We start from the raw sequence: 109,788 nt of genomic DNA on the forward strand, positions 1-109,788 counted from the left end.
CAAGCCGGCGGTGAAGCCGAACATGGGCGCGGAGAGCAGCCCCGAGGCCAAGGATGATGCCGGGGACAGTGAACGCGCCATTGGGCCGGTCGACCGCCACACCCTGTCCATCGGCCGCGGCGATACGTTGATGGATCTGCTGGCCAGCGCCAAGGTGCCGGCCAACGACGCCCATGATGCGGTGGCCGCGTTGCGCGAGGTCTATAACCCGCGCCGTATCCAGGCCGGTCAGCATGTGACGGTCCTGTTCGAACCGCGTCGCGGCGGGGCCCGCAAGTTCGTCGGGTTCGAATTCGCCCCGGATCCTCTGCGGTCGGTGTCGATCGCGCGCAAAGGCGATGCAGGCTTCACCTCCAGCCAGATCGAGAAGCCGGTCACGCGCAAGCCGGTGGCGGCCCAGGGCGTCATCCGTTCCAGCCTGTTCGAGGCGGGTGCCCAGTCCGGGGTGCCGATCTCGGTCATGATGGCGTTCATCCAGAACTTCTCCTACGACGTCGATTTCCAGCGCGACCTGCAGCCGGGCGACCGTTTCGAGGTTCTGTATGAGAAGCTGGTCACCGCCGACGGCAAGGAGGCCGGCGAAGGCGAGCTGCTGTATGCCTCGCTGACGCTGAGCGGCGACGACATGCCGATCTACCGCTTCAAGACCCGCGACGGGCGGATCGACTATTACAATGGCGACGGCGAAAGCATCCGCCGCGCCCTGCTGCGCACGCCCATCGACGGTGCCCGCATCACTTCCGGCTTCGGCATGCGCCACCACCCGATCCTTGGCTTCAGCAAGATGCACAAGGGCGTGGACTTCGCCGCGCCGACCGGGACGCCGATCTATGCCGCCGGCCGCGGCACGATCGAGATCGCGGAACGCAGCAGTTCCTACGGCAACTATGTGCGCATCCGCCACAACACCGAGATCTCCACCGCCTATGCCCATATGAGCCGCTTCGCCAAGTCGATCCGCCGCGGCGGCCGGGTCGATCAGGGCGATATCATCGGCTATGTCGGCACCACCGGACGGTCGACCGGGCCGCACCTGCATTACGAAGTGCTGAAGGCGGGACATCAGGTGAACCCGCGCTCCGTCGACCTGCCGACCGGCGAGAAGCTGGACGGGCGGGAGCTTCAGGCCTTCCAGCAGGCCCGACGGTCGATCGAGAAGATGTTCGACGACAGCCGCGGCGGTCTGCAGCTGGCGCGCACGCCGGCACCAGCGCCGGTGGAAGAAAAGGGCTGCAACAAGGCGAGCAGTTGCTGACCGGCTGGTAAGCAACCCGGCGGCGGAGGCCGCCGGTGCCCCTATTCCTTGTTCATCATGTTGCGGATGGCGCCGACGAACTGGCGGGCGGTGTTCTCGTCCTCCAGCATCTTCTGCAGCTTGTCGCGGATGATCATCGCCTTCGGCCGCTGCTGCATGGCGCGTTCGATGGCGACATCGGCTTCGCCGGGCTTCAGGGGTTCGAGGTCTGACATGGCGGACATCCCGTGCGGTAAGGGCGTTTCAAGTCGGCACGCAGGTAAGGATAGCCGGAACCTTCCCGGCCATCATCAGGCAAAGCGCATCAGCGGTATTGGCCGACCGTCTCCACCGCCTCCCCGCCGGTGCCGAGTTTGAACTCGGTGACGCCGGGAGCGGTGTCGGGATTGATGCCGCCGAGATCGAGCGCGCGGACGCCGTGCTGCTTCAGTTCCTGCATCGCCTTCCACAGCACCAGCCGCATGGCACCGCTCTTGCGGCCCGACTCGTTGGCCCAACTGATCTGGCTGGTGGCGCAGACGCCGTGGCGGAAGAAAAGGCCGCAAGCGACCGGATTGCGGCCGTCGAGCGCCGTCACCATCACCACACCGTCGTTGCGGCTGCCGCCCTTGACCATGGCATTGCGCAGGCGGACGGCCAGCGGCCCGGTCATAGCACGGAAGCCCTTCTCCAGCGCCTGGTCGTGTTCCTGCTTCATCAGCCAGGGCAGGTTGTCGGCCTTCCAGTCGGTGTCGAGAACGAGGCCGGCCTTCTCCGCCCCGCGCAGGCGCTGCCGCCAGTCGCGGGCGAAGCCGGCGCGCATCGCCTCCTCATTACGGGTCAGATCGAACCACACCGTCTGGTAGCCCGGCCCGATCTTTCGGAAGCCGCAGCGGGCGAGCAGCGCCTCCGTCTCCGGCCCGGCGGGCAGTTCCGGCAACAGGCTGGCGCGGCTGAGCGGCGACCGCGGACAGGCGCGGCGCAGCAGGCGGAACACCGCTTCCAACGTGTCGGCATCGGGGATCGTGCCGTCCAACCAGAGCGGGCCGCGGTAGCATTGCCGGTCGTGGAAGAGCTTCAACATGCGGCGGTCGAGCGTTTGGACGAGGCCAACCGGTTCGCCGTCGCGGCGGATCACGCCAAGGCGGGGGACATGGCCATAGGTGCGGCCCATGGCGCGGCCATAGGCGAAGCTCTGCAGCAGGGTGGAACGCGGAACGCGGGCGAACAGGGCGTCCCACTCTCCGACCGTACCCTCGTTCCAGGCGATGTCGATGTCCGGCATCGGGACCTCGGTCGATCAGGACAACGGATCAGGCCGGCGGCAGGGCGGATGTCGCCTCTTCCACCTGGGCGAAGGTCGGGCGGTATTCCGGCTCCAGCACGTTGCGGGCGTATTCCACCGAAATTGCGGGGGCATAGCCGGAGAGATGAGCGATCAGCCCGGTCTTCATCGCCTGATAATACTTGCCTTCCGCGTGATAGATGTTCTTCAGGCCGCTGGCGATCGGGGCGAGGAAGCCATAGGCGACCAGAATGCCGGTGAAGGTGCCGACCAGCGCGCCGCCGATCAGCTTGCCCAGCACTTCCGGCGGTTCGGTGATCGAGCCCATGGTGTGAATCACGCCCAGCACCGCCGCCACGATGCCCAGCGCCGGCACGGCGTCGGCCACCGCCTGAATGGCGTCGGCGATGCGCTGGTGTTCGTGGTGCATCGTCTCGATGTCCTCGTCCATCAGGTCGACCAGTTCGTGCGGGTTGTCCGCGCCCAGCGACATCAGACGGAGATAGGTACAGAGGAAGGCGATGGCATGGTGGTCGCCGTAGAATTTTGGAAATTGCTGGAAGAGCGGTGAGTCTTCCGGCTTCTCGATATGTTGTTCGAGCGCCAGCAGACCCTTTGTCTTCGCGATCTTGAAGACCTGATACATCATGGTGAGGACCTCCAGGAAGTCCTCCTTTTTGTATTTTGGTCCTTTGAACAGGTGACCCAACTCCTTGCCGGTGTGGGTCACCACAGATTTTGGATTGGCGATGAAAAAGGCACCGGCTGCCGAACCGAGAATGATCATGAATTCGAACGGCATCCACAGCACGCCCATATGGCCGCCACCGAGGACGTAGCCACCGAACACGCTGAAGATCACGATGCCCAAACCGATAATCACGAACATTCGGTATTTTCCCTTCCCATACCGACCACGGGCCGCAAGACACACCCAGCCGACAGAAGGCCGGACATCGGTTGAGTTTCCGTGAATCACCCGAACGGCCTACCGCCTTCGCGACAGGCCGCGCGATCCTACCGGTGCGGGCGGGTCCTGTCACGAAAGGACTGCCCATTCAGGGTTTTCAACGGGTGCGTCGTGGACGGCAGGCAAGAGAAAGACCGGTGGCATGCCATGGCGCGGGGCGGAACGCGCGAGAAGGGCACAGGATGGTCACAGGCCGGAACAGCGCTGCCGAAACGCAAAGCGCTCCGGCCGCCGGGTAGGACCCGACCGCCGGAGCGCCTGGAGAGACTGGATCGTTAACGGAGCGGAATGTTCATCTGGACGCTGACGCCCGGCTGCGGCGCAGGCGGGGCGTAGATGACGGCCGGCGGCGGCGCATAGGACGGAGCATAAACGACGCGCGGCGGGGGCGGCGGAGCCGGAACCACGACCACGGGCGGCGGCGCGCCGTAGATGACGACCGGCCCCTCGTCATGATGGTGCTTCTTCTTGTGGTGGCCCCAGGCATGGCCGCGGCCATGCTCCCCCGGGTCGGCGAGCGAGGGCGTCGCCAGGGCGGTGCCGAAAAACAGCACCGCGGTGACGGCGACCATGGCTTTGGCGGCGGCACGGGCCACCCGGCGCATCGCCGTTCGCGGCGACCGGTTGTGCTGCATGATGGCTCCGGCTTTCATCGGCCTGTTCTCCTGGAATGGGCTTGCATCGGCAACGGGAGCGGCGGCGGCCGGGCCGGCGTCCACATACCCATTTCGATGGGATATATTTTTATGCTCAGGCTGAGGCTCGGCCGGGTGGGACATTTTTTGGGCGCTGTTCGGTGGACAAGGACGGTTGCAAGGATGGCGACGAACGATCGCCGTGTATCCTTACTTATCAATTGTAGAGCCTGGGGCATTGTGACCACCCGTTCGAAGGGGGTAGACCCGAAGCGGCGGGTGACCGGCCTGTCCCGTCATGATCCGATAGGCGCCGGACCTCGTATCGGGCATCGTATGTGTAAGGATGCAAAGCCCTCCAACCGCCGAGCCGCACCGATGACTGTCCGAGCCCGCCTTCGCACCGTCGCCATGGCGGCGGTCCTTTCCGTGATGGGAGCCTCCAGCACCATGGCCGCAAGCAGTGCCGCCGCAAGCAACGCCCACGACTTCACCTTCCAGGGCATCGACGGCCAGCCGTTGCCGCTGTCGCAGTTCAAGGGCAAGGCGGTCCTGGTGGTCAACACCGCCTCGCAATGCGGCTTCACCCCGCAATACAAGGGGCTGGAGGCGCTGTGGCAGCGATACCGTGACCGCGGGCTGGTGGTGCTCGGCGTGCCGTCGGACGACTTCGGCGGCCAGGAGCCGGGGAACGCCACCCAGATCAAGGATTTCTGCGAGGTCAACTACCGCATCGACTTCCCGCTGACCGATAAGACGGTTGTGTCGGGCGACGGCGCCCATCCCTTCTACCGCTGGGCCGCCGACGAGCTGGGCTTCCTCGCCAAGCCGCGCTGGAACTTCCACAAATATCTGGTCGGGCCGGACGGCAAGCTGGTGTCCTGGTTTTCCACCATGACCGACCCCGAGTCGGACAAGGTGCGCGAGGCGATCGAGAAGCTGCTGCCGGAGAAATCGTCGAAGTCGTAAGGGTGCGGTCGCCCCCTACTCCACCGCCTGCCGCAGCGCCGCGGCCCCGGCCCAGGGGGCCAGCGGCAGGGCGGCGGCGAGGATGCCGGCGAGAAGCAGCAGGTGCGGGCGCGGGGTCAGCCCGTTGATGGCGGCGTCGATGGCGCCGGCGCCGAAGATCAGCACGGGAATGTAGAGCGGGAGGATCAGCAGCGACAGCAGCACGCCGCCGCGCCGCGCCCCCAGGGTCAACGCCGCCCCGATGGCGCCGATCAGGCTGAGGATCGGCGTGCCCAGGGTCAGCGTCAGCACCAGCACGCCGAACCCTTGCGCATCCATGTTCAGCAGAACGGCCAGCAGCGGCGCGGCGACGATCAGCGGCACGCCGGTGACCAGCCAATGGGCCAGCGTCTTCGCCAGCACCGCGGCCTCCAGCGGCAGGGGGGAGAGCGAGAGCAGTTCCAGCGATCCATCCTCGTAATCGGTCTGGAACAGCCGCTCCAGCGACAACAGCGAGGCGAGCAGAGCCGCCACCCAGATCACGCCGGCGGCGATGCGTGCAAGGATGTTCGGCTCCGGCCCGACGCCGAAGGGAAACAACACCACGCACAGCACGAAGAACATGACGGCGATGGTGGCGTCGGACCCCTGGCGCAACGCCAGCCGCAGGTCGCGCGCGACAAGGCGCAGGAAACGGCTCATGGCACGGTCCCCTCTTCCTCATGGTCTTCGTCGCCGGCCTCTTCACCGTCGGCGTAGGGGGCGAACTCGTCCAGATGCAGTTCCTCGCCGCCGGGGGTGGCAATGTCGGTGTGGGTGGACAACACCACCATGCCGCCCTGGGCGCGGTGTTCGGCGATCAGCCCCTCGAACAGGGCGATGGCGGCGCGATCGAGCGCCACGGTCGGCTCGTCCAGCAGCCACAGCGTCGCCGGCGCCGCCAGCAGCCGGGCAAGGTTCAGCCGGCGCTTCTGACCGGCCGACAGGTAGCGGCCCGGCACCCCGGCAATGTGCGGCACCCCCAGCCGGTCGAGCGCGGACCGAGCGTTGGCGTCCGGATCGGCGGCCCCGGCCAGCGCCGCCCAGAAGGCGAGATTCTCCGCCGCCGTCAGCACCGGCTTCACCGCGTCGAGATGGCCGACATACTGCACCCGCGACCGGTGGCCGTCGGGATCCTCGGAAACCGCCACCCCGTCCCAGCCCAGCGTCCCACGCAGCGGCTTCAGCAGCCCGGCCATCACCCGCAGCAGGCTGGACTTGCCGCTGCCGTTGGGGCCGAGCAGCACCAAGGCGCCGCCGGGGGCGATGCGGAACTCCAGCCCGGTGAAGACCAGACGGTCGCCACGCAGGCAGGTCAGCTCTGATCCGGCAAAGACGGGCATGGGAACGGGTCGCGCTTCCGGTTGAGGGAGGCGCTGCTATAGCACAGGGGAACGGGAAAGCCGGAGCAAGAATGCTGTCGCAGCCTCCCGCCACCCCCCGCCCGAAAGAACCCGACCAAAAGAAAAGGCCACCGCGAGGGGGTTCTCGCGATGGCCTTGCGTCCGGCCGGGTCCGGCCGGTCGATACCTTGTGGAACGGCTTCGTTCGTCGCTGCGGTGGCGCTAGGGGGGACGCCGGTGCGCGACCTGCGTGGCCGGTTGCTTGAGACAAGGTCTATGGGAAGAAAATGGCAAAATTTGGATGGAGTTCGAGGAATCGGACGGCGCCCCATGACCGGCAACATCCCCCGCAGCGCTGCACTTCCATGCGTTCGCCGCAGCGCCGGGTGCCGGGATTGTCACGGCTAAAGGCCGGGCACTTGTTCTGAATCAACGCTCTGCCCGCCGTCCTGACGCATCGTCGCGCCATCCTCCCCCGATCGAAGGGGGACCGCCGAACCCCTCCGGGCTCCCACCGGACGCGGCGGCGGATTGCCCAAATGTGTTCAGGAAGCGAGTTGCGCCATGTCGGCTTTCGCAGACATTCTCCAGGCCATGCCGCCGATCGCGCGGGTGGTGCTCATGCTCGGTCTCGTGTCGGCGGCGGGCGTGGCGCTCGGCCATATCAAAATCCGCGGGGTCGGGCTCGGCATCGGCGGCGTGCTGTTCTCCGGCATTGCCGGCGGCCACATCGCCAAGCAGGCCGGCGTCGCCTTCAACCCGGAGATGATGGACTTCATCCGCGACTTCGGCCTGATCCTGTTCGTCTACACCATCGGCATCCAGGTCGGCCCCGGCTTCTTCGCCGCGCTCCGCCGCAGCGGGCTGGCGTTGAACGGGCTGGCCCTGCTGATGGTGGGGTCCAGCATCCTGCTGACCGCGGCGCTGGTGTCGTCGGGTGCGCTGTCGCTGGGCTCCTCGCTCGGCGTGTTCGCCGGCGCGGTGACCAACGCCCCGGCGCTGGCCGCCACCCAGCAGGTGCTGACGGAGGTCGGGGCCGATGCGGCGGTGATGGCCCTGCCCGGCCTTGCCTTCGCCGTCACCTACCCCTTCGGCATCGCCGGCAACCTGCTGGTGATGGCCGCCGTCCGCATCCTGTTCCGCATCGACCCGGAGGCAGAGGCCGCCCGCTTCGAGGAGTGCCGCCGCGCCGAAGTGTCGACGCTGGAGACCATGGACCTGACCGTGCGCAACCCGGAGCTTGCGGGCCGGCCGCTCGGGTCCATCGACGCGCTGTGCGACCATGGCGTGGTCGCCTCCCGCCTGCTGCGCGACGGCACGCTGTGCGTCCCGCACAACAACACCTGCCTGACGCTGGGCGACGTGCTGCATGTGGTCGGGCCGCGGCCGAAGCTGGAGCAGGTGCGGACCCTGCTGGGGCAGGAGTTCGACCGGCCGCTGACCACCAAGGGCACCGACCTGAAATGGGAGCGCATCGTCGTCACCAATAACACGGTGCTGGGCAAGTCGATCGCCGCCCTGAACCTGCAGGACGCCCATGACGTGGTGGTCAGCCGCGTCAACCGGTCGGGCGTTGAACTGGTGCCCACCCCGGCGCTGAAGCTGCAGTTCGGCGACATCCTGACGGTGATCGGCCGGCCTGACAGCCTCGCCGCCGTCGGCCGGGTCTTCGGCAACTCCGCCCGCAAGCTGCAGCAGGTGGAGATGATCCCGATGTTCCTGGGCATCGCGCTGGGCGCGGCGCTGGGGGCGATCCCGATCTTCCTGCCGGGTATGCCGGCGCCGCTGCGCCTTGGCCTTGCCGGCGGGCCGCTGATCGTCGCGCTGATCCTGGGCCGCGTCGGCCATGTCGGGCCGCTGGTGTGGTTCATGCCGCCGGCCGCCAATTTGGCGCTGCGCGAGATCGGCATCATCCTGTTCCTGGCCGTGCTGGGCATCGCGTCGGGCGACCGTTTCGTCGCCACGCTGGCCAGCGGCGCCGGCTGGCCCTGGATGATGTGGGGCGTGCTGGTGACGATTGTGCCGCTGCTGCTGACCGGGCTGGTCGCGCGCGGGCTGATGAAGCTGAACTTCCTGACCATCTGCGGCGTGCTGGCCGGGTCGCAGACCAACCCGCCGGGGCTGGCCTATGCCAACGCGCTGGTCGCGTCGGAGGCACCGGCGCTGGCCTACGCCACCGTCTATCCGCTGGCGATGTGCCTGCGTATCCTGGGGCCGCAGATTTTGGTACTTTTGTTGTGGTGACGCACTGTTTTCGGACACAAGCGGCTTAACGTGCATTTGATGTGAAATCTGCATTGCGAAACGCGCATGCCCCGGTCTAGCCTGTGCCGCAATGGTCATACCGACGCCCTGGCCGGCCGCATCGGCCCGCCGCGTCGGCGCGACCGTCACCCGCCACCCGAACCAGCCGGTTTTTCGCGCATGCACCGTCACCCGCCAGTCAGCGAATCCGCTCCCGCCGCCGTCGTCGTGGAGGATCTGCACAAGCGGTTCGGCGAGCTGGAGGTGCTGAAGGGCGTCTCGCTGACCGCCCGCGAGGGCGACGTCATCACGCTGATCGGCTCGTCCGGCTCGGGCAAGAGCACGCTGCTGCGCTGCATCAACATGCTGGAGATCCCGGACGACGGACGGGTCGTCATCGGCGGCGAGGCCATCGCGCTGAAGAAGGCGCGCGGTGGCGCCACCGTCCCGGCCGACGCCCGGCAGGTGGAGCGTATCCGCACCAGCCTCGGCATGGTGTTCCAGAGCTTCAACCTCTGGACCCACATGACCATCCTGCAGAACGTGATCGAGGCGCCGGTGCATGTGCTGGGCGTGCCGAAGGCGGAAGCCGTCGACCGCGCCCGCATGCTGCTGGACAAGGTCGGCATCCTGGCGAAGGCCGACGCCTATCCGGTCCAGCTGTCGGGCGGCCAGCAGCAGCGCGCCGCCATCGCCCGCGCGCTCGCCATGCAGCCGAAGGTCATGCTGTTCGACGAACCGACCTCGGCGCTCGACCCCGAGCTGGTCGGCGAGGTCCTGCGCGTCATCCGCCAGCTGGCGGACGAGGGCAACACGATGATCCTGGTGACGCACGAGATGGGCTTCGCCCGCGAAGTGGCGTCCAAGGTGGTTTTCCTGCACCAGGGGCGGATCGAGGAGGAGGGGTCACCCGACAAGGTGCTGACCGACCCCGACTCGGACCGGGTGCGGCAGTTCCTCTCGCGCCATCTGTCCGGCGCGGCGTGAGGGGACGAGGCAGAGGGCAGGACCGGACCGTCAGAAACAGCCCGGCCCCGGAAGGGGCCAGACAACGGGCGAACCGAACAGAGGAGTGTGTTCGTTGAAGAAGATCGTTTCGGCCCTGGCGCTCGGCGCCATGATGGCTGTGGCCGCGGCAGGCGCCGCCGGCGCCAAGGAATGGAAGACGGTCCGCATCGCCAGCGAGGGCGCCTATCCTCCGTGGAACGCCACCGACAGCTCGGGCAAGCTGATCGGCTTCGAGGTCGATCTCGCCAACGACCTGTGCAAGCGCATGAAGGTGTCTTGCGAGTTCGTCGCCCAGGATTGGGACGGCATCATCCCGGCCCTTCAGCAGGGCAAGTACGACGCCATCATGTCGGCGATGACCATCACCGACGAGCGCAAGAAGGTCATCGACTTCTCGGTCCCCTACGGAACCGAACCGTCGGTCTTCGCGGTGATGACCAACTCGCCGCTGGCCAAGGCGCTGAATCTCGGCACCGACCGCGTCGACCTGAACGACCAGGCCAAGGCCAAGCCGGTGCTGGAGAAGCTGGCCGAGGTGCTGAAGGGCAAGGCCGTCGGCGTCCAGGTCTCGACCATCCAGGCCGATTTCATGGACAAGCACCTGCCCAAGGTGACGATGCGCACCTATGAGAAGGTGGACAACGCCGGCAGCGATCTGGACGCCGGCCGCGTCGACGCCATGCTGGGCGACCGTTCGGTCGTCGAGGCGATCGTGAAGGCTACGCCGGACAAGATGGTCGTCGTCGGCCCGAACCTCATCGGCGGCGTGATCGGCGAGGGCATGGGCATCGGCATGCGCAAGGACAGCGCCGACCTCAAGGCGATGTTCGACAAGGCCATCGGCGAGGCGCTGCAGGACGGCACGGTCAAGAAGCTCAGCACCCAGCATTTCGGGTACGACATCTCCCCGAAGTGAGTTGAGCGGCACCCGTCCAATCCCCGCAGGGGGAGCGGACGGGCGCCGGTCCGATGCCATCCGGCCGGACGGCCCCTGCCCTGCCCCTTCGCCGGGGATCAGGCGGGCGGCCGTGACCGGCCGGACCTTTTCCGGGCGTACCAATGCTGGAACTCCTTTCCTTCGGTCCCAACGGCTGGGGCGGACAGCTGCTGCTGGGCACCGCGATGACTGTCGCGGTCGCGGTATCGGCCTTCGCCTTCGGCATCCTAATCGGGTCTCTCGGCGCTTCCGCCAAGCTGAGCCACAGCCTCGCCCTGAATACCGTCGCCGACATCTACACCACCGTGGTGCGCGGCGTACCCGAACTGCTGGTCATCTATCTGCTGTTCTTCGGCGGCAACAGCATGGCCACCGCCATCGCCGCCGTCTTCGGCTATGGCGGGCGGGTGGAACTGGACGCCTTCGTCATCGGCATGCTGTCGGTCGGGCTGATCTCCGGCGCCTATTCGACCGAGGTGATCCGCGGCGCCGTGCGCTCGGTGCCCTTCGGCCAGATCGAGGCGGCGCGCGCCTGCGGCATGAGCCGCTGGCTGATCCTGCGCCGGGTGCTGGTGCCGCAGACCATGCGCTTCGCCCTGCCCGGCCTGGGAAATGTCTGGCAGCTGACGCTGAAGGACACGGCGCTGGTGTCGGTGACCTCGCTGGCCGAGCTGATGCGGGTCAGCCGTCTGGCCGGCAGCGCCACCCGCGACTACTTCCTGTTCTACGGTGCCGCGGCTGTGCTGTATCTGCTGCTGACCACCATTTCCACGGCGCTGTTCAGCCGCGCCGAACAGGTCGCCAACCGCGGCGTCCGGAGGGCCTGAGGCGATGAACTGGGAATTGATGTGGGACAGCGTGCCCCGACTGCTCGGCGGGCTGCCGCTGACGATCCAGCTGATCGTGACCTCGCTGGCGCTGGGTGCGGTGCTGGCCTTCGTCGTGGCGCTGCTGCGGCTGTCGGGCAACCGGGTGGTGGAAGGCTTCGCCGCCGCCTATGTCTTCTTCTTCCGCGGCACGCCGCTGCTGGTGCAGATCTTCCTGATCTATTTCGGGTTGGGCGAGTTCGATGTGGTCAAGAACAGCTTTGCCTGGACCCTGCTGCGCGAACCCTACTGGTGCGCCATCCTGGCGTTGACGCTGAACACCGCCGCCTACACCAGTGAGGTTCTGCGCGGCGCCATTCTGTCGGTGCCGCAGGGTCAGGTCGAGGCGGCGCGGGCCTGCGGCATGTCGCGGGCGCTCGCCTTCCGCCGCATCGTGCTGCCGGTGGCGATCCGCCAGATGCTGCCGGCCTACGGCAACGAGGTGATCCTGATGGTCAAGGCGACCTCGCTCGCCAGCACCATCACGCTGATGGAGGTCACCGGCATCGCCCGCCGCATGATCGCCCAGACCTTCGCGGTCTTCGAGCTGTTCATCGTCGCCGGGGCGATCTATCTGGTGCTGAACTTCATCGCGTCGCGCCTGATCAAGTTCGCCGAATGGCGCCTGACCCCCTATTTGCGGGCGCGGGCGTAAGTAAGGATAGCCGTGAAAAAGCCCTCTCCCGGCTCGGGAGAGGGCTTTTTTGCTTACTGCCTTTCGCTCACTGCCCCAGCATCTCGAAGCTGGGCGGGGCCGGGTCGACCACGCGGGCGCCGGTCGGGGTGATCTCCATCACCGCCAGCCCGCGTTCGACCATGCCGTCGGCCCGCAGGCGGAACAGACCGTCCAGCCCCTCGAAGCCGTTGGGGTTGGTCATCGCCATGCGGTCGAACGGAACCGGGCCGCCGCTGCGGGTCAGCACCGCGGCGATGGAGGTCGCATCATAGGCCAGCGTGGCGATGCGCGGCGGCTTGCGGCCATAGACCTGCTCGAACTGCGACTCGAAGCGGGCGCGGGTCTGCGGCGCCGGGGCGGCGTAGAGCGCGCCGACCAGCGCCGGCTCCTGCCCCAGCGCCGCTTGCGAGCTGTCGTCCCACAGGCCGGTGCCCAGCAGCTTGACCTGCTGCGGCTGCACGCCGTTGGCGGCCAGCGCCTGGGCGATGCCCTGGGCGCGCTGCCCGCCCTCGGCCAGCATGACCGCCTGCGGCTGCGGGGCTTCCTGCGCCACCTGCTTGGCCGGGACCGACAGGTCGGTGATGGCCGGGTCGTAGCGCTCGACCTGCGTGGTCATGGCGCCCAGCCGCGGCGCGATGGCCTGCATGGCGTTCACCACCGCGTCGCCGTAAGGGGAGCGCGGCGCCAGCACTGTGAAGCGCGTCGCCCCGCGCGACCGGGCATAGCCGGCGACGCGGCTGACCTGATCGGCCGGGACGAAGCCCAGAACATAGGTGCCGTTGCCGGCCTGGGTGGCGTCGTTGGTGAAGGCCAGCACGTCGACGCCGGCATTCTGCGCGATGGGCCGCACCGCGGCGACGTCGGCGGCGAACAGCGGACCGATGATCAGGCGCGCACCCTCGGCCAGCGCCTGGCGTGCCGCGTCGGCGGCGCCGTTCGGCGTGCCCTTGGTGTCGCGCGGCAACAACTGCAGCCGGTCGCCGGCCATGTCGAACAGCGCCATCTGGGCGGCGTCCAGCATGGACTGGCCGATGGCCGCGCTCTGGCCGCTGAGCGGCACCAGGACCGCCACCTTGACCGGGCTTTGCGTCTCCGGCAGGGGAGCCACCGGGGCGGGAGCCGGTTGCGGCGCTTGTGCCACCCGCGGCGGCGCGCTTAAAGTCGAACAGGCCGACAACAGGCCGGCGACCAGCAAGGCTGCCACGCCGTGACGTTTCAGACCCTGTGAGAAAGCTGTTGCCAAGCGTGCCACCAATCGTCTCCACATCTGCTGAAACGGCCGCCGGAACCGAAGGCGAGACCCAAGGCATGGTCCCGGCTGTGATTCCGGGTGACTCGGCCGAAAGTGGCGCTCAAGGTAGCCCCCTCGCCGCGCCAAGTAAACTCGCGGGCGGGCTCCATGTCGTGGCTACCCCCATCGGAAACGCCGCGGACATCACGCTGCGCGCGCTCGACACGCTGAAGCGGGCCGACGCCATCGCCTGCGAGGACACGCGCGTCACCGCAAAGCTGATGGGCATCCACGGCATTCACACCCCCTTCGTCTCCTACCACGAACACAACGCCGCAAAGATGCGTCCGGTCCTGATCGAACGCATGAAAAAGGGCGAGGCCATCGCGCTGGTCACCGACGCCGGCACGCCGCTGGTCTCCGACCCCGGCTACAAGCTGGTGCGGGACTGCGTGGCGGAGGGCGTGGCGGTGACCACCCTGCCCGGCGCCTCGGCCCCGCTGGTGGCGCTGGTTCTGTCCGGCCTGCCGACCGACCGCTTCCTGTTCGCCGGCTTCCTGCCGAACAAGAGCAGCGCGCGGCGCGCCACCGCAGGCGAGTTGAAGGGCGTGCCCGCCACGCTGGTCTTCTTCGAATCGCCGCAACGCCTGCCGGAGTCGCTGGCCGACCTCGCCGACATCCTGGGCCCGCGCGAGGCCGCCGTCGCCCGCGAACTGACCAAGCTGTACGAGGAGGTGAGGCGCGGCACCCTGCCCGATCTCGCCGCCCATTATGCCGAGGCCGGCCCACCGCGCGGCGAGGTCGTGCTGGTCATCGGCCCGCCCGGGGAGGAGGCGACGCCGGGCGAGGCCGATGTCGACGCCCTGCTGCGCGAGGCGCTGACCCGCCTGTCGGTGCGCGACGCCGCCGCCGACGTCGCCGCCCGCACCGGCCAGCACAAGCGCACCGTCTACGCCCGCGCGCTCGAGCTGCAGCGGGAGGAGAAGACGAAATGACCGACCTGGATGCGCGGCGCCTGCGTGCCGAAAGCCTGGGCCGCCGGGCGGAGGCGCTGTGCCGCCTGTCGCTGCGGCTGCGCGGCTACCGCATCCTGGCCAGCCGCCTGCGCACGCCGATGGGCGAGATCGACATCGTCGCCAGGCGTGGCCGGACCATCGCCATCGTCGAGGTGAAGGCGCGTGGCGACTGGGACACCGCCAACGAGGCGCTGAACGCCCGCCAGCGCGGCCGGCTGGCCCGCGCCGCCCATGCCTTCCTCGGCGCCAACCCGCGCTATGCCGGCTATGTCTTGCGCTTCGACGTGATGCTGGTTACCCCTTGGGCTTGGCCCCGTCATCTGGTCGATGCCTGGAGACTGTGAGGGGACGATTTTGAGGGGGCGACAGTCTTGAGCAACCGCGCGGAAGCCCGCGAAATCCTGCGCCGGATCGGCGACCAGCCGGACGACGAGATCGATCTGGCCGAAGCCGCCCTGGCGCTGGGCGCGCTGGAGCTGCCGAACGCCGACCTCATCCCCTACCGCGCCCATATCCGCGCCATCGTCGAGGATCTCGCCGCCCGCGTCGCGGCGCAGGATGCCGTCGACGACAGGCTGGAGACGCGCATAGCCCATCTGCATGCGGTGATCGGCGGGCGCCACGGCTATGCCGGCGACCACGACACTTATGACGACCTGCAGAACGCCAACCTGCTGCGGGTGATCGACCGCCGGCGCGGTCTGCCGGTGGCGCTGGGCATTCTCTATATGCATGCTGCGCGGTCGCAGGGCTGGCCGATGGTGGGGCTGAACTTCCCCGGTCATTTCCTGGTCCGCATCGAGAAGGACGGGGCGCGCGCCATCCTCGACCCCTTCAACGAGGGGCAGACCCGCAGCGTCGTCGACCTGCGAGACCTGCTGAAGGCCACCGCCGGCAGCGCCGCCGAACTGGAGCCCGGCCATTACCAGCCGGTGTCGAACCGAGACGTGCTGCTGCGCCTGCAGAACAACATAAAGCTGCGCCACCTGTCGGCCCACGAGGTGCCGAAGGCGCTGGAGGTGCTGGAGGCGATGCGCCTGTTCGCCCCGCACGAGCCGTCGCTGTGGCGCGAGACCGGCCTTCTGGAGGCCCATGCCGGCAACCTGAAGGACGCCATCACCGCGCTGGAGACCTTCATGGCGCTGACCGGAGACGACCATCACCGGCACCAGACCGCCTCGCTGATCCAGCAGTTGAAGAACCGCCTGAACTGACCCCGTTCGCAGAGGTCCGGAGACCCGTCATGAGCCTCGCCGTCGCCTTCCAGATGGACCCCATCGAGTCGATCAACATCGACACCGATTCCAGCTTCATGATGGCGCTGGAGGCGCAGAAGCGCGGCCATCGCCTGTACCACTACCACCCGCGCGACCTGATCCTGACCGGCAACCGCCTGACCGCGCGGGTGCGCGAGATGACGGTGGTGCGCCAGCGCGGCGCCCACTACACGCTGGGCGAGCCGGTGGCGACCGACCTGTCGACGATGGACGTCATCCTGCTGCGGCAGGACCCGCCCTTCGACATGGCCTACATCACCTCCACCCACCTGCTGGAGCATGTGCAGCCCAAGGTTCTGGTGGTCAACGACCCGGCCGAGGTGCGCAACGCGCCGGAAAAGCTGTTCATCACCAAGTTCCCCGACCTGATGCCGCCGACGCTGATCACCAGCGACAAGCAGGCCATCCTGGAGTTCCGGGCGGAGCACAAGGACATCATCGTCAAGCCGCTGTTCGGCAACGGCGGCGCCGGCGTCTTCCACCTGAAGCCGGACGACGAGAATCTCGGATCGCTGCTGGAGCTGTTCACCCAGCTCTACCGCGAGCCGGTGATCGTGCAGAAGTACCTGCCGGAAATCCGCCAGGGCGACAAGCGCATCATCCTGGTCGACGGCGAGCCGGTGGGTGCGGTCAGCCGCATGCCGCTGGCGGGCGAGGCCCGCGCCAACTTCCACGCCGGCGGCAGCGCCCAAAAGACCGAGCTGACGGCGCGCGAGCGCGAGATGTGCGCCGCCATCGGCCCGGTTCTGCGCGAGAAGGGTCTGGTCTTCGTCGGCATCGACGTGATCGGCGACTACATGACCGAGATCAACGTCACCTCCCCCACCGGCATCCAGGAGATCAACCGGCTGGACGGCGTGCAGATCGAAGCCCTGCTGTGGGACGCCATCGAGCGCCGCCGCGCGGCAAAATGAAAGTTCGCCGGCGCGCGGGGAAGTAAGGATACGGCGGCGCCTGGAACGGAGGGGCGGGCGGGACAGCGCGACTGGTCAGCCCGCCTGCTTGAACCGGGCGAAGGCGTCGCGGATGTGGCGCGCCAGTTCCTCCGCCGCCAGCGTCGGCGGGCGGACCGGCCGATGCAGCGTGACGGCGAAGGACGGCAGGTCGGGAAGCCCGCTGTCCGCCGGCAAAATCTCCAGATCGGACGGCACGGTGAATGCCAGCCAGGCGGAGACCGCTAGGTCCATCCGCACGGTGGCGAATGTGGCGTCCAGCCCGCCATTCTCGAACATGCTGCGCCAATCCCGCCCCTGCCGGCGCAACGCCGCCATCACCACCGGCCGGAAGACGCAGGTTTCCACCACCAGCGACAGCGGCAGCGGCGTCATGGCATGGGCGCCGCCGCCACGGGCGCCGACCCAGACCAGCCGGTCGGTCATCAGATGGTCGCCCTGCGCCGTCTCCACCGGTTCCTCGACCACCGCCAGATCCAAGTCGCCGTCGGCGATGCGGGCCGCCAGTTCAGGGGACGATCCGCAGACCAGCGACAGATCCACCTGCGGAAAGGCACTGGTGAAACTCCGCAGCATCGGAGCGATGCAGGGGGCGACAAGGTCATAGGGAACGCCGATCCGCACCAGCCCGTCGACCGCGCCACCGGTGATGTCGGCCCAAATCTCGTCATTCAGTGCCAGCAACCGCCGGGATTTTCCCAGCAGACGCTCCCCCAGCGCGGTGGGACGCAGTCCGCCTCGGTCGCGGATGAACAGCGAACCCCCGGCCAACGCCTCCAGCCGGGCGATCTGTTGGCTGACCGCTCCCTGCGTCAGGTTCAGGGTCTGGGCCGCCGCCGTCATGCTGGCGTGGTCCGCCACCGCGGCGAAGCTGCGCAGCAGGGTGGTATCGAGGTTCCGGGCCATGCCGGCATTATGAATGCTAATGCCAAATATCTCCATTATTAGATTTGATCGCGATCCGTCGAGCGGTACTTCGGTTACATCCGCGCCAGGCTTGGAGAACCCACCCGATGATTCCCGCCGTCAGCATCGACGCCGCCCTAGCCGCCCTGACCGACCATTGGTCCCCCAAGGTGATCGGCCGGGTGAACGACCAGTATGTGAAGGTCGCGAAGCTGCTGGGAGAATTCGTCTGGCACCGCCACGACGACGAGGACGAACTGTTCCAGGTGATCCGTGGCAGGCTGCGCATCCAGTTCGAGGATGGCAGCGAGACGCTGCTGTCGCCCGGCGAACTGTGCGTGATCCCGCGCGGGGTGATGCACAATCCGGTCGCCGATGAGGAATGCTTCATTCTGCTGATCGAAACGGTGACGACGAAGCACACCGGCGACGTCGAGACGCCGATGACCCGCTCCATCGCCCAGCAGCTGGCCTGACAGCGTGCCCGACGGCATGCCCGGCTGCGGCGTGCCGTGCCTTGACCGGCGGACTTCGGGGGGCGATAACTGCCGCCTCCCAGAGTTTTCGAGCGAGACCACCCGTGAACCGCATTTTCTCCGGCATGCAGCCGACCCGGCAGCTTCACCTCGGCAACTATCTGGGGGCGCTGCGCAACTGGGTGGAACTGCAGAACAGCTACGAGTGCATCTTCTGCGTCGTCGACCTGCACGCGCTGACCATCGACCAGGACCCGGAGGTTCTGCGCAACAACATCCGCGAGGTCGCCGCAGCCTACATCGCCGCCGGCATCGACCCGGACAAAAACATCCTGTTCAACCAGTCGGTGGTCTCCGGCCATGCCGAGCTGGGCTGGATCCTGTCCTGCCACACACCTCTGGGCTGGCTGAACCGCATGACGCAGTTCAAGGAGAAGGCCGGCAAGCAGAAGGACATGGCCAATCTGGGCCTGTACGCCTACCCCACCCTGATGGCCGCCGACATCCTGCTCTACAAGGCCACCCATGTGCCGGTGGGCGAGGACCAGAAGCAGCATCTGGAGCTGGCGCGCGACATCGCCGGCGCCTTCAACCGCCGCTACGAGACCGAGTTCTTCCCGCTGCCCGAGCCGCAGATCCTGGGCGAGGCGACGCGGGTGATGAGCCTGCGCGACGGCAAGAAGAAGATGTCGAAGTCGGACGAGTCCGAATATTCGCGCATCAACATGACCGACGATGCCGACACCATCGCCCAGAAGATCCGCAAGGCCAAGACCGACCCGGAACCCCTGCCGGAAACGGTGACCGAGCTGGAAGCCCGGCCCGAGGCCGACAACCTCGTCACCATCTACGGCGCGCTGGCCAGCCAGTCGCGCGAGCAGGTGCTGGCGCAGTTCGCGGGTGCCCAGTTCTCCGACTTCAAGAAGTCGCTGGTCGACCTGTCGGTGGACAAGCTGGCGCCGATCACCACCCGCATGAAGGAACTGCTGGCCGACAAGGCGGAAATCGACCGGCTGCTGAAGAAGGGCGGCGAGCGCGCCGCGGCCATCGCGGAGAAGAACCTGAACGACGTGAAGGACATCATCGGCCTGCTGCGGCCGTAAGGATGTGACTGTAAGGATGTCCTGCCCGTGACGGCCCCCATCCTGCTCACCGGCTTCGCGCCGTTCGGGACCCTCCCGGACGGCGAGCCGGCCCCGGATTCAGAGCATCCCTGGATTGCCGATCCGACCGCCCTGCTGATGGACCGGCTGGCGGGGGAGCCGGGGGTCGTCACCGCCACCCTGCCCCCTCTTTACGACGCCTGCGGCGATGCCTTCGCCGAGTTGCTGGCGGAACACCGGCCGCTGGCGGTGCTCGGCTTCGCCTACCTCGAGTCGAGCGATTACATCCGGCTGGAACGTCTGGCCTGGAACCGCGACGAAAGCCCGCTTGCCGATGCCGCCGGTACGGTGCGGGAACACGCCGACATCGTGCCCGACGGGCCGACCGCCTATGGCAGCACCCTGCCGGTGCCGCGGGTGATGCGGGAATTGTCGATGGCCGGGCTGCCGGTGACTTTCGGCGATTTCTCCGGCGGTTTCCTCGGCAACCATCTGTTCTACCGGGCGCGCCACATCATCGAGAGCGCCGACCTGGATATCCCCTACGGCTTCTTCCACATGCCGCCGCTGCCCGAACGGGCCAAGGAGTTGCGGCGGTTCGGCGGTCTGGCGCTGGAGCGGCAGGAGCTGGCGGCGCGCACACTGGTGGGGATGCTGCGCACGGCGCTGAACGGGCTCGCTTAACTACAAAAATCAGGGCTGCGAAAATCAGGCTGTCTTGGCGGCGCGGCGCTGGTCGGGCGGGTTCACGATGGCGCGCAGCGCGTCCAGGAACTCACGACCCTTGTCGGTCAGGGTGACGATCTTGCGGCGGCGTTCGCGCGGGTCTTCCTGCGCCTGCACCAGATCGAGGCCGGCCTTGCCGAAGCTGTGCCAGCGGCTGAGCGCCGCGACGTTGCGCGACGCGGAGGATTGGGCGATGCCCAGGCGTTCCGCCAGTTCGCCGATGGAGATGCCTTCGCTCTGCGCGATGGTCATGAAACTCAGCGCATACTGGATGGGCAGGTCGGGGTCGAGCTTGCGGAACGCCTCAAGCACCTGGACGACGGTAAGGACCTCGTCATGACGAACGCGGGCCGGCATTCAGCAGGTCTCCGCGGCGCCGCGCGCTATGCAGCGCGGGAGGGTGGTCCCCAACGGGCCGGTGTGTAGATGATGTTCAGGCGTCCAAGCCATAGGATGACTTCCCCGTTCTCACGCCGCAGGTCGAAGGACCCGGCCGGCGATGCCCAGCGGGCGTGTTCAACGAAGAGACGATGACCGCAAAAACCCAGAAAGACACACATGGGATCCTCTCGATATCCGGAATTCACGTTCGAAGGGTGCGGGAAGAAGACGGGCCGGCTGGGCATGATTGGCGGCCATATGGGCGGCCCAATTGGCGGCGGTGATGGCCGGACCGCCCGATCGGCGGGTCCAGGCGGTGGTTACGATGGCTTTCATCGATACTCTCCAGGGGTTGAGTGATGCCGGCGTGAGAAGCCGGCGGATCCGGTATCGCCGCTCAGCGATACGGTTGCAAGGTCAAAAATGTCCGCGCGTCCGATAGGTTCCGATCGCGGATGTGAAATGGCGGAAGACGGCAGCCGAGCGGCGGTTCTTCTCCATCCGACGTTTCCCCGTCCGCCAGTCCGATGTCGCGCCGCAGGTGGTCGCACAATCGGCCCGGTCCGGAAGATGCCCCGGAATCGAGCCAGCGGCTCCGCATCGCCGTCCACAAGGTCGGCATGATCTGCTCCTGAAAAAAGAGAGGCTCCGTCGGTTGGGCCTCAGGTGGCGAAATAATTCCGCGTGCGGATGTATTCCGTCAACCCGTCCATCCGGTAACGGCGTGATCTTTGCCGCACGCCTGTTGCAAGCCGGCATCACTCATCGGCCGTTTTGCCCACGTTTGGCTATCCATCGGGATGGCGCCGGGCGCCTCTGGACAAGCGAAGGTCGCTCGGTCAAACACAAAGCCGCCGCGCAAAGTCGTCCGCGGTACTCCATCCATCAGGGTCAGGTCGTCCGTCCGTGTCCATCCTCCCCTCTCCCGCATGGCAGACAGCGGTGCGCAAGCTGCGGGCAGCGCTCGCGGCGGCTGCCGTGGCGATGGGAGTGCTATGGGCCCTGCCCGCAGCGGCGGAGGCGCGCTTCACCCCCGGTCCCTGCTGGTTCACCGTTCCCGACGGCGAAGCGGCGCTGTGCGGAACGGTGGCGGTGCCGGAACGGCGCGACCGCGCCAACAGCCGCAGCCTGCGCCTGCCGGTCGCCGTGTTGCTCAGCACCGCGCGCCAGCCCGACCCGGACCCGGTGCTGTTTCTGGAGGGTGGTCCCGGCGCCTCCCCCTTCGGCACCGGCGAGGCGACGGAAGAGCGGATGGAGGTGTGGTGGGAACTGTCGGCCCCCTTCCGCCGCACCCGCAACCTGATCCTGTTCGATCCGCGCGGCGTCGGCCGGGCGGAGCCGGACACCGATTGTCCGGAGTTGGACGCCGTCGGCGCCACCCGCGGCACCCGACCACAGACGCGCGAGCAGCGGGCGGCGGCGGAACGGGCGGCGATCAGCGCCTGCATCGCGCGGCTGGAAGCGGCCGGGCTGGATACCACCCAGTTCTCCACCCCCGTCGCGGCGGAGGATGCCCTGGACATCGCCACCGCGTTGGGCGCCCAGCGCGTGAACCTGTTCGCGGTGTCCTACGGCACGCGTGTCGGGCTGGAGATCCTGCGGCGGCAGGGCGGCCGCGTCCGCACCGCCGTGTTCGACAGCATCTATCCGCCCGACGTCAACGCACAGGAGGAGACGGCCGGGCTGGCCCAGCGTGCCTACCGCCGGCTGTTCGACGACTGCGCCGCCAACCGGAGTTGCCGTTCCGCCTTTCCCGACCTGGAGAAGCGCTTCCTCTCCCTGGTCGAACGGCTGGACCGCAACCCCGTCGACATCGTCGTCGGCGATCATGAGACGCGCCGTGCCCTGCGGCTGACCGGCGGAGCGATCATCGCCGCCGGGCTGGAGGCGATGGCGGTCAGCGAGGCGGTGCCGGCATTGCCGATCATGCTCGACCGCGCCATCCGCGGCCAGTACGCCACACTGGCCGAATGGGCGCCGACCAACTGGCTGGGCGATCCGGAGGTCGCCGACGGGCTGGCCTTTTCCGTCGAATGCCGCGAGTCGGTCAACACCGCCGACCCACAGAAGCGGGCCGACAACGCCCGCCGCTATGCCCCGTACGGGCTGGTCGCCGCCGACGATCCCGGCCGGCGTGTCTGCCGTCTCTGGCCCGCCGGCCACCAGGAACCGGCCGAGCGCCTGCCGGTCGCCAGCCCGGTGCCGGTGCTGCTGCTGTCCGGCGCCTACGACCCCGTCACCCCGCCGGACTGGGGCGACCGTGCCGCCGCCACCCTGCCGAAGAGCCGCCATCTGGTCTTCCGCGCCGCCAGCCACATCGTGACCTCCAGCGAGGATTGCGCCATGGCCGCCGCCGTCACCTTCGTGGAGCAGGAGGCCGTGCCGGCGACTGTCTGTCCGGGGGCGGGCAAGCCGCCGGTGTTCGAGGGGCCGTGATTTTATGAAAAACAGATATATTGAATACATACCAAAAAATATATAAGATCTCAGGTGACGTGCAGTGAGCTTGAAATGATCAAGTTAGACCGCATTTGCGAGCACACATTCTTCTCCCTGCTCAATGAGAACTCTGTTGTGCTCGATTTCGGCTGCAATGAGGGAAAGTTCGCGCACACCGTTATCGAGCGGTATGGCTGCCAAGTCTTTTCAGCCGAGCCTGTCCCCGACTGTGTCGAACGGATCGCCCGCCATCCCAGGCTGACGCTTCGGCAGGTTGCGATTTCCGGCACGTCGGGCAGCCTGGACATCCATGTCTATCCGGACCGCTGTGCGAGCGGCTTCAACCGTTCTCCTGGAGAGCAGGCGATACGGACCATCCGGGCCGAAGCCATGACCCTGGCGGAATTCCGGCGCCGTTCCGGCATCGGCCGCATCGCCTTGTTGAAGATCGACATCGAGGGTGCCGAACTGGACATGTTCGCGGCCGCTGCGGACGAGGAGTTTTCGGACATCGATCAGATAACCGTCGAATTTCACGACTTCCTCTATCCCGAAATGCGGCCGGCGGTGAAGGCGGTGAAACGGCGGATGCGGTCCCTAGGCTTTCATATGTTGCCATTCTCTCTGGACAACACCGACGTCCTCTTCGTCAATCGGCGGGCCGCGGTGAACTGGCACAACCGGCTGTGGGCTGGCACCGTGGTGAAATATGGCCGTGGGCTCGAACGGCGACTGCGGCAAATGATAGGCCGCCCCGCCCCGGCCGACTGCTGACGGCCGCAACCGATCTGAAACGTGCGCCCGGCGGCGGCGCCCGCCGGACCGCTACCGCCCCGGCGCGATCCGCCGGTAACTCAGCGCCTCCGCGATGTGGCGGCGCTTGACCCCCTCGACCCCGTCCAGGTCGGCCAGCGTCCGACCCACCCGCATCACCCGGTGGTAACCGCGGGCGGACAGCTTCAGCCGCTCCGCCGCCTCGGTCAGCAGGGCGCGGCCGGGGGCGTCGGGGGACGCCACCTTTTCCAGCAGTTCGCCATCGGCCTCGGCGTTCGTCCGCACAGCCCGGCCGGCCGGGAAAGGACCGAAGCCGCCATAGCGTTCCGCCTGGATGGCGCGGGCGACCGCGACACGGGCGGCGATGTCGGCGCTGCCCTCCGCCGGCGGCGGCAGGCTGAGGTCGGCGGGGCTGACCGCCGGCACATCGATGTGCAGATCGATACGGTCGAACAGCGGACCACTGATTTTAGATTGATAATCTGCAGCACATTTCGGCGCCCGCGCGCAGGCGAGCGAGGCGTCGTCGAGATGACCGCAGCGGCAGGGGTTCATCGCCGCCACCAGTTGCACGCGCGCCGGATAGGTTACATGATGGTTGGCACGGCTGACCACCGCCTTGCCGGTCTCCAGCGGCTGGCGCAGCGCCTCCAGCAGGGCGCGGGGGAACTCCGGCAGCTCGTCCAGGAAGAGAACGCCCTGATGGGCCAGAGAGATCTCGCCCGGCTTGGCCCGCGTGCCGCCGCCGACCAGCGCCGGCAGGCTGGCCGACTGGTGCGGCGCGCGGTAGGGGCGCTGGCGCAGCAGACGCCCGCCCTCCAGCAGCCCGCCGACGCTGTGGATCATCGACACCTCCAGCGCCTCCGCCGGGTCGAGCGGCGGCAGCAGGCCGGGCAGGCGGGCGGCCAGCATCGACTTGCCGGAACCGGGCGGCCCGATCATCAGCAGGTTGTGCGATCCGGCGGCGGCGACCTCCAGCGCGCGCTTGGCGGTCTCGTTGCCCTTTACGTCGCGCAAATCGGGCGGCGGCGCGTCCTGCTCCTGCAGCCGCGGCTTGGGCGGGGTCAGAACCTGGGTGCCCTTGAAATGGTTGATGAGGGCCAGCAGGTTGGCCGGCGCCAGCACGTCCAGATCGGGACCGGCCCAGGCCGCCTCGCCACCGCAGGCCGCCGGACAGATCAGGCCGCGGTCGTTGGCCAGCGCGTCGATGGCGGCGGGCAGCACGCCAGCCACCGGGGTCAGCGCGCCGTCCAGCGCCAGCTCGCCCAGCGCCACATAGCGGGCGATCTCCGCATCCGGCAGAACCCCCATCACCGTCAGCAGGCCGAGTGCGATCGGCAGGTCGAAATGGCTGCCCTCCTTCAGCACGTCGGCGGGGGCGAGGTTGACGGTGATGCGCTTGGCCGGCAGCGCCAGCCCCAGCGCATGCAGCGCGGCGCGCACGCGCTCCCGGCTTTCGCCCACCGCCTTGTCGGGCAGGCCGACGACGGTGAAGGCGACGATTCCGCCGGACATCTGGACCTGGACGTCGATCCCCAGCACCTCGATGCCCTGGAACGCCACCGTGTTGACGCGCGCAACCACCACCACACCCCGAAACAGACGCCCAACAGGGCAAATTGCACGCGATTGTAGTCACCAACGGAGCAATGCGCCAGCGCGGGATGAGAACGGCCATCGCAATGGCCCCGTCATGCCCGCCCGGCGCAGGGAGCGGTTGTCGCGGCCGTTCGGCCGCCTAACATGAGGGCCAACGCATTCCCGGCCGCATTCCCGGCACGCATCGTCGAAAAGGATCCGCCACCGTGCAGCTTCACCTGAGCACCTGGGCCGAGGTCGAGGCCTACCTCAAGACCTCCAAGGGCATCATCATGCCGATCGGCTCGACCGAGCAGCATGGGCCGAACGGGCTGGTCGGCACCGACGCCATCTGTGCCGAGGTCATCGCCAAGGGCGTCGGCGACGCCACCGGCGCGCTGGTCGGCCCGACGATTCCGGTCGGCATGGCCGTCCACCACATGGAATTCCCCGGCTCGATGACGCTGAAGCCGTCGACGCTGATCGCCCTGCTGCGCGACTATGTCGGGTCGCTGGCCGAACACGGGTTCGAGCGCTTCTTCTTCGTCAACGGCCATGGCGGCAACATCGCCACCGTCCGCGCCGCCTTCTACGAGATCCATGCGGAGAACCGGGCGCTGCGTGGCCGCGACGCACCGGACCTGCGCTGCACCCTGGTGAGCTGGTGGGAGAATGCCGAGATCGCCCGCCTGTCGCGCGAGCTGTACCAGGGCAAGGAGGGCTCGCACGCCACCCCCAGCGAGGTGTCGGTCACGCAATACGTCTATCCCGACTCGATCAAGACCGCGGCGCTGGAGCCGGAACAGGCGCCGGCCGGCGGCTTCCACGACGCCCGCGACTTCCGCCGCCGCTATCCCGACGGCCGCATCGGCTCCGCCCCCGGCCTCGCCCGCCCGGAGCATGGCCGGCAGCTGTACGAGGCGGCCGTCGCCGCCATCGCCGCGCAGTACCGCGCCTTCCTGGCGGAGCAGTAAGGGGCGTCACGCGGTCGCATGGTGGCGGGACTTCTTCGCCCCGCACGTTGATTCGGCGGTCGGACCTGCCTAAATTCGGACCGGTTGACGGGACTTGCGTTCCGCAGCCGCCCGGCCCGAACAGAGCACGACCGCCCTAGTCCATGATCAACGAGCTGAACCAGCGATCGCGCGAGATCTTCCGGCTGATCGTCGACGCCTATGTGGCGTCGGGCGAGCCGGTCGGCTCGCGCACGATCTCCAGGCGGCTTGGCATGGCCTTGTCGCCCGCGACCATCCGCAACGTGATGGCCGACCTGGAGGAGCAGGGGCTGCTCTATGCCCCGCACACTTCGGCCGGCCGCATCCCGACCGACGCCGGCCTGCGCATGTTCGTCGACGGCCTGCTGGAGATCGGATCGCTGACCGAGGACGAGCGCGCCTCGATCGAAGCGAAATGCTCCGCCTCCGGCCGCGCCTTCGCCGACGTGCTGGGCGAGGCGTCGACCATGCTGTCCGGCCTGTCGCACTGCGCCGGGCTGGTGGTGGCGCCCAAGACCGACCGGCCGCTGAAGCATATCGAGTTCGTGTCGCTCGGCCCCGGCCGCGCCCTGGTCGTCCTGGTGAACGAGGACGGTCTGGTCGAGAACCGGGTGATCGAGGTGCCGATGGGGGTGCCGACCTCCACCCTGCAGACGGTGTCGAACTTCCTCAGCGCCAAGCTCGCCGGCCGCACGCTGGACGAGGCGCGGCAGGAGGTCCTGCAGGAGATCGAGCAGCAGAAGACCCAGCTGGACGAACTGTCGCGCAAGGTGGTCGCCGCCGGTCTGGCCACCTGGGCCGGCAGCGGCGGGTCCAACGCCGGCCAGCTGATCGTCCGCGGCCAGTCCCGCCTGCTGGAGGACGTCACCGCGCTGTCCGACCTGGAGCGTGTGCGCGGCCTGTTCGAGGCGCTGGAGACCAAGGAGACGATGCTGCGCATGCTGGACGCCACCGGACGCGGCGACGGCGTGCAGATCTTCATCGGGGCCGAGAATGTGCTGTTCAGCCATTCCGGCTGTTCGATGATCATCTCCCCCTTCCAGAACAGCCGGGAACAGGTGATCGGCGCCATCGGCGTGATCGGCCCGACCCGCATCAATTACGCCCGCATCATTCCGCTGGTGGATTACACCGCCAAGGTGGTCAGCCGGCTGATCGGCTGAACGCCGCCTCCCTCCCTCACTCCGCCTTTTGACGAAGCAAGAATTGAGAAAACCATGAGCGAAGAGCAGAACAAGCCCTCCGACGCCACGGTGGAGCCGACCGAGGCCACCGCCGAGACCGCCAACACGGCCGCCGCCAACGGTGCTGAAGCGGGTTCGCCCGAGGACCGCGTCGCCAAGCTGGAGGCCGAGGTCGCCAGCCTGAAGGACCAGCTTCTGCGCGCCATGGCGGAGACGGAGAACACCCGCCGCCGTGCCCAGCGCGACCGCGAGGACGCCAGCAAGTTCGCCGTGTCCAGCTTCGCCAAGGAGCTGGTGTCGGTCGCCGACAACCTGCGCCGCGCGCTCGACGCCGTTCCGGCCGAGGGCCGCGAGCAGGACGAGATGCTGAAGGGCCTCGCCGTCGGCGTCGAGGCGACCGAGCGCCAGCTGTTCGCCGCCTTCGACCGCGCCGGCATCAAGAAGCTGGACCCGGCCGGCGAGCCGTTCGACCCGAACTTCCACCAGGTGATGTTCGAGATCGAGAACACCGGCAAGGCCGCCGGCACCGTCGTCCAGGTCCTGCAGCCCGGCTACACCATCCATGGCCGCCTGCTGCGCGAGGCGATGGTCGGCGTCGCCAAGGGCGGTGACGCCGGCGGCCAGCACGTCGATACGAAGGCGTAACCATATCGCCTCTGCCAGCCCCCGGTTCAGCGGCGATCCGTGGGACCGGGGGTCTGGCGTTGTTCGGAATAGGGGACGGCAGCGGTTGACGGTCGCCGGGAAATTGCCTAGGCCTTTCCCTTATTCCTTTCGGCCGAGCAACCGGAGCCGCGTTCCATGCCCAAAAGCGTCCTGACCGTCGACGATTCGAAGACCATCCGCGACATGGTCGGTTTCACGCTGAAAGGCGCCGGCTATGAGGTGGCGGAGGCGTCGGACGGCAATGCCGGCCTCGCCCTGGTCAACCAGCGCAAGTTCGACTGCATCATCACCGACCTGAACATGCCGGGCCTGGACGGGCTGGCCCTGACCCGCGCCATCCGCGCCTCGGCCATCAACCGCGCCACCCCGATCCTGCTGCTGACCACCGAAGCCGACCCCGCCAAGAAGACCGCCGGCCGCGAAGCCGGCGCCACCGGCTGGCTGGTGAAGCCGTTCAACCCGGAAAAGCTGGTCGAGACGGTGCGGAAGGTTTGTCCATAAGTTTCCCCTGTTCCCCGGAAGTCCCCCTCTCCCCCCCGGGGAGAGGGTCGGGGTGAGGGGGATGCACTGCGTGGATCCGGTTAGGGAATGGAAAGTGCGCGAGGCTTGAAGATCCTCGACTCGCATCCCCCTCACCCTAACCCTCTCCCCGGGGGGGAGAGGGAATCTTGGAGCGCTTAGTCTGCGCCACCAGAAACTCCCCCTCCGGGTCGTGCGCGGCGAAGCGCCGCTGCGCTGTTCCGCGGTCGGCGACGGCGTAGCAGTAGACGCATCCGTGCGGACAGCTGTCGTAATCGCCGATGTCGCGGCTCTCCGCGCACAGGCAGCCCGGCCGGTTGCCCTTCTCCCGCGCCGGCAAGGCATACCCCGCCACATCCGACAGCCGCAGCGCATCGACGCAGCGAGCCGCCACCGTACCGGGCGTGCCCACAAGCTCCGGCTGGGTGCAGAGCGTCAGCGCCATCCCCTCCCCCGCCGCGATCTCCGCCAAATCCTCCAGCAGCGCGCGCTTCTCCTCCGCCTCCGGGTCACGCCAGACGATGCCGGCGGCGGCAAGGTTGCGGGCGGTCTTGCGGTAAGGCTGCAGGAAGGAGACCACCACCTCGTCGGTCACCCCGCGCAGCGCCCGCGCGATCCGGGCGAAGGTCTCGTGATGCCAATCCGGCGGCGTGGCCTCGGTCAGCGCGATGGGGTCGTAGCGCCAGACCGCCGCCCGCAGCCCCCAGCGCCCGCGCACCCGCGCCATATGGCCGACCGCCGTCTCCCAATCGGGAACCGAGCGTTCCAGCGCGGTGGGCAGACCGGTGACGCTGTACTGCACGACGAAGGGAAAGCCCCGCTCCGCCACGCTGTCGAGCGCGCCGAGGAAGGGGCCCAGATTCTTGGTCCAGAAGATGAAGCCGTCGACCGCCGGTCGGGTCAGGTCGATGCGGTAGGTCTGGCCGCCATAGGGATTGACCATCCGGCAATAACCGGCGTCGAGGCGGTTCAGGAACCAGCGCCCATAGAAGGCGGGAATGTCGGTCTTGTAGCTGGCGGAGATGATCATGGTGCCAGCATGGGAATGCCGGCCCGCCGCATCAAGGGCAGACCGGCATAACCAGGGCCCGGCATAACCGGAGAGCGGATTACTGAACCGAGCGGACTTCGACCACTTCGGGGATGTAGTGGCGCAGCATGTTCTCGATGCCGTGCTTCAGCGTGGCGGTGGAGCTGGGGCAGCCGGAGCAGGCCCCCTTCATCGCCAGATAGACGACGCCCTTCTCAAAGCCCTGGAAGGTGATGTCGCCGCCGTCCTGGGCGACCGACGGGCGGACGCGGGTGTCCAGCAGTTCCTTGATCTGCTCGACGATCTCCTCGTCGTCGGCGTTCGACGCCGCGGCATGGCCGTCGCCGCCATCCTCCAGCAGAACCGGGCGGTCGGCGGTGAAATGCTCCATGATGACGCCGAGGATCGACGGCTTCAGCAGGAACCAGTCGCGCGCGTCGGTCTTGGTGATGGTGATGAAATCGGCGCCCAGGAAGACGCCGACGACGCCCTCGATCTCGAACAGGCGCTGGGCGAGCGGCGAACGGGCGGCATCCTCGCGGCTGGTGAAGTCGGCGGTGCCGCGTCCGAGCACGTCACGCCCCGGCAGGAACTTGAGAGTCGCCGGGTTGGGCGTCTGCTCGGTCTGAATGAACATGGTCTGGTCCTCCATCGGCGGCGGAATGGAACCGCCGGCGCGCCCGGGATCGGGACGCGGAACGATTGGGGGGAAATTTGGGCCGAAACGCCGGGCGGATCAAGGACCCCGGTTGTGTGGGTATTCGGCATCCGGCATGCGCGGCCCGACCGTGGCCTCTATCCTTACTTACGTAATCGCGTCCAGCGCCTCGTTGCTGAGGCCGCCGGGCACGATGGTCAGCGGGATGCGCAGGCGGCCCAAGCCGCGGCCGGTGTAGTAGGAGATCAGCGGGCCGGGGCCTTCGGGATCGGTGCCGGCGGCCAGCACCAGGATTGAGATGCTCGGCTCCTCCCCGATCAGGGCCAGCACCTCCTCGGTGCGGTTGCCTTCGCGGACATAGAGCGCCGGCAGGGTGCCGGTCAGCTGGTTGACCTCGCGCGCCAGCTTCTGGAGCATCTGCTCCGCCTCGGCGCGCTGCTCCTCGCGGATCAGGTTCTCCACCGCCAGCCAGTGCTGCATCTCGCCCTTTTCCAGGACGGTCAGCAGCGCCACCTTGCCGCCCGACTTGCGCGCGCGCAGGCAGGCATAGCGGAGCGCCACCTTCAGCTCCGGGCTGTCGTCGACCACCACAAGGAAGATGCGCACCGGCTTGGGAGCTGGCGGCTGGGTGGGCGTTTCCGGCGTCGTTGATTGCGTCGCGTCGCTCATCTCGATCACCCTTCTCGGCTTAGACCCGGCGGAATGCGGCGCCGGCCGCCCAGCCGGCCGCGATGGCACCGACGACGGCGGCCACCCCGTAGATGACCGGGCGGTTGCGGGCGAAGTCCGACACTTCGGCGCTGAACCCGATCTTGGACACCACCAGCGGCGTGGTCTGGGCGCTGACCACGTCGCCGTCGCGAATCAGCAAGGCTTCGACATTGTACAGCCCGGTCGGGACGTTTGCCGGAAAATAGATGTTGGTGCGGAACAGCCGTTCGCCCAGGAAGGCGACCTGCCCCAGCGAAATGGCATACAGCCCCTGGCGCTGCTTGTTGCGGATCAGCGCGCTGCGGTAGGCGGCAAGCTCGTCCGGCGGCAGGGTGGCGTCGGCCGGCAATTGCAGCTGCGGCAGCCCCAGCTGCTGGCGTTCCAGCACCGGGCGGCCGACCAGCTGGTCGAGCGGCCGGCTGACCGCCACCGTGTAGAAGCTCGGCACCTGTTCGAATCGCACGCTGTCGGTGTTCATCCACATGCCGGCCACCCGCTGCTTGCGGCGGACGGTGGCGGGACCGCGCGGGCCGGTGACGACGATGGCGACGTCGCCCGCCCCGTCGGTGGTGCCGAACAGCACGACCTCGGTGCCGGTGAAGCCGGTGGTGATGGCGATCAGGTGGCTCGACAGGTCGGCGACCAGCTGCTGCGCCCACACCGTCGCCGCCACCGTGCCGCCCAGCAGCAGCCCGGCCAGCGCCGCGGCGGCCTGGATCAGCCTGCGTTTCCTCACCCCCGCCATCATCGCAACCCCGTGGTCAGGGTGAACAGGTCGTCGGGGCGGGAGAACAGGTCCCAGGCCAGCTTCAGCGCCACCGCCACCACGATCAGCGACAGCGCCATCCGGGCGGTCTCGCCGCGCAGGCGGGTGCCGGCCTTGGTGCCGAACTGGGCGCCGATCACGCCGCCGATCAGCAGCAGAAGCGCCAGCATGGCGTCCACCGTCTGGTTGGTGGCGGCCTGCAGCAGGGTCGCCGCCGCGGTGGTGAAGATGATCTGGAACAGCGAGGTTCCGGCGACCAGCCCGGCCGGCATGTTCAGCAGATAGATCATCGCCGGCACCAGGAGGAAGCCGCCGCCGATGCCCATGATCGCCACCAGCATGCCGCCGATCGCCCCGATCCCCGCCGGCAGCAGGGCGGAAATGTACAGCTTCGACCGCTGGAACCGCATCTTGAAGGGCAGGCCGTGCAGCCAGATGTGGCGGTGCAGCTTGCCGCGCTTGGCCGTCGGCGCCCGGCGGCGCAGGATGGCGCGGCTGCTTTCCACCAGCATCATCCCGCCGATGGTGCCGAGGAAGAAGACGTAGGACAGGGTGATGGCGATGTCGATCTGGCCCAGCCGCTGCAGGATGCCGAAGATCCACACCCCAACCGCGGTGCCGACCACGCCGCCGCCCAGCATCACCACGCCCAGCTTGACGTCGACATTGCCGCGCCGCCAATGGGCCAGCACACCCGACACGCTGGCGGCGACCAGCTGGTTGGCCTGGGTGCCGACGGCGATGGCCGGGGGAACGCCGATGAAGATCAGCAGCGGCGTCATCAGGAAGCCGCCGCCGACGCCGAACATCCCCGACAGGAAGCCCACGAGCCAGCCCATGCCGAGCACCAGCAGCGCGTTGACCGACATCTCGGCAATCGGCAGGTAGACTTGCATGAATCGGCAATCTGTCGGGATGTTCGGGATGGGCGGCGGGACCGGCAGCTTACCCGAGCCGGTGCCGTGGCGGAAGACCGCAGCACCGGCTTTCGAGGGCAATCGCATATGGCAATTATGATCCTACACAAGAAAGCACGTCATTCCCGCGAAGGCGGGAATCCAGCCGTTTCAGTCGCTTTGCACGATGGTTTCCTGGATCCCCGCCTTCGCGGGGATGACCGAAGTCCTTTTATGGGATTCCATATGCGATTGCCCTGCGGTGAGGGGGGTGGAACAGCGTGGAACGGTTTCCGGCCGATGTTCCATCCCGGCGATCCTACCGGCGGGAGAAGGCACCCTTGCCGCCCTTGCGTTCCAGCGCCGAGCCGAGGTTGGGATAGGGATCGTCGGGATTGAAGGTCCAGGGATAGACGCCCTTCGGCCCGGTCGATTCCGGGCGGGCCAGGATCGCGGCGACGGCGCGCGGGTCGGGTGCGGTACGCTCACGGATGGCGCCGGGAATGCTGTCGTCGTCGAGTTCGGAGACGATGCCGGCGGACGGGTCTTCGGCGCGGGTCGGCTCCGGAGGAACGGAGTCGGCCGGCTGCCGGGTCTGCGGCGGCTGGGTCGGCGGCTGCTCGGCCGGCGGCTGCTCGGCCGGCGGCTGCTGGGTCTGCGGCGGCTGGGCCGGGTTGGGCGGCGAGCCCGTCGAGGATGCCGAGCCGGTCGGCCAGCCAGCGCACGGTGGACGGATCGCCGGAGGAAACCAGCCGTTCGATCTGCTCGACGACCAGACTGCGCAGCGAGGACAGGCGGAGATCGGCCTCGCGGCTCAGGGCCTGCCGCTCCCACCAAACCCTGTGACGGAAATCCTGGGAGCCGTAATAGGCCCGCCACAGGGTGGTGCGGCTGCAGCCCATGGCGCGGGCGACATAGAGGAAGCTGCTGCCGCGGGCCAGCATGCCGGCGGCCATGATCCATTGCTCCTCATGAAACTGCGAACCGGGGACCAGCGAGCCTTCGGACGGCACCGGCGGCTCTTCGGCCCACAGCGGGAAATGGTCGTTTGCAAGAGTACGGCTGTCGAGGGCCATGGCTTCTCTCCGCGGCGATGGTGGGATCTCCCGCGGAGATTATAGGAATTATTTCTTTGACCGGTGAGCTTTCGCAAAAAGCGGAAAGCGGTCAGGGCACCGGCGCATGGAAGAACACCTTGAAGCCGGCCTTGTGCGGAAAGACGTGCTCCGCCTCGCGCCGGGCGGACTGCAGGTCCAGCGCATGGACCACGACCCGGTTGTTGTCATAGCGCCAGACCGGGTTCACCGGCTTTCCGGCGGCACGGGCGGCGGTGGCTACGGCAGTGTCGTACTGCACCTCCGCCCGGAAGGCGCGGCGGTTGCCGCCGGGCGTGCCGAGGACGTGCAGGAAGACCGGCGGCTCCTTGCCCACCGCATCGATCTGGCGCTGAAGATGGGCGACCCGCTGTTCGGCGGCCGACAGCCGGCCTTTCGCCTCCTCCAGCCGGCAGGTCAGGTCGGCCAGCGCCTCGGTCTCCGCAAGCTGGCGCTCCTTCAGTGGCAGCACCGACTGTCGCAGCCGGTCCAGCCCGGCGACCCGGTCCCAGCTGCGCCGGATGCCGACCCAGCACAGGTGGCACAGCACCGCCAGCGCCGCCACCAGCGGGACCGCCGAGTCGAGAATCGTCCGCACCGCCTCCATCACTACCCCATCATCCGGCCCGCTGTCCGGCCAGCTGTCCGGCCCGTCGTCCCGATACTCGCGCAGCCGCCCTTGGCACGCCGGTTGCTGCAGCGTCGTCGCAAGCACGCAAGGAGCGTGCCGAAGAAGCGGAGAGACGATGGGCGCGCCGACGACGCTGCTGCTCGTGCTGGAGATGGTGATCCTGATGGCCTGCCTCAGCTGGATCACCGTATCCATCCTGCGGATCGGCAACCGGATCGCCGCCGTCCAGCGCCGCCGCGCGCAGCTGCACCAGGGACGGACGGAGCTGACACAGACCACCGAGTCGCTGCGCCGCGACATGCGGCGGCAGGAGGCGGAACTGCGGCAGGCGGAGGAGGCCATCGCCGTGCGCAACGCCCAGGCGGTGGAACTGCAGACCCGGCTGAACGAGCTACGCCGGCACGGGCCGCGCGAATACACGCTGTTCAACGAACGCTTCGGCGAGAAGGACCGGCTGTGGCTGCTGAGCGTCCCGCGGCCGGACCGGCCGGAGCGCTGGGCGGTGGCCGCCCCCGACAGCGGGACGGCGATGGCGCTGGTATGCGCCAGGACCACGGTGCCGGAGCGTCCGGTGCTCGACGACCAGTTGAACTGAGGACCTGAAACGGAACCGGCCGCAGTTGCAGAATGCAACGCGGCCGGCAGCATATTCGCGATTTGACGAGCAAATCGCGCCCCGGGGGCACCTTACGCCAGCAGGCCCTTGGCGGCGGCCAGCTCGCGCAGGTTCACCTCCGGCCGGGCGCCGACATGGCTGATGATCTCCGCCGCGGCGACGGCGCCCAGACGGCCGCAGACCGCCGGCGACAGGCCGCGGGTATGGCCGAACAGGAAACCGGCGGCATAGAGGTCGCCGGCGCCGGTGGTGTCGACCACCCGGTCCACCGGCTCGGCCGCAACCTCGACCACCTCGCCGCCGGACACGATGACGGCGCCCTTCTCGCTGCGGGTCAGCGCCGCGGTCTTGCCCAGACGCTTCACCGCCGCCAGCGCGTCCTCGAACCGGTCGGTGCCGTACAGCGCGCCGATCTCGTGCTCGTTGGCGAACAGGATGTCGACGTGGCGTTCCACCAGATCGACGAACTCGGCATGGTGGCGGTGGACGCAGAAGCTGTCGGACAGCGACAGCGACACCTTGCGGCCGGCGGCATGCGCGATCTCCGCCGCCTTGCGGAAGGCCTCCTTGGCGCGGGGCGGATCCCACAGATAGCCTTCCAGATAGGTCACCTGCGACCCGGCGATCAGCGCCTCGTCGATGTCCTCCGGCCCCAGCTCGACGCAGGCGCCGAGATAGGTGTTCATGGAGCGCTGGGCGTCCGGCGTGACCAGGATCAGGCAGCGCGCGGTCGGCGCCCCGCCCAGCAGCGGCGCGCTGTCGAAGGCGACGCCGGAGGCGCGGATGTCGTGGCGGAACACGTCGCCCAGCTGGTCCTTGGCGACCTTGCCGATATAGGCGCCGCGCCCGCCGAGCATGGCGATGCCCGCCATGGTGTTGCCGGCCGAACCGCCGGAGACCTCGACGCCCGGACCCATCCGGCCGTACAGCTCCTCCGCCCGGGCGGCGTCGATCAGCGTCATCGCCCCTTTCTCGATGCTGTTGGCGGCGAGGAAGGCGTCGTCGGCGTGGGCGATCACGTCCACGATGGCGTTGCCGATGCCGGTGACGTCGTATGCGGCATCGTGGGTGGACGGGGCCATGGGCTCTCCTGACAGGTCGTACGGTGAAGGCGATGTTGCGGCGCGAGTATAGCCGCCGCCACCCGCATCACAAGCGCGGCCCCGCCCCACCAGCCCGGAGAGGCGAATTACCGCGGCCGGGACTGGAACCCGGCGCCCGGCCACCGTAGATATGCGGGCGTCCGTTCCCCCCTCCCTCCCCAACCGATCCACGGACCGCCGATGATCCGCGCCCTCGTGCTTGCCTTCGCCCAACTGTCCGACCCGCGCGTGCGCCGGGTGGTGTGGACCGGGGTGCTCGTTTCGGTGATCGCCTACGCCCTGCTGGCCGGCGGCGCATGGTGGGCGCTGTCGGTGACGCCGCTGACCGGCTACGGTTGGGTCGACGCCACCATCGACGTGCTGGGCGGTCTGGGGGTGCTGGTGCTGGCGTGGCTGCTGTTCCCGGCCACCGTCGGCACGGTGTCGAGCTTCTTCCTGGACGAGGTGGTGGAGCGGGTGGAGGCGCGGCATTACCCCGCCCTGCCCGCCCCGCGCCAGGCCGGATGGCTGGAGGAGCTGGCGACGGCGCTGCGCTTCCTGCTGCTGGTGCTGGCGATCAACCTGGTGGCGCTGCCGGTCTACATCTTCGCGCCGGGCCTGAACCTGATCGTCTTCTACACCGTCAACGGCTATCTGCTGGGGCGGGAGTATTTCGAGATGGTGGCGCACCGCCGGATGGACCGCGCCACGGCGCGGGCGATGCGGCGGGCCCGGCCGCTGAAACCTTTTTTGGCCGGGACCGTCATTGCCTTCCTTTCGACAATCCCCTTCGTCAATTTGCTGGTCCCGGTCGTCGCCAGCGCCTTCATGGTTCATGTCCTACAGTCCATGTCGGCTCCCCTTGCGGCGGGCCGGACGACCGTGATACGCCGCTAGGCGGCACGGCCGCACGCCGTCGCCTGCCCGGATATCGGCCGCGGCGCCCGCCTTCCCGGCGGCGCGCTTCCGGCACCGGGCCTTTCGACTTCCAGGCCATCCCGCCACCCGCATGTCCAGATTGGGGGAACCGCTCATGCTGTTCGGACGAAAGACACCGCCCGCCGCTCCCAAGGCCGACAGCCCCGTCCCGCCGCAGCCGGGCGTCCGTCCGTACACCCCGGCCGAGCCCGGCGCCGTCTCGTCGCCGCTCGCCTCCCTCAACACTCCGGGATCGGCTCCGGGAACGGCTGTCGCCGCCGGAGCCGCGGCACCCAGCATGGCCCACGCCCTGACCGATCCGCAGAACGCCGCTCCGGCCTATCCCGACATGCCTTCCGCCTCGAAGGGACCCGACATGAACAGCATCCCCAAGCCCCCGTCCGCGCCGTCCATGCCGGGTGCCGGCTTCAAGCCCGACGTGCCGCGCCGGGTCGTCGACATGCCGGGCTCCGCCCCGCGCCAGCCGTCGATCCCCGTCGCCACCCCGGCCGCCGGGCACGCTCCCCAGGCTCCCGTGCAGGCTCCCGTCGCCCAGGCCCCGATGGCGCCCGCCATGCCGGAGCAGCGCCGCCTGACCGTCGGCCGCGACATCTCCCTGACCGGCGAGATCGGCTCCTGCGACGTGCTGGTGGTCGAGGGCACGGTCGAGGCCAAGCTGCGCGAAGGCCGCTCGGTCGAGATCGCCGAGAGCGGCCTGTTCAAGGGCTCCGTCGAGATCGAGGAGGCCGACATCGCCGGCCGCTTCGAGGGTGACATCTCCGTCCGCGGCCGTCTGACCGTCCGCTCCACCGGCAAGATCACCGGCTCGATCCGCTTCGGCGAACTGGCGGTCGATGCCGGCGGCCAGCTGGTCGGCGACATCCAGCTGTACGGCGCCCGCCCCGCCGCCGCTGCGGCCCCGGCCGCGGTTCAGGCGCCGGCCCAGGCGGCGGCCCAGGCTCCCGTCGGGCAGGTCCCGGCGGCCGAGGCCGTCTGACACGCTTTTCCGAAGCGCAAGGCACGCAGATCAACGCCCGGCCGGCTCCCGCCCTGCCGGGCGTTTTGCGTTTTCCCTTAAGGTTCAGTCCATCAAGGATCAGGCGATGATCTTGTCCTTGAAGCCGCAGAGGTCGGCGACCGGGCAGATCGGGCAGTCGGGCTTGCGCGCCTTGCAGACATAGCGGCCGTGCAGGATCAGCCAATGGTGGGCGTGGCGGCGGTAGAGCTTCGGCACCGCCTTCAGCAGCTTCGCCTCCACCGCGTCCGGCGTCTTGCCGGGCGCCAGCCCGGTGCGGTTGCCGACGCGGAAGATGTGGGTGTCGACCGCGATGGTCTCCTCCCCGAAGGCGACGTTCAGGACGACGTTCGCCGTCTTGCGGCCGACGCCGGGAAGCTGTTCCAGCGCCTCGCGGTCGCGCGGCACCTCGCCGCCGTGGCGCTCGATCAGCAGTTCCGACAGGCGGATGACGTTCTTGGCCTTGGTGTTGAACAGGCCGATGGTCTTGATGTACCGGCGCAGCCCTTCCTCGCCCAGCGCCACCATCTGCTGCGGCGTGGTGACGAGCTTGAACAGCGGGCCGGTCGCCCTGTTCACGCCGACGTCGGTCGCCTGGGCCGACAGCACCACGGCGACCAGCAGCGTGTAAGGATTGACGTATTCCAGCTCGCTCCGGGGTTCCGGGTTGGCGGCGGACAGGCGGCGGAAGAATTCCTGGACGGCGGCGGGCTTCATGGCCGCCACCATAGCCGCAACGGCCGGGCTTGCGCCAGAGGCGGGGCGTGCCGCCGTGGCGGGAGACCCGCTCACCTTGAATCAGTGTCCAAACTGCAGCGTTGCGTCGCAATTTGCGACAAAAATTGGAATAGTTGACGTCAATCCAACAGATTTGGTCGCAGGAATACCGCTTTCCGGCTCCTTCGGCAGTGGCGTATGATTTGCTGTCCGCCAAGACACCGTTTGAACGCCGTCAATCGAACCATGGATCACCCTGGTTGTGGCGTTCGGATCGGACAAGGGTATTTCGAAATGAGCGCGTCTTATCTTGTGGAAGTAAGGGACTGGGGCCTGCATGTCCGGTTGCAGGGCACCCTGTCGGTGGAGCAGCGCGACATCGTCGCCCGGCAGGTGGAGGTGCAATGCGCCACCCTGGGCGCCCGCGGCACGCCATGGAGCAGCCTTATCGAGTTCGACCGCTTCGAGGCCGACGGCTTCCGGCCGGAGATCGTCGTCGCCCTGATGAGGCTGGCGCGACACTGCGGCCAGTTGCGCTGCGCGGTGGTGATGACCGATTGGAACTGGGCCTCGGTGATGGCCGATGCGATGATCGCGGCGGGCACCGACGATCAGGCGCGGATTTTCGTCCAGGCCAGGGTGACGCCGGCCGACGGCGATCTTGCCGGGGAGCTTGACGGCGGACCGGCCGCCGGTTTCTCCGGTACCGACCGCTCAAGCGCCGATTTCATCGGAATGGACAGCGCCATGGCCTGGGTGCTGAACGGCGGCGCGGTGCCGATGGTGTCGAAGGCGGCTTAACCCCGTCTTCCTCACGGTTTTCTGCCGGCCGCCGCTGGGTTAGGATGGCGGCCATGCCCATCGACATCAGCGGCTCCCAGCCTGACGGCCAGCCCGGCGACGGCCCCGCCCCCGCGGAGGGCGGCGGCGGAGGCGGTGCCGTGCGCGTGTTCTTCGATGCCGTCCTCCATCCGCACCGCAGCCTGGGACGCACCGGCTTCCGGGTCCTGATGGGCGTGGTGGTGGCGATGAACCTGATCGTCGCCGGCATCTTCGTCTCCCACGGCGCCTGGCCGGTGGTGCCCTTCTGCGGGGTGGACGTGCTGGCGCTGTGGCTGGCCTTCCGCGTCAGCTACCGTTCCGCCCGCCAGTACGAGCGGGTGCGGCTGACCGAAAGCGCGTTGACGGTGCAGCGCGTCCACTGGAAGGCGCCGGAACGCCGCTGGTCCTTCCATCCCTATTGGCTGCGGATCACCCACAACGAGCGCGCCGACCACGACCGCCGCGGCCCGGCCGGTCAGGTCACGCTGAGTTCGCACGGCCAGTCGGTGGGAGTCGGGTCCTTCCTGTCGCCGGCCGAGCGCTCCACCTTCGCCCGCGCGCTGGACGACGCGCTGCGCACCTGGCGCCGTCCGCCCTGCCCGCCGGCCGCCGCCGGATAGGGACCGGCCTTGCTTACGATCCCTGGCTGAGCGCCTCCGCCAGCGCGCGGTCCTGCGGCCGGCTGCCGGCGACGACCTGCATGTGCGGGAACGGGATCTCGATCCCCAGCTCGTCGAAGCGCTTCTTCATCCGCTTGTTGAAGGCGCGCTGGACGCCCCACTGCTTGATCGGCCGCGTCTTGAAGCGGGCGAGGATGACGATGGCGGAATCGGCGAACTTGTCGACGCCCATCACCTCCAGCGGAGCCAGGATGTCGGGGGCGAAGTCCGGATCGGCCTGCATCTCCTTGCCCAGCTCCACCAGCGTGTCGATCACATGGTCGGGGTCCTCGTGATAGGCGACGCTGACGTTGAAGACGGCGAAGGAGAAGTCCTTGGTCAGGTTCTTCACCGTCGTCACCGAGCTGAAGGGGATGGAATGCACCGCCCCCGCCGCATCGCGCAGCCGGATCGAGCGGATGGAGATCGCCTCGCACACGCCGGAATGGCCGCCGCCGACATCGACCACGTCGCCGACCGAGATGGAATCCTCGAACAGGATGAACAGGCCGGTGATGATGTCCTTGACCAGCGTCTGCGATCCGAAACCGATGGCCAGACCGACGACACCGGCACCGGCCAGCAGCGGGGCGATGTTCACCCCCAGTTCCGACAGGGTGATCAGCGACACCATCGTCACCAGCAGGATCAGGAAGGCGTTGCGCAGCAGCGGCAGCAGCGTGCGCATGCGGGCGCTGCGTTCGATCTTGGTACCGTTGCTGTCGGTGCTGGTCAGGAAATGCTCGATCAGCGCGCTCACCACCTCCCAGGCGACGATGGCGCCGGCCAGCAGCAGGCCGATGGAGATGGTGCTGCCGAGGACACGGCGGCCGATCGTCGATTCCACCAGACCCAGCGTGTCGATGCCCCAGCCGTTCAGCGCGACGCCCAGCGCCACCAGCCAGATGACGGCCTTGCCGATGCGCTGGACGACGGGAAGATAGTGGAAGGCGCGGGTGTGGAGCTGCGGCAGGTTGCCGGCCAGCTCGCGGTTCATCGTCAGGCCACGGCGCAGCGTACGGTTCAGGCCGGTCACCAGCAGCCGCGCCACCACCACCGACAGCACGGTCACGGCGGTGCCGCGGGCCAGATACTCGAAGCCGCCATAGACGTTCAGCACCCACACGCCCAGCGTCACCACGACATAGAGGATGGCCAGGACGTGCCAGATCTCGGCGAAGCGGCGGCGTGCGGTGCGCAGGACCGCGCCCTGCCCTTCCGCCTCGCGCCGGGCGGTCGCCAGCGGGTCGCCGTCGCCCGACAGCGGGTTGCCGCGCATCCACTCGGCGACGCCGACGCGGTTCTGCAGGATCAGCGCGATCAGCATGCCGGCGATCACCACCCCCAGCAGCTTCAGCAGCGCGCCGTAGGCGCCCAGCGGCAGGCCCAGCACATAGGCGCCCTCCGCCAGGAAATAGCCGTAGACCGCCACCGCGATCAGCCGGCGCGACCAGATGTAGCAGCGGCGGGCCCCTGCGTCGCTGGTGTGGACCAGCCGCAGGTTGGGCGCGTCCGGCGCGAACAGCATCCGCACCAGAATCAGCAGCGCCTGGGTGATGACGGTGGCGTTCACCACCGCCAGCGCCACCAGCCGCACGCGCGGCGCCGGCTCCGTCACCGACAGGATGGTGTAGGCGACGACGATGAACCCCAGGATCGGCGCCAGCTCCAGCACCGCGCGGCCCAGCAGCATCGGGATGCGCAGCAGGGTGGAGCCGACATGGCGGGCGGCCATCGCCTGACGCGGCCGGCTGAGCAGCCAGCTGATCCCGCGGGCGGCGGCGGCGCCGACGGCGAGGATCATCGCCAGCTGGATGGCGATCTGCACCCAGCGGTCGCGCGCCGTGTCGTCCTGCGCCTGCCGCTGCATCCAGGACAGCGCCCCCGGCAGGTCGGAGAAGACGTTGGCGACCTGCACCAGCTGGCGGCTGACCACGTCCATCCGCGCCGCCAGGAAGGCAAGCGCGCGGGCGCCGAGCGTCTGCGGCAGCGCCGACTCGCCCTCCGCCTCCTTGGCCTGGGCGAGGCCGCGCTGGGCGGCGATCAGGTTGCGCAGCTGGCCGACCAGCTGCGTGCGCGCGTCCTGGTTCTCCAGCGTGCCGACCAGCGCCTCCAGCTGCTGCACCGTCGCCTCGTCGACCACCACCGGGGCGGCGGAGGCGGGGGCGGCACCGCTGGCCGGGGCGGCGGCTGGTGCGGCGGCAGCAGCAGCAGGCGCCGGCGATGCGGCCAGCGCGGCGGAGCCCGCCAGCCCCGTTCCGGCGAGCAGGGCCGCCAGCAGCAGGACGGCGAAGCCGCCGGACAGGAACAAACGCCAGGCGCGTGCGAGGGAGGGTGCGGCGGGCGTCGCGGACCGGATCATCGGCAATTCACTCGTCTGGTCTTCGGAATGCGGCGGAGGAAAAGCGGCAAGGCGGAACCCTGGCGCGGAACCGTGGCTTTACTATGCCGGGCTTCGGGAAGTTAGTTCTCCCGCTTGCGCTTGCCAACCCGACCGGCTGTTCCTTTTTTAAGCGGGAGCCCCACCGGCAACGCCGGAACCGCAAGAGAAGGACCAGCCATGAACGACACGCCCGCCGGATCGGATGGAAGCAGCGGATTGGAACCGGATCGAGAGATCGGGCAGGACGGCGCAGTCCGCGACAAGCTGGTCGCCGTCAAGGAGCAATGGGCGCGCGACGGCCGCGCGCTGACCGGCCACGCCGCCGACCCGGCGCGCGACCGGCTGCCGCCCGGCCAGCGTCTGGTGACCGACTGGCCGGTGCTGGACCTCGGCATCACGCCGAAGGTGACGACCGCCAACTGGACGCTCGCCGTCGACGGGCTGGTGGAGAACCCGCTGTCCTGGAGCTGGGACGATTTCCAGGCCCAGCCGCAGGAGAGCTTCGTCTCCGACATCCACTGCGTCACCACCTGGTCGCGCTACGACAACCGGTGGGAGGGCGTCAGCGCCCGCCGCCTGCTGGAACTCGCGCGGCCGAAGCCGGAGGCGCGCTTCGTCGTCTTCCATTCCTTCGACGGCTACACCACCAACGTCGCCCTTTCGGACTTCGACGACGACGGCGTGCTGCTCGCCACCACCTGGGAAGGCCAGCCGATCAGCCGCGACCATGGCGGCCCGGTGCGGATCGTGCTGCCCAAGCTGTATTTCTGGAAGAGCGCCAAGTGGGTGAAGCGGATCGAGCTGCTGGCCGGCGACCGCAAGGGCTATTGGGAGGTCCGCGGCTACAACAACCACGCCGATCCGTGGCTGGAGGAACGCTATTCCGACTGAAGGGTACGAAGCGGCTCCTCCCCCCAGGGTAACCGCATATGGCAAATATAATCCTACACAAGGAAGCACGTCATTCCCGCGAAGGCGGGAATCCAGCCGTTTCAGTCGTTTTGCACGATAGTTTCCTGGATCCCCGCCTTCGCGGGGATGACGGAAGTCCTTTTATGGGATTCCGGATTCCATATGCGATTGCCCTGCTCCTCCGCCAAAAGCCACTTTCACCTTGCCGGCGAAACCGTTAAGGTGCGGCGCAAGTGGCCCCGTAGCTCATCAGGATAGAGCGCGAGTTTCCTAAACTTGAGGCAGCAGGTTCGAGTCCTGCCGGGGTCACCACTTCCGCCAAGCGCCATATTCAGTGCGCAACGATGGCGCAGACCACGGCCTTCGTCGCCTTGGCCAGATCGGCGGGGGCCAGCACGATCTGCAGGCCGCGCCGGCCGCCATTCACCACCATTTCCGGCAGCGCTTCGGCGCTCGCGTCGATGAAGGTCGGCAGCGGCTTCTTCTGGCCCAACGGGCTGATGCCGCCGACCAGGAATCCCGTGGTCTTTTCCGCCAGCGCCGGATCGGCAAGGTCGGCCTTCTTCGCCTTCGCCGCCGCGGCGATGGCCTTCAGGTCCAGCTTGGCCGCGACCGGAATGACGGCGCAGGCCAGCGCCTTGGGCTCCAGCTGGACGATCAGGGTCTTGTAGACGATGGCGGGGTCGAGCCCGAGGGATTCGGCCGCGTGCAGGCCGATGGCGTCGGCCGACGGATCGTACTCGTATTCCATCAGCCGGAAGGCGACGCCCGCCGCCTTCGCCGCATTGACCGCCGGGGTCACCTTCGCCGCCATGCTCCACACCGCTCACTGACAAACAGCGGCGGGAGCTTGGCAGGCGGCGTTATGGGTGTAAAGCCCTGCAGGATGCGCGGGGCTGTGCCCCCTCCCTAACCCTCCCCCACCTTCGGTGGGAGAGGGGACTGCCGCCGTTATGCAAACTCACCCTCCACTGCGATCGGACCGGCCTTCGGCCGGCCGAGGGCGAAACCCGCGGCGAAGCCGTGGGAGGGAGGGGGCAGTGCCGCCGGATGCCTCACTCCATCCCGCGCGAGGACGGGTTGCCGATCATCGTCAGGAATTCGCGGCGGGTCGACGGGTCGGTGCGGAAGGCGCCCAGCATGCGGCTGGTCACCATCGTCACGCCGGTCTTGTGGATGCCGCGGGTGGTCATGCACTGGTGCTGCGCCTCCACCACCACGGCGACGCCCTCGGGCTGCAGGACCTCGTCGATGGTGTTGGCGATCTGCGCCGTCATCTTCTCCTGGATCTGCAGGCGCTTGCCGTAGGCCTCGACCAGACGCGCCAGCTTGGAGATGCCGACGACGCGGCGGCGCGGCAGATAGGCGACATGCGCCTTGCCGATGATCGGCACCATGTGGTGCTCGCAATAGGACTCCACCCGGATGTCGCGCAGCACGACCATCTCGTCGTAGCCGTCGGTCTCCTCGAAGGTGCGCGACAGGATCTCGACCGGGTCGATGCCGTAGCCGGCGAAGAATTCCTCGTAGGAGCGGACGACCCGGTCCGGCGTGCCGACCAGCCCTTCGCGCGCCGGGTCGTCGCCGGCCCAGCGGATCAGGGTGCGCACGGCCTCTTCCGCCTCGGCGCGGGACGGACGGGCGTCGGGCCGGGACAGGCCGGGGCCGCGCAGCACGTTGTCGGCGACCGGGGGCTTGGCGTGCGGGGTCTTGGTAGCCGTCACGGGAACATCCTTTCCATAACTAGGAACACCCTGAACTGGGAAACACCCTGCGCGAAGCCGATGACCGCAATCCGACGGCCGCCGCGCAACACGCCCATCGTGTCTGGCGTCAGTACGGAGCCGATGCCTCGGCGGATCAACCGAACGGCCCGCAAGACGAAAAGGAGCTATCCTTGACCGGAATGGCGGCGCCCGCCTTTCCGTTTCCGCCCGGTTTCTGTCGCCGGGCGCCACTTGGAAGTCCCTAGATAGGGTCCGGCCTATGGCCTTCAAGCTATGGACAAAGTACGGGCAGCCATGCGGATTGTCAAAGCCGCCTGTTAATTTCTTCCAATAACCACAAGCATTCTATTGTATTATTCGTCTGCGTCCCGATTAGACGGTCGGCCGCGTCTTCCGATCAGTTCAGTTGCATCGGCTGGTGCGGGCTGTCCAGCGAGAAGGCCGGGATGGTCACGTCGAAGGCGCGCCCGTCCTCCCCCTCCATGCCGTAGGTGCCGGCCATGATGCCGGACGGCGTGCCGAGCGGGGTGCCGCTGGTGTATTCGAAATGGTCGCCCGGCTCCAGCACCGGCTGCTCGCCGACCACGCCGGGTCCCCGCACCTCCTGCACGCGGCCCATGGCGTCGGTGATGCGCCAGTGGCGGGTGCGCAGTTGCACCGTCTCGTTGCCCTCGTTCTCGATGCGGACGTGATAGGCCCAGACGAAGCGCCCCTCGGCCGGAGCCGACTGGTCTTCCAGGAAGACGGGCTGGACGGTGACGCGGATGTCGTGGGTGACGGCGGTGTACATGGCGGGCGGTCCGATGAACGGCACCGGCCGATGAACGGGCCGGCGGCTGGGGGTTTCGGGGGATTTCCGGGTGGGCGGGCGGCGGTTCAGCGCAGGATAAGGTCCCCTCTCCGCACTGTCCAGAACGCGGCCGGGCAATGATGCGGCATCCCAGCCTTTGGCCGGCCTTTGGCCGCCCTTGGGCACGCACCACGATTGACACAGTCATGCACAGTCTTCGGGTCTGCATGGTCTTGCGACGGGGGGGCGACGATGATATATGCGCAAGTCCCAGCAACGGCCGATGAGCCTTGTCCATGTCTCGTTCGCACGCCCTTCGCATCCGACGACGGAGCCTCGCACCGCGCATCGCGGTTGCGGCCGTCCTTGGGTCGCGTGCGAACGCCAAAGGCACAACGGGGACCTGACACCCCCGGCCTTCCGGCGGCGGCGCGATCCGCCCTCCAAAGCCTTCTGAGAAGACTTTCTTCCCGCCGGGAGCCCCACACATGATCATCACCGTCGAAGAGCCGAAGCACGCCGCCGCCATCGAAGCCCTGCTGGACGCCTCCTTCGGTCCCGACCGCTTCTCCAAGACCGCCTACCGGCTGCGCGACGGCGTCGACTCCATCCCCGCCCTGAACCTCGTCGCCATCGAGCATGACGAGCATGGGCGCGAGGTGGTGGTGGGCACCATCCGCTACTGGCCGATTCTGGTCGGTGGCGTCACCCAGTCCATCCTGCTCGGCCCGATCGCGGTCGCCGCCCATCTGCAGGGCAGCGGTCTGGGCAGCAAGATGATCCGGATGAGCCTGAACAAGGCGGTGGCGCTGGGCCACAAGTCGGTGATCCTGGTCGGCGACGCCCCCTATTACGAGCGGTTCGGCTTCTCCCGCGCCCTGACGCTGGGCATGGAGATGCCGGGTCCGGTCGACATGAGCCGGCTGCTGGGCCTGGAGCTGGTCGAAGGCTCGCTGGCCGGCGCCGCCGGCATGATCGGCAAGCCGGAGCAGGCGGACACGCAGGACGTGGCCATCGGCGAAACCTCGGTTCTTGGCCCGGTCCTCGGCCCGGTGCTGGCCACCTCCATCGAGATGCCGGCAGGAGACGCCTCCGTCCCTTTCAGCGCCCTGTTCAGCCGGACGGCGGCGGAGCGAATCTGGACTGACCGGGTGCGCAGGACCGACTGGTTCTGGCGCGACGGCCTGCAGGCCGGCGCGGCGTGACCTTTCCGGCGTGCGGAAAGCATAGGCTTGCAAACATGGGTGGGGCGAAGCGGGATTGACTCGATTCGCCCCACACGCGATACCATCTTTTCAGGAGCGACGCCGAACCGACGGCGTGCCGCGCGCCACGCAGCACCGTGAGCGCGCTATTCGTTTTTGTTCTGAGCGGAAGGGTGCGGGTTGACCAAGAAGCTGTTCATCAAGACCTGGGGCTGCCAGATGAACGTGTACGACTCCGCCCGGATGGCGGACGTCCTGGCACCGCTGGGCTACCAACCGGTCGATGAGCCGGACGGCGCCGACATGGTGATCCTGAACACCTGCCACATCCGCGAAAAGGCCGCCGAGAAGGTCTTTTCCGAACTGGGCCGGCTGCGCCAGATGAAGGACCGCAAGGCGGAGGCCGAGGATGGCCGGATGATCCTGGCGGTCGCCGGCTGCGTCGCCCAGGCGGAAGGCGAGGAGATCGTCGCCCGCGCCCCCTTCGTCGACATGGTCTTCGGCCCGCAGACCTACCACACCCTGCCGGAGATGGTGGCGAAGGCCAGCCGTGCCGCCGGCAGCGTGCTGAACACCGATTTCCCGGCCGAATCCAAGTTCGACTTCCTGCCGGAGGAAGCCGGCAGCCAGGGTGTGTCCGCCTTCCTGGCGGTGCAGGAGGGCTGCGACAAGTTCTGCACCTTCTGCGTCGTGCCCTACACCCGCGGCGCCGAATTCTCCCGCCCCGCCGACCAGATCGTTGCGGAAGCGAAACGGCTGGTGGCCGGCGGCACGCGCGAGATCAACCTGCTGGGCCAGAACGTCAACGCCTGGCACGGCGACGGGCCGGACGGCACCACCTGGGGCCTCGGCCGACTGATCCGCCGGCTGGCGGAGATCGACGGGCTGGAGCGCATCCGCTACACCACCTCGCACCCGCGCGACATGGCCGACGACCTGATCCGCGCCCATGCCGAGGTGCCGCAGCTGATGCCCTACCTGCATCTGCCGGTGCAGGCGGGGTCCGACCGCATCCTGGCGGCGATGAACCGCAAGCACACCGCCGACGATTACCGCCGGCTGGTCGACCGGCTGCGCGACGCCAAGCCCGATCTGGCGATGTCCGGTGACTTCATCGTCGGCTTCCCCGGCGAGACCGACGCCGACTTCGCCCAGACGCTGAAGCTGGTCACCGAGATCGGTTATGCGCAGGCCTATTCCTTCAAATACAGCCCGCGCCCCGGCACCCCGGCCTCGGTCGACGGATCCCAGGTGCCGGAAGAGGTGAAGGAGTCGCGGCTGGCGGCGTTGCAGCAGCTGCTGAATGCCCAGCAGGTCGCCTTCAATTACAGCTTCGTCGGCCGCAGCGTGCCGGTCCTGTTCGACCGGGTCGGGCGGCGCGATGGCCAGCTGCTGGGCCGCAGCCCGTGGATGCAGTCGGTCCATGCCGAGGCGAACGAACGGCTGCTCGGCCGCATTGTCGAGGTGCGGGTCGATGCGGCGCTCGCCAACAGCCTCGCCGGCACCGTGGTCACGGGTGAACACACCACCGGTGGACACACTGCCGCCTCTTCCTTCCAGCCTGCCGTAACCTTGGAGGCAAGCGCTTGAACGGTCTGCCCGAACGGCGTATCGACGTTCAATTCGATGACAACCGGCTTCTGCCGATGCTGTACGGGGAGCATGACCGCCACCTCGCCCGCATCGAATCCCTTCTCGGCGTGTCGCTGATCTCCCGCGGCAACACCCTGACCATCTCCGGCCCGTCCGAGGCCGCCGAAACGGCGCGGACGGCGCTGAACGGCCTGTATGGCCGGTTGACCCGCGGCCAGACCATCGACGGCGGCGAGGTCGACGGCGCCGTCCGCATGGCGACCGCCGATGCCGGTTTCGCCGGTGTGGCAGCCGGCGAGGAGCCGCGCGCACCCGGCCAGCAGGCGACCATCACCCGCGCCGAGATCGCGCTGCGCACCCGCCGGCGCGGCCCGATCACCCCGCGTTCCCCAACCCAGGCGGCCTATCTGCAGGCCCTGGCGGAGAGCGAGCTGGTCTTCGGGCTCGGCCCCGCCGGCACCGGCAAGACCTATCTGGCGGTGGCGCAGGCGGTGGCCCTGCTGACGACGGGCCAAGTCGACCGCATCGTGCTGTCGCGCCCGGCGGTCGAGGCGGGCGAGCGGCTGGGCTTCCTGCCCGGCGACCTGAAGGAGAAGGTCGATCCTTACCTGCGTCCGCTCTACGACGCGCTGCACGACATGCTGCCGGCCGAGCAGGTGAAGAAGCGGCTGGAGTCCGGCGAGATCGAGATCGCGCCGCTGGCCTTCATGCGCGGCCGGACGCTGGGCAACGCCTTCGTCATCCTGGACGAGGCGCAGAACACCACGCCGATGCAGATGAAGATGTTCCTGACCCGTCTCGGTGAAGGCGGCCGGATGGTCGTCACCGGCGACATCTCGCAGATCGACCTGCCGTCGGGCACCCGGTCCGGCCTGCGCGACGCGCTGGACATCCTGCGCGGGGTGGAGGGCGTGCGCTTCGTCCGCTTCACCGACGCCGACGTCGTCCGCCACCCGATGGTCGCCCGCATCATCCGCGCCTACGACCAGGCCGACGCGCGCGAGGCGGAACGCAAACAGGCCCGCCGTATCAGTTCCGCACCCGAAATGACCGACCGTGAGGCTGGCATCGTTGGAGATCCGGAATGACCAGCGCGGTCGACATCACTGTTTCACGTGAAGCCGGCGCCTGGGCCGAGGATGCCGAGTGGCTGGCGGAGCGCGCCGCCCTCGCCGCCCTGGGTGCGGCCTATGACGACGAGGAAGGCCCGGCCGAGCTGTCGGTCGTGCTGGCCGATGACGAACTGGTCCACCGGCTGAACCGCGAGTATCGCGGCAAGGACAAGCCGACCAACGTCCTGTCCTTCGCCCTGACCGAGGCGGAGGAGCCGGAGGCGCAGGACGGCATGCCGGTGATGCTGGGCGACGTCATCCTCGCCTATGAAACGGTCGCCCGCGAGGCGTCCGAACAGGGGAAAAGCTTCAAAGACCACATGACTCACCTTGTGATGCATGGTGTTCTGCATCTGCTGGGTTATGATCACGAGACGGACGACGAGGCCGAGGAGATGGAGGCGCTGGAAACCCGGCTGCTTGCAACCTTCGGAATCGCCGACCCCTATGCCGCCAACCACCAACCGCCGGACCGATGAGCGAGATATCCGACAGTCGCACGCCCCGTGATGACCACGGGGCCGAAGACCATTCCCTGGGCCACCTGTTCAAGGGGTGGCTCCGCACCGTCTGGGGTGGCCGCGAGGACAATTCCCTGCGCGGCACGATCGAAGAGCTGATCGCCGGCCTGGACGATGCCGCGAGCGAGGACGGCGAGGATTCGCTGGGCGCCGGCGAGCGGGCACTGCTGACCAACATCCTGAAGCTGCGCGACCGCACCGTCGCCGACGTCATGGTGCCGCGGGCCGACATCATCTCCGTCGACATCGACACCCCCTTCCCCGCCCTGGTCCAGCGCGTCGCCGAGGAGGGTCATTCCCGCCTGCCGGTGTTCCGCGAGACGCTGGACGACGTGGTCGGCATCATCCACATCAAGGACGTGCTGACCCTGCTGGCGAAGCAGGCCGCCTCGCCCGAGGGCCTGCGCCAGAAGCCGGACCTGACCGGCATCATCCGCGAGGCGAAGATCGTCGCCCCCTCCATGCATGTGCTCGACCTGCTGGTGCAGATGCGCCAGACCCGCCAGCACATGGCCCTGGTGGTGGACGAGTTCGGCGGCATCGACGGCCTCGTCACCATCGAGGATCTGGTGGAGGAGATCGTCGGCGAGATCGAGGACGAGCATGACGAGACCGCGGCGCCGCGGCTGGTCGAGCGCCCCGACGGCAGCCTGATCGCCGACGCCCGCCTGCCCATCGAGGATTTCGAGCACCGCGTCGGCCCGGTCCTGTCCGAGGAGGAGCGCGAGGACATCGACACGCTGGGCGGTCTGGTCGTTTCCATCGCCGGCCGCGTGCCGGGGCTGGGCGAGCGGCTGATCCATCCCTCCGGCCTGGAGTTCGAGATCGTCGACGCCGACTCCCGCCGCCTGAAGCGCCTGCGCGTCCACAACGCCCCGGCCAACAGTTCGGAGCTGGCGGAGACGGCGTAAGGATCGGGGTGGGGACGGCCCTCCCATAGGCGCTAATTGGCAGGTTTGATTGCCGTCGCAAGCCGAGCACATCCCTGATCGACCGTCATCCCCGCCTCCGCGGGGATGACGCTCAAAGAGGTGCCGGCCCATTGGGAAGTGGGCAAAGTCCTGCAAGTCAGCGCCTATAAGCCCGTCTCCCCAACCCCACAACACAGCCCCGCCCACAACAGCCTTGGCGCCCCCGTCCGGCCGCATTACCTATGGCGCCGCCCGCCATCCCTTGCCGCTGCCGGAGTTTCCCGTCTTGACCGTCACCGATGCGCTGCCCGTCCCCGCCCGGCTGGGCCGTGTTTCCGCGCGGCTGGCCGCGTTGACCGGCTGGCGCCGGCTGGCCGCCGCGGCGCTGTTGGGCGGGCTCGCCACGCTGGCGGTGCCGCCGGCCGATCTGCTGCCGGTGCTGCTGGTCGCCTTTCCCGGACTGATCTGGCTGCTGGACGGGGTGGAGACGAAGAAGGGCGCCTTCGCCATCGGCTGGTTCTTCGGCTTCGGCCATCACCTGCTGGGGCTCTATTGGATCAGCGCCGCGCTGTTCACCGATATCGAGCGCTTCTGGTGGGCGCTGCCGCTGTCGGCCGTCGGTCTGCCGATCCTGCTGGCGATGTTCAGCGGCGGCGCCACCCTGACCTTCCATCTGCTGCGCCGGCGCGGCTTCGGCATCGGGTTGGCCCGGCCGGTTCTGTTCGCCGCCTGCTGGTGCCTGTGGGAATGGCTGCGCGGCCATGTCTTCACCGGTTTTCCCTGGAACCTGATCGGCTATGGCTGGGTCGGGGTACTGCCGGTGCTGCAGACGGTCTCGCTGGTCGGCATCTACGGCCTGACGCTGGTGACGGTGCTGGTCGCCTCCCAGCCCGCGGCCCTGCCCGACCGCGACACCACACCGCGCCGCGCCTGGGCCGGCGTCGCCGCCGGGCTGGCGTTGCTGGCGGTGCTGGGCGGCTGGGGAGCCTGGAGGCTGGCCGGCGCGGTGGACGAACCGGTGCCGGGCGTCCGGCTTCGGCTGGTCCAGGCGGCGATCGACCAGAGGCTGAAATGGGCGCCCGGCGAGCGGGTGCAGAATTTCCAGAACCATCTCGCCCTGTCGGCCGCCCCGCCGGCCGATCCGTCGGCTCCGCCGCCCAACGTCATCATCTGGCCGGAAACCGCCGTCCCCTTCTTCGTCGAGGAGGATGCGCGGGTGCGTCAGGCGATGGCCTCGGTCATCCCGCCCGGCGGGCTGCTGATCACCGGGGCGCCGCGCACGACGGTCGATGCGGACGGCGAGCGCCGCTATTTCAACGGCATGGTGGCGGTGGACGGCAGCGGTGCCGCCGTCGCCGACTACGACAAGTTCCACCTCGTTCCGTTCGGCGAGTACATGCCGCTGCGGCAATGGCTGCCCGTCGGCGCCATCGCCGGCAACGGAGCGGAGTTCTCCCCCGGCCCCGGTCCGCGCACCCTGCATCTGGGGGATCATGTGGCCGGTCTGCCGTCCTTCAGCCCGCTGATCTGTTACGAGAGCATCTTCCCCGGCGCCGTGGTCGACACGGCCGACCGGCCGCACTGGCTGCTGAACCTGACCAACGACGCCTGGTATGGCCGCACCGCCGGCCCGCACCAGCATTTCGCTATCAACCAGGTCCGCGCGGTGGAGGAAGGGCTGCCCCTGGTGCGGGTGGCGAATACGGGAATATCCGGGGTGGTGGACTCCTACGGTCGTGTGCAACAATTGCTCGGACTGGGTGAGCGGGGCTTCATCGATACCACATTGCCGAAAGCGCCTGACGGCGCCACAGCCTATGCCCGCATGGGCGACTGGATTTTCGGCATAGTGCTTCTAGGCTGTTTTCTGGCGGCCTTGGCCTCGCGATATCACCGGTAACGCAGCAATACGGGCAATCCGCCCGCCACAGGCAGAACAATTTCGTGTATCGGGCTTGACCGGAGCGGGCTTGACTGCATACGTGGATATGTCGTAACTAGGTTGCACAACCGTTACAGGGATAAACGAGATGCAGACTGAAACTGGGGCGCCGCGCGGGCGCCGTGCGGGTGCCGGCCGTCCGAAGACCGGAAAGCCGAATCCCATCGACGTCCATGTCGGATCCCGCGTCCGTCTTCGCCGCACGCTTCTCGGCATGAGCCAGGAAAAGCTTGGCGAGGCGATCGGCCTGACCTTCCAGCAGGTGCAGAAGTACGAGCGCGGCGCCAACCGCATCGGCGCGTCGCGTCTGTTCGATCTCAGCCGCGTCCTGGATGTGCCGGTCTCCTTCTTCTTCGACGACATGCCGGCCGAAGCGGCTGCCGCCCGCGTCGACGACGAGGACGAGTCCGGTGCGACCGAAGAGCGCTCCGCCGGCGCCTACGAGCCCGATCCGATGGCCAAGCGCGAGACGCTGGAACTGGTCCGCGCCTACTACAAGATCAGCGATCCGTCGGTGCGCAAGCGTCTGTTCGAACTGACCAAGGCGGTGGCCAGCGCCGCCGTGGCCGAAGCCGCAGTGTAACACCGGCCGCTAACTCCTGCCGGTTGCCACAAGGCATGTGATACCCACCGAAAGGGGATGGCACGGGCTCGACCGTGCTCCCCCTTCGTGCTGGGACTGCGGTAATCGGTCCGGGGCCTTACCGCCGGTAGATTTCTTGACCCGGACGGGATTCCTTGTCACAACCCGCTTTGGACCGGTGTCTGCGGCCGCTGTACCGGTCTGCCGTTTCGGCTCATGAAATAGCGTGCCGCCGAATGCCGAGGTTTCCCGTGGCAAAGCTGAACTACGTCTTCACCAGCGAGTCCGTGTCGGAAGGTCATCCCGACAAGGTCTGCGACCGCATCTCCGACGCCATCGTCGATCTCTATCTTTCGCACGACCCGCAGGCCCGCGTGGCCGTCGAGACGCTCGCAACCACCAACCAGGTCGTTCTGGCCGGCGAAGTCCGCGGCCCCGACAGCATCAAGGCCGACCAGCTGGTCGAGGTGGCCCGTGCCGCGGTGAAGGACATCGGCTACGAGCAGGACGGCTTCCATTGGGAGAAGATGGACGTCAAGTGCTTCGTCCATTCCCAGTCCGCCGACATCGCCGTCGGCGTCGACGCCGCGGGCAACAAGGACGAGGGTGCCGGCGACCAGGGCATCATGTTCGGCTATGCCTGCCGCGAGACCCCGGCGCTGATGCCAGCCCCGATCTACTACAGCCACGCCATCCTGAAGTCGCTGGCCGAGGCGCGCCATTCCGGCGCCGCCCCGCAGCTGGGCCCGGACGCCAAGAGCCAGGTCACCCTGCAGTATGTCGACGGCCGCCCGACCCGCGCCACCGCCATCGTGCTGTCGACCCAGCACGCCGAGGGGCTGGATCAGGACGCCGTGCGCGAGATCGTTCTGCCGCACATCGTCAACTGCCTGCCGGAAGGCTGGATGTGCGACCCGAAATACCTGTACGTCAATCCGACCGGCCGCTTCGTCATCGGTGGCCCGGACGGTGACGCCGGCCTGACCGGCCGCAAGATCATCGTCGACACCTACGGCGGTGCGGCCCCGCACGGCGGCGGCGCCTTCTCCGGCAAGGACCCGACGAAGGTCGACCGCTCGGCCGCCTACGCCGCCCGCTATCTGGCGAAGAACGTCGTCGCGGCGGAGCTGGCGGAGAAGTGCACGATCCAGGTCTCCTACGCCATCGGCGTGTCGAAGCCGCTGTCGGTCTATGTCGACACCCACGGCACCGGCAACGTCGACGAGGATCGCCTGTCCGACGTGCTGCAGCAGCTGGTGGACCTGTCCCCGCGCGGCATCCGCACGCATCTGGGCCTGAACAAGCCGATCTACGCCCGCACCGCCGCCTACGGCCATTTCGGCCGCGAGCCGGAGGTGGACGGCGGCTTCTCGTGGGAGAAGACCGATCTGGTCGGCGACCTGCGCAGCGCCTTCCTGTAAGCGCGTTCGCAGCATTGGACCCGCCGCAGGGCGGATGGACGGCAGGGGCTGGCAACGGCCCCTGCTTTCTTTTGAGGCCCATCCCTTTTCCCGATACAGCGTTCCGACATGACCGACGACAGCACCACTGGCCCCCTCGCCGCCGGATCCCTTTCCGAAAGCTCCAACCGCCTGTTCGGGCGCCGCAAGGGCCGGCCGTTGCGCAAGCGCCGGACGGAGCTGATCGACGTCCTGCTGCCTCAGCTCCAGATCACGCTGCCGGAGCCCGGCGGCAGGCTGGACCCCGCCGGCCTGTTCGACGGCCCGAAGCGGGAGGTCTGGCTGGAGGTCGGGTTCGGCATGGGCCATCACCTCGCCTGGCAGGCCGGGCACCATACGGATGTCGGCTTCATCGGCGCGGAACCCTTCCTCAACGGCATCGCCGGCCTGCTGGGCATGGTCGACGACGAAGATCTGCACAATGTGCGCATCCAGCCCGACGACGCCCGTCCGCTGCTGGACGCCCTGCCCGACGCCTCCATCGGCCGCGCCTTCGTGCTGTTCGCCGATCCCTGGCCGAAGAAGCGCCATGCCGACCGCCGTTTCATCGGGCCGGAGAACCTGCCGCGGCTCGCCCGCGTGCTGAAGGACGGCGCCGAGCTGCGTCTGGCCAGCGACGACATGGGTCTGGTGCGCTGGATGCTCGAACACACGGTGAAGCATCCCGATTTCGAATGGACGGCGCGCCGCCCGTCGGACTGGCGCATCCGCCCCGACGACTGGCCGGCCACCCGCTACGAGGAAAAGGCCATCGCCGCCGGGCGCAAGCCGGTCTTCATGCGGTTCGTCCGCCGTCCGCGGGGCTGACGCATACCCGTTCCGCTTGAGATTCCGGCCGGCCACAGCGATCGGACCGGAAAAGGCTTGCGGCATCGGACGGAATGACTATATTCACCGCTGAGAACCCATACGGATCGGCGGCCCGGGCAACCGGGCCGGCGAGACGCTTTGCGGGTGGGCTTTTGCCCACTTATTTTTTTATGAGCGTGTGGAAGCACGCGCTTGTTGAACCTTCTGTTGTGGAAACCTCGTCCGGTTCGATCCCGGCCGCAGGCTTTGGGTCAGGTGGAATGGACGCTACAGGTCGCATCGAACAGATCATCACGCCGTCGGTCGAAGCCATGGGCTATGAGGTCGTGCGCGTACAGATCTCCGGCGGCCAGCGGGCGATCCTCCAGATCATGGCGGAGCGCGCCGACGGCGCGCCCATGACCGTCGAGGATTGCGCCGACATCAGCCGTTCCGTTTCGGCCCTGCTGGACGTGGAAGACCCGATCCGCGAGGCTTATACGCTGGAGGTCAGTTCGCCCGGCATCGACCGGCCGCTGACCCGGCTCAAGGATTTCGAGCGCTTCGCCGGCTTCGAAGCCCGGCTGGAAAGCCGCATGGCCATCGACGGCCGCAAGCGTTTCAAGGGCATGCTGAAGGGCGTCGAGGACGGCCTGGTGTGCATCGACACCGAACAGGGAGCCGCCCGGCTGGAGTTCGACAACATCCTGCGCGCCAAGCTGGTGCTGACGGACGAATTGATCCGCGCCAGCCAGGAGCAGCAGGAGGGCCTGCAGAACTGACGGACCCGTCCATCAGGACGCGCCATCGGACTGCCTGCCCCAGGTTGCCCCCACCCCGCCGAGACCCGACCGGACATCACGCAAGACCGGCATCACACAAGACCGACTCAGGAAGTGTAACGGATGGAACTGCTGCAAGTCGCTGACGCGGTCGCCCGCGAAAAGAACATCGACCGGGACGAAGTCCTGGAGGCGATGGAGCAGGCGATTCAGAAGGCCGGCCGCTCCAAGTACGGCCACGAGCACGACATCCGCGCCCGCATCGACCGCAAGACCGGCGACATCCATCTGACCCGCCACCTGGAGGTGGTCGAGACGGTGGAGAACGAGGCGACGCAGGTCACCCTGCCCTACGCCCAGCGCCGCAAGGCCGGTGCGAAGATCGGTGATTTCCTGGTCGACCCGCTGCCGCCGATCGATTTCGGCCGCATCGCCGCCCAGACCGCCAAGCAGGTGATCGTGCAGAAGGTGCGCGACGCCGAGCGCAAGCGCCAGTTCAACGAGTACAAGGACCGCAACGGCGAGATCGTCAACGGTCTGGTCAAGCGCGTCGAATACGGCAACGTCACCGTCGACCTGGGCCGCGCCGAAGCGATCCTGCGCCGCGACGAGCTGCTGCCGCGCGAGCATTTCAAGAACGGCGACCGCGTCCGCGCCTATATCTTCGACGTCCGCGAGGAACCGCGCGGGCCGCAGATCTTCCTGTCGCGCACGCATCCCATGTTCATGGCGAAGCTGTTCGCCCAGGAAGTGCCGGAAATCTACGACGGCATCATCGAGATCAAGGCGGTCGCCCGTGACCCGGGTTCGCGCGCCAAGATCGCGGTGCTGAGCCACGACAGCTCCATCGACCCGGTCGGCGCCTGCGTCGGCATGCGCGGCAGCCGCGTCCAGGCGGTCGTCGGCGAACTGCAGGGCGAGAAGATCGACATCATCCCGTGGTCGGGCGAGGCGGCGACCTTCGTCGTCAACGCGCTCGCCCCGGCCGAGGTCGCCAAGGTCGTGCTGGACGACGACAACCGCCGCATCGAGGTGGTGGTGCCCGACGACCAGCTGTCGCTGGCCATCGGCCGCCGCGGCCAGAATGTGCGCCTCGCCTCGATGCTGACCGGCTGGGACATCGACATCCTGACCGAGCAGGAGGAGTCGGAGCGCCGGTCGGAGGAAATCCACAACCGCTCCGCCCTGTTCATGCAGGCGCTGGACGTCGACGACGTGATCGCCCACCTGCTGGTCGCCGAAGGCTTCACCTCCGTCGAGGAGATCGCCTTCGTCGAGACCGAGGAACTGGCCGAGATCGAAGGCTTCGACGAGTCGGTCGCCGACGAGCTGAAGCAGCGCGCCCTCGCCTTCTTGGAAGTGCAGGACGAACAGGCCAACGAGCGTCGCCTGGAGCTGGGCGTAGAGGACATCGTCGCCGAACTGACCGGCTTCACCGCCACGCAGCTCGTGAAGCTGGGCGAGAACGGCGTGAAGACGCTGGACGACCTGGCCGATCTCGCCGGCGACGAGCTGGTCGAGATCCTGAGCAAGGATGGCGCCAAGGACGCCCCCTCCGAAGAGGAGGCGAACGCGATCATCATGGCCGCGCGCGCCCACTGGTTCGAGGGTGAGGAACAGGACGGCGCCGCCGCGGCCCCCGTGGCCGACGGCAATGCCGATGGTCAGGGCGCGCAGGCCTGACCGGCAGCAATGCCGGTTGGAACTGCGCCCGACAGGAACGATTATTCGGGACCGCGCGAGCGGATGACGATCGGATGACCGAACGGAACGACGAACGGACACCGACCGCCGCCGCGGATGCGGTGCCGGATCAGGAATTGGCACCGGATGACGGTGCCGGGACGGACCGCCTGCCGGCCGACGACGAGAAGGGGCCTCTGCGCCGCTGCATCGCGTCGGGCACGGTCGGGCCGAAAGAGGGCATGATCCGCTTCGTGATCGGCCCCGACGGCGAGGTGGTGCCGGACCTGGAGGAACGTCTGCCCGGCCGCGGCCTTTGGGTCACGGCCGACAGGGATGCCCTGGCGAAGGCCATGGGGAAATCCGTTTTCGCCAAGGCGGCCCGCCGGGCGGTGAAAGTACCGCCCGATCTGGCCGAAAGGCTGGAACGGCTGCTGGAACGGCGGTGTCTGCACGCGTTGGGCCTTGCCCGCCGTGCCGGCCACGTCCTGGCGGGATACGAGAAGGTGCGCGAGGCGTTGAGGGCCAACCAGGTCGGCCGTGCGGGTCCCCCGCCGGCCCTGCTGGTCGAAGCCGCGGACGGCTCGCTGGACCAGCGCGGCAAGGTGACGGCGCTCGCGCCGTCGCTGCCGGTGATCGATCTGTTCGAGTCCTCGGCCTTGGCCGCGGCGCTCGGGCGCGATCATGCGGTGCATGCCGTGGTGGCGCGAGGCAGGCTGGCCGCTGGGCTGGTCCGCGAAGCGGCACGCCTGAGGGGGCTGAAAGGTCCCCGGGGGCACCTGGACCTGAAAGGTCCCCAAGGGGACCGGGATGCGCACCAGGATACTGATAAGGGCTTGGGAGTCGGCGATACGGCCGGCCGGCCTGCGATGTAACGTCTGACCATTCGGGAACCGATGACCGACAGCAACGACCAGGACCAGAAGAAAGTCTTGCACCTAACCGGCGCCAGCAAAGGAAAGCTGGAGTCGAAGAAGCCGGTCGAGACCCAGGTCCGGCAGAGCTTCTCCCATGGCCGGTCAAAAGCGGTGACCGTAGAGGTCAAGCGCAAGCGTCATGTTGAAAAGGGCGCCGTGCCCGGCGTCGCCGACGGCGGTGCCGCCGCGCGCCAGGCTGCCCAGGGCCTGCCCATGCGCGGTGCGCAGGGCCAGCGTCCCCGCGGCGGCGGTGCCCCTGCCGGGCGCCAGCTGACCCGCGAGGAGCTGGAATCGCGCCTGCGTGCGCTTCGCGGCGCTGCGGCATTCGAGGAGCAGCGCCGGATCGAGGCCGAGGAAGAAGCGGCCCGCGCCGAAGCCCGCGCCGCCGAGGCCGCGGCCCGCGCCGCGGAAGAGGCCGCCGCCCCTCCGGCCGCTCCCTCCGAAGCCGCCGCTCCGGCCGCCGCAGAAGCTCCGGCCCAGGCCGAGCCCGAGATGCCGCCGATCATTCTGGACGCCGAGACCTTGCGCCAGCGCGAGCTGGACGAGATGCGCGCCATCCAGGAAGAAGAGCGCAAGATCGCCGAAGAGGCCGAACGCCGCCGCAAGGAGGAAGAGGCCAAGCGCAAGGAAGCCGAGGACGCCAAGCGCCGCGACGCCGAACCGGCGCCCCGCCGCGATGGCGGCCGCGACGGTGCGGGCCGTGACGGCGCGCGTCCGGCCGGTGCCCGTCCCGCCGGCGACCAGCGCCCCGGTGGCGCCGCCGGCCGTCCGGCCGCCGATGCCGCTCCCGGCCGCACGCTGCCGGGTGCCGGTGCTCCGGCTCCCCGCGCCGTCGAGGAAGAGGACGACAACCGCCGCAAGGGTGGTCGTGGCGGCGCGCCGGCCAAGGCCGCTCCCGCCCGTCCCGCCGCCAAGGCTCCCGCCGGCGCCGACCGCCGCAAGGGCACCAAGCTGACCGTCTCCCAGGCGCTCAGCGACGACGGCGGCGACCGCACCCGGTCGCTGGCCGCCGTCCGCCGTGCCCGCGAACGCGAGCGCATGCGGCAGATGAGCCGTCAGGAGACGGCGAAGGTCACCCGTGACGTCGTGCTGCCGGAAGTCATCACCGTCCAGGAACTGGCCAACCGCATGGCCGAGCGTGGCGCCGACGTCATCAAGTCGCTGATGCGCATGGGCGTGATGGCGACCATCAACCAGACCATCGACGCCGACACCGCCGAACTGGTCATCACCGAGTTCGGCCACCGCGTCCGCCGCGTGTCGGAGTCCGACGTCGAGATCGGCCTGCGTGCCACCGAGGAAGAGGGCGCCATCCTGGTGCCGCGTCCGCCGGTCGTCACCATCATGGGCCACGTCGACCACGGCAAGACCTCGCTGCTCGACGCGCTGCGCCAGACCGACGTGGTGTCGGGCGAGGCCGGCGGCATCACCCAGCACATCGGCGCCTATCAGGTGCAGCTGGAGTCGGGTGCGAAGATCACCTTCATCGACACGCCGGGTCACGCCGCCTTCACCGAGATGCGTGCCCGCGGCGCCAACGTCACCGACGTGGTCGTGCTGGTGGTCGCCGCCAACGACGGCGTCATGCCGCAGACGATCGAGGCCATCCGCCACGCCAAGGCGGCCAAGGTTCCGATCATCGTCGCCATCAACAAGTGCGACCTGCCGGACGCCCGTCCGGAGCGTGTCCGTCAGGAACTGCTCCAGCACGAGCTGGTGGTCGAGGAGATGGGCGGCGACGTGCTCGACGTCGAGGTGTCGGCCAAGGCGAAGCTGAACCTGAACAAGCTGGAAGAGGCCATCCTCCTCCAGGCCGAAATCCTGGAGCTGCGGGCCAACCCCGAGCGTGCCGCCGAAGGCGTCGTCATCGAGGCGAAGCTGGAGCGTGGCCGTGGTTCGGTCGCCACCGTGCTGGTCCAGCGCGGCACGCTGAAGGTCGGCGACGTGTTCGTGACCGGTGCCGAATGGGGCCGCGTCCGCGCCCTCATCAACGACCGCGGCCAGAACGTCAACGAGGCGGCCCCGGCCGTGCCCGTGGAGGTCCTGGGCCTGAACGGCACGCCGATGGCCGGCGACGACTTCACCGTTGTCGAGTCCGAAGCCCGTGCCCGCGAAATCGCCGAGTTCCGCCAGCGCAAGAAGCGCGAAGCGGTGGTGGCGGCGTCGGCCCGCGGTTCGCTGCAGGACATGTTCAGCCGCATCCAGGCCGGCGAGGCCAAGGAACTGCCGGTCGTCATCAAGGGCGACGTGCAGGGCTCGATCGAAGCCATCGCCAGCTCGCTGGAGAAGCTCACGGCCGAGAACACCGAGGTCAAGGTCCGCGTCCTGCACAACTCGGTCGGTGCGATCAACGAGTCCGACATCACGCTGGCCAATGCGTCCAACGCGATGATCATCGGCTTCAACGTCCGCGCCAACCCGCAGGCCCGCGACCTCGCCAAGCGCGACGGCGTCGAAATCCGCTACTACTCGATCATCTACAACGTGATCGACGACGTGAAGGCGGCGCTGACCGGTCTGTTGTCTCCGACGCTGCGGGAACGCTTCATCGGCTACGCGACCATCCGCGAGGTGTTCAACATCACGAAGGTCGGCAAGGTCGCCGGTTGTATGGTCACGCAGGGCACCGTCAAGCGCGGCGCCGGCGTCCGCCTGCTGCGCGACAACGTCGTCATTCACGAAGGCACGCTAAAGACGCTCAAGCGCTTCAAGGACGAAGTCAAGGAAGTGCGCGAGGGTTACGAGTGCGGCATGGCCTTCGAGAACTACGACAACATCCAGGCCGGCGATCAGATCGAAGCCTTCGAGATCGAGGAAATCGCTCGCGAGCTGTAAGACGAACGGCCCGCCCGGCCCCTTCCGGTGTATTACCGGAGCGGGCCGGGCGGTTCGTTTTCCGGACGTTTTCCGGACGAGGGAGTAAGGCCTACCTGGAGGTGACGCTATGGATCGTATTCCACTGTCCGAAGCCGATGGGCACATGGCTGAACTGATCGACCGCGTGGAGAATGGCGAGGAAATCGTCATCATTCGCGACGGGAAACCGGCGGTGAAGCTGGTGCCCATCGCAGAGATGACCGGCGTCTCCAATGCGGCCCGTCCGCGACTGCTCGGCCTTGCCAGAGGGAAAATCCAGGTTGCCGAGGATTTCGATGAAACGCCGGATTGGCTGATCGATGCCTTCCATGGGATCGATGCAGACAAGCCGCTGCCGGACACGGTGCTGCGTGACATCGACGCTGCAAAGGCTCGACGTGCGAAACCAGGCCAATGAAGCTGCTGCTCGACTCCCATGTCCTGCTGTGGGTTCTGGACGTGCCCGAACGGTTGCCTCCACTCGTGCATGACCTGGTTTCCGATCCGACCGTCACAGTCCTGGTCAGCATTGCGTCGCTTTGGGAGCTGCGCATCAAAGCGTTGAACGGAAAGTTGGAGGCGCCGGACGATTTGTCCGGATTGGCTTTGGCAAGCGGCTTTTCGCTGCTGCCTATCGACGTTCGTCACATCGGCCAATTGGAAAAGCTTCCGAACCACCACCGCGACCCTTTCGACCGGATGCTGATCGCCCAGACCCAGGCCGATGGCCTGACGCTGGTGAGCGCCGACCGAACCATCAGACTTTACGACGTGCCCGTTCTCTGGTCCTGACCCCGATCAGGCCGCCGCGGGCGCCAGACATCGACGAAAGACACGTACCATGGCCAGCAAGAAGCGCGGCGCGTTCATCGCCGGCAAGCCCCCGTCCCAACGGCAACTGCGCGTCGGCGAGGAGGTGCGCCACGCCCTTGCCGACCTGTTCCGCCGCGGGGATTTCCACGATCCGGAGCTGGCCTCGCTGAACGTCACGGTCACCGAGGTGCGGATCAGCCCCGACCTGTCCAACGCCACCGTCTTCTACTCGACGCTGGGCGGCGAGCGGATGGAGGAGGCCCAGGTCGCCCTGAAGCGGGGCGCCGCCTTCCTGCGCGGTCAGGTCGCGCGCATGGTCAACCTGCGCCATGCCCCGACGCTGAGCTTCGAGGCCGACACCTCCTTCGACTATGCCCACCGCATCGACAGCATCCTGCACAGCCCGGAAGTCGCCCGCGACCTGAGCGGCCATCCGCTGGGCCGCGTCAATGGCGACGACGACCATGACGAGGATGAGGACGACGCATGGGATGAAGAGGATGATCTCGGCCCCGACGAGGAGGACGAGGACGACGATCTCGACGACGACCAAGCCATGCTCGACGACGAAGAGAAGGGCGAGGAGAAGGGCGAGACCGGGGACGAGAGCCGGGGCGGCCGTCGTGGCTCGTAAGCGCAAGGGCACGCCGATCCACGGCTGGATCGTGCTGGACAAGCCCGAAGGCATGACCTCCACCCAGGCGCTGTCGAAGGTGCGCCGCCTGCTGAACGCAGAGAAGGCCGGACATGGCGGCACGCTTGACCCGCTGGCGACCGGCATCCTGCCGATCGCGCTGGGCGAGGCGACCAAGACCGTCTCCTATGCCATGGACGGCGCCAAGACCTACCGCTTCTCCATCCGCTGGGGCGAGCGCACCACCACCGACGACCGCGAGGGCGCGGTGATCGACCGCTCCGACCGGCGGCCGACGACCGACGAGATCCGCGCCGCCCTGCCCGCCTTCCTGGGCGAGATCCAGCAGGTGCCGCCGCAGTTCTGCGCCATCAAGATCGACGGCGAGCGCGCCTATGACATCGCGCGCGAAGGCGACGCGGTCGATCTGGCCGCCCGCACCGTGCGCATCGACCGCTTCGAGCTGGTCGAGGAGCCGGACGCCGACCATGCGGTGTTCGAGGTCGATTGCGGCAAGGGCACCTATGTCCGCTCGCTGGCCCGCGACCTGTCGGAAGCGCTGGGCACGGTCGGCCATGTCGGGCTTCTGCGCCGTCTGCGCGTCGGCTCCTTCACGCTGGACCGCGCGATTTCCCTGGACGAACTGGCCGCCATGGAGCAAGGTGCGGCCGTCGAACGACTTCTGTTGCCGATCGAGACCGCGCTGGACGACATCCCGGCGCTGGCCCTGACGGAAGCGGAAGCGCACCGACTGAGGCACGGCCAGACGGTGGCTCTCCTCACCCGGCAGGATCGTGACCGCCTGATGGCGGTTCAGGGTGCTGACGGTGGGGATGGCACCGTCATTGCGCTTTTCGGCGGAACGCCGGTGGCGTTGGCCCGTGTCGAGGGGGCGGAGGTCCGTCCGGTGCGCGTACTCAACCTCTCGTGATTTAGGAGACCCCGATGTCGATTACGCCCGAGCGCAAGCAGGAGCTGATCAAGGAATATTCCCGCGGTGAGGCCGACACCGGCTCGCCCGAGGTCCAGGTGTCGATCCTGACGGAGCGCATCAGCAACCTGACCGAGCACCTGAAGAGCCACAAGAAGGACTTCCACTCCCGCCGTGGTCTGCTGGTGATGGTCGGTCAGCGCCGCCGTCTGCTCGACTATCTGAAGAAGAAGGATCAGTCGCGCTACGCCGCTCTGATCGAGCGTCTGGGTCTGCGCCGCTAACCGCTGCGCCGTCCCGCCGACGGGTTCGGGTTCCCCTGGCCGGCCACCGGCCGGGGGTTTCCCTTCCAGTCCGGCGGACCATCGAAGCTGCTTTTCACCTGTATCGTTCCGGAACACCTCATTGGTTATTGGCAATAGAAACTCGATCTTGAGCGTTTCGTGACGGACAGGCCGGCCCGATCATTCGGGGACCGGCCTTTTTTGCATCCACGACACTTCTATCTCGATACGTTTAGTCCTGTTGTCGAACACCATATCTCCAGTTTTCTCGCGGGGTCCTACGACCGATGGCCCCGGCCTTGGGCGGCAATCCGGCCGTTGCAGGGTGTCGGATGGAAGGAAAGAATCCATGTTCACTGTTCATCGCAAAGAAATCGAGTGGGGCGGCCGCAAGCTGGTCCTGGAGACGGGCAAGATCGCCCGTCAGGCCAACGGCGCGGTTCTGGTCACCTATGGTGACACCACCGTCCTGTGCACCGCCGTCGCCGCCAAGGCGCCGAAGCCGGGCGTCGATTTCTTCCCGCTGACCGTCAATTACCAGGAAAAGGCGTTCGCGGCCGGCAAGATCCCCGGCGGCTTCTTCAAGCGCGAAGGCCGTCCGACCGAGAAGGAAACGCTGGTCAGCCGCCTGATCGACCGTCCGATCCGTCCGCTGTTCGCCGATGGCTTCCGCAACGAGACGCAGGTCGTCTGCACCGTGCTGAGCCATGATCTGGAGAACGATCCGGACATCGTGGCGATGGTCGGCGCCTCGGCCGCCCTGACCATCTCCGGCATCCCCTTCCTGGGTCCGATCGGCGCCGCCCGCGTCGGTTACAAGAACGGTCAGTATGTGCTGAACCCGACCATGGACGAGGTCGAGGACAGCGACCTGGATCTGGTCGTCGCCGGCACCGTCGAAGGCGTGCTGATGGTCGAATCGGAAGCCAAGGAGCTGACCGAAGAGGTCATGCTGGGCGCCGTCATGTTCGGCCACACCAATTTCCAGCCGGTGATCAACATGATCATCGACCTGGCCGAGGAAGCCGCCAAGGACCCGTGGGACCTGCCGGAGCCGGCCTATGACCGCAAGGCCCTGAAGGCCCGCCTGCGCGAGACCGTCGGGTCGGACGTCGAGGCCGCCTACACCGAGACGGTGAAGCAGAGCCGCTACGAGAAGGTCGGCGCCGCCAAGGCGAAGGCGCTTGAGACGCTGGCCGAGGAATTCGACGCCCAGTCGATCGGTTTCGAGTTCAAGGAGCTGGAGGCCGACATCCTGCGCGGCGCCGTCCTGAAGACCGGCCGCCGCATCGACGGCCGCGACACCAAGACCGTGCGCCCGATCGTGTCGGAAGTCGGCATCCTGCCGCGCGCCCATGGTTCGGCCCTGTTCACCCGCGGCGAGACCCAGGCGCTGGTCGTCACCACGCTGGGCACCAGCCAGGACGAGCAGATCATCGACGCGCTCGAAGGCGAATACCGCGAGCACTTCATGCTGCACTACAACTTCCCCCCGTACTCGGTGGGTGAAGCCGGCCGCATGGGCAGCCCGGGCCGCCGCGAGATCGGTCACGGCAAGCTGGCGTGGCGCGCCATCCACCCGCTGCTGCCGAAGAAGGAAGACTTCCCCTACACGCTGCGCGTCGTGTCGGAAGTCACGGAGTCCAACGGCTCCTCCTCGATGGCCACCGTCTGCGGCACCTCGCTGTCGCTGATGGACGCCGGCGCGCCGCTGGCCCGTCCGGTCGCCGGCATCGCCATGGGCCTGATCAAGGAAGACCACGGCTTCGCCGTCCTGTCCGACATCCTGGGTGACGAAGATCACCTGGGCGACATGGACTTCAAGGTCGCCGGCACCGAGGTCGGCGTCACCGCGCTGCAGATGGACATCAAGATCACCTCGATCACCGAGGAGATCATGAAGATCGCGCTGGGCCAGGCCAAGGACGGCCGCCTGCACATCCTGGGCGAGATGGCCAAGGCGCTGACCGGCGCCCGCGAAGGCGTCAACGAGAACGCCCCGCGCATTACCGTCATCAACATCCCGAAGGAGAAGATCCGCGACGTGATCGGCTCCGGCGGCAAGGTGATCCGCGAGATCGTGGAGCAGACCGGCGCCAAGATCGACATCGAGGACGACGGCACCGTCAAGGTCTCGGCCGTCGACCAGAAGAAGTCGGACGCCGCCATCGAGTGGATCAAGGGCATCGTCGCCGAGCCGGAGATGGGCGTCGTCTACACCGGCAAGGTGGTGAAGGTCGTCGATTTCGGCGCCTTCGTGAACTTCCTGGGCTCGCGCGACGGCCTCGTCCACATCTCCGAACTGGCGCAGCAGCGCGTCGGCAAGGTGTCGGACGTCGTGTCGCAGGGTGACTCGGTGAAGGTCAAGGTCATCGGCTTCGACGACCGCGGCAAGGTCAAGCTGTCGATGAAGCAGGTCGACCAGGCCACCGGCGAGGACCTGACCAAGAAGGCGGAGTGATCCGCCGGATCCGACTGCGGGATGGGCTGCGGCCCTCCCGCCGCTGGGTTCAAGAAAAAGGCGCCTTCCCGTGCGAGGGCGCCTTTTTTCTTGCCGTACGGTCGAACTTATAGCACGGGAAGCTGGCCGGACCGCAGCCACTCGACGGCGCGGAAGGGATGGGCGACGATCAGACGGCCCTTCGCGGTTTCCACCAACGCCACCCGGTCGACCTCAACCACGCGACCCTTCAGCCCCAGGAAATCGTCGAAGTTGGCGGTGACCAAAAGATGCGCGCCACCCGCAATGGCGGTGTCCACCACATGGGCATCCTCCTCGTCGCGCATGGGTATCAAACCAGTGCCACCGAGCGTGAGATGGGGTGCCATCCCGGCAGGACCCAGCCGGGCATAGCCGGCAATCGTTTCGACCAGCAGGTCCACCGTCGGACGCGGAACGCCCCAGTCCACTTCAAAGACCTTGCGCAACCGGCTGAGCATCCCCCACGACACGACCAACTGCAGCGGAAGATCAGCGGCCTGCCCGGCCCGGACCATGCCGACCAAAGTCTGGGAGGCCGTATTTCCGGCGCCTTTCCGGTCGGCCAGGAAAGCGGCGCACCAGATGTTCAAATCCAGGCAAAGGTTCAGGACGGGCTGCGCCATTGGGATGCGGTCACTGCGTCAGACGCACGGCTTCGGCCAGCAGGTCGTCCTCATCCACGGCCTCGCCGGCGGCCGGGACCCTTACATTTGTCATGTCACCGATAAAGCGGCGATGTGCCACCTCCCACTCGGCGTCCAGCGTCTTCCGTGTGATGGCACGGGTCAGGGTGTCGAGATCCGCCTCCGTCCCAAGCTTCTCAATCCGGCGGAAGGCAGCCCGGGCTTCGGACGGCAGCCGGGCATAAAAGCGGAGCGCCGCCGCAGCGATCTGAGCCGGCGACCGATCTTCCAACTCGGCGATCTGTTCCACGGCCCGCGCGGTTTCTTCGTCCGCATAGGCCGAAATGGTGCGGGCAGGCATGGCTTTCTCCAGAAACTCCGGTTTCTCCAGATATGACGCGACTGGGGTGATGCGACAAGCGGCATTCTTCCCATCCGGACAGCATGCTATGCAGAACCCTTCGAACCCGACCCCGCCCCGCCGATGTCCCGCGCCGAACGTCTCCTCGATCTGATGCAGGTTCTGCGGCGGCATCGTCAGCCGGTCAGCGGCAGGTCGCTGGCCGGCGAGCTGGGGGTCAGCCTGCGCACGCTCTATCGCGACATCGCCACGCTGCAGGCGCAGGGCGCGATGATCGAGGGGGAGCCGGGGGTGGGATATCTGCTGCGCGCCGGTTTCCTGCTGCCGCCGCTGATGTTCACCGAGGAGGAGCTGGAGGCGCTGGTGCTCGGCTCCCGCTGGGTGGTCGACCGCGGCGACAGCCGGCTGGGCGGGGCGGCACGCAATGCGCTCGCCAAGATCGCGGCGGTGCTGCCGCCGGACAAGCGGGAGGGGCTGGACGGCTCCGCCCTGCTGGTGGGTCCGGGCGAACCGATCGCCGCGGGGGATGCCGAATTGGCGACCATCCGAACCGCCATCCGGACTGAGCGCAAGCTGGAGATCGCCTATCGCGACCGCGACGGGTCGGAAAGCCGGCGCATCGTCTGGCCGTTCGCGCTGGGCTTCTTCGACCGGGTTCGGGTGATGGTCGCGTGGTGCGAGCTGCGCCAGTCCTTCCGCCATTTCCGCACCGACCGCATCCTGGCGCTGACCGCCGGCGAGACCCGCTATCCCCGCCGCCGGCAGGCGATGCTGAAGGAATGGCGCGCGGCCGAGGGCATACCGCAACGGTGACGGCATGCTGACGGAAACTGTCAGCATGTGGACTTAGTCTTGGCTTTGCCGGTGAGGGCGGCGAACGGAACGAACCGGCCGCCCCACCCCAATCCTTCAAGACCGGAGCCCACCATGACCGCCACCGCTGCCAATGCCTCCGCCGCCGCCCTCGCCCTCGATTTCGTCCTGCTCTACGTCGACAGCCCGGCCGCCAGCGCCGCCTTCTACGCCGACCTGCTGGGCCGGCCGCCGGTGGAGGCCTCCCCCACCTTCGCCATGTTCAAGGCCGGCGACGGGCTGATGCTGGGCCTGTGGTCGCGCCACACGGTGGAGCCGGCGGCGACCGCCCCCGGCGGCGGCGAGATCGCTTTCACCGTCGCCGACGAGGCGGCGGTGCGCGACCTGCACGCCGACTGGAGCGCCCGCGGCCTGACCATCCTGCAGCCGCCGACGGCGATGGATTTCGGTCATACCTTCGTTGCACGGGACCCCGACGGCCACCGTCTGCGCGTGTTCGCTCCCGATCGGGGTGAAGAGACCAACCAGCACGAAGCCAAGGCCGAACAGGTGCGGTCGTGAACGGCGGCGCGCGGACGGGCGTCCAGACGGCAGCGTGGATCGCAGTCGCCAGCGCCGAGCATGTGCGGCGCGGCCGGGCCGGCGGCTTCATGCAGGTCTGCCACGGCAAGGCGGCTCCGCTGCGACGCATCCGGCCGGGCGACCGGGTCGTCTACTACTCCCCCACCGACCGGTTCGGCGCGGCGGATGGGCTGAAGTCCTTCACCGCCATCGGCACAATCCTGCCGGGAGAGCCGTACCGGTTCGACATGGGCGGCGGTTTCGTCCCCTTCCGGCGCGACGTGTCCTGGTGGCCGGCCGAGGAGGCGCCGATCCAGCCGCTGCTGGACCGGCTGGAGCTGACCGCCGGGGTGCGGAACTGGGGCTATCCCTTCCGCTTCGGCCTGCTGCGGGTCAGCCTTGGCGATTTCGACCGGATCGCCGAGGCCATGAGGGCAGTGGGGCGGGCGGCGGTGCGGGAGGACATGGCGGCCTGATCGCATAAAAGTCACCGGCGGACAGGGATGAAAAGCCCTGCCGCCGGCGTCCGACAGGGAGATAAACAGGCTTCTGGAATCATTAGAGTTGCCTGATACCTTTGTATAAGAGTACGAACGAATGGCGATTCTTCCTGACCGAGATCAAGGCGAAACCCCTCGCAGTCCGCCATACATGCGCTTATATCGTCCGCAAGCCTGACCAAGGTCACCTGTACCGGGGCCATCGTTCTATGCATCGTTTCGCCAATCCCGCCCGCTTCCTGCGTCTTTCGGCCGTGCTGCTGCCATGGTGCGCCGGGGCGACCGTGATCCTGACGATCCTCGGGCTGTGGCTCAGCCTGTTCGGCTCGCCGCCCGACTATCAGCAGGGCGAGACGGTGCGGATCATGTACATCCATGTGCCCGCCGCCTGGATGAGCATGTTCATCTACACCAACATGGCCATCGCCGCCGGGGTGGGTCTGGTGTGGAAGCACCCGCTGGCCGACCTGTTCGCCAAGGCCGCCGCCCCCATCGGCGCCGGCTTCACCTTCGTCTGCCTGGTGACCGGGTCGCTGTGGGGCGCGCCGATGTGGGGCACCTGGTGGGTGTGGGACGCGCGGCTGACCAGCGTGCTGATCCTGTTCTTCCTCTATCTCGGCTACATGGCCCTGGTGAACGCCTTCGACGATCCGCAGCGCGGCATGAAGGCCGGCAACGTCCTGCTGCTGGTCGGCATCGTCAATGTGCCGATCATCAAATTCTCGGTCGACTGGTGGAACACGCTGCACCAGCCCGCCAGCGTCGTGCGCATGGGCGGTCCCAGCATCGACCCCAGCATGCTGACGCCGCTTCTGGTGATGGCCGGCGCCTTCACCGCCTATTTCGTGGCGGTCGTCATGCTGCGTGTGCGCACCGAGATCGCCCAGCGCAAAATCCAGACGCTGCGGCTTTCGGTCGCGGGTGACGGCGGCGTGGCCGACGGGATGCGGGGGTAAGGACGATGAGCGAATTCTTCCACATGGGCGGGTATGCCGCCTACGTCTGGCCGGCCTACGGCATCGCCACCCTGGTCCTGCTGGGCCTGCTGGCCGCCACCTGGAAGGGGCTGCGCAACGCCGAGGCGACGCTGAAGGCGCTGGAAAGCGCCCGCCCGGCCCGCCGCCGCACCCGCAATGGCTCCAACAACTCTGGCCGGAAAACGGCCGATCGGAACGCCGGAGCGCCGGCGGAAGCGAGCGAAGGATGACCCGCAAGAAACGCCGCCTCTACATGCTGGGCCTCGCCCTTCTCGGGCTGGGCACGGCGACCGCCCTGGCGCTGACCGCCTTCCAGGACAACATCGTCTTCTTCTACAGCCCCAGCCAGCTGCAGACCCAGCATGTGGGCGACCGCAATTTCCGCCTGGGCGGGTTGGTCGAGGAAGGCAGCGTCAAGAAGCAGCCGGACGGCGTCACCACCGCCTTCCGCGTCACCGACACCGCCAACACGGTGGACGTCCGCTATCGCGGCCAGCTGCCCGACCTGTTCCGCGAGGGCCAGGGCGTGGTTGCCGAGGGCCGGATGACCGGCGGCGTCTTCGTCGCGCGCGAGGTGCTGGCCAAGCATGACGAGAACTACATGCCGCCGGAGGTGTCGGAGGCGTTGAAGCAGGCCGGCGTCTACAAGAAGCCGGCGGAGTCCGAGACCAAGACCGCGAAGAAGGAGTAGCGGGCCCGTGATCCCCGAACTCGGCCATTACGCGCTGGTGCTGGCGCTGTTCGTCGCGCTGGTGCAGTCGGTCCCGCCGCTGGTCGGCGCCGCCACCCGCAACACCGCCTGGATGAACGTCGCGGTGCCCGCGGCCATCGCCCAGATGCTGCTGGTGCTGATCGCATACGGCGCGCTGACCTGGGCGCATGTGGTGTCCGATTTCAGCGTGCTGAACGTGGTGCAGAACAGCCACTCGGCCAAGCCGATGCTCTACAAGGTGTCGGGCGTCTGGGGCAACCACGAGGGATCGATGATCCTGTGGATCGTCATGCTGACGATCTTCGGCGCCGCCGTGGCCGTGTTCGGGCGCAACCTGCCGCCGACCTTGAAGGCGCGGGTTCTGGCGGTCCAGGGCCTGATCGGGGTCGGGTTCCTGCTGTTCATCCTGATCACCTCCAACCCCTTCATCCGCGTCTTCCCGGCGCCGCTGGACGGCAACGACCTGAACCCGCTGCTGCAGGACCCCGGCCTCGCCTTCCACCCGCCCTTCCTCTATGCCGGCTATGTCGGCTTCTCCATGGCCTTCTCCTTCGCCGTCGCCGCCTTGATCGAGGGGCGGGTCGATCCCGCCTGGGCGCGCTGGGTGCGGCCCTGGACGTTGGCGGCGTGGTCGACCCTGACCATGGGCATCGCCATGGGCTCCTGGTGGGCCTATTACGAGCTGGGCTGGGGCGGCTGGTGGTACTGGGACCCGGTGGAGAACGCCTCCTTCATGCCCTGGCTGGCCGGCACCGCGCTGCTGCACTCCGCCATCGTGGTGGAGAAGCGCGACGCGCTGAAGAGCTGGACCATCCTGCTGGCCATCGTCACCTTCTCGCTGTCGCTGATGGGCACCTTCCTGGTGCGCTCCGGCATCCTGACCTCGGTCCACGCCTTCGCCGTCGATCCCAAGCGCGGCGTCTTCATCCTGGTGCTTCTGGCCATCGCCACCGGCGGCTCGCTGCTGCTCTACAGCCTGCGGGCGCCGTCCTTGAAGGCGGGCGGACTGTTCGCGCCGATCAGCCGCGAAGGGGCGCTGGTGCTGAACAACCTGCTGCTGTCCACCGCGACGGCGACGGTGTTCATCGGCACGCTCTATCCGCTGTTCCTCGACATCATGAAGCTGGGCAAGGTGTCGGTCGGCGCGCCCTTCTTCAACGCCACCTTCATTCCGGTCGCCATCCCGGTGGTGATCGCCATGGTGGTCGGTCCCTACCTGTCCTGGAAACGGGCGGACCTGGGGGCAGCGCTGAGCCGGCTGTGGGTGGCCGGCGTCGCCGTGGTGATCGCGGTCGCCATCACCGCCTATGTCAAGGCGGGCGGCGGACCGCTGATGGCACTGGTCGGCATCGCGCTCGCCGCCTGGGCCTTCGTCGGCTCGCTGGTGGAGTTCGCCGACCGCATCGCCCTGTTCCGCACGTCCTTCCGCAACAGCTGGAACCGCGCGGTGCATCTGCCGCGCAGCAGCTGGGGCATGACCATCGCCCATGCCAGCATCGGCCTGTCGATCCTGGGCATGACCGGCACCTCGGCCTGGCAGACGGAATCCATCACGTCGATGAAGCCGGGCGACCGGACCAGCGTCGCCGGCTACGAGTTCCACTTCGACAGCGTCGGGCTGGTCAACGGCCCGAACTTCAAGGCGGAGCGCGGCGTCTTCACGGTGACGAAGGAGGGACGGCCCATCGCCACGCTGGAGCCGGAACGCCGCAGCTACAGCACCACCCGCATGACCACCACGGAATCGGCCATCCACACCACGGTCTTCTCCGACCTGTATGTGGCGCTGGGCGACCCGACGCAGAACGGCACCGCCTGGATCGTCCGCATCTATCACCACCCGCTGGTACCGTGGATCTGGATCGGCGGCGTCGGCATGATGCTGGGCGGGCTGGTGAGCCTGACCGACCGCCGCTTCCGCATCGGCGCGCCCGAACGCCGCCGTGTGGCCGGAAAATCGGCCCCGCTGCCGGCCGAATGAGGACCAAGACAAGATGCGCCGCCTTCTGTACCTGCTGCCCTTCCTGCTGTTCATCGGGGTGGGCGTGGCCTTCTACCTGGGGTTCGAGCGTGACCCGCGCGACATCCCGTCGGCCCTGATCGACAAGCCGGCCCCGACCTTCGACCTGCCGGCCATTCCGGGGCAACCGGCCACCGGCGGCCTGTCCTCGGCCAAGCTGGAGGGCGACGTGACGCTGGTGAACGTCTTCGCCTCCTGGTGCATCCCCTGCAAGGCGGAGCATCCCGTCATCACCCGCCTGTCGCGGGAGCAGGGGGTGACGGTCTACGGCATAAACTACAAGGACAAGCCGGAGGACGCGCTGACCTGGCTGGCGCGCAACGGAAACCCCTATGCCGCCATCGGCGCCGACCAGGACGGCCGGGTGTCGATCGACTGGGGCGTCTACGGCGTGCCGGAAAGCTACCTGATCGACCGCAAGGGCCGCATCCGCTACAAGCATGTCGGCCCGCTGACCCCGCAGGTGGTGGAGGAGCAGATCCTCCCCATGGTCAAGCATCTGAGGCAGGGCTGATGAAGCGCCTCCTTCTCGCCGCCCTGCTGGCGCTGTCGACGCTCTCCCCCGCCCTGGCCGTCCAGCCGGACGAGGTGCTGAAGGACCCGGCGCTGGAATCCCGCGCCCGCGCCATCAGCCAGGAGCTGCGCTGCCTCGTCTGCCAGAACCAGTCGATCGACGACAGCAACGCGCCGCTGGCCCGCGACCTGAGGATTCTGGTGCGCGACCGGCTGAAGGCCGGCGACAGCGACGACAGGGTGATGGAGTTCGTCACCGACCGTTACGGCGACTATGTGCTGCTGCGGCCGCCCTTCAAGGCGACCACGCTGGTGCTGTGGATCGGCCCCTTCGCCGTGCTGCTGCTGGGGGCGGTCGGCACCTTCCTGTTCCTGCGCGGGCGGCGCGGTGTCGCCGCCGGCGCCGACACCGCTCCCCTGAGCGCGGATGAGCGGCGGCGGCTGGACGCCCTGCTGCGGAAAGACGACTGATGCTGTTCTGGATTTTCGCCGCCGTCCTGACCGCGGCCGTTCTGCTGCTGCTGGTGCCGCCGCTGCTGCGCTCGGCCGGATCCGGGCATGACCTTGTCCCTGGCCGCGAAGAGTTCGACCGCGAGGTCTATCGCGACCAGCTGGACGAGCTGGAGCGGGACCGGGCGCGCGGCCTGATCAACGACGCCCAGATGGAGGCGGCCAAGGCGGAGATCGCCCGGCGCATGCTGGCGACCGCCGAGAAGAACGGCAACGCCGGTGCGCCGGCGACGGCGCGCAGCGGGCGCCTGCTGGCGGTGCTGCTGGCGGTGCTGCTGCCGGTCGGTGCGCTCGCGGTCTACGGCTCGGTCGGCCGTCCCGACCTGCCGGCACAGCCGCTGGCCTCGCGCAATCTGGAGCAGGAGCGCGGCGGCCCGCCCAAGAGCGTGCTGGCCGCCATGGACAAGCTGAAGGCCCAGCTGGCGGAGAATCCCAACGATCTGCAGGGCTGGCTGATCCTGGGCCAGGCCTATGCCAAGATGGGCCGCAACACCGACGCGGCCGACGCGCTGCGCCACGCCGTCGCCCTGAACAAGGACGATGTCGAGGTGCAGGGCCTGTTCGGCGAGACGCTGGTCTCCGCCAATGACGGCATGGTGCCGGAGGAGGCGGTGACCGCCTTCGACGCCGTGCTCGCCAAGGAACCCAAGGACCCGCGCGCCCGCTTCTTCGCCGCGCTTGCCCGCTATCAGGCCGGCGACCAGCAGGGGGCGCTGGACCGCTGGAGCGCGCTGATGGCGGAATCGCCGGCCGACGCGCCGTGGGTGCCGGTCTTGCGCGACCAGATCCGCGAGGCCGCGGTGGCACTGAACCTCGACCCCGCCAAGGTGACGCCGCAGCCGCTGCCGCCGGAACAGAAGGAGCAGGCGGCGCAAGCTCAGCCGGGTGGTCCGCAGGGCGCACCCAACGCTCCGCCGAATATGGCCGGCCAGGACGAGATGATCCGCGGCATGGTCGCCAACCTCGCCGCAAAGCTGGACGCCGACCCGTCGGACGTCGATGGCTGGCTGAAGCTCGCCCGTTCCTATGGCGTGCTGGGCGAACCGGCCAAGGCGCTGGACGCCGCCCGCAAGGCGCGCGAGCGGGCGCCGGAGCGCGCCGACGTGCAGGTCGCCTACGCCAACGCCGTGCTGCAGACCCAGCCACGCAACGAGACGCCGAAGCCGCTGCCGGAAGAGGCCACCTCCGCCCTGCGTCTGGCGCTGAAGGCGGAGCCGGACAACAAGGACGCGCTGTGGCTGCTCGGCCTCGACGCCATGATGTCGGGCCGCAAGGACGAAGCGGCCGACCATTGGGGCAAGCTGATCACCCAGTTCAAACCGAGCGACCCCGAATACACCCTGTTGAAGGGGCGTTTGGACGCGTTGAAGGCCGGCGGCTGACGGCCGCCGCCGCCGCCGTCCTTTCTTGGGACATCTTTTCTTTCGCGTTGCGGCAACACACATTGACAGGGGCGGGCCGACGGGCTTTATCCGTCGGCACCGCCCTTTTCGTTTCCGCAGAAGGTTCCGCGCCGATGACCCGCAGACGACTGCCCACGCCCGACGAGCGGCGCCTGTGGCGGCTCGCCATGCGCGACGCCGAACCGATGCCGGGCCGCGCGGTCGAGGCAGAGCCGGAACCGGTGACGACCATGGCGGAACTGGTCGAGGAGCCGGTGGCGACCAGCCTCGCCCCGCCGCCGACCGCCCGGCAATTCCCTGCCCCGCCCCGTCCTGCCCGGCCGAGCCATCCGCCGCTGACGCCCGGTTCGACCGCCAACATCGACCGCCGCACCGGCGACCGCTTCCGCCGCGGCGAACTGGAGATCGACGGCCGCATCGACCTGCACGGCATGACCCAGGCCCAGGCGCACAATGCGCTTGCCGCCTTCGTCCACCGCGCCTGGAACGAGGGGCGGCGCTGCGTTCTGGTCATCACCGGCAAGGGTAGCTTCGGCGGTCTGGGCGTGCTGCGTCAGGCCACCCCCCGCTGGCTGGCGGATCCGGCCCTGCGCCCGATGGTGCTGGCGATCCAGCCGGCCCGGCCGAAGGATGGCGGCGACGGTGCGTTGTATGTCTTGATCAAACGGCGGCGCGACCGTAAGGACTGAGTCCCACACAGTCAGGGACTCCACATGACTCCGTTCGGCGAACGGGTCCGGTCGCTGCGCAACGCCAAGGGCGTGACGCTGAAGCAGATGGCGACCGACCTGTCCATCTCGTCCGCCTATCTGTCGGCCCTGGAACATGGCAAGCGCGGCCAGCCGTCGCCGCAGCTGGTCCGGCAGATCTGCGCCTATTTCGGCATCATCTGGGACGAGGCGGAGGAACTGGAACGGCTGGCGGATCTGTCGCATCCCCGCGTGACGGTGGACACCGCAGGGCTGAGCGCGAGAGCGACCGAGCTTGCCAACCGGCTGTCGGAACGCATCGGCGATCTCGACGAGGAGGGGATCGAGGCGATCCTGGCGATTTTGGACGCGGTGCCGCCGAAGAAGGGAACGCGGCGGCGGGTGGGGGTGCGGCGGCGGTAGGGAGTTGGGCGGGTGTCGGCTTCGATTGCCCCCACCTAGCCTCCCCCGCTGGGCGGGGGAGGGACTGCCGCCGCCTTCCCGAACAAGCGCTTATCCCCTCCCCCGCCCAGCTCTCGCACAAAGCTCCGCTTTGTGCTGACGCGGCAGGCGGACCATAGGTCCGCTGAGAGCGGGGGAGGATTAAGGTGGGGGTTTAACTTCGCCTCAAGCCTTCCCGATCATCCGACCCAGGTCGCGGCCGGCGAAGATGTGGATGTGCAGGTGCGGCACTTCCTGATGCGCGGCCTCGCCGCAGTTGGACAGCACGCGGTAACCGGGACCGTCGGCGCCGACCATGCGGGCGACCTCGCCCACCGCGCGGAACAGGCCGGCGATCTCGGCGTCCGACGCCTTGGCGGTGAAATCGTCCATGTCCATGTAGGCGCCCTTGGGGATCACCAGAACATGGGTCGGGGTCTGCGGCTCGATGTCGTGGAAGGCGAGCGCGTGTTCGGTCTCATGCACCTTCTTGCACGGGATTTCGCCGCGCAGGATGCGGGCGAACACGTTGTTGGCGTCATAGCTCTTGGCCATCGCATGCGTCCTCTTGCTGGGGGGTCCCGCTCAAGCCTTACGGGACTTCTTCTCGTCGATGCCGCTGGTGCCCTCGCGCTGGGCGAGCTTGCTCCAGACCTCGGCAGGATCCAGCCCGGTGTCGGCCCACAGCACCAGCAGGTGATAGAGCAGGTCGGCGGATTCGGCGGCCAGCGCCGCATTGTCGCCGCGCACCGCCTCCAGGATCGCCTCCACCGCCTCCTCGCCCACCTTCTGGGCGATCTTGGCGGTGCCGCGGCTGTAGAGCTTCGCGGTGTAGGAGGTTTCCGGATCCGCCCCCTTGCGGGCCAGAACTGTGGCGAACAGCCGGTCGAGCACCTCGGCCGACGGCAGGGCCGGCGCGGCGGGCTTCTTGTCACCCATTTGCGGTCTCCACGGCCTTGGCCGGCCGCACCGGGATGCCGGCGGCGCTCAGCGCCGCCTTGGCCTGCCCGATGGTGTAGGTGCCGAAATGGAAGATCGAGGCGGCGAGCACCGCTGTGGCGTGGCCCTCGCGGATGCCCTCCACCAGATGGTCGAGCGTGCCGACGCCGCCGGACGCGATCACCGGAACGCGGATCGAGTCCGCCACCGTGCGCGTCAGTTCCAGGTCGAAGCCGCTCTTGGTGCCGTCGCGGTCCATCGAGGTCAGCAGGATTTCGCCCGCCCCCAGCGATTCCATCCGCTTGGCCCACTCCACCGCGTCGATGCCGGTGGCGTTGCGCCCGCCATGGGTGAAGACCTCCCATTTGCCGGGAGCGACCTTCTTGGCGTCGATGGCGACGACGATGCATTGGGCGCCGAACTTCTCGGCGCCTTCGCGCACGAAGTCGGGACGGTGGATCGCCGCGGTGTTGATCGACACCTTGTCGGCGCCGGCCAGCAGCAGCTTGCGGATGTCGTCCACCGTGCGCACGCCGCCGCCGACGGTCAGCGGCATGAAGACCTGCTCCGCCGTCCGCCGCACCACGTCGAAGATGGTGTCGCGGTTCTCGTGGCTGGCGGTGATGTCGAGGAAGGTCAACTCGTCGGCCCCCTCGCGGTCATAGACGCGGGCCTGTTCCACCGGATCGCCGGCATCGATCAGATCGACGAAATTGACCCCCTTGACCACCCGGCCGTCCTTGACGTCCAGGCAGGGGATGACGCGCATCTTCAGCATCAGTCGGCGTCCTCGACGGCGGGGGCGGAGAGCAGGGCCAGCGCCTCCTTGGGATCGATCCGGCCGTCATACAGCGCACGGCCGCAGATCACGCCCTCGATCCCGGTATCCTCTTCCAGCTTCAGCGCCTTGAGGTCCTCGATGGAGGAGACGCCGCCGGACGCGATCACCGGGGTGGTCAGGTGGAAGGCGAGATCGGAGGTCGATTCCACGTTGACGCCGCCCATGGCGCCGTCGCGGTTGATGTCGGTGTAGATGATGGCGGCGACACCGCAATCCTCGAACTTCAGCGCCAGATCCAGCGCCTTGATGTCGGAGGTCTCGGCCCATCCGGCCACCGCGACATAGCCCTCGCGCGCGTCGATGCCGACGGCGACCTTGCCGGGGAACTCGCGGCAGGCGGCCTTCACCAATTCCGGATCGCGCAGCGCCACCGTGCCCAGGATGACGCGGCTGATGCCCTTCTCCAGCCACATGCCGATGGTGTTCAGATCGCGGATGCCGCCGCCGAGCTGGACCGGGATGGTCACCGACTTCAGGATGCTTTCAACCGCGGCCCCGTTCACCGGCTTGCCTTCGAAGGCGCCGTTGAGGTCGACCAGATGCAGCCATTCGAAGCCCTGGCTCTGGAACAGGCGGGCCTGTTCGCCGGGATCGGTGTTGAAGACCGTGGCCTGGCTCATCTCGCCGCGCAGCAGGCGGACGCAGGCACCGTCCTTGAGGTCGATGGCGGGATAGATGATCATCGCGGGCGTCTTCCTATGGCGTGGCTGGCGGTTATGGAGCGGGCTGCTGGGAATCGGGCTGAAGGTCTTTGCAGTAGAAATGTCCGGCAAGCGGCTTGCCCTGCACCAGCGCATAGAAGGGATGGGTGCCCCAGCGCTTGAAGCCGAGCGATTCATAGAGCGTGATGGCAGCCTCCTGCGTCACCCGGACGTCCAGGTTCAGCACCCGGAAGCCGACGGCGCGTGCCTCCTCCACCACCGCCAGGGTCAGGCGGCGGGCAAGACCGTGGCCGCGCGCCCAGGGGGCGACGAAGCTGGTGGTCAGCTGGGCGGCGTGGGCCTGCGCCTCGTTGTTGCGCGGCGGCTTGACCAGCTGGGCGGATCCGGCCACCACCCCGTCCAGGCGGGCGATGAACAGCACCCGTTCCGGCACCACCAGCACGCCCTTCCAGAAGCGCTCCATCACGTCGCGCGGCGGCGGTTCGACCCAGCCGAAACCGCCGCCGGCGCGGATGGCGTCGTCGGCCGCGTCGCACAGGTCGTGCAGGTCGGCGGTCTTCAGCGAGTCGACCTTGTCGATGGCGATCTCGGCCATCGCGTCAGACCTTCCAGCGCAGGAAATTGGCGATCAGGGCCAGACCGGTGGCCTGGCTCTTTTCCGGGTGGAACTGGGTGCCGACCAGATTGTCGCGCCCGACCACCGCGGCGAAGGGCCCGCCGTAGTCGGCGGACGCGATCAGCGTGTCGGGATCGGCCGGCTTGAACTGGTAGGAATGGACGAAATAGGCATGCGCGCCCTCGGGCAGCCCGGCCAGGACCGGGTGCGGGCGGCGGATGTTCAGCTCGTTCCAGCCCATGTGCGGGATTTTCAGGGTGGGGTCTGCCGGCTCCAGCTTCACCACCTCGCCGCGGATCCAGCCCAGCCCCTCGGTCACGCCATATTCGCGGCCACGTTCGGCCATCAGCTGCATGCCGACGCAGATGCCCAGGAAGGGCCGGCCGCGGCGGTGCACCACCTCTTCCAGCGATTCCAGCATGCCGGGCACCTCCGACAGGCCGCGCTTGCAGTCGGCGAAGGCGCCGACGCCGGGCAGCACCACGCGGTCGGCATGGCGGACCGCATCGGCGTCGGAGGTGACGAGGATGGTGTAGGAGGATTCGGCTTCGCCGGCCGCGCGCTCGATCGCCTTGGCGGCGGAGCGCAGGTTGCCGGAGCCGTAATCGATCAGCGCGACCGTTTCCATGGACGTGACAAACCTTCCGATAGGACGGCGGAGGGGGAGTTCAGGTCCCCGCCGTCAGAGCGATCCGCCGAGCGTGCCCTTGGTGGAGGGCACCGCATCGCGCTTGCGCGGGTCGATCTCCACCCCGGCGCGCAGCGCGCGGGCAAGCGCCTTGTAGCAGCTTTCCACGATATGGTGGTTGTTCTCGCCATACAGGTTCTCGACGTGCAGCGTCACGCCGGCGGCCATGGCGAAGGCCTGGAACCACTCGCGGAACAGCTCGGTGTCGAAATCGCCGATCTTGTCGCGGGTGAAATTCACCTTCCAGATCAGGTAGGGCCGGTTGGAGAAGTCCAGCGCCACCCGCGTCAGCGTCTCGTCCATCGGGACATAGGAATGGCCGTAGCGCTGGATGCCCTTGCGGTCGCCCAGCGCCTTCGCCACCGCCATGCCGATGGCGATGCCGGTGTCCTCGGTCGTGTGGTGATAGTCGATGTGCAGGTCGCCGTCGGCCAGGACCGTCAGGTCCATCAGGCTGTGGCGCGACAGCTGTTCCAGCATATGGTCGAGGAAGCCGACCCCCGTCTTGACGTCGTAGACGCCGGTGCCGTCAAGGTTCAGCGCGACCCGGATCCGGGTCTCCGTGGTGTTCCGCTCGATCGAGGCGCGGCGGCCGCCGTTGGTGGGGGTCTGGTCCATGGCGGTTTTGTAGCAGGAAGCATCCGCACGCGCCAGCATCCGGCACGAATGATGCGCGCCCTGTCCATTCCGACGATTGTCCTACGAAGGTGTGCGGGGTACAGTCTTTCACACTTCCTGCGTGCATATCCGCTTATGACGACCCACCCGCGCCCTTTCGCCGCAGTCCTGGTTCTCCTTCTCGGCCTTCTGCCGGCCGGCTGCGGCGGCATGTCTCCGCCGCCGGTCGGCAAGACGGCGGCTCCGGTCGCGGCCGGGACCACCGCGCCCTTCCGCTTCGGCGAACTGACCATCGGGTCGATGCGGCGGGGGATGCAGATCGGCCGCTATGTCTGGGGGATCGACTGCGCCCCGCCCTATGACGACGTCTTTTGGACCAGCGGCGTCAACATGCGGCGCGGCTCCACCTTCGACGAGCGCTTTGCCGAGGTGATGACCGCCGCCGGTTTCGACGTGGTCGGCCGCCCCGGCGGTCCCGACAACCCGGACGGCAACCGCAGCCGCGCCCGCTTCACCGTGCAGGGCGACCTGCGCGACGTGCAGCTGGAGCTTTGCCACCGTACGAATTGGCTGACCGGCAGCAGCAAGGGCAGTTCCGGAACCGGCAGCGTCAGGGTGGAATGGACAGTCTACGACGCGCGTGGCGACGGGCTGGTCCAACGCATCGTCACCACCGGCGCCACGGCGCAGGAGCGCGGCGTTCCCCAGGGCGAGACCCTGCTGATCGAAGAGGCCTTCGCCGCGGCGGTGGAGGCGCTCGCCGCCGATGCGGGCTTCCGCGCCCTGCTGTCCGGCGGCGCCCCGCCCTCCCCAGCCGCGCCGCCATCGACGGCGCTTCCCGTGACGGCACCGGCCGGATCCGGCCCCATTCCGCTGACGCCAAGCGCCATGCCGACCACGGCACCTTCCGCTCCGGCCGCAGCCCCTGCACAGGCCGCCCCTCGCCGCCTGCTTCTGCGCAATGGGAGTGAAGGCAGGGCCGGATCCGGCCGCATCGCGTCGGCGCGGATACCGGTGGGCCGGTCGCATGGGCTGGTGATCGGCGAAACCGACGTGGCCGGCGAGGCACAGGCGGTGCTGCTGGCTCCCCTCCCCGGCTCCGATCCCACCGTCGCGGTGCGGCCGGCTCAGGGCGTGGAGCTGACCGGCTGGGTGGTCGGGCGCGACGCGGCCAGCGGCTTCGCCCTGGTTCGGGTGCCGGCGCGGCTGCCCGCCCTGCCCATGCGTACCGCGACCCCGCGCATCAGCGAAGCGGTGACGGCGGTCGTCGGCGGACGCAACAAGGAAATGGCCGGCATCGTCGGCGGTCTGCCCGCCGACGCGGCGCGCGGCGGCACCCTGATCCAGGCGGATTTGGGCTCGGCCGACCTGTTCACCACGGTGACGGAAACCGGCGACCCGTTGCTGGATGGAAGCGGCGTGCTGATCGGCGTGGCGCCGGCTGCCGGCCGTTCCCCGGTCACACCGGCCGGGCTGGTGGAGTTCCTGGCGATCGGGCCGCTGCTCGACCGGCTGGGAGCGGATCCGGCAGCAGCCGTACAGCCTCCGCCTCCCTCCAAGCCGGGCAAGTCACGCCGCAACAGCCCGCCCGACCCGTGGTGGGAGGACGAGACGACCGATGGCGAGATGCCGGACGGCGAACTGCTTGACGGCGACATTGCCCCTCCCACATAGACCGGATGGCCTGCCGCCACGGTTCATGGGGTCTTGAGCTTCTGCATCCGGCCGGCGGGCGGTTTCCCATTGTCCAGCATGGTTTCCGCATGACCTATCCAGCGTCCAATCCACACGATCCCATCCAATGGCACGGCACCACCATCCTGTCGGTGCGCAAGAACGGTCAGGTGGTGATCGCCGGCGACGGGCAGGTCTCGGTCGGCCAGACGGTGATGAAGGCCAACGCGCGCAAGGTCCGCTGGCTGGCCGGCGGCACGGTGATGGCGGGCTTCGCCGGCGCCACCGCCGATGCGCTGACCCTGTTCGAGCGGCTGGAAGGCAAGCTGGAACAGTATCCCGGCCAGCTGACCCGCGCCTGCGTCGAGATGGCCAAGGACTGGCGCACCGACCGCTATCTGCGCCGGCTTGAGGCGATGATGGCGGTGGCCGACAAGACCGTCAGCCTGGTGCTGACCGGCAACGGCGACGTGCTGGAGCCGGAGGACGGGCTGATCGGCATCGGCTCCGGCGGATCCTACGCACTGTCGGCGGCCCGTGCGCTGATCGACATCGACGGGATGGATGCGGAGGCGGTGGCGCGCAAGGCGATGAGGATCGCCGCCGGCATCTGCGTCTACACCAACGAAAACGTCACCCTGGAAAAGCTGTGAGCGCCATGACGATTCAGACCGCCTCCGTCTCCGCCGACAGCGCCGCCTTCAGCCCGCGCGAGATCGTCTCGGAACTCGACCGCTACATCGTCGGCCAGAACGACGCCAAGCGCGCGGTCGCCATCGCGCTGCGCAACCGCTGGCGCCGGCAGCAGTTGCCGGAGGGCCTGCGCGAAGAGGTGTTGCCGAAGAACATCCTGATGATCGGCCCGACCGGCGTCGGCAAGACCGAGATCGCCCGCCGCCTCGCCCGGCTGGCCCAGGCCCCCTTCCTGAAGGTGGAGGCCACCAAGTTCACCGAGGTCGGCTATGTCGGCCGCGACGTCGAGCAGATCATCCGCGATCTGGTGGAGGCCGCCATCGGCCTGACCCGCGAACGCCTGCGCAAGGAGGTCGCCGCCAAGGCCGAACTGCGGGCGGAGGAGCGCGTGCTCGACGCGCTCTGCGGCGACAGCGCCAGTGCGGAGACGCGCGCCAAGTTCCGCAAGATGCTGCGCGAGGGCACGCTGAACGACAAGGAGATCGAGGTCCAGGTCGCCGACACCGGTGCCGGAGCCATGCCGACCTTCGACATCCCCGGCATGCCTGGCGCCCAGATGGGCATGCTGAACCTGAACGACATGTTCGGCAAGATGATGGGCGGCCGCACCAAGACCCGCCGCATGAATGTGGCCGAAAGCCACGGCGTGCTGATGGCGGAGGAGTCGGACAAGCTGCTGGACCAGGAGAAGGTGGTGGCCGAGGCGATCCGCGCGGTCGAACAGAACGGCATCGTCTTCCTGGACGAGATCGACAAGATCTCCGCCCGCTCCGACGCGCGCGGCGCCGACGTCAGCCGCGAGGGCGTTCAGCGCGATCTGCTGCCGCTGATCGAAGGCACGACGGTGTCGACCAAGCACGGCCCGGTGAAGACCGACCACATCCTGTTCATCGCGTCGGGCGCCTTCCACATCGCCAAGCCGTCCGACCTGCTGCCCGAGTTGCAGGGCCGCCTGCCGATCCGCGTCGAGCTGAAGGCGCTGAGCCAGGACGATTTCAAACGCATCCTGACCGAACCGGAAGCCAGCCTGATCCGCCAGTACAAGGCGCTGATGAAGACGGAAGAGGTCGATCTGGTCTTCACCGACGACAGCATCGACGAGCTGGCCCGGCTGGCGGCGGAGATCAACAGCTCGGTCGAGAACATCGGTGCGCGGCGCCTGCACACGGTGCTGGAGCGCCTGCTGGAGGAGATCAGCTTCGCCGCCAGCGACCGCGCCGGCGAGACCATCACCATCGACGCCGCCCTGGTCCGCGAGCGGGTCGGCGGTCTGGCGAAGAACGCCGATCTGTCGAAGTTCATTCTGTGAGATCGAGGTCCAGGTCGCCGACACCGGTGCCGGAGCCATGCCGACCTTCGACATCCCCGGCATGCCTGGCGCCCAGATGGGCATGCTGAACCTGAACGACATGTTCGGCAAGATGATGGGCGGCCGCACCAAGACCCGCCGCATGAATGTGGCCGAAAGCCACGGCGTGCTGATGGCGGAGGAGTCGGACAAGCTGCTGGACCAGGAGAAGGTGGTGGCCGAGGCGATCCGCGCGGTCGAACAGAACGGCATCGTCTTCCTGGACGAGATCGACAAGATCTCCGCCCGCTCCGACGCGCGCGGCGCCGACGTCAGCCGCGAGGGCGTTCAGCGCGATCTGCTGCCGCTGATCGAAGGCACGACGGTGTCGACCAAGCACGGCCCGGTGAAGACCGACCACATCCTGTTCATCGCGTCGGGCGCCTTCCACATCGCCAAGCCGTCCGACCTGCTGCCCGAGTTGCAGGGCCGCCTGCCGATCCGCGTCGAGCTGAAGGCGCTGAGCCAGGACGATTTCAAACGCATCCTGACCGAACCGGAAGCCAGCCTGATCCGCCAGTACAAGGCGCTGATGAAGACGGAAGAGGTCGATCTGGTCTTCACCGACGACAGCATCGACGAGCTGGCCCGGCTGGCGGCGGAGATCAACAGCTCGGTCGAGAACATCGGTGCGCGGCGCCTGCACACGGTGCTGGAGCGCCTGCTGGAGGAGATCAGCTTCGCCGCCAGCGACCGCGCCGGCGAGACCATCACCATCGACGCCGCCCTGGTCCGCGAGCGGGTCGGCGGTCTGGCGAAGAACGCCGATCTGTCGAAGTTCATTCTGTGAGGGCGCGGGAGGCACTCGCGTCGGGTGCCTCCTGCTTCACGTGAAACATTCCTCCGCCGGGCCCCTACCCGCCCGCCGCCACCTTCACGCTTTTCGGCAGCAGCAGCGCGTAGCTTCCCCGGCTCTTCATCACGCCGGCCCGCTGCTCCGCCTCCGGGCCATGGCCCCAGAAGACATCGCCGCGCACCGGCCCGCGGATCGCCCCGCCGGTGTCCTGGGCCACCAGCAACCGCTGCAACCGCTGCCCGGCATCCAGCGGGTCCTCGGCATCCAGCCAGACCGGCACTCCATAGGGCATGAACTTGGAGTCCACCGCCAGACTGCGGCCAGGCGTCAAGGCCACGCCCTGCGCGCCGTTCGGGCCATCGCCCGACAGCGGCTGGAAGAAGACGTAGGACGGGTTGACGTTCATCACCGCCGCCGCCTGATCGGGATGGGCAAGCAGCCAGGCGCGGATGGTCTGCAGCGAGACCTCCTCCCGCTTCAGCGCGCCGCGCTCGATCAGCTCCTTGCCGATGGCGACGTATTTGTGGCCGTTCTGGCCGGCGTAGCCGATGCGCATTTCGCCGCCGCCATCGCCTTCATTGGCGAGCTGGATCCGCCCCGACCCCTGGATTTGCAGGAAAAAGGCGCCGATCGGGTCCTTCACCCAGACCAGCTCCAGACCCTTGCCCTTGAGCGCCCCCGCGACGATGGCGGCGCGATCCTCGTAGGGCTTCAGCCTGCCGTCGACCACCCTGCCGGCGGTGCGCTCCCCCTTCCAGCGGTCGGAAAAGTCGCCGAGATCGACCATCACCAGATCGGCCGGCTTGCGGTAGAGCGGCACCGGATAAGCCGGATCCGGCTTGCGGCTGCCCTCCAGCTCGGCTTCGTAATAGCCGGTGAACAGCCCCTCGCGCTTGCCGTTGTTGCCGGCGGCATAGGGGGTGAAGTTGGCTTCGAAGAAGGCACGGGCGGCGGCATCGTCGCCGGGGGGCAGGTCCGCCAGTTGGGCGCAAGGGGCCTGCCAATCGGCGATGGTGCCCGCCACCCCGCCCGGCCCGACTGCACGGTCTTTCGGCTGTGTCTTGAACCGGGCGCAGGAGCGGGCGAGCGCGGGCACCGCCTGGGCCACCGGGTCGGTGCGCCAGCCGGCCAAGTCGGCGAAGGACAGCGGCGCCAGGGTCAGGGCGTCGGGCGGCGGCTTCGGCTCTTCCTTGGGGGCGCAGGCCGAAAACAGCAACGCCACCGCCCCGAAGAGGGCGATGGCGCTGAAACCGGTACGGTGACGGTAAGTCATTACTGGACCGGACGAACCTCGACCAGCGCCCAGTTGGGATCGCGGGAGCGGAGGTTGCGGGCGAAGGTCCAGACGTCGGTGTTTTCCACCAGCGCCTTGGGATCGCCGTCGATGACGTTGCCGTCGCGGTCACGCACCACATTCACCTGATCCGTCACCAGACGCACCGTGACGCGGGCGGTCCGGGCGGCATCCAGCTTCGCCTCCACCACCTCGGCCTCGCGAACGATCTCGATGCGGGCCTCGTGCTGCTCGCCGGCGGCCTGACGGTCGCGGATGACGCGGGCGAAGCTGTCATAGACGTCGTCGGCCAGCAGCGGGCGCAGCGTCGCGGTGTCGCCGCGGGCGAAGGCGTCGACGATCATGGCGAAGGCCGCCTTGGCACCTTCCAGGAAATGCTTCTCGTCGAAGTTCGGATCGGCGGCGCGGAGCTGGTCGATGGAGGCGGCGAGCGACAGCGGCTCGTCCGAGGGCATCACATCGGCGCCGGGTGCGACATCAGGCCGCGGCCGGTTGCGCTCCGGCAGGGGCACGACATTGTCGGGCTTCGCCGGATTCGGAGCGGCGGTGAAGGGGTTGGGGCGCTGACGCTCCTCCCCCGTCCGGCGGCCGAGCACGCTGCGCAGCCGATAAACGAGGAAGGCCGCGATCATCGCGAAGATCACGATCTCGATGAACACGAACCCGTCTCCCATCATCTGTTCCTTCCAAAACAACTTGCCAAAACGACTTGTCGTGAAGCCCGCATCGGGGGCGAAATCGCCGGCGGATCCGGCCCGCCCCTGGACCTTGCGGCCGGGCGGCATTACGTGTTGCTTGCCCGCCAGTAACCGCAACCAGTAACCGCCATTTGGATGCAGCCGCCGGTGTTTCGTCCGGACGACCTATCCAAACTTAGATAGGGGCAGCGAGCCCGAAGAGCAAGGACACCATGAATCCCCTGTTGTTGATCCTTCTTCTGCCGATCCTGGAGATCGTCGGATTCATCCAGGTCGGCGATTGGATCGGCGCCGGGCCGACCATCGGACTGCTGGCGCTGTCGGCGGTGGTGGGTGTGCTGCTGGTCCGCCACCAGGGGCTGGCGTCGCTGACCCGCGCCCAGGCGGCCGCGGCCCGCGGCGAGGCGCCGATCGGCACCGTGCTGGACGGCTTCTGCGCCGTGCTGGCCGGCATCCTGCTGATCATCCCCGGCTTCCTGACGGACATTCTCGGCATCGCCCTGCTGATCGGGCCGCTGCGCCGCGGCATCGGCCGCTGGCTGCTCGGCCGCATGGGGGCCGGAATGCCGGTCTTCACCACCACGGGCCGGGGTGGCTTTGGAGCCGGCGGTTTTGGCGGGCCGGGTTCCGCCGGTCAGGATTTCGGCAATGCGGATTTCGGCAATGCGGATTTCGGCGGTACGGATTTCGGCGCCGGCGGTTCCCGCCGTTCCGATGATCCCTTCCGTCCCGCCCCCGGCGTGATCGACGCCGATTACCGCGACGTCACGCCGGGAGAAGAGAAGGCCGACGACCGCGATGCCCCTCGGCTGACCGATTCCCAATGGGGGAAGCACCGCCCGGATGAGCGGCGCTGACCGACCGGCGGGCCGGTGGTTTCCGTTGGCAGGACGACCGATCCGTGATAGCCAGCCCCCTGGGCGAAGGCACAACCGTCGCGAACCAACCCCTGTCACCTCACATCCGGGTCGGCCCGCCGTCCCCGCCCCTTCCCGATGCGGGACGATGGCCGGGACGACAGCCGGCGATTAGGAGTCCGTTATGTCCGATCAGATGAGCAACGGCGCCGAGCAGCAGCAGACCTCTTCGCTGCCGATGCATGTCCTCGCGCAGTATGTGAAGGACTTCTCGTTCGAGAACCCCAACGCCCCGCAGAGCCTGCTGCCGAACCAGCCGCAGCCGCAGGTGAACATCGGTGTCGACGTCCAGGGCCAGAAGGTCGGCGACGACATCTATGAGCTGACGCTGAACCTGCGCTGCGAGGCCCGCCAGGGCGAGTCCGTGGCCTTCCTGGTCGAGCTGGCCTATGGCGCGCTGTTCCAGTTCCCCGGCCTGCCGGAAGAGCATCACCGCCCGGTCCTGATGATCGAAGGCGCCCGGATGATCTTCCCGTTCGCCCGCGCCATCGTCTCCAGCGCGACCCGCGAAGGCGGCTTCCCGCCGCTGATGATCAACCCGATCGACTTCGCCGAGCTGTATCACCGCCAGTCCGGCCAGCAGGCCGAACAGCCGCAGCAGCCCCCGTTCTGATCCATCGCGGATCGAACGGAGCCGGAAAGAAAAAGGGCGGGTGGCCGAAAGGCCCCCGCCCTTTTTCTTGTCCTATCCGAACCGTCTGCCGCCCCATTCGGCCGTCATTCCCGCGAAGGCGGGAATCCAGAACCCTTGGAAACGACCGTCAGGGAAAGCCTGGTTCCCCGCCTTCGCGGGGATGACGCTCCCTGAAGGTCCAGGCGAGAGGCCGGCAGATCCGGTTCCTACTGGTTCATGCTCTCGAAGAACTCGTTGTTCGACTTGGTGTGCTTCAGCTTGTCGACCAGGAAGTCGACCGCGTCGGTCACGCCCATCGGCATCAGGATGCGGCGCAGGATCCACATCTTCGACATGGTGCCCTTGTCGACCAGCAGCTCCTCCTTACGGGTGCCCGACTTGGAGATGTCGATGGCCGGGAAGGTGCGCTTGTCGGAGAGCTTGCGGTCCAGCACGATTTCCGAGTTGCCGGTGCCCTTGAACTCTTCGAAGATCACCTCGTCCATGCGGCTGCCGGTGTCGATCAGCGCGGTGGCGATGATGGTCAGCGACCCACCCTCTTCCACATTGCGGGCGGCACCGAAGAAGCGCTTGGGCCGCTGCAGGGCGTTGGCGTCGACACCGCCGGTCAGCACCTTGCCCGAGCTTGGCACGACGGTGTTGTAGGCGCGGGCCAGACGGGTGATGGAATCCAGCAGGATGACCACGTCGCGCTTGTGCTCGACCAGCCGCTTGGCCTTCTCGATCACCATTTCCGCGACCTGGACGTGGCGGGTCGCCGGCTCGTCGAAGGTGGAGCTGATGACCTCGCCGCGGACCGAGCGGGCCATGTCCGTCACTTCTTCCGGACGCTCGTCGATCAAGAGGACGATCAGATAGGCTTCGGGATGGTTGGTGGCGACCGAGTGGGCGATGTTCTGCAGCATCACCGTCTTGCCGGTGCGCGGCGGCGCCACGATCAGCCCGCGCTGCCCCTTGCCGAGCGGCGCCACCAGGTCGACGATGCGGCCGGTGAGGTTCTTCTTGGTCGGATCCTCGACCTCCATCCGGATGCGTTCTTCCGGATAGAGCGGCGTCAGGTTGTCGAAGTTGATACGGTGACGGACCTTGTCCGGCGTATCGAAGTTGATTGTGTTGACCTTCAGCAGGGCGAAATAGCGCTCACCGTCCTTGGGCGAGCGGATCTGCCCCTCCACCGTGTCGCCGGTGCGCAGGCCGAAGCGGCGCACCTGGCTGGGACTGACATAGATGTCGTCGGGACCCGGCAGATAATTGGCTTCCGGCGAGCGCAGGAAGCCGAACCCGTCCTGCAGCACCTCCAGCACGCCGTCGCCGAAGATCGGAATATCGTTTTCGGCCAATTGCTTCAGGATCGCGAACATCATGTCCTGCTTGCGCAGCGTGCTCGCGTTCTCGATCTGAAGCTCCTCCGCGAACGCCAGCAGTTCGGCGGGGCTTTTGCACTTCAGCTCTTGGAGATGCATCGGATTGCCTGTGAAATCGTCATGCGGGGGAGTGGCCTTGGGGATGGGAGGTGCCAGAAGGTCCGGCCGACGGCGGTTGGCGGCGGGGGACGCCGCAACGCGGTCGCGTCGGGTGGGCAGCGGGTGGCGCTTTGGCGGGTGCGCGCCAGGGCGTCCGGATCATGGTCGCACGGGAGCGGATCGCCAGCCACCAGGCCCGGCTCAAGAACAGAGCGTCGGATCGGCAGATGTAGGCGTGGGAGGCCGCGGGGCGAAAAACCCCGTGGTCCTGACATGGTTATCGGATCGGCGGGCGCAAGTCAAACGAAAGCGAAACCCGCAAAGGTCGCAGATTCCGCTTTTTCCGGGCGGTGGAAGACCGCGCCTTCACCTGCCGCCAGCCAGAAGCGGCAACCGGTCAGAAGGGCTTCACGATGACGAAGATGACGATGCCGATCATCAGCAGCGTCGGCACCTCGTTGGCGATGCGGTAGAAACGCTGCGGCCGGGTGTTGCGGTCCTCTGCGAAGTCCCGGCGCCAGCGGGCCATCATCATGTGGCTGACGGTCAGCAGCAGCACGAACAGCAGCTTGGCGTGCAGCCAGCCCTGCTTCATCCATTCCGGCGTCAGCACGATCATGGCGATGCCGAACACGTAGGCCGCGATCATCGCCGGGTTCATGATGGCGCGCAGCAGGCGGCGCTCCATCACCTTGAAGGTCTCCGACGTCTCGGATCCGGCCGGCGCCTCGCAGTGGTAGACGAACAGGCGCGGCAGATAGAGCAGCCCCGCCATCCAGGCGATGATGCTGATGACGTGCAGCGCCTTGATCCATTCGTACAGCACCGGGCGTGTCCCCTCTTACTTTGCGGTTTTGGCCGTTGCGGCTCAGCAGTTTCGGCTCAGGGCCGCGCCTGCGGGCAGCCGGAGAAGTTGGACGGGCAGATCCGGTCGCCCTTCTGCGAGCAGATCGCCGCCTTGCCCGCGACCGTCTGCCGCACCAGCTTGGCCAGCCCGTCGATGAAGCCGGGATGCACCCCCACCGTCGGCACGCGGGTGAAGTGCGGCACCCCCGATTCCTTGGCCAGATGGCGGTATTCGACCTCGATCTCCACCAGCGTCTCGGAATGCTCCGACACGAAGGCCATGGGCACCACCAGGATCGGCACGCCGTCCTGGCCGGCCCGGCGGATCTCGGCGTCGGTGCTGGGGCCGATCCACTCCATCGGGCCGACGCGGCTCTGGTAGCAGTTGATCCAGTCGAGATCGTCGATGCCCAGCGCCGCGGCGATCGATTCCGCCGTCCGTTCGCACTGCCACTGATAGGGGTCGCCCCCAGCCACCACCTTCTTCGGCAGCCCGTGGGCGGAGAACAGCACGCGCGGCTTGCCATGGGCCTTGGCCGCCTCGTACAGCGGGCGGATCAGGTCCGCGGTGCCGTCGATGAAGCCGGCCTGGGTCGGGTAGCAGCACAGCAGCCTGGTCGGCGCCGTCAGCCCGACGGTGTTCGCCGCCTCGGCCCAAGCCTTGGCGCTCGACGCCGTCGTCGTGGTGGAGAATTGCGGGTAGAGCGGCAGCAGCACCACCAAATCCGGGTCGTAGGCCTTCACCCGGGCGGCCGTCTCGGCGCTCATCGGGTGCCAATAGCGCATGGCGATGAAGACCTTGGTCTCCGCCCCACCGCCGGCCGGATCTGGCCCCGGATCTGCCGCCAGAGCACTCTCCAACGCCGCCGCCTGGGCCACCGTGTTCTCCAGCAGCGGCGACTTGCCGCCGAGCTGGGCATAGATCTCGCCGGCCGGCTTGGCCCGCCGTCCGCTGATCAGGCTGGCGATCAGGAACCGGAACGGGTTCGGCAGCCGGATGATGGCCGGATCGGCGAACAGGTTGAACAGGAAGGGCCGTACCGCCTCCGGCGCGTCCGGACCGCCGAGGTTGAACAGCACGACGGCGACGCGCCGCGGCCGGCCATTGGGAGTCGGGCCGCCGGGGGTTGTGCTGGTCGAGGCGGAGGTCTGGGAGAATTGCTGGCTCATGGTGCCCGCTAAACTGGAGCGTCGCCGTCGCTCTGTCCAGACCCCCTCTGTCGCTTTTTCAGCCCCTTAGGGCCAATTCGGTCAACCCTGCCCCGGCCACTCCCGCAGGATGCGGGTCAGCGCCTCCACATGGTCGGGCGGGGTCGACTGGATGACGCCGTGGCCCAGGTTGAACACGAAGGGTCCGCCGGCCAACGCCTCCAGAATGTCGTGCGTCGCCGTCTCCAGCGCCTTGCCGCCCGCCGCCAGCATGATCGGGTCGAGGTTCCCCTGCACCGGCAGCCGCGTCTGGAGGGTCTGCTCCGCCCACACCGGCGGGACGGTGGTGTCGAGCCCGACGGCGTCCACCCCGGACCCGGCGACATACTCCTCATAGGCGTGGCCGGCGCCGCGCGGGAAGCCGATGACCGGCGTGTTCGGGTGCTTGGCCTTCACCAGTGCGACGATCCGCCGCGTCGGCTCGATCACCCAGCGGCGGAACTCCGCCACCGGCAGCACGCCGGCCCAGCTGTCGAACAGCTGCACCACCTCGGCCCCCGCCTCGATCTGCCGGCAGAGATAGTCGGCGGTCACCTCGACGATCAGGTCGATCAGCTGGCCGAATCCCGTGGGGTCGCCATAGGCCCAGCGCTTGACGTGCGCATACTCCTTGGAGCCCGCCCCTTCTACCATGTAGCAGGCGATGGTCCAGGGAGCCCCCGCAAAGCCGATCAGCGTCGTGTCCGCGGGGATCGCCGTGGAGAGCCGGCGCACCGTCTCGTAGACCGGCGCCAGCGTCTCGTGGAAGCGGTCGCGCGACAGGCGCTTCAGGTCCTCCACAGTACGGACCGGATCCAGCTTCGGCCCCTCCCCTTCCAGATAGGCCAGCGGCTGCCCCAGGGCATGCGGCACCACCAGGATGTCGGAGAACAGAATCGCCGCGTCCATGCCGTAGCGGCGCAGCGGCTGCAAGGTGACCTCGACCGCGAAGTCGGGGTTGTAGCAGAGGTCGAGGAAGCTGCCCGCCTTCGCCCGCAGCTCGCGATATTCCGGCAGATAGCGTCCGGCCTGACGCATCAGCCAGAAGGGCGGACGCGACCGCACCTCTCCCGCCAGGGCGGCGAGCATCGGCTTCAGGGCAGGCTGTGAAGCCCGATTCTGGACGTCGGAGCTGGTGGCGGACAAGACGGTGCGTTCCTCGGCTTTGCGAATCTGGGATGTGCGAATCTGAATCCCTGCGATTCCAGCGCCGATTCCGCGCCGGATTCCGGGACGGGTTTATCCCCTCTTCTTCACTATATTTTTTAAAGGGAGAAAGGAAGAGGATGAGGTGGATGCCTGTGGATAACGGTGATCCCCGACGTAAACGAATCTATCCACAGATCCGGGGGCTTGCGCGGTCATGTGCGCGGATCTGTGGACGATTCGGAGCACTACCGCAGGAAACGGCGGAAATGCTATAGCTGGACGAACGGGAGTCCCGTGGATAACAGGGCGGGCGGGGCCGGATCTTCCCAGCTTCCGAAGCGGTCAGCGGAGTTGTTCCGCGCTTGGCCGTATCGGGGAGGAGGAGTCCCCCGGTCGGGACGAAACGAAGGCGGATCCGGTTGTCCACAGATCTGGGCCGGGTTCTCCACAGAATGTTGGGGACGGATGAAAGAGTTCCACCTACATCTCGTGTCCGATGCGACGGGCGAGACCATCAACAGCGTGGCGCGCGCCTGCGTCATCCAGTTCGACGACGTGCGCCCCATCGAGCATTTCTGGAATCTGGTGCGGACCGACCGCCAGCTCGACCTCGTGCTGGAGGGGATCCGGGACAATCACGGGCTGGTGATGTTCACGCTGGTCGACGAGACGCTGCGCCGCCGCCTGCAGGATTTCTGCCGCGAGATGCAGGTGCCCTGCATCCCCGTGCTCGATCCGCTGATCAACGCGCTCGCCGCCTTCCTGGGCGTAGAATCGCAGCGCCAGCCCGGCCGCCAGCATGTGCTGGACGCCGAGTATTTCAGCCGCATCGACGCCGTCGATTTCGCCCTGTCGCATGACGACGGCCAGTCGAACTGGGACCTGCACGAGGCAGACGTGGTGCTGATCGGCGTGTCGCGCAGCTCCAAGACGCCGACCTGCATCTATCTGGCCAACCGGGGCATCAAGGCGGCCAACATTCCGCTGGTGCCGGGCAGCCCGTTGCCGGCGGAGCTGGACCTGCTGACCCGGCCGCTGATCGTCGGGCTGACCAAGGACCCCGACCGGCTGGTGCAGATCCGCCGCAACCGGCTGAAGCTGCTGAACCAGGGCGAGGGCTCCAGCTATGCCGATCCGGAGCTGGTCCGCGCCGAGGTGCAGGAGGCGCGCCGCCTGTTCAGCCGCCGCGGCTGGCCGGTGATCGACGTGTCCCGCCGCTCCATCGAGGAGACCGCGGCCGAGATCATGATGCTGCTGGCCCGCCGCCAGAGCGCCAACTTCAGCCCGGAAGGAAAGAAGACGTGAGCACGCCGGTTCTGGTGCCCCAACTGGTTTTGGCATCGGGCTCGCGCACGCGGGCGGCGATGCTGGAGCAGGCCGGCGTCAGCGCCGTCCTCGACAGGCCGCTGGTCGACGAGGACGAGGTGAAGGCCGCCGGCCGCGCCGAAGGCGTGTCCGCCGACATCGTCGCCGAGGCCCTGGCCGAGCTGAAGGCCCAGCGCATCACCCGCCGCCATCCCGGCGCGCTGGTGGTCGGCGCCGACCAGATGCTGGAATGCGAAGGGCGCTGGTACGACAAGCCGGCCGACCGCGCCGCGGCGCGTGCCCAGCTTCTCGACCTGCGCGGCAAGACCCACCGGCTCGTCAGTTGTGCAGTGGTGGTGCGCGACGGCGAGCGGATGTGGCACCGGATCGACAGCGCCCGGCTGACCATGCGCAATTTCTCCGAAGCGTTTCTCGACGACTATCTCGACCGCGTTGGCGACGACGTGCTGCACTCGGTCGGCGCCTATCAGCTGGAAGGGCTGGGGGCGCAGCTGTTCCATCGGGTCGAGGGCGATTTCTTCACCATCCTCGGGCTGCCGCTTCTGCCGCTGCTCGGCTTTCTGCGCGTGCATGGAGTGGGCAAGGAATGACGGCGGGTCACTTCATCAGCGGCAAGGCCAAGCTCGCCGGTGTGATGGGCTGGCCGATCAGCCATTCGCGCTCTCCCCGGCTGCATGGATTCTGGCTGCGGCACTATGGGATCGACGGCGCCTATGTGCCGCTGGCGGTGGCGCCCGAGCGGGCCGAACAGGCGATCCGCGCCCTGCCCGCGCTCGGCTTTCGCGGCTGCAACGTCACCGTTCCGCATAAGGAGACCGCCTTCCGCACCGTCGACCGGCTGGACGAGACGGCGCGGCGCATGGGGGCGGTCAACACCATCGTGGTGGCGGAGGACGGCGCGCTGGAAGGCGGCAACACCGACGGCTTCGGCTTCATCGAGAACCTGCGTGCCGAACAGGCGGGTTGGACGGCGGAGCGTGGACCCGCCGTGGTGATCGGCGCCGGCGGGGCTGCCCGCGCCGTGGTGGTCGCCCTGCTCGACGCCGGTGCGCCGGAGGTCCGTCTGGTCAACCGCACCCGTGCCCGCGCCGAGGAACTGGCGGCGGATCTGGCCGCGGTTGGATTGAACAGCGGCGTAACGGTTATCGATTGGGTTTCACGTGAAACCGCGCTCGACGGGGCCGCGCTGCTGGTCAACACCACCACCCAGGGCATGGCGGGTCAGCCGGCACTGGACCTCAGCTTGCGTGCCCTGCCCGTCTCGGCCGTCGTCAACGACATCGTCTATGTGCCGCTGGAAACCCCGCTGCTGGCCGAGGCGAAGGCGCGCGGCAACCCGGTGGCCGGCGGCATCGGCATGCTGCTGCATCAGGCCCGTCCCGGCTTCAAGGCCTGGTTCGGCGTCGAGCCGCAGGTGACGCCGGAGCTGACCCGCTTCGTCCTGGAAGGCTGAGGCTCGGGTCATGATCGTGCTGGGTCTGACCGGCTCCATCGGCATGGGCAAGAGCACCGCCGCCCGCATGCTGCAGGCGATGGGCGCCCCGGTCTGCGATTCCGATGCGGTGGTCCATCGGCTGCTCGGCCGCGGCGGCCGGGCGGTGCCGTCCATCGACGCCGCCTTCCCCGGCGTGGTGGTGGACGGCGCGGTCAGCCGGCAGGCGCTGGGGGCGGCGGTGTTCCGCGATCCGGACGCGCTGAAGCGGCTGGAGGCGATCCTGCATCCGATGGTCCAGGCGGCGCAGCGCGATTTCCTTGCCCGTGCGGCGCGGCGCGGCGCGAAGATTGCCGTGCTGGACATCCCCTTGCTGTTCGAAACCCATGGCGAGCGGCGCGTCGATGCCACCATCGTCGTCTCCGCCCCCTTCGCAGTCCAGCGCGCCCGCGTGCTGGCCCGGCCGGGCATGACAGCGGAGAAGTTCGCCGGTATTCTCGCCCGCCAGATGCCGGACGTGGAGAAACGGCGCCGCGCCGACCATGTCGTGCCGACGGGGGCCGGTCGGCTGGTGACGCGGCGGGCACTTCAGGGCATTGTGCGCCAAGTCAGACAACATCGGATGGCAAGGCGGCCGGGCAGGCACTGGCCGCCGCGCGGTTATCAACCAGGGTAGATCCATCATGCGTGAAATCGTTCTCGACACCGAAACCACGGGCTTCAAGCCGGAGGAGGGTCACCGGCTGGTCGAGATCGGCTGCATCGAGCTGGTCAACCACCTCGCCACCGGCGAGCGCTTCCACGTCTATCTCAATCCCGAACGCGACATGCCGCCGGAGGCCTTCGCCGTCCATGGCCTGAGTTCGGAATTCCTGGCCGACAAGCCGCTGTTCAATGACGTCGCCGCGGATTTCGTCGCCTTCATCGGTGACTCGCCGCTGGTGATCCACAACGCCGCCTTCGACATGCACTTCCTGAACTGGGAGCTGAAGATCGCCGGCTATCCGGTGATGCCGAAGGACCGCGCCATCGACACGCTGCTGATGGCTCGGCAGAAGTTCCCCGGTTCGCCGGCCACCCTGGACGCGCTGTGCAAACGCTTCGGCGTCGACAACTCCAACCGCACCCTGCACGGCGCGCTGCTCGACGCCCAGCTGCTGGCCGAGGTTTATCTAGAGCTGCTGGGTGGCCGGCAGACCGGCCTGTCCTTCGCCGGCGGTCCGGCATCGAAGAGCGGCTCCGCCGGCCCGGTCCGCATCGACCGCCCCTTCCGCGAAGCCCGTGTTTTCGCCGTCAGCGACGAAGAGGCCGCGGCCCATGCGGAGATGCTGAAGAAGATCAAGAACCCGCTCTGGGCGGTGGAGTAGCGCACGTCCGTGGCCCCCTCCCTAACCCTCCCCCACCTTTGGTGGGAGAGGGTCGGGGTGGGGGCGTTCGCCCGCCGAAACCTTACGGCACCAGCACCGTCGACCCTGTCGTCGCCCGCGCTTCGAGCGCCCGGTGCGCCTCCGCCGTGTCCTTCAGTGCAAAGCGCTGGTTGACGGTGAAGGTCACGCCGCCATTCTTCACCGCGTCGAACAGATCGGCCGCCGAGGCCATCAGATCCTCGCGCTTGGCGGTGTAGGTCGCCAGAGTCGGCCGCGTCACGTACAGCGACCCCTTCGCCGCCAGCACCCCCAGATCCAGCGGCGCCGGTGCACCGGAGGCGGCGCCGAACAGCACCATCAGCCCACGCGGCCGCAGGCAATCCAGCCCCTTCAGGAAGGTGGTCTTGCCGACGCCGTCATAGACCACCGGCACACCCTGCCCGTCCGTCAGGTCCTTCACCCGCTGGACGAAATCCTCGCGGGTGTAGTCGATGGTGTGGTGGCAGCCGTGGGCCTTCGCCAGCTCGGCCTTTTCCTCCGACCCGACGGTGCCGATCACCGTGGCGCCGAGATGCCGCGCCCAGGAGCACAGCAGCAGCCCCACCCCGCCGGCTGCAGCCTGCACCAGGATGGTGTCGCCGGGCTGGACCACATAGGTGCTGCGCAGCAGATACTGCGCGGTCAGCCCCTGCAGCAGCGTGGCCGCCGTCGCCTGCTCGTCGAGCCAGCTCGGCAGCGGCACCAGCCGGTCGGCGGCGATCAGCCGGCTCTCGGCATAGGCGCCGATGGACATGGCGTAGCCGACGCGGTCGCCGACCTTCAGCGTGGTGACGTCCGGTCCCAGCGCTTCGACCTCGCCGGTGCCCGCCATGCCGATCACCGCCGGCAGATCCGGCAGCTTGTAGGCGCCGGAGCGGTGATAGGTGTCGATGTAGTTGAGGCCGACGGCGGTCTGGCGGATGCGCACCTGACCGGGACCGGGCTCTCCCACCTCGATCTCGTCCCAGCGCAGAACCTCCGGCCCGCCATGCTCGTGGATGCGGATCGCGTGAACCATGGTGGTTTGGTTTCCTTATTCGTTGACGTTCGTATCAGCCTCAAAGCAGCGCGAACTGCTCCGCAGCAGCACCATTGCCCTGCCCCACGCCGGCATGCCGGCGTTCCAGCGCCAGCAGCCACGCCTTGGTGTCAAGCCCGCCGTGGCCGGAATAGCCGCCGGGCGCTCCGCCGCTGGCCAGCACCCGATGACAGGGGATGACGATCGGAATCGGGTTGGCGCCACAGGCCCCGCCGACCGCGCGCGGCGCACTGCCCAGCATCTTCGCCATCCCGCCATAGGTCGCGGTGCCGCCATAGGGGATCGCCAGCATCGCGTCCCAGACGCTGCGCCGGAAGGCGGTGCCCGCCGGCTTCAGCGGCAGGTCGAAACGCTGGAGCCGTCCGGTGAAATAGGCCTCCAGCTGGCGCGCCGCCTCGGTCAGAACCGCGTCCGGCTCGTCATGGTCGAAGCGGCCCCAGCCGACCGAGGTCAGGGCGGATCCGTCCCCGCTCAGCATCAGAGGCCCCAGCGGGCTGTCGATGGAAAGGCGCGCCATGGTTTCCTCCCGGTGAAGTCAGCTTTTCGTTGCCAGAAGAGCGGCCAGATCCGCCGGCGCCGTCACCGGTGCCGAGCAGGTCATGCCGCGGCAGACATAAGCGGTGGCCGCTCCGTCGCGCATCCCCTTCCCCTGTGCCGGATGAGTGGCAGGCAGATCCGCCCCCGGTGCGAGCACGGTCAGGATGCGGTTGGGCAGCGAGCGGTCGAGCACCGTCCGGCGCAGCGCCTCGGTCTCCGCCGCCTTGGGCGGGCCGACGATGACGATCTGCAGCGGCGCGCTCATCAACTCCACCGCGTTCAGGAAGGTCGGCAGCGGGAAGAAGTTGCGGGTCAACTCGCCCGAAAAGGCGGCGGCGAGTGCCTCCGCCCGCTCACGGTAGGCATCCTCGCCGGTGCGCTGGAACAGCGTGGTCAGCACCGCCAGCATGGTTCCGTTGCCGCTGGGCGTGGCGTTGTCGTAGACGCTCTTGGTGCGGACGATCAGCCCTTCGGCATCGTCGGCGGTGAAGAAGTAGCCGCCGTTGGCGCCGTCCCAGAAATGGGCGTCGAGCGTCGCCACCCAGGTCCTTGCCTGATCGAGCGCCGCCGGATCTCCGGTCGCCTCGTGCAGCGCCAGGGCCGCGCGCGCCATGTGGGCATAGTCGTCGAGCATCCCGGCATGCTTGCCCTGCCCGTGCCGCCAGCTGTGGCAGAGCCGTCCGTCCGTATCCATCCGGTCGCGGACGAAGGCGAAGGCGCGGCCGGCGGCGTCCAGCCATTCCGGCTCGTCCAGCGCCAGGGCGGCATGGGTCAGCGCCGCGATCATCAGGCCGTTCCAGTCGGCCAGCACCTTGTCGTCCCAACCCGGCCGCACCCGCTTGGCCCGTGCCCGCAGCAGGATCTCCCGGCCCTTGGCGAGCGTCGCCTCGGTGGCGTCGCCGGCCAGGGTCAAACCGCCCAGCCGGTTCAGGATGGTAACGCCTTCCCAATTGCCTTGGGGCAGCACCTCGTAAACGCGCTTAAACGTCCCCAGCCCGTCGTCACCCAGCGCCGGACCGAGCAGCCGGTCGACCTCATGCTCCTGCCATATATAGAAGAGTCCCTCCTCGCCCTCGCTGTCGGCGTCCAGCGTCGCGGCGAAGCCGCCGCCGTCGGCGATCATCTCGCGCAGCAGCCAGCCGACCGTCTCGCGGATGCGGGTTTCCAGCAGCGGGTCGCGCGTCTCCTGCCAGACCAGCGTCATCAGGTCGAGCAGCTCCGCATTGTCGTAGAGCATCTTCTCGAAATGCGGCACCAGCCAGCGTTCGTCGACCGAATAGCGGGCGAAGCCGCCGCCGAGATGGTCGTAGATTCCGCCCTGGGCCATGTTGGCCAGCGTATGGGTCACCGCCTCGCGGAACGGCTCGCGTCCCGTGCGCTGCCACGCCCGCCACAGCAGTTCGAACAGCGGCACCTGCGGGAATTTCGGCGCGCTGCCGATGCCGCCGTGGATCGGGTCGACCTCCCGCAGCAGCCGTTGCGCCACCTGATCCAACACCCCGGCATCGACGGCGCCGGCCGACCGGTTCTCCCCCATCCCGGCGAGCGCCGATTTCAGCGCGTCGACATTCTTGCCGACCTTGTCCTGCTCATTGGCATAGGTGCCGGCGATGCCGCGCAGCACGTCGGGGAAGCCGGCGCGGCCATAGCGCGGTGCGGGCGGGAAATAGGTGCCGCCCCAGAAGGGCTCCGCATCCGGCGTCAGGAACATCGTCAGCGGCCAGCCGCCCTGTTGGCCCAGCAGCGCAAGCGCCGACTGGTAGATGGTGTCGAGATCCGGCCGCTCCTCCCGGTCCACCTTGATGTTGATGAACAACTCGTTCATCAGCCCGGCGATCTCCGGATTCTCGAAGCTCTCATGCGCCATCACGTGGCACCAGTGGCAGGCGGCATAGCCGACCGACAGCAGCACCGGCTTGTTCTCCGCCTTGGCACGGGCGAAGGCCTCCGGACCCCAGGGCATCCAATGCACCGGGTTGTCCTTGTGCTGCAGCAGATAGGGGCTCGTCTCCCGGCCTAGCAGGTTCGCGCCCAACGGAGTGGCGGGCATGGCGGTGTCCGATCTGTTGGTGTGTCGTTAGACAATAGGTGGCGCCGGGGTGGCGTTGCGCCAGTGCATCCTATCTGTATAGTGGGGCATGAGCCGCTGTGGCGCTCAACCCCAAAATCAACACGGCCAATGCCTGGACCGTTGCCGAACCCGGCTCCTGGTCCCGGTCTGGAGGGGGTCCCATGAAAATCACCGTCGACATCGACTGCACCCCGGACGAGGCCCGGCACTTCCTGGGCCTGCCCGATGTGAAGCCGATGCAGGATGCCATGATGCAGGAGATCCAGGAACGCATGCGTGCGAACCTTCAGGCCATGGACCCGGAGACCATGCTGAAGACCTGGCTTCCCGCCGGCATCCAGGGCATGGAGCAGATGCAGAAGATGTTTTGGTCCCAGATGGCGTCGGCCCTGGGTCAGGAAGGAAGAAAGTGACCGATCCTAAGCCTTACTTTGAAGCCCATGTCTTCTGTTGCACCAATCGCCGTCCCGACGGGCACAAGCGCGGATCCTGTGCCGCGCACGGGTCGGAGAAGCTGCGCGACTATATGAAGGCCCGTGCCCGTGAACTCGGCTTCGACGGCAAAGTACGGATCAACTCCGCCGGGTGCCTCGACCGCTGCGAACTGGGTCCGACGCTGGTGATCTATCCGGAAGGCGTCTGGTACAGCTATCACAGCACCGGCGACGTCGATGAAATCCTGCAGACCCATCTGGTCGAAGGCCGTCGCGTCGAGCGCCTGATGCTGACGCCGGAGCAGCGGGAACTGCGGCCCGAGCAGCGCGGCTGATCCACATCCGATGTTCACCACCATCTACGCTCTCGCCACCGCCCCCGGCCGCTCCGGTGTGGCGGTGGTTCGCATTTCGGGACCCGAGGCCGGATCCGCCCTCACGGCGCTGACTGGCCGCGCCCTACCCGCTCCCCGCCGCGCCGTGCTGACCAAGCTGCGCGATCCGCGCACCGGCGACGATCTCGACGATGCGCTGGTCCTGCGCTTCACCGCCCCCGCCAGCTTCACCGGCGAGGATGTGGTGGAATTGCACCTGCATGGCGGTCGCGCCGTCGTCACCGGCGTGATCGAGGCGCTCGCCACCCTGCCCGGTTTGCGGCTGGCTGAACCCGGCGAGTTCACCCGCCGCGCCTTCGAGAACGGCAAGCTCGACCTGACCGAGGCCGAAGCGGTCGCCGACCTGATCGATGCCGAGACCACTGCGCAGCGCCGACAGGCGTTGCGGCAAATGGAAGGTGCGCTCGGCAAGCTCTATGACGGCTGGCGGGAGCGGCTGACCCGCGCACTCGCCCATATCGAGGCCGACATCGACTTTGCCGAGGACGATCTGCCCGGCGGTGTCGCCGATGCCGTCCGTCCGGTGATCGCCGGACTGGCCGACGAGATCGCGACGCATCTCAACGACGGCGGTCGGGGCGAGCGTCTGCGCGAAGGGCTGCACATCGCCATCGTCGGTGCGCCGAATGCCGGCAAGTCGAGCCTGCTGAATGCGCTCGCCCGCCGGGATGCCGCCATCGTCTCCGCCCGTGCCGGCACCACCCGCGACATCATCGAGGTGCATCTCGATCTCGGCGGCTATCCCGTCGTGCTGGCCGACACTGCCGGTCTGCGCGAGGCTGCGGCCGACGAGGTCGAGGAGGAGGGCATCCGCCGCGCCCGCGACCGGGCGGCTCGTGCCGACGTGAAGGTTGCTGTGTTCGACGCCACCACCCTGCCCGACCTCGACCCGGCGACGCTGGACCTGATCGACGGCGATACCGTGGTGGTGTTCAACAAGACCGACCTTGTGACCGCGATGGACCTCCGGCCGGATCTGTCCCCGATCCTGGTCTCCGCCCACACAGGCGGCGGGCTGAAGGCGTTGGAGGAAAAGCTGACGGCATTCAGTGCCGACCGGCTCGCCATCGGCAGCGCGCCATCCCTGACCCGCGCCCGTCACCGGGCCGCGCTGACCGAGTGCCGAGAGTCGCTGCTGCGGGCGCTGAATGCGCCGCTGCCCGAACTGGCGGCGGAGGATGTGCGTCTTGCCAGCCGGGCGTTGGGGCGCATCACCGGGCGGGTGGACGTGGAGGATCTGCTGGACGTGATCTTCCGGGACTTCTGCATCGGGAAGTGAGGGCGTGTTTCACGTGAAACAGCGGTCGGGTTGCTGAAGCGATTGCCCCCTCCCCGACCCTCCCCCGCTCCGCGGGAGAGGGTGCCTTACGGGAAACCGGCGGCAGTCCCCTCTCCCGCATGAGCGGGGGGTTAGGGAGGGGGGGCATCAGGCGACCACTTCAACAGCCACCTGCACCCCACTTGTCCCCGCCCCGTCTCCGTGCCTCCCTCTTGGATCCCCGCCGCTGTTCGGCTATGGTCCCGCGCATGCGGAACTTTGATGTCATCGTTGTCGGCGGCGGTCACGCCGGCTGTGAGGCGGCTGCGGCGGCAGCGCGCATGGGTGCGCGCACGCTCCTGCTGACCCACAAGGTCGAAACCATCGGCGAGATGTCCTGCAACCCCGCCATCGGCGGCTTGGCCAAGGGCCATCTGGTGCGGGAAATCGATGCGCTGGACGGGGTGATGGCAAAGGCCATCGATCGCGGCGGCATCCAGTTCCGCATCCTGAACCGCAGCAAGGGTCCCGCCGTCCGTGGACCGCGCGCCCAGGCCGACCGCAAGCTCTATCGTCAGGCGATGCAGTCGCTGCTGGCCGAACAGGAGAACCTGTTTATCGAGGCCGGCGGTGCCGAGGACCTGATCGTCGACTCCGATCAGCGCATCACCGGCGTGGTCACCGGAGCCGGCGAGTCCATCCGCGCCGGTGCGGTGGTGCTGACCACCGGCACCTTCCTGCGTGGCCTGATCCACATCGGCGAGGAACGCACCCCTGCCGGACGCGTTGGCGAGGCGCCGTCCATCGGCCTGTCCGACACGCTGGCCCGTCTCGGCTTCCCGCTCGGCCGGCTGAAGACCGGCACCCCGCCGCGCCTCGACGGCCGCACCATCGACTGGGACGCGCTGGAGAAGCAACCGGGCGATATGCCGCCGCCGCCCTTCTCCTATATGACGGAGCGGATCGACACGCCGCAGATCGACTGCGCGATCACCTGGACGACGCCGGAAGCGCACGCGCTGATCCGCGCAAACCTGCATCGCGCGCCGATGTATTCCGGCCAGATCACCGGCACCGGTCCGCGCTATTGCCCCTCCATCGAGGACAAGGTCGTCCGCTTCGCCGAGAAGGAGAAGCACCAGATCTTCCTCGAGCCGGAAGGGCTGGACGATCCGACCGTCTACCCGAACGGCATCTCCACTTCCCTGCCCCGCGACGTGCAGCTCGGCATTCTCGCCAGCATGCCGGGGCTGGAGAAGGTGGTGATGATCCGCCCCGGCTACGCCATCGAATACGACTATGTCGATCCGCGCGAGTTGAAGCCGACGCTGGAGACCCGCCGGGCGCCACGTCTGTTCCTGGCCGGCCAGATCAACGGTACCACCGGCTATGAAGAGGCTGCGGCCCAGGGCCTGATGGCTGGCATCAACGCCGCGCTGGTGGCGAGCGGCAACCGCGACGGCTTCGTGCTCGACCGTGCCGACGCCTATATCGGCGTGCTGATCGACGACCTGATCGGCCGGGGCACCAACGAGCCCTACCGCATGTTCACCTCGCGTGCCGAATACCGGCTGCTGCTGCGCGCCGACAATGCCGACCAGCGGCTGACCGCCAAGGGGATCGCCATAGGCTGCGTCGGCTCCGAGCGTCGCGATGTCTTCGCCGCCAAGAGCGCCGCGCTGCTGGCCGGTCGCGCCCTGGTCGCTTCGCTGCGGGCGACGCCGGCCGAACTCTCCCGCCAGGGTGTGGCCGTGAACCAGGACGGCGTGCGCCGCAGTGCCGCCGACCTGCTGCGTTATCCCGATATCGACCTTGCCGCCCTTGCCCGGCTGTGGCCGGAACTGGGCGAGATCGCGCCGGAGATCGCCGAGCAGTTGGAGATCGACGGCAAGTACGCCGGCTATCTCGGCCGACAGGAGGCCGACATCCGCGCCTTCCGCAAGGACGAGTCCCTCGCCCTGCCCGACGATCTTGACGTCGACGGCATCGGCAGCCTGTCCGCCGAAATCCGGCAGAAGCTGCGCCAGTCGCGTCCGGCCACGCTGGGGGCGGCGGCCCGCATTCCCGGCATGACTCCGGCGGCGCTGGTCGCTTTGCTCCGCCACGTGAAGCGCCGTGACGTGGTCTCGTCCGGGGTGGCCGCCGAATGAGCCGGTTCGACGCGGTTGCATTCCAGGAGGCCACCGGTGTTTCACGTGAAACGCTCGACCGCCTGATCGCCTATGACGGGTTGCTGCGCAAGTGGCAGCCGAAGATCAATCTGGTCGGCCCCTCCACCCTGCCCGACGCCTGGAGGCGCCACTTCCTAGACTCCGCCCAGCTCTACCCGTTGCTGCCGGAGGGCACAAAGGTGCTGGTCGATCTCGGCAGCGGTGCCGGTTTCCCCGGTCTGGTGCTGGCCATCCTCGGCGTGCCGCAGGTGCATCTGATCGAGAGCGACGTGCGCAAATGCGCCTTTCTGCGCGAGGTCGCCCGCGTCTGCGAGGCACCGGTCACCGTCCACACCAAGCGGATCGAGACCGTCACCGGCATCGAGGCCGACGTGGTCACCGCCCGCGCGTTGGCGCCGCTGACCGATCTCTTCGCCTGGGCCCATCCCTTCATCGGATCGCGCGGCAAGTGTCTGTTCCTGAAGGGCGCCGCACTGGACGACGAATTGACCGCTGCAGCGCAATATTGGACACTGGTTCCTGAGCGATTCGACAGCCGCACCGATCCCAGCGGGACCATCCTGCGTGTGAGCCATCTTGAGCGTGCGTGAAGACCGTGCCTGACACCGTTGTTCCCCCGCCCTCCTCCCGCCAACCGGACTCCCGAGAGGCTGCCATGTCTGCCGTCACCCGTCCCCTTGCCCGAGTGGTTGCGATTGCCAACCAGAAGGGCGGCGTGGGCAAGACCACGACGACGATCAACCTTGCCACCGCGCTCGCCGTCATCGGCAAGCGGGTGCTGGTGATCGACCTCGACCCGCAGGGCAACGCGTCCACCGGTCTCGGCATCCCCCGCTCGGACCGCCGCGTCGGCATCTATGACGTGCTGTTCGACGACGTGTCGCTGGAGGAGGCGGCCACCCCCTCCTCCGTGCCGAACCTGTCGATCATCACGTCGTCGGTCGACCTGTCGGGCGCGGAGATCGAGCTGGTCGGTGCCGAGCGTCGCGAGTTCCGCCTGCGCGAAGCGGTCGCCAACAGCGCGCTGGAATACGACTATGTCCTGATCGACTGCCCGCCGGCGCTGGGTCTGCTGACGCTGAACGCGCTGGTGGCGTCCCACGCCGTGATGGTTCCCCTGCAGTGCGAGTTCTACGCGCTGGAAGGTCTCAGCCATCTGGTCCGCACCATCGAGCGGGTGAAGCGCGCCTTCAACCCGAACCTGGACATCCACGGCGTCGTGCTGACGATGTTCGACAAGCGCAACAACCTGTCGGACATGGTGGCGGCCGACGTCCGCGGCTTTTTCGGGGAGAAGGTGTACGACACCGTGATCCCGCGCAACGTCAAGGTCTCCGAGGCGCCGTCGCACGGCAAGCCGGTGCTGATCTACGACATGCGCTGCCCCGGATCCCAGGCCTACATCCATCTGGCGGGCGAGGTGCTGCGCCGTGAGAAGAGACTGACCGCATGATCGACGACACCAAGCAAGGGGGCGCCCGCCGCGCCAGCCTGGGCCGCGGCCTTTCCGCCCTGTTCGGCGAGGCGACCGAGGATTATTCGGCGCTCGACAAGGTGCGGCAGTCCAAGCAGGTGCCGATCGAGTTCGTGCACCCCGGCAAGTACCAGCCGCGGCGGAAGTTCGACGAGGAGGCCATCCAGGGCCTCGTCGACTCCATCCGCGACAAGGGCATCCTGCAGCCCCTGCTCGTCCGCCGCGATGGCGAGGATGCCAACTCCTACGAGCTGATCGCCGGCGAACGCCGCTGGCGCGCGGCACAGATCGCCGGGCTGCACGAGGTACCGGTCATCATTCGCGATCTCAGCGACCGCGAGGCGTTGGAAATCGCGCTGATCGAGAACATCCAGCGCCAGGATCTGACCCCTCTGGAAGAGGCGGAGGGCTACCGCCGCCTGATGGAGGAGTTCGAGCACACGCAGGAGGATCTGGCCCGCGCCGTCGGCAAGAGCCGCAGCCATGTCGCCAACATGATGCGCCTGCTGGCCCTGCCCGATCCGGTCAAGTCGATGGTCCAGGACGGCGCGCTGACCGCCGGCCATGCCCGCGCCCTGCTGACCGCCCCGGATCCGGCCGCCGTTGCCCGCGAGGTGGTGACGCGTGGCCTGAATGTCCGCCAGACCGAAGACCTGATGCGCGGCGACCAGCCGAAGGCGAAGAAGGGCAAGGCCGCGACTGGCGGGGCCGGATCCGCCCCGGCGATGAAGGACGTCGACCTGATCAATCTGGAAGAGGAGATCTCCGCCCGCATCGGGCTGAAGGTCGCGATCAATCCGCAGGGACAGCGTGGGACGATCACCATCCATTACCAGACGCTCGACCAGCTGGACGATGTTCTGCACCGGCTGGGCGGCGAGGAGTAACGGGATTGCCGGGGGCGCTCGCTCGCCCCCTACCCGCGCACCTTTTCGAAATCGATGTAGCGATAGAACAGCCCATTCTCTTCCATGGGCGCGCTCGACCACACCTCCGCCCATTCCGCATCGATGGGCGGCATCAGCGTGTCGCCTTCCACCAGGCTTTCGATGCGGGTCAGGTGCAGGCGGTCAGCGATCGGCAGCGTCTCGCGGAACAGGGCGGCGCCGCCGATGACGCAGAGTTCGGCTGCACCGGAGCCTTGCGCCCATGACACCGCCGCCCCGAGACCGGTGAACCATCGGGCGCCGTCATGCTCGCCGACCAGGTGCTGACGGCTCACCACCAGATTGTCGCGGCCGGGCAGCGGGCGTCGGGGCAGGGACTCCCAGGTTTTCCGGCCCATCAGGATCGGCTTGCCCATCGTCAGTTCCCTGAACCGGCGCAGATCGCTGGGAAGATGCCAGGGAAGACCGCCGTCACGGCCGATCACGTCATTCATTGCGGCGGCGACGATCAGGCTGATGAGCATCCCCCTGCCCTTTCCCCATTGAAGACACGGGATCTTACGCCAGAATCGCGCCGAGCACCGCATTCAGACGCTGTAGCCCCTCCGATGTCGCAACCAGACGGTCGGCATCGCGGGTCAGGAAGCCGCCGTCGATCAGGCGGGACAGTGCCGACGGATCGACGAAATCATCCAGCGTCCGGCCGGTTTCCTCCACAAGACGGGCAAGCCGCACACCCTCGCTCAGGCGCAGTCCCATCATCAGAAGCTCGGTGCCGCGGGCGTCACGGTCGATGGGATTGGGGGCGGCGGCGCCATGGCCGTCGCGCTCCACCCG

At 68.1% G+C, this 109,788-nt stretch carries 116 protein-coding genes, 1 tRNA gene and 2 pseudogenes (2 of these 119 only partly in view); 76 read left to right on the top strand and 43 right to left on the bottom strand.

Annotated features, from left to right (window positions below):
- Positions 1–1,255 carry the 3' portion of a M23 family metallopeptidase gene (locus PWS46_RS12640; RefSeq protein ID WP_434615699.1) on the top strand. It extends 128 nt beyond the left edge of the window, so only the last 1,255 of its 1,383 coding nucleotides appear in the window; its start codon lies off the left edge, out of view; the stop codon is at positions 1,253–1,255.
- A 41-nt stretch (positions 1,256–1,296) separates the two neighbouring features.
- Here PWS46_RS12640 and PWS46_RS12645 read toward each other — a convergent pair whose 3' ends face one another.
- From PWS46_RS12645 to PWS46_RS12660, 4 genes are all read right to left on the bottom strand, one after another.
- Positions 1,297–1,470 (bottom strand): hypothetical protein, encoded by a 174-nt coding sequence (locus PWS46_RS12645; RefSeq protein WP_158281987.1) that lies wholly within the window; start codon positions 1,468–1,470, stop codon positions 1,297–1,299.
- An 89-nt stretch (positions 1,471–1,559) separates the two neighbouring features.
- Positions 1,560–2,519, bottom strand: a complete 960-nt coding sequence (locus tag PWS46_RS12650; protein ID WP_434615702.1) for a lipid II:glycine glycyltransferase FemX — start codon at positions 2,517–2,519, stop codon at positions 1,560–1,562.
- A gap of 28 nt (positions 2,520–2,547) precedes the next feature.
- Positions 2,548–3,408 carry a flagellar motor stator protein MotA gene (gene motA, locus PWS46_RS12655; RefSeq protein ID WP_085090488.1) on the bottom strand — a complete coding sequence of 287 codons (861 nt, stop codon included), beginning with the start codon at positions 3,406–3,408 and terminating at the stop codon, positions 2,548–2,550.
- 356 nt (positions 3,409–3,764) lie between these two features.
- Positions 3,765–4,142: a hypothetical protein gene (locus PWS46_RS12660; RefSeq protein ID WP_434615706.1), complete on the bottom strand. Its 378-nt coding sequence runs from the start codon at positions 4,140–4,142 to the stop codon at positions 3,765–3,767.
- Between the two features lie 360 nt (positions 4,143–4,502).
- Here PWS46_RS12660 and PWS46_RS12665 point away from each other — a divergent pair, with 360 nt between their 5' ends.
- Positions 4,503–5,093: a glutathione peroxidase gene (locus PWS46_RS12665; protein WP_434615709.1), complete on the top strand. Its 591-nt coding sequence runs from the start codon at positions 4,503–4,505 to the stop codon at positions 5,091–5,093.
- Positions 5,094–5,108: 15 nt separating this feature from the next.
- On the opposite strand, the gene ccmB is transcribed toward PWS46_RS12665, so the two are convergent.
- Positions 5,109–5,774 (bottom strand): heme exporter protein CcmB, encoded by a 666-nt coding sequence (ccmB, locus tag PWS46_RS12670; protein WP_098740972.1) that lies wholly within the window; start codon positions 5,772–5,774, stop codon positions 5,109–5,111.
- Complete coding sequence (gene ccmA, locus PWS46_RS12675) at positions 5,771–6,454, bottom strand: heme ABC exporter ATP-binding protein CcmA (RefSeq protein ID WP_434615713.1); 684 nt, start codon at positions 6,452–6,454, stop codon at positions 5,771–5,773. Before ccmA ends, ccmB begins: the two co-directional genes overlap by 4 nt.
- 564 nt (positions 6,455–7,018) lie before the next feature.
- Here ccmA and PWS46_RS12680 point away from each other — a divergent pair.
- From PWS46_RS12680 to PWS46_RS12700, 5 genes are all read left to right on the top strand, one after another.
- A complete protein-coding gene (locus PWS46_RS12680) occupies positions 7,019–8,698 on the top strand; it encodes a putative transporter (protein WP_434615716.1) in 1,680 nt (559 codons plus the stop codon).
- Positions 8,699–8,878: 180 nt separating this feature from the next.
- Positions 8,879–9,685 carry an ABC transporter ATP-binding protein gene (locus PWS46_RS12685; protein WP_434619996.1) on the top strand — a complete coding sequence of 269 codons (807 nt, stop codon included), beginning with the start codon at positions 8,879–8,881 and terminating at the stop codon, positions 9,683–9,685.
- Positions 9,686–9,770: 85 nt separating this feature from the next.
- Positions 9,771–10,622 carry a lysine/arginine/ornithine ABC transporter substrate-binding protein gene (locus PWS46_RS12690; RefSeq protein WP_434615719.1) on the top strand — a complete coding sequence of 284 codons (852 nt, stop codon included), beginning with the start codon at positions 9,771–9,773 and terminating at the stop codon, positions 10,620–10,622.
- A gap of 143 nt (positions 10,623–10,765) precedes the next feature.
- Positions 10,766–11,470: an ABC transporter permease gene (locus PWS46_RS12695; RefSeq protein ID WP_434615722.1), complete on the top strand. Its 705-nt coding sequence runs from the start codon at positions 10,766–10,768 to the stop codon at positions 11,468–11,470.
- A 4-nt stretch (positions 11,471–11,474) separates the two neighbouring features.
- Positions 11,475–12,164, top strand: coding sequence for an ABC transporter permease (locus PWS46_RS12700; protein ID WP_434615725.1), 690 nt, complete (start codon positions 11,475–11,477; stop codon positions 12,162–12,164).
- Between the two features lie 67 nt (positions 12,165–12,231).
- On the opposite strand, the gene PWS46_RS12705 is transcribed toward PWS46_RS12700, so the two are convergent.
- Entirely contained in the window at positions 12,232–13,389 is a 1,158-nt protein-coding gene (locus PWS46_RS12705) for a penicillin-binding protein activator (RefSeq protein WP_434615728.1), read from the bottom strand.
- Positions 13,390–13,430: 41 nt separating this feature from the next.
- Here PWS46_RS12705 and rsmI point away from each other — a divergent pair, with 41 nt between their 5' ends.
- The 4 genes from rsmI to gshB are packed head-to-tail and all read left to right on the top strand — an operon-like array spanning position 13,431 to position 16,623.
- On the top strand, positions 13,431–14,411 hold the full coding sequence (gene rsmI / locus PWS46_RS12710; protein ID WP_434615731.1) for a 16S rRNA (cytidine(1402)-2'-O)-methyltransferase: 981 nt from the start codon (positions 13,431–13,433) through the stop codon (positions 14,409–14,411).
- The gene (locus PWS46_RS12715) at positions 14,408–14,776 is read left to right on the top strand and encodes a YraN family protein (protein ID WP_109096902.1); all 369 of its coding nucleotides are present in this window, start codon (positions 14,408–14,410) and stop codon (positions 14,774–14,776) included. The genes rsmI and PWS46_RS12715 overlap by 4 nt, the downstream gene beginning before the upstream one ends.
- A gap of 27 nt (positions 14,777–14,803) precedes the next feature.
- A complete protein-coding gene (locus tag PWS46_RS12720; protein ID WP_434615734.1) occupies positions 14,804–15,646 on the top strand; it encodes a SirB1 family protein in 843 nt (280 codons plus the stop codon).
- Between the two features lie 29 nt (positions 15,647–15,675).
- On the top strand, positions 15,676–16,623 hold the full coding sequence (gshB, locus tag PWS46_RS12725) for a glutathione synthase (protein WP_434615737.1): 948 nt from the start codon (positions 15,676–15,678) through the stop codon (positions 16,621–16,623).
- Between the two features lie 75 nt (positions 16,624–16,698).
- Here gshB and PWS46_RS12730 read toward each other — a convergent pair whose 3' ends face one another.
- Entirely contained in the window at positions 16,699–17,568 is an 870-nt protein-coding gene (locus PWS46_RS12730; RefSeq protein ID WP_434615739.1) for a LysR family transcriptional regulator, read from the bottom strand.
- Positions 17,569–17,675: 107 nt separating this feature from the next.
- Here PWS46_RS12730 and PWS46_RS12735 point away from each other — a divergent pair, with 107 nt between their 5' ends.
- The 3 genes from PWS46_RS12735 to PWS46_RS12745 all read left to right on the top strand — a co-directional run bounded on the left by PWS46_RS12735 (position 17,676) and on the right by PWS46_RS12745 (position 19,831).
- Entirely contained in the window at positions 17,676–18,044 is a 369-nt protein-coding gene (locus PWS46_RS12735) for a cupin domain-containing protein (RefSeq protein WP_434615742.1), read from the top strand.
- 104 nt (positions 18,045–18,148) lie between these two features.
- On the top strand, positions 18,149–19,147 hold the full coding sequence (gene trpS, locus PWS46_RS12740; protein ID WP_149223643.1) for a tryptophan--tRNA ligase: 999 nt from the start codon (positions 18,149–18,151) through the stop codon (positions 19,145–19,147).
- 27 nt (positions 19,148–19,174) lie between these two features.
- The gene (locus tag PWS46_RS12745) at positions 19,175–19,831 is read left to right on the top strand and encodes a pyrrolidone-carboxylate peptidase (protein ID WP_434615746.1); all 657 of its coding nucleotides are present in this window, start codon (positions 19,175–19,177) and stop codon (positions 19,829–19,831) included.
- Between the two features lie 24 nt (positions 19,832–19,855).
- Here PWS46_RS12745 and PWS46_RS12750 read toward each other — a convergent pair whose 3' ends face one another.
- The gene (locus tag PWS46_RS12750) at positions 19,856–20,230 is read right to left on the bottom strand and encodes a MarR family winged helix-turn-helix transcriptional regulator (protein ID WP_434615749.1); all 375 of its coding nucleotides are present in this window, start codon (positions 20,228–20,230) and stop codon (positions 19,856–19,858) included.
- Positions 20,231–21,160: 930 nt separating this feature from the next.
- On the opposite strand from PWS46_RS12750, the gene PWS46_RS12755 reads away from it, so the two are divergent.
- Positions 21,161–22,690, top strand: a complete 1,530-nt coding sequence (locus PWS46_RS12755) for an alpha/beta fold hydrolase (RefSeq protein ID WP_434615752.1) — start codon at positions 21,161–21,163, stop codon at positions 22,688–22,690.
- Positions 22,691–22,765: 75 nt separating this feature from the next.
- Positions 22,766–23,467, top strand: a complete 702-nt coding sequence (locus PWS46_RS12760; protein ID WP_434615755.1) for an FkbM family methyltransferase — start codon at positions 22,766–22,768, stop codon at positions 23,465–23,467.
- Between the two features lie 51 nt (positions 23,468–23,518).
- Here the strand turns inward: PWS46_RS12760 and PWS46_RS12765 are convergent, their stop codons facing one another.
- The gene (locus tag PWS46_RS12765; protein ID WP_434615758.1) at positions 23,519–25,051 is read right to left on the bottom strand and encodes a YifB family Mg chelatase-like AAA ATPase; all 1,533 of its coding nucleotides are present in this window, start codon (positions 25,049–25,051) and stop codon (positions 23,519–23,521) included.
- A gap of 221 nt (positions 25,052–25,272) precedes the next feature.
- On the opposite strand from PWS46_RS12765, the gene PWS46_RS12770 reads away from it, so the two are divergent.
- The 4 genes from PWS46_RS12770 to PWS46_RS12785 all read left to right on the top strand — a co-directional run bounded on the left by PWS46_RS12770 (position 25,273) and on the right by PWS46_RS12785 (position 28,391).
- Positions 25,273–26,019 carry a creatininase family protein gene (locus PWS46_RS12770; RefSeq protein WP_434615761.1) on the top strand — a complete coding sequence of 249 codons (747 nt, stop codon included), beginning with the start codon at positions 25,273–25,275 and terminating at the stop codon, positions 26,017–26,019.
- Between the two features lie 143 nt (positions 26,020–26,162).
- Positions 26,163–27,203 carry a heat-inducible transcriptional repressor HrcA gene (hrcA, locus tag PWS46_RS12775; protein WP_085090505.1) on the top strand — a complete coding sequence of 347 codons (1,041 nt, stop codon included), beginning with the start codon at positions 26,163–26,165 and terminating at the stop codon, positions 27,201–27,203.
- A 54-nt stretch (positions 27,204–27,257) separates the two neighbouring features.
- On the top strand, positions 27,258–27,869 hold the full coding sequence (gene grpE / locus PWS46_RS12780) for a nucleotide exchange factor GrpE (protein ID WP_085090506.1): 612 nt from the start codon (positions 27,258–27,260) through the stop codon (positions 27,867–27,869).
- Between the two features lie 156 nt (positions 27,870–28,025).
- A complete protein-coding gene (locus PWS46_RS12785) occupies positions 28,026–28,391 on the top strand; it encodes a response regulator (RefSeq protein WP_434615765.1) in 366 nt (121 codons plus the stop codon).
- A 136-nt stretch (positions 28,392–28,527) separates the two neighbouring features.
- On the opposite strand, the gene PWS46_RS12790 is transcribed toward PWS46_RS12785, so the two are convergent.
- The 7 genes from PWS46_RS12790 to PWS46_RS12820 all read right to left on the bottom strand — a co-directional run bounded on the left by PWS46_RS12790 (position 28,528) and on the right by PWS46_RS12820 (position 34,279).
- Positions 28,528–29,439 carry a DUF1848 family protein gene (locus PWS46_RS12790; RefSeq protein ID WP_434615768.1) on the bottom strand — a complete coding sequence of 304 codons (912 nt, stop codon included), beginning with the start codon at positions 29,437–29,439 and terminating at the stop codon, positions 28,528–28,530.
- Positions 29,440–29,518: 79 nt separating this feature from the next.
- Positions 29,519–30,076, bottom strand: coding sequence for a NifU family protein (locus tag PWS46_RS12795; protein ID WP_085090767.1), 558 nt, complete (start codon positions 30,074–30,076; stop codon positions 29,519–29,521).
- Between the two features lie 168 nt (positions 30,077–30,244).
- Positions 30,245–30,766 carry a universal stress protein gene (locus PWS46_RS12800; protein ID WP_252138316.1) on the bottom strand — a complete coding sequence of 174 codons (522 nt, stop codon included), beginning with the start codon at positions 30,764–30,766 and terminating at the stop codon, positions 30,245–30,247.
- Between the two features lie 19 nt (positions 30,767–30,785).
- Positions 30,786–31,553 (bottom strand): TIGR02186 family protein, encoded by a 768-nt coding sequence (locus PWS46_RS12805; protein ID WP_434619999.1) that lies wholly within the window; start codon positions 31,551–31,553, stop codon positions 30,786–30,788.
- Entirely contained in the window at positions 31,553–32,470 is a 918-nt protein-coding gene (locus PWS46_RS12810) for a sulfite exporter TauE/SafE family protein (protein WP_434615772.1), read from the bottom strand. Before PWS46_RS12810 ends, PWS46_RS12805 begins: the two co-directional genes overlap by 1 nt.
- A gap of 485 nt (positions 32,471–32,955) precedes the next feature.
- Positions 32,956–33,546 (bottom strand): hypothetical protein, encoded by a 591-nt coding sequence (locus tag PWS46_RS12815; protein WP_434615775.1) that lies wholly within the window; start codon positions 33,544–33,546, stop codon positions 32,956–32,958.
- Between the two features lie 91 nt (positions 33,547–33,637).
- Complete coding sequence (locus PWS46_RS12820; protein WP_434615778.1) at positions 33,638–34,279, bottom strand: hypothetical protein; 642 nt, start codon at positions 34,277–34,279, stop codon at positions 33,638–33,640.
- Positions 34,280–34,310: 31 nt separating this feature from the next.
- On the opposite strand from PWS46_RS12820, the gene PWS46_RS12825 reads away from it, so the two are divergent.
- On the top strand, positions 34,311–34,790 hold the full coding sequence (locus PWS46_RS12825; RefSeq protein ID WP_434615781.1) for a hypothetical protein: 480 nt from the start codon (positions 34,311–34,313) through the stop codon (positions 34,788–34,790).
- 92 nt (positions 34,791–34,882) lie between these two features.
- On the opposite strand, the gene PWS46_RS12830 is transcribed toward PWS46_RS12825, so the two are convergent.
- Positions 34,883–35,893 carry an adenosine kinase gene (locus PWS46_RS12830; RefSeq protein WP_434615784.1) on the bottom strand — a complete coding sequence of 337 codons (1,011 nt, stop codon included), beginning with the start codon at positions 35,891–35,893 and terminating at the stop codon, positions 34,883–34,885.
- A 201-nt stretch (positions 35,894–36,094) separates the two neighbouring features.
- Here PWS46_RS12830 and PWS46_RS12835 point away from each other — a divergent pair, with 201 nt between their 5' ends.
- Positions 36,095–36,790, top strand: a complete 696-nt coding sequence (locus tag PWS46_RS12835; RefSeq protein ID WP_434615787.1) for an EI24 domain-containing protein — start codon at positions 36,095–36,097, stop codon at positions 36,788–36,790.
- A gap of 136 nt (positions 36,791–36,926) precedes the next feature.
- Positions 36,927–37,808, top strand: a complete 882-nt coding sequence (locus PWS46_RS12840; RefSeq protein ID WP_434615789.1) for a polymer-forming cytoskeletal protein — start codon at positions 36,927–36,929, stop codon at positions 37,806–37,808.
- A gap of 99 nt (positions 37,809–37,907) precedes the next feature.
- Here the strand turns inward: PWS46_RS12840 and nth are convergent, their stop codons facing one another.
- Positions 37,908–38,543, bottom strand: a complete 636-nt coding sequence (nth, locus tag PWS46_RS12845; protein ID WP_434615792.1) for an endonuclease III — start codon at positions 38,541–38,543, stop codon at positions 37,908–37,910.
- Positions 38,544–38,837: 294 nt separating this feature from the next.
- Here nth and PWS46_RS12850 point away from each other — a divergent pair, with 294 nt between their 5' ends.
- Positions 38,838–39,344: a hypothetical protein gene (locus tag PWS46_RS12850; RefSeq protein WP_434615795.1), complete on the top strand. Its 507-nt coding sequence runs from the start codon at positions 38,838–38,840 to the stop codon at positions 39,342–39,344.
- A 53-nt stretch (positions 39,345–39,397) separates the two neighbouring features.
- Positions 39,398–39,985 carry a DUF2244 domain-containing protein gene (locus PWS46_RS12855; RefSeq protein WP_434615798.1) on the top strand — a complete coding sequence of 196 codons (588 nt, stop codon included), beginning with the start codon at positions 39,398–39,400 and terminating at the stop codon, positions 39,983–39,985.
- Between the two features lie 13 nt (positions 39,986–39,998).
- On the opposite strand, the gene PWS46_RS12860 is transcribed toward PWS46_RS12855, so the two are convergent.
- Positions 39,999–42,386: a mechanosensitive ion channel domain-containing protein gene (locus tag PWS46_RS12860; protein ID WP_434615801.1), complete on the bottom strand. Its 2,388-nt coding sequence runs from the start codon at positions 42,384–42,386 to the stop codon at positions 39,999–40,001.
- A 198-nt stretch (positions 42,387–42,584) separates the two neighbouring features.
- On the opposite strand from PWS46_RS12860, the gene PWS46_RS12865 reads away from it, so the two are divergent.
- Both PWS46_RS12865 and PWS46_RS12870 read left to right on the top strand, forming a co-directional pair.
- Positions 42,585–43,298, top strand: a complete 714-nt coding sequence (locus PWS46_RS12865) for a sulfite oxidase-like oxidoreductase (protein WP_434615804.1) — start codon at positions 42,585–42,587, stop codon at positions 43,296–43,298.
- Positions 43,299–43,554: 256 nt separating this feature from the next.
- Positions 43,555–43,631: transfer RNA gene (locus tag PWS46_RS12870), tRNA-Arg, on the top strand.
- Positions 43,632–43,650: 19 nt separating this feature from the next.
- Here PWS46_RS12870 and ybaK read toward each other — a convergent pair.
- The 3 genes from ybaK to apaG form a co-directional block, all read right to left on the bottom strand.
- Positions 43,651–44,133 (bottom strand): Cys-tRNA(Pro) deacylase, encoded by a 483-nt coding sequence (gene ybaK / locus PWS46_RS12875; RefSeq protein WP_434615807.1) that lies wholly within the window; start codon positions 44,131–44,133, stop codon positions 43,651–43,653.
- Between the two features lie 241 nt (positions 44,134–44,374).
- Entirely contained in the window at positions 44,375–44,995 is a 621-nt protein-coding gene (gene folE / locus PWS46_RS12880) for a GTP cyclohydrolase I FolE (RefSeq protein WP_434620002.1), read from the bottom strand.
- 448 nt (positions 44,996–45,443) lie between these two features.
- Positions 45,444–45,836: a Co2+/Mg2+ efflux protein ApaG gene (gene apaG / locus PWS46_RS12885; RefSeq protein ID WP_434615810.1), complete on the bottom strand. Its 393-nt coding sequence runs from the start codon at positions 45,834–45,836 to the stop codon at positions 45,444–45,446.
- 488 nt (positions 45,837–46,324) lie between these two features.
- Between apaG and PWS46_RS12890 the strand changes: the two genes are divergently transcribed.
- The 19 genes and pseudogenes from PWS46_RS12890 (at position 46,325) to pnp (ending at position 67,313) form a co-directional block, all read left to right on the top strand.
- The gene (locus tag PWS46_RS12890; protein WP_434615813.1) at positions 46,325–47,041 is read left to right on the top strand and encodes a GNAT family N-acetyltransferase; all 717 of its coding nucleotides are present in this window, start codon (positions 46,325–46,327) and stop codon (positions 47,039–47,041) included.
- Between the two features lie 180 nt (positions 47,042–47,221).
- Entirely contained in the window at positions 47,222–48,631 is a 1,410-nt protein-coding gene (miaB, locus tag PWS46_RS12895) for a tRNA (N6-isopentenyl adenosine(37)-C2)-methylthiotransferase MiaB (RefSeq protein WP_434615816.1), read from the top strand.
- Complete coding sequence (locus PWS46_RS12900) at positions 48,628–49,722, top strand: PhoH family protein (RefSeq protein ID WP_434615819.1); 1,095 nt, start codon at positions 48,628–48,630, stop codon at positions 49,720–49,722. The genes miaB and PWS46_RS12900 overlap by 4 nt, the downstream gene beginning before the upstream one ends.
- Positions 49,719–50,225: an rRNA maturation RNase YbeY gene (ybeY, locus tag PWS46_RS12905; protein ID WP_434615822.1), complete on the top strand. Its 507-nt coding sequence runs from the start codon at positions 49,719–49,721 to the stop codon at positions 50,223–50,225. The genes PWS46_RS12900 and ybeY overlap by 4 nt, the downstream gene beginning before the upstream one ends.
- Entirely contained in the window at positions 50,222–51,178 is a 957-nt protein-coding gene (locus PWS46_RS12910; protein WP_434615825.1) for a hemolysin family protein, read from the top strand. Before ybeY ends, PWS46_RS12910 begins: the two co-directional genes overlap by 4 nt.
- A gap of 286 nt (positions 51,179–51,464) precedes the next feature.
- The gene (lnt, locus tag PWS46_RS12915; protein WP_434615828.1) at positions 51,465–53,078 is read left to right on the top strand and encodes an apolipoprotein N-acyltransferase; all 1,614 of its coding nucleotides are present in this window, start codon (positions 51,465–51,467) and stop codon (positions 53,076–53,078) included.
- Between the two features lie 130 nt (positions 53,079–53,208).
- On the top strand, positions 53,209–53,703 hold the full coding sequence (locus tag PWS46_RS12920; RefSeq protein WP_434615831.1) for a helix-turn-helix domain-containing protein: 495 nt from the start codon (positions 53,209–53,211) through the stop codon (positions 53,701–53,703).
- Between the two features lie 236 nt (positions 53,704–53,939).
- Complete coding sequence (metK, locus tag PWS46_RS12925) at positions 53,940–55,124, top strand: methionine adenosyltransferase (RefSeq protein ID WP_434615834.1); 1,185 nt, start codon at positions 53,940–53,942, stop codon at positions 55,122–55,124.
- 108 nt (positions 55,125–55,232) lie between these two features.
- Entirely contained in the window at positions 55,233–55,970 is a 738-nt protein-coding gene (trmB, locus tag PWS46_RS12930; protein WP_434615836.1) for a tRNA (guanine(46)-N(7))-methyltransferase TrmB, read from the top strand.
- 263 nt (positions 55,971–56,233) lie between these two features.
- Positions 56,234–56,734 (top strand): ribosome maturation factor RimP, encoded by a 501-nt coding sequence (gene rimP, locus PWS46_RS12935; RefSeq protein ID WP_085090529.1) that lies wholly within the window; start codon positions 56,234–56,236, stop codon positions 56,732–56,734.
- A 123-nt stretch (positions 56,735–56,857) separates the two neighbouring features.
- Positions 56,858–58,417 (top strand): transcription termination factor NusA, encoded by a 1,560-nt coding sequence (gene nusA / locus PWS46_RS12940; RefSeq protein ID WP_434615839.1) that lies wholly within the window; start codon positions 56,858–56,860, stop codon positions 58,415–58,417.
- 74 nt (positions 58,418–58,491) lie between these two features.
- Positions 58,492–59,292 carry an RNA-binding protein gene (locus tag PWS46_RS12945; RefSeq protein WP_434615842.1) on the top strand — a complete coding sequence of 267 codons (801 nt, stop codon included), beginning with the start codon at positions 58,492–58,494 and terminating at the stop codon, positions 59,290–59,292.
- A gap of 21 nt (positions 59,293–59,313) precedes the next feature.
- Positions 59,314–62,169 (top strand): translation initiation factor IF-2, encoded by a 2,856-nt coding sequence (gene infB, locus PWS46_RS12950; protein WP_434615845.1) that lies wholly within the window; start codon positions 59,314–59,316, stop codon positions 62,167–62,169.
- 109 nt (positions 62,170–62,278) lie between these two features.
- Positions 62,279–62,608 carry a type II toxin-antitoxin system Phd/YefM family antitoxin gene (locus PWS46_RS12955; protein ID WP_434615848.1) on the top strand — a complete coding sequence of 110 codons (330 nt, stop codon included), beginning with the start codon at positions 62,279–62,281 and terminating at the stop codon, positions 62,606–62,608.
- A complete protein-coding gene (locus PWS46_RS12960) occupies positions 62,605–62,982 on the top strand; it encodes a type II toxin-antitoxin system VapC family toxin (protein WP_434615851.1) in 378 nt (125 codons plus the stop codon). The genes PWS46_RS12955 and PWS46_RS12960 overlap by 4 nt, the downstream gene beginning before the upstream one ends.
- Positions 62,983–63,031: 49 nt before the next feature.
- Positions 63,032–63,499: pseudogene (rbfA, locus tag PWS46_RS12965) on the top strand (30S ribosome-binding factor RbfA); the annotation flags it as partial.
- A gap of 127 nt (positions 63,500–63,626) precedes the next feature.
- Positions 63,627–64,568, top strand: a complete 942-nt coding sequence (gene truB, locus PWS46_RS12970; protein WP_085090773.1) for a tRNA pseudouridine(55) synthase TruB — start codon at positions 63,627–63,629, stop codon at positions 64,566–64,568.
- Between the two features lie 14 nt (positions 64,569–64,582).
- Positions 64,583–64,852, top strand: coding sequence for a 30S ribosomal protein S15 (gene rpsO, locus PWS46_RS12975; protein WP_085090536.1), 270 nt, complete (start codon positions 64,583–64,585; stop codon positions 64,850–64,852).
- Positions 64,853–65,201: 349 nt separating this feature from the next.
- A complete protein-coding gene (gene pnp / locus PWS46_RS12980) occupies positions 65,202–67,313 on the top strand; it encodes a polyribonucleotide nucleotidyltransferase (protein ID WP_434615855.1) in 2,112 nt (703 codons plus the stop codon).
- A 107-nt stretch (positions 67,314–67,420) separates the two neighbouring features.
- Here the strand turns inward: pnp and PWS46_RS12985 are convergent, their stop codons facing one another.
- The gene (locus PWS46_RS12985) at positions 67,421–67,957 is read right to left on the bottom strand and encodes a PIN domain-containing protein (protein ID WP_434615858.1); all 537 of its coding nucleotides are present in this window, start codon (positions 67,955–67,957) and stop codon (positions 67,421–67,423) included.
- A 10-nt stretch (positions 67,958–67,967) separates the two neighbouring features.
- Complete coding sequence (locus tag PWS46_RS12990) at positions 67,968–68,318, bottom strand: hypothetical protein (protein WP_434615861.1); 351 nt, start codon at positions 68,316–68,318, stop codon at positions 67,968–67,970.
- A 123-nt stretch (positions 68,319–68,441) separates the two neighbouring features.
- Between PWS46_RS12990 and PWS46_RS12995 the strand changes: the two genes are divergently transcribed.
- The 12 genes from PWS46_RS12995 (at position 68,442) to PWS46_RS13050 (ending at position 77,439) form a co-directional block, all read left to right on the top strand.
- Positions 68,442–69,131 carry a helix-turn-helix transcriptional regulator gene (locus PWS46_RS12995; protein WP_434615863.1) on the top strand — a complete coding sequence of 230 codons (690 nt, stop codon included), beginning with the start codon at positions 68,442–68,444 and terminating at the stop codon, positions 69,129–69,131.
- A 114-nt stretch (positions 69,132–69,245) separates the two neighbouring features.
- Entirely contained in the window at positions 69,246–69,692 is a 447-nt protein-coding gene (locus tag PWS46_RS13000) for a VOC family protein (protein ID WP_434615866.1), read from the top strand.
- Positions 69,689–70,168: an EVE domain-containing protein gene (locus PWS46_RS13005; protein WP_434615869.1), complete on the top strand. Its 480-nt coding sequence runs from the start codon at positions 69,689–69,691 to the stop codon at positions 70,166–70,168. Before PWS46_RS13000 ends, PWS46_RS13005 begins: the two co-directional genes overlap by 4 nt.
- Before the next feature lie 233 nt (positions 70,169–70,401).
- Entirely contained in the window at positions 70,402–71,148 is a 747-nt protein-coding gene (locus PWS46_RS13010) for a heme ABC transporter permease (protein WP_434615872.1), read from the top strand.
- A gap of 5 nt (positions 71,149–71,153) precedes the next feature.
- Positions 71,154–71,399 carry a heme exporter protein CcmD gene (gene ccmD, locus PWS46_RS13015; RefSeq protein ID WP_434615875.1) on the top strand — a complete coding sequence of 82 codons (246 nt, stop codon included), beginning with the start codon at positions 71,154–71,156 and terminating at the stop codon, positions 71,397–71,399.
- Entirely contained in the window at positions 71,396–71,860 is a 465-nt protein-coding gene (ccmE, locus tag PWS46_RS13020; RefSeq protein ID WP_434615878.1) for a cytochrome c maturation protein CcmE, read from the top strand. Before ccmD ends, ccmE begins: the two co-directional genes overlap by 4 nt.
- A 7-nt stretch (positions 71,861–71,867) precedes the next feature.
- Positions 71,868–73,862 (top strand): heme lyase CcmF/NrfE family subunit, encoded by a 1,995-nt coding sequence (locus PWS46_RS13025; protein WP_434615881.1) that lies wholly within the window; start codon positions 71,868–71,870, stop codon positions 73,860–73,862.
- 13 nt (positions 73,863–73,875) lie between these two features.
- Positions 73,876–74,415 carry a DsbE family thiol:disulfide interchange protein gene (locus PWS46_RS13030; RefSeq protein WP_434615884.1) on the top strand — a complete coding sequence of 180 codons (540 nt, stop codon included), beginning with the start codon at positions 73,876–73,878 and terminating at the stop codon, positions 74,413–74,415.
- Positions 74,415–74,885, top strand: a complete 471-nt coding sequence (locus PWS46_RS13035; protein ID WP_434615887.1) for a cytochrome c-type biogenesis protein — start codon at positions 74,415–74,417, stop codon at positions 74,883–74,885. Before PWS46_RS13030 ends, PWS46_RS13035 begins: the two co-directional genes overlap by 1 nt.
- Positions 74,885–76,306, top strand: coding sequence for a c-type cytochrome biogenesis protein CcmI (ccmI, locus tag PWS46_RS13040; protein WP_434615890.1), 1,422 nt, complete (start codon positions 74,885–74,887; stop codon positions 76,304–76,306). The genes PWS46_RS13035 and ccmI overlap by 1 nt, the downstream gene beginning before the upstream one ends.
- Before the next feature lie 134 nt (positions 76,307–76,440).
- Complete coding sequence (locus PWS46_RS13045) at positions 76,441–77,016, top strand: Smr/MutS family protein (protein WP_434615893.1); 576 nt, start codon at positions 76,441–76,443, stop codon at positions 77,014–77,016.
- Positions 77,017–77,040: 24 nt separating this feature from the next.
- Positions 77,041–77,439: a helix-turn-helix domain-containing protein gene (locus tag PWS46_RS13050; protein WP_295831553.1), complete on the top strand. Its 399-nt coding sequence runs from the start codon at positions 77,041–77,043 to the stop codon at positions 77,437–77,439.
- A gap of 204 nt (positions 77,440–77,643) precedes the next feature.
- Here PWS46_RS13050 and PWS46_RS13055 read toward each other — a convergent pair whose 3' ends face one another.
- Genes PWS46_RS13055 through hisB form a run of 7 tightly spaced genes read right to left on the bottom strand, consistent with a single transcriptional unit; the run spans position 77,644 to position 81,821 of the window.
- Positions 77,644–78,012 carry a histidine triad nucleotide-binding protein gene (locus PWS46_RS13055; protein ID WP_295831556.1) on the bottom strand — a complete coding sequence of 123 codons (369 nt, stop codon included), beginning with the start codon at positions 78,010–78,012 and terminating at the stop codon, positions 77,644–77,646.
- Positions 78,013–78,042: 30 nt separating this feature from the next.
- Complete coding sequence (locus tag PWS46_RS13060; protein WP_434615898.1) at positions 78,043–78,396, bottom strand: phosphoribosyl-ATP diphosphatase; 354 nt, start codon at positions 78,394–78,396, stop codon at positions 78,043–78,045.
- A complete protein-coding gene (gene hisF, locus PWS46_RS13065; RefSeq protein ID WP_434615901.1) occupies positions 78,389–79,174 on the bottom strand; it encodes an imidazole glycerol phosphate synthase subunit HisF in 786 nt (261 codons plus the stop codon). Before hisF ends, PWS46_RS13060 begins: the two co-directional genes overlap by 8 nt.
- Entirely contained in the window at positions 79,174–79,920 is a 747-nt protein-coding gene (hisA, locus tag PWS46_RS13070) for a 1-(5-phosphoribosyl)-5-[(5-phosphoribosylamino)methylideneamino]imidazole-4-carboxamide isomerase (protein WP_109074916.1), read from the bottom strand. Before hisA ends, hisF begins: the two co-directional genes overlap by 1 nt.
- A 31-nt stretch (positions 79,921–79,951) precedes the next feature.
- The gene (locus tag PWS46_RS13075; protein ID WP_434615905.1) at positions 79,952–80,494 is read right to left on the bottom strand and encodes a GNAT family N-acetyltransferase; all 543 of its coding nucleotides are present in this window, start codon (positions 80,492–80,494) and stop codon (positions 79,952–79,954) included.
- A gap of 4 nt (positions 80,495–80,498) precedes the next feature.
- On the bottom strand, positions 80,499–81,143 hold the full coding sequence (gene hisH / locus PWS46_RS13080; RefSeq protein ID WP_434615908.1) for an imidazole glycerol phosphate synthase subunit HisH: 645 nt from the start codon (positions 81,141–81,143) through the stop codon (positions 80,499–80,501).
- A gap of 54 nt (positions 81,144–81,197) precedes the next feature.
- Positions 81,198–81,821: an imidazoleglycerol-phosphate dehydratase HisB gene (gene hisB, locus PWS46_RS13085; RefSeq protein WP_109075005.1), complete on the bottom strand. Its 624-nt coding sequence runs from the start codon at positions 81,819–81,821 to the stop codon at positions 81,198–81,200.
- A 135-nt stretch (positions 81,822–81,956) separates the two neighbouring features.
- Here hisB and PWS46_RS13090 point away from each other — a divergent pair, with 135 nt between their 5' ends.
- The 4 genes and pseudogenes from PWS46_RS13090 to hslU (PWS46_RS13105) all read left to right on the top strand — a co-directional run.
- A complete protein-coding gene (locus PWS46_RS13090; protein ID WP_434615912.1) occupies positions 81,957–83,495 on the top strand; it encodes a serine protease in 1,539 nt (512 codons plus the stop codon).
- An 89-nt stretch (positions 83,496–83,584) separates the two neighbouring features.
- Positions 83,585–84,148, top strand: coding sequence for an ATP-dependent protease subunit HslV (hslV, locus tag PWS46_RS13095; RefSeq protein WP_149200826.1), 564 nt, complete (start codon positions 83,585–83,587; stop codon positions 84,146–84,148).
- A 5-nt stretch (positions 84,149–84,153) separates the two neighbouring features.
- A complete protein-coding gene (gene hslU, locus PWS46_RS13100; RefSeq protein ID WP_434615915.1) occupies positions 84,154–85,497 on the top strand; it encodes an ATP-dependent protease ATPase subunit HslU in 1,344 nt (447 codons plus the stop codon).
- Positions 85,496–86,326, top strand: a pseudogene (hslU, locus tag PWS46_RS13105) (ATP-dependent protease ATPase subunit HslU); the annotation flags it as partial. The gene hslU (PWS46_RS13100) and the pseudogene hslU (PWS46_RS13105), both read left to right, overlap by 2 nt.
- A gap of 64 nt (positions 86,327–86,390) precedes the next feature.
- On the opposite strand, the gene mltA reads toward hslU (PWS46_RS13105), so the two are convergent.
- Together mltA and PWS46_RS13115 are read right to left on the bottom strand one after the other, a co-directional pair.
- Positions 86,391–87,605, bottom strand: coding sequence for a murein transglycosylase A (mltA, locus tag PWS46_RS13110; RefSeq protein WP_434615918.1), 1,215 nt, complete (start codon positions 87,603–87,605; stop codon positions 86,391–86,393).
- Positions 87,605–88,300, bottom strand: coding sequence for a Tim44/TimA family putative adaptor protein (locus PWS46_RS13115; RefSeq protein ID WP_434620005.1), 696 nt, complete (start codon positions 88,298–88,300; stop codon positions 87,605–87,607). Before PWS46_RS13115 ends, mltA begins: the two co-directional genes overlap by 1 nt.
- Positions 88,301–88,536: 236 nt before the next feature.
- Between PWS46_RS13115 and PWS46_RS13120 the strand changes: the two genes are divergently transcribed.
- Positions 88,537–89,181, top strand: a complete 645-nt coding sequence (locus PWS46_RS13120) for an FxsA family protein (protein ID WP_434615921.1) — start codon at positions 88,537–88,539, stop codon at positions 89,179–89,181.
- Positions 89,182–89,365: 184 nt separating this feature from the next.
- Positions 89,366–89,854, top strand: a complete 489-nt coding sequence (gene secB / locus PWS46_RS13125; RefSeq protein WP_109074923.1) for a protein-export chaperone SecB — start codon at positions 89,366–89,368, stop codon at positions 89,852–89,854.
- A 227-nt stretch (positions 89,855–90,081) separates the two neighbouring features.
- On the opposite strand, the gene rho is transcribed toward secB, so the two are convergent.
- The 4 genes from rho to hemE form a co-directional block, all read right to left on the bottom strand.
- Positions 90,082–91,338, bottom strand: coding sequence for a transcription termination factor Rho (gene rho / locus PWS46_RS13130; protein WP_085086916.1), 1,257 nt, complete (start codon positions 91,336–91,338; stop codon positions 90,082–90,084).
- Positions 91,339–91,735: 397 nt separating this feature from the next.
- Positions 91,736–92,164 (bottom strand): protoporphyrinogen oxidase HemJ, encoded by a 429-nt coding sequence (gene hemJ / locus PWS46_RS13135; RefSeq protein WP_434615925.1) that lies wholly within the window; start codon positions 92,162–92,164, stop codon positions 91,736–91,738.
- Positions 92,165–92,220: 56 nt separating this feature from the next.
- Positions 92,221–93,354 carry a ferrochelatase gene (gene hemH / locus PWS46_RS13140; RefSeq protein WP_434615928.1) on the bottom strand — a complete coding sequence of 378 codons (1,134 nt, stop codon included), beginning with the start codon at positions 93,352–93,354 and terminating at the stop codon, positions 92,221–92,223.
- A gap of 81 nt (positions 93,355–93,435) precedes the next feature.
- The gene (gene hemE, locus PWS46_RS13145; RefSeq protein WP_434620008.1) at positions 93,436–94,461 is read right to left on the bottom strand and encodes a uroporphyrinogen decarboxylase; all 1,026 of its coding nucleotides are present in this window, start codon (positions 94,459–94,461) and stop codon (positions 93,436–93,438) included.
- A gap of 525 nt (positions 94,462–94,986) precedes the next feature.
- Between hemE and PWS46_RS13150 the strand changes: the two genes are divergently transcribed.
- The 5 genes from PWS46_RS13150 to dnaQ are packed head-to-tail and all read left to right on the top strand — an operon-like array spanning position 94,987 to position 98,646.
- Positions 94,987–95,826 (top strand): pyruvate, water dikinase regulatory protein, encoded by an 840-nt coding sequence (locus PWS46_RS13150; protein WP_085086922.1) that lies wholly within the window; start codon positions 94,987–94,989, stop codon positions 95,824–95,826.
- Positions 95,823–96,437: a Maf family protein gene (locus PWS46_RS13155; RefSeq protein WP_434615931.1), complete on the top strand. Its 615-nt coding sequence runs from the start codon at positions 95,823–95,825 to the stop codon at positions 96,435–96,437. The genes PWS46_RS13150 and PWS46_RS13155 overlap by 4 nt, the downstream gene beginning before the upstream one ends.
- Positions 96,434–97,300 (top strand): shikimate dehydrogenase, encoded by an 867-nt coding sequence (locus PWS46_RS13160; protein ID WP_434615934.1) that lies wholly within the window; start codon positions 96,434–96,436, stop codon positions 97,298–97,300. The genes PWS46_RS13155 and PWS46_RS13160 overlap by 4 nt, the downstream gene beginning before the upstream one ends.
- 10 nt (positions 97,301–97,310) lie before the next feature.
- On the top strand, positions 97,311–97,955 hold the full coding sequence (coaE, locus tag PWS46_RS13165; protein WP_434615937.1) for a dephospho-CoA kinase: 645 nt from the start codon (positions 97,311–97,313) through the stop codon (positions 97,953–97,955).
- A gap of 7 nt (positions 97,956–97,962) precedes the next feature.
- Positions 97,963–98,646, top strand: a complete 684-nt coding sequence (gene dnaQ, locus PWS46_RS13170; RefSeq protein WP_434615940.1) for a DNA polymerase III subunit epsilon — start codon at positions 97,963–97,965, stop codon at positions 98,644–98,646.
- An 82-nt stretch (positions 98,647–98,728) separates the two neighbouring features.
- On the opposite strand, the gene PWS46_RS13175 is transcribed toward dnaQ, so the two are convergent.
- From PWS46_RS13175 to PWS46_RS13185, 3 genes are read right to left on the bottom strand one after another with little or no spacing between them, the layout of a single operon-like run.
- Positions 98,729–99,703 (bottom strand): quinone oxidoreductase family protein, encoded by a 975-nt coding sequence (locus PWS46_RS13175; RefSeq protein WP_434615943.1) that lies wholly within the window; start codon positions 99,701–99,703, stop codon positions 98,729–98,731.
- A gap of 40 nt (positions 99,704–99,743) precedes the next feature.
- Positions 99,744–100,241 carry a methylated-DNA--[protein]-cysteine S-methyltransferase gene (locus PWS46_RS13180; RefSeq protein WP_434615946.1) on the bottom strand — a complete coding sequence of 166 codons (498 nt, stop codon included), beginning with the start codon at positions 100,239–100,241 and terminating at the stop codon, positions 99,744–99,746.
- 18 nt (positions 100,242–100,259) lie between these two features.
- Entirely contained in the window at positions 100,260–102,311 is a 2,052-nt protein-coding gene (locus PWS46_RS13185) for a thioredoxin domain-containing protein (protein WP_434615949.1), read from the bottom strand.
- A gap of 182 nt (positions 102,312–102,493) precedes the next feature.
- Between PWS46_RS13185 and PWS46_RS13190 the strand changes: the two genes are divergently transcribed.
- The 7 genes from PWS46_RS13190 (at position 102,494) to PWS46_RS13220 (ending at position 108,951) form a co-directional block, all read left to right on the top strand.
- Positions 102,494–102,745, top strand: coding sequence for a DUF6489 family protein (locus tag PWS46_RS13190; protein WP_063635627.1), 252 nt, complete (start codon positions 102,494–102,496; stop codon positions 102,743–102,745).
- On the top strand, positions 102,742–103,101 hold the full coding sequence (locus tag PWS46_RS13195) for a (2Fe-2S) ferredoxin domain-containing protein (RefSeq protein ID WP_434615952.1): 360 nt from the start codon (positions 102,742–102,744) through the stop codon (positions 103,099–103,101). Before PWS46_RS13190 ends, PWS46_RS13195 begins: the two co-directional genes overlap by 4 nt.
- A gap of 10 nt (positions 103,102–103,111) precedes the next feature.
- Positions 103,112–104,440: a tRNA uridine-5-carboxymethylaminomethyl(34) synthesis GTPase MnmE gene (gene mnmE / locus PWS46_RS13200; RefSeq protein WP_434615955.1), complete on the top strand. Its 1,329-nt coding sequence runs from the start codon at positions 103,112–103,114 to the stop codon at positions 104,438–104,440.
- Between the two features lie 248 nt (positions 104,441–104,688).
- Entirely contained in the window at positions 104,689–106,569 is a 1,881-nt protein-coding gene (mnmG, locus tag PWS46_RS13205) for a tRNA uridine-5-carboxymethylaminomethyl(34) synthesis enzyme MnmG (RefSeq protein WP_434615958.1), read from the top strand.
- Positions 106,566–107,180, top strand: a complete 615-nt coding sequence (gene rsmG, locus PWS46_RS13210) for a 16S rRNA (guanine(527)-N(7))-methyltransferase RsmG (RefSeq protein WP_434615961.1) — start codon at positions 106,566–106,568, stop codon at positions 107,178–107,180. The genes mnmG and rsmG overlap by 4 nt, the downstream gene beginning before the upstream one ends.
- Before the next feature lie 65 nt (positions 107,181–107,245).
- Positions 107,246–108,043, top strand: a complete 798-nt coding sequence (locus PWS46_RS13215; protein WP_063635622.1) for a ParA family protein — start codon at positions 107,246–107,248, stop codon at positions 108,041–108,043.
- The gene (locus PWS46_RS13220; protein WP_434615965.1) at positions 108,040–108,951 is read left to right on the top strand and encodes a ParB/RepB/Spo0J family partition protein; all 912 of its coding nucleotides are present in this window, start codon (positions 108,040–108,042) and stop codon (positions 108,949–108,951) included. Before PWS46_RS13215 ends, PWS46_RS13220 begins: the two co-directional genes overlap by 4 nt.
- Positions 108,952–108,980: 29 nt before the next feature.
- On the opposite strand, the gene PWS46_RS13225 is transcribed toward PWS46_RS13220, so the two are convergent.
- Positions 108,981–109,475, bottom strand: a complete 495-nt coding sequence (locus PWS46_RS13225; protein WP_434615968.1) for a dihydrofolate reductase — start codon at positions 109,473–109,475, stop codon at positions 108,981–108,983.
- Positions 109,476–109,509: 34 nt separating this feature from the next.
- On the bottom strand, positions 109,510–109,788 hold the 3' portion of the coding sequence (hemW, locus tag PWS46_RS13230; protein WP_434615971.1) for a radical SAM family heme chaperone HemW. It continues 876 nt past the right edge of the window; the window shows 279 of its 1,155 coding nt (coding positions 877–1,155); its start codon lies beyond the right edge, outside the window — the gene reads right to left on this strand; it ends in the stop codon at positions 109,510–109,512.

Origin of the sequence: Azospirillum sp. B2RO_4, from assembly GCF_051124815.1 — a bacterium.
In the GTDB taxonomy this organism is placed as follows: Bacteria; Pseudomonadota; Alphaproteobacteria; order Azospirillales; family Azospirillaceae; genus Azospirillum.

Bases quoted from the DNA above. Each gene is read 5' to 3' on its own strand.
- PWS46_RS13030 (WP_434615884.1), top strand. From the start codon at position 73,876: ATGCGCCGCCTTCTGTACCTGCTGCCCTTCCTGCTGTTCATCGGGGTG.
- PWS46_RS13045 (WP_434615893.1), top strand. From the start codon at position 76,441: ATGACCCGCAGACGACTGCCCACGCCCGACGAGCGGCGCCTGTGGCGG.
- PWS46_RS12695 (WP_434615722.1), top strand. From the start codon at position 10,766: ATGCTGGAACTCCTTTCCTTCGGTCCCAACGGCTGGGGCGGACAGCTG.
- PWS46_RS12910 (WP_434615825.1), top strand. From the start codon at position 50,222: ATGAGCGAGATATCCGACAGTCGCACGCCCCGTGATGACCACGGGGCC.
- PWS46_RS13050 (WP_295831553.1), top strand. From the start codon at position 77,041: ATGACTCCGTTCGGCGAACGGGTCCGGTCGCTGCGCAACGCCAAGGGC.
- PWS46_RS12715 (WP_109096902.1), top strand. From the start codon at position 14,408: ATGACCGACCTGGATGCGCGGCGCCTGCGTGCCGAAAGCCTGGGCCGC.
- PWS46_RS12995 (WP_434615863.1), top strand. From the start codon at position 68,442: ATGTCCCGCGCCGAACGTCTCCTCGATCTGATGCAGGTTCTGCGGCGG.
- PWS46_RS12750 (WP_434615749.1), bottom strand. From the start codon at position 20,230: ATGCCGGCCCGCGTTCGTCATGACGAGGTCCTTACCGTCGTCCAGGTG.
- PWS46_RS13120 (WP_434615921.1), top strand. From the start codon at position 88,537: ATGAATCCCCTGTTGTTGATCCTTCTTCTGCCGATCCTGGAGATCGTC.
- PWS46_RS12865 (WP_434615804.1), top strand. From the start codon at position 42,585: ATGAACGACACGCCCGCCGGATCGGATGGAAGCAGCGGATTGGAACCG.
- motA (WP_085090488.1), bottom strand. From the start codon at position 3,408: ATGTTCGTGATTATCGGTTTGGGCATCGTGATCTTCAGCGTGTTCGGT.
- PWS46_RS13225 (WP_434615968.1), bottom strand. From the start codon at position 109,475: ATGCTCATCAGCCTGATCGTCGCCGCCGCAATGAATGACGTGATCGGC.
- hrcA (WP_085090505.1), top strand. From the start codon at position 26,163: ATGATCAACGAGCTGAACCAGCGATCGCGCGAGATCTTCCGGCTGATC.
- secB (WP_109074923.1), top strand. From the start codon at position 89,366: ATGTCCGATCAGATGAGCAACGGCGCCGAGCAGCAGCAGACCTCTTCG.
- hemH (WP_434615928.1), bottom strand. From the start codon at position 93,354: ATGAGCCAGCAATTCTCCCAGACCTCCGCCTCGACCAGCACAACCCCC.
- PWS46_RS13060 (WP_434615898.1), bottom strand. From the start codon at position 78,396: ATGGGTGACAAGAAGCCCGCCGCGCCGGCCCTGCCGTCGGCCGAGGTG.
- ybeY (WP_434615822.1), top strand. From the start codon at position 49,719: ATGACCAGCGCGGTCGACATCACTGTTTCACGTGAAGCCGGCGCCTGG.
- PWS46_RS13075 (WP_434615905.1), bottom strand. From the start codon at position 80,494: ATGGCCGAGATCGCCATCGACAAGGTCGACTCGCTGAAGACCGCCGAC.
- PWS46_RS13035 (WP_434615887.1), top strand. From the start codon at position 74,415: ATGAAGCGCCTCCTTCTCGCCGCCCTGCTGGCGCTGTCGACGCTCTCC.
- PWS46_RS12700 (WP_434615725.1), top strand. From the start codon at position 11,475: ATGAACTGGGAATTGATGTGGGACAGCGTGCCCCGACTGCTCGGCGGG.
- hslV (WP_149200826.1), top strand. From the start codon at position 83,585: ATGACCTATCCAGCGTCCAATCCACACGATCCCATCCAATGGCACGGC.
- PWS46_RS13185 (WP_434615949.1), bottom strand. From the start codon at position 102,311: ATGCCCGCCACTCCGTTGGGCGCGAACCTGCTAGGCCGGGAGACGAGC.
- PWS46_RS12660 (WP_434615706.1), bottom strand. From the start codon at position 4,142: ATGAAAGCCGGAGCCATCATGCAGCACAACCGGTCGCCGCGAACGGCG.
- PWS46_RS12990 (WP_434615861.1), bottom strand. From the start codon at position 68,318: ATGCCTGCCCGCACCATTTCGGCCTATGCGGACGAAGAAACCGCGCGG.
- ccmI (WP_434615890.1), top strand. From the start codon at position 74,885: ATGCTGTTCTGGATTTTCGCCGCCGTCCTGACCGCGGCCGTTCTGCTG.
- PWS46_RS12920 (WP_434615831.1), top strand. From the start codon at position 53,209: ATGCAGACTGAAACTGGGGCGCCGCGCGGGCGCCGTGCGGGTGCCGGC.
- PWS46_RS12825 (WP_434615781.1), top strand. From the start codon at position 34,311: ATGGGCGCGCCGACGACGCTGCTGCTCGTGCTGGAGATGGTGATCCTG.
- PWS46_RS12960 (WP_434615851.1), top strand. From the start codon at position 62,605: ATGAAGCTGCTGCTCGACTCCCATGTCCTGCTGTGGGTTCTGGACGTG.
- pnp (WP_434615855.1), top strand. From the start codon at position 65,202: ATGTTCACTGTTCATCGCAAAGAAATCGAGTGGGGCGGCCGCAAGCTG.
- mnmG (WP_434615958.1), top strand. From the start codon at position 104,689: ATGCGGAACTTTGATGTCATCGTTGTCGGCGGCGGTCACGCCGGCTGT.
- grpE (WP_085090506.1), top strand. From the start codon at position 27,258: ATGAGCGAAGAGCAGAACAAGCCCTCCGACGCCACGGTGGAGCCGACC.
- PWS46_RS13215 (WP_063635622.1), top strand. From the start codon at position 107,246: ATGTCTGCCGTCACCCGTCCCCTTGCCCGAGTGGTTGCGATTGCCAAC.
- PWS46_RS12855 (WP_434615798.1), top strand. From the start codon at position 39,398: ATGCCCATCGACATCAGCGGCTCCCAGCCTGACGGCCAGCCCGGCGAC.
- PWS46_RS12945 (WP_434615842.1), top strand. From the start codon at position 58,492: ATGACCGAACGGAACGACGAACGGACACCGACCGCCGCCGCGGATGCG.
- PWS46_RS13010 (WP_434615872.1), top strand. From the start codon at position 70,402: ATGCATCGTTTCGCCAATCCCGCCCGCTTCCTGCGTCTTTCGGCCGTG.
- PWS46_RS12685 (WP_434619996.1), top strand. From the start codon at position 8,879: ATGCACCGTCACCCGCCAGTCAGCGAATCCGCTCCCGCCGCCGTCGTC.
- apaG (WP_434615810.1), bottom strand. From the start codon at position 45,836: ATGTACACCGCCGTCACCCACGACATCCGCGTCACCGTCCAGCCCGTC.
- PWS46_RS12760 (WP_434615755.1), top strand. From the start codon at position 22,766: ATGATCAAGTTAGACCGCATTTGCGAGCACACATTCTTCTCCCTGCTC.
- PWS46_RS12800 (WP_252138316.1), bottom strand. From the start codon at position 30,766: ATGAGCGACGCGACGCAATCAACGACGCCGGAAACGCCCACCCAGCCG.
- PWS46_RS12955 (WP_434615848.1), top strand. From the start codon at position 62,279: ATGGATCGTATTCCACTGTCCGAAGCCGATGGGCACATGGCTGAACTG.
- PWS46_RS13055 (WP_295831556.1), bottom strand. From the start codon at position 78,012: ATGGCCAAGAGCTATGACGCCAACAACGTGTTCGCCCGCATCCTGCGC.
- PWS46_RS12890 (WP_434615813.1), top strand. From the start codon at position 46,325: ATGATCATCACCGTCGAAGAGCCGAAGCACGCCGCCGCCATCGAAGCC.
- PWS46_RS13180 (WP_434615946.1), bottom strand. From the start codon at position 100,241: ATGGCGCGCCTTTCCATCGACAGCCCGCTGGGGCCTCTGATGCTGAGC.
- PWS46_RS12680 (WP_434615716.1), top strand. From the start codon at position 7,019: ATGTCGGCTTTCGCAGACATTCTCCAGGCCATGCCGCCGATCGCGCGG.
- coaE (WP_434615937.1), top strand. From the start codon at position 97,311: ATGATCGTGCTGGGTCTGACCGGCTCCATCGGCATGGGCAAGAGCACC.
- hisB (WP_109075005.1), bottom strand. From the start codon at position 81,821: ATGGACCAGACCCCCACCAACGGCGGCCGCCGCGCCTCGATCGAGCGG.
- PWS46_RS13090 (WP_434615912.1), top strand. From the start codon at position 81,957: ATGACGACCCACCCGCGCCCTTTCGCCGCAGTCCTGGTTCTCCTTCTC.
- PWS46_RS12645 (WP_158281987.1), bottom strand. From the start codon at position 1,470: ATGTCAGACCTCGAACCCCTGAAGCCCGGCGAAGCCGATGTCGCCATC.
- PWS46_RS12795 (WP_085090767.1), bottom strand. From the start codon at position 30,076: ATGTTCATTCAGACCGAGCAGACGCCCAACCCGGCGACTCTCAAGTTC.
- PWS46_RS12730 (WP_434615739.1), bottom strand. From the start codon at position 17,568: ATGGCCCGGAACCTCGATACCACCCTGCTGCGCAGCTTCGCCGCGGTG.
- PWS46_RS13000 (WP_434615866.1), top strand. From the start codon at position 69,246: ATGACCGCCACCGCTGCCAATGCCTCCGCCGCCGCCCTCGCCCTCGAT.
- ccmE (WP_434615878.1), top strand. From the start codon at position 71,396: ATGACCCGCAAGAAACGCCGCCTCTACATGCTGGGCCTCGCCCTTCTC.
- hemE (WP_434620008.1), bottom strand. From the start codon at position 94,461: ATGCTCGCCGCCCTGGCGGGAGAGGTGCGGTCGCGTCCGCCCTTCTGG.
- PWS46_RS12665 (WP_434615709.1), top strand. From the start codon at position 4,503: ATGACTGTCCGAGCCCGCCTTCGCACCGTCGCCATGGCGGCGGTCCTT.
- hisH (WP_434615908.1), bottom strand. From the start codon at position 81,143: ATGGAAACGGTCGCGCTGATCGATTACGGCTCCGGCAACCTGCGCTCC.
- PWS46_RS13160 (WP_434615934.1), top strand. From the start codon at position 96,434: ATGACGGCGGGTCACTTCATCAGCGGCAAGGCCAAGCTCGCCGGTGTG.
- PWS46_RS12835 (WP_434615787.1), top strand. From the start codon at position 36,095: ATGATCCGCGCCCTCGTGCTTGCCTTCGCCCAACTGTCCGACCCGCGC.
- trmB (WP_434615836.1), top strand. From the start codon at position 55,233: ATGACCGACGACAGCACCACTGGCCCCCTCGCCGCCGGATCCCTTTCC.
- PWS46_RS12735 (WP_434615742.1), top strand. From the start codon at position 17,676: ATGATTCCCGCCGTCAGCATCGACGCCGCCCTAGCCGCCCTGACCGAC.
- PWS46_RS12790 (WP_434615768.1), bottom strand. From the start codon at position 29,439: ATGATCATCTCCGCCAGCTACAAGACCGACATTCCCGCCTTCTATGGG.
- PWS46_RS12805 (WP_434619999.1), bottom strand. From the start codon at position 31,553: ATGGCGGGGGTGAGGAAACGCAGGCTGATCCAGGCCGCCGCGGCGCTG.
- metK (WP_434615834.1), top strand. From the start codon at position 53,940: ATGCCGAGGTTTCCCGTGGCAAAGCTGAACTACGTCTTCACCAGCGAG.
- PWS46_RS12815 (WP_434615775.1), bottom strand. From the start codon at position 33,546: ATGGCCCTCGACAGCCGTACTCTTGCAAACGACCATTTCCCGCTGTGG.
- rpsO (WP_085090536.1), top strand. From the start codon at position 64,583: ATGTCGATTACGCCCGAGCGCAAGCAGGAGCTGATCAAGGAATATTCC.
- infB (WP_434615845.1), top strand. From the start codon at position 59,314: ATGACCGACAGCAACGACCAGGACCAGAAGAAAGTCTTGCACCTAACC.
- nth (WP_434615792.1), bottom strand. From the start codon at position 38,543: ATGAAGCCCGCCGCCGTCCAGGAATTCTTCCGCCGCCTGTCCGCCGCC.
- rsmG (WP_434615961.1), top strand. From the start codon at position 106,566: ATGAGCCGGTTCGACGCGGTTGCATTCCAGGAGGCCACCGGTGTTTCA.
- ccmD (WP_434615875.1), top strand. From the start codon at position 71,154: ATGAGCGAATTCTTCCACATGGGCGGGTATGCCGCCTACGTCTGGCCG.
- PWS46_RS12850 (WP_434615795.1), top strand. From the start codon at position 38,838: ATGAGCGCGTCTTATCTTGTGGAAGTAAGGGACTGGGGCCTGCATGTC.
- rho (WP_085086916.1), bottom strand. From the start codon at position 91,338: ATGCATCTCCAAGAGCTGAAGTGCAAAAGCCCCGCCGAACTGCTGGCG.
- mnmE (WP_434615955.1), top strand. From the start codon at position 103,112: ATGTTCACCACCATCTACGCTCTCGCCACCGCCCCCGGCCGCTCCGGT.
- PWS46_RS12985 (WP_434615858.1), bottom strand. From the start codon at position 67,957: ATGGCGCAGCCCGTCCTGAACCTTTGCCTGGATTTGAACATCTGGTGC.
- gshB (WP_434615737.1), top strand. From the start codon at position 15,676: ATGAGCCTCGCCGTCGCCTTCCAGATGGACCCCATCGAGTCGATCAAC.
- hisA (WP_109074916.1), bottom strand. From the start codon at position 79,920: ATGATCATCTATCCCGCCATCGACCTCAAGGACGGTGCCTGCGTCCGC.
- PWS46_RS12810 (WP_434615772.1), bottom strand. From the start codon at position 32,470: ATGCAAGTCTACCTGCCGATTGCCGAGATGTCGGTCAACGCGCTGCTG.
- PWS46_RS13220 (WP_434615965.1), top strand. From the start codon at position 108,040: ATGATCGACGACACCAAGCAAGGGGGCGCCCGCCGCGCCAGCCTGGGC.
- ccmA (WP_434615713.1), bottom strand. From the start codon at position 6,454: ATGCCCGTCTTTGCCGGATCAGAGCTGACCTGCCTGCGTGGCGACCGT.
- PWS46_RS12785 (WP_434615765.1), top strand. From the start codon at position 28,026: ATGCCCAAAAGCGTCCTGACCGTCGACGATTCGAAGACCATCCGCGAC.
- hisF (WP_434615901.1), bottom strand. From the start codon at position 79,174: ATGCTGAAGATGCGCGTCATCCCCTGCCTGGACGTCAAGGACGGCCGG.
- PWS46_RS12860 (WP_434615801.1), bottom strand. From the start codon at position 42,386: ATGATCCGGTCCGCGACGCCCGCCGCACCCTCCCTCGCACGCGCCTGG.
- hslU (WP_434615915.1), top strand. From the start codon at position 84,154: ATGACGATTCAGACCGCCTCCGTCTCCGCCGACAGCGCCGCCTTCAGC.
- PWS46_RS12830 (WP_434615784.1), bottom strand. From the start codon at position 35,893: ATGGCCCCGTCCACCCACGATGCCGCATACGACGTCACCGGCATCGGC.
- mltA (WP_434615918.1), bottom strand. From the start codon at position 87,605: ATGACTTACCGTCACCGTACCGGTTTCAGCGCCATCGCCCTCTTCGGG.
- PWS46_RS13190 (WP_063635627.1), top strand. From the start codon at position 102,494: ATGAAAATCACCGTCGACATCGACTGCACCCCGGACGAGGCCCGGCAC.
- PWS46_RS13175 (WP_434615943.1), bottom strand. From the start codon at position 99,703: ATGGTTCACGCGATCCGCATCCACGAGCATGGCGGGCCGGAGGTTCTG.
- PWS46_RS12650 (WP_434615702.1), bottom strand. From the start codon at position 2,519: ATGCCGGACATCGACATCGCCTGGAACGAGGGTACGGTCGGAGAGTGG.
- dnaQ (WP_434615940.1), top strand. From the start codon at position 97,963: ATGCGTGAAATCGTTCTCGACACCGAAACCACGGGCTTCAAGCCGGAG.
- PWS46_RS13115 (WP_434620005.1), bottom strand. From the start codon at position 88,300: ATGGGAGACGGGTTCGTGTTCATCGAGATCGTGATCTTCGCGATGATC.
- ccmB (WP_098740972.1), bottom strand. From the start codon at position 5,774: ATGAGCCGTTTCCTGCGCCTTGTCGCGCGCGACCTGCGGCTGGCGTTG.
- ybaK (WP_434615807.1), bottom strand. From the start codon at position 44,133: ATGGCGGCGAAGGTGACCCCGGCGGTCAATGCGGCGAAGGCGGCGGGC.
- PWS46_RS13150 (WP_085086922.1), top strand. From the start codon at position 94,987: ATGAAAGAGTTCCACCTACATCTCGTGTCCGATGCGACGGGCGAGACC.
- nusA (WP_434615839.1), top strand. From the start codon at position 56,858: ATGGAACTGCTGCAAGTCGCTGACGCGGTCGCCCGCGAAAAGAACATC.
- rimP (WP_085090529.1), top strand. From the start codon at position 56,234: ATGGACGCTACAGGTCGCATCGAACAGATCATCACGCCGTCGGTCGAA.
- PWS46_RS12840 (WP_434615789.1), top strand. From the start codon at position 36,927: ATGCTGTTCGGACGAAAGACACCGCCCGCCGCTCCCAAGGCCGACAGC.